General features: G+C 63.2%; 109 protein-coding genes (1 of these 109 only partly in view). 58 read left to right on the top strand and 51 right to left on the bottom strand.

The annotated features are described in order from the left end of the window. Positions 1 to 264: 264 nt before the first annotated feature. Entirely contained in the window at positions 265 to 426 is a 162-nt protein-coding gene (locus tag LCM4577_RS13080) for a hypothetical protein (protein WP_157900464.1), read from the top strand. A gap of 93 nt (positions 427 to 519) precedes the next feature. Here the strand turns inward: LCM4577_RS13080 and LCM4577_RS13085 are convergent, their stop codons facing one another. Both LCM4577_RS13085 and LCM4577_RS13090 read right to left on the bottom strand, forming a co-directional pair. Beyond that, a complete protein-coding gene (locus tag LCM4577_RS13085; RefSeq protein ID WP_244508309.1) occupies positions 520 to 1,140 on the bottom strand; it encodes a sugar transferase in 621 nt (206 codons plus the stop codon). 444 nt (positions 1,141 to 1,584) lie between these two features. Beyond that, the gene (locus tag LCM4577_RS13090) at positions 1,585 to 1,830 is read right to left on the bottom strand and encodes a transcriptional regulator (protein ID WP_083354714.1); all 246 of its coding nucleotides are present in this window, start codon (positions 1,828 to 1,830) and stop codon (positions 1,585 to 1,587) included. Between the two features lie 178 nt (positions 1,831 to 2,008). Between LCM4577_RS13090 and LCM4577_RS13095 the strand changes: the two genes are divergently transcribed. From LCM4577_RS13095 to LCM4577_RS13105, 3 genes are all read left to right on the top strand, one after another. Further along, entirely contained in the window at positions 2,009 to 2,722 is a 714-nt protein-coding gene (locus tag LCM4577_RS13095) for a hypothetical protein (RefSeq protein ID WP_071071565.1), read from the top strand. Between the two features lie 272 nt (positions 2,723 to 2,994). Then, entirely contained in the window at positions 2,995 to 3,270 is a 276-nt protein-coding gene (locus tag LCM4577_RS13100) for a hypothetical protein (protein WP_071071567.1), read from the top strand. Further along, positions 3,267 to 4,973 (top strand): recombinase family protein, encoded by a 1,707-nt coding sequence (locus tag LCM4577_RS13105; protein ID WP_071071569.1) that lies wholly within the window; start codon positions 3,267 to 3,269, stop codon positions 4,971 to 4,973. The genes LCM4577_RS13100 and LCM4577_RS13105 overlap by 4 nt, the downstream gene beginning before the upstream one ends. 64 nt (positions 4,974 to 5,037) lie before the next feature. On the opposite strand, the gene LCM4577_RS13110 is transcribed toward LCM4577_RS13105, so the two are convergent. Then, positions 5,038 to 5,244, bottom strand: coding sequence for a hypothetical protein (locus LCM4577_RS13110; protein WP_071071571.1), 207 nt, complete (start codon positions 5,242 to 5,244; stop codon positions 5,038 to 5,040). Positions 5,245 to 5,459: 215 nt separating this feature from the next. Here LCM4577_RS13110 and LCM4577_RS13115 point away from each other — a divergent pair, with 215 nt between their 5' ends. Both LCM4577_RS13115 and LCM4577_RS13120 read left to right on the top strand, forming a co-directional pair. Next, on the top strand, positions 5,460 to 7,841 hold the full coding sequence (locus LCM4577_RS13115; RefSeq protein WP_071071573.1) for a phosphoketolase: 2,382 nt from the start codon (positions 5,460 to 5,462) through the stop codon (positions 7,839 to 7,841). Positions 7,842 to 7,903: 62 nt separating this feature from the next. Then, on the top strand, positions 7,904 to 9,079 hold the full coding sequence (locus LCM4577_RS13120) for an acetate/propionate family kinase (RefSeq protein ID WP_071071575.1): 1,176 nt from the start codon (positions 7,904 to 7,906) through the stop codon (positions 9,077 to 9,079). Between the two features lie 43 nt (positions 9,080 to 9,122). On the opposite strand, the gene LCM4577_RS13125 is transcribed toward LCM4577_RS13120, so the two are convergent. The 3 genes from LCM4577_RS13125 to LCM4577_RS13135 form a co-directional block, all read right to left on the bottom strand. Next, the gene (locus LCM4577_RS13125) at positions 9,123 to 10,478 is read right to left on the bottom strand and encodes a glutamine synthetase family protein (protein ID WP_041010372.1); all 1,356 of its coding nucleotides are present in this window, start codon (positions 10,476 to 10,478) and stop codon (positions 9,123 to 9,125) included. A gap of 320 nt (positions 10,479 to 10,798) precedes the next feature. Then, positions 10,799 to 11,497, bottom strand: a complete 699-nt coding sequence (locus tag LCM4577_RS13130; RefSeq protein WP_071071577.1) for a GntR family transcriptional regulator — start codon at positions 11,495 to 11,497, stop codon at positions 10,799 to 10,801. A 128-nt stretch (positions 11,498 to 11,625) separates the two neighbouring features. Then, positions 11,626 to 12,438 (bottom strand): helix-turn-helix transcriptional regulator, encoded by an 813-nt coding sequence (locus LCM4577_RS13135; RefSeq protein ID WP_052468900.1) that lies wholly within the window; start codon positions 12,436 to 12,438, stop codon positions 11,626 to 11,628. An 82-nt stretch (positions 12,439 to 12,520) separates the two neighbouring features. Here LCM4577_RS13135 and LCM4577_RS13140 point away from each other — a divergent pair, with 82 nt between their 5' ends. The 8 genes from LCM4577_RS13140 to LCM4577_RS13175 all read left to right on the top strand — a co-directional run bounded on the left by LCM4577_RS13140 (position 12,521) and on the right by LCM4577_RS13175 (position 21,276). Beyond that, positions 12,521 to 13,693 carry an ABC transporter ATP-binding protein gene (locus tag LCM4577_RS13140; RefSeq protein ID WP_244508310.1) on the top strand — a complete coding sequence of 391 codons (1,173 nt, stop codon included), beginning with the start codon at positions 12,521 to 12,523 and terminating at the stop codon, positions 13,691 to 13,693. Then, positions 13,674 to 14,837 carry a PotD/PotF family extracellular solute-binding protein gene (locus tag LCM4577_RS13145; protein WP_040987448.1) on the top strand — a complete coding sequence of 388 codons (1,164 nt, stop codon included), beginning with the start codon at positions 13,674 to 13,676 and terminating at the stop codon, positions 14,835 to 14,837. The genes LCM4577_RS13140 and LCM4577_RS13145 overlap by 20 nt, the downstream gene beginning before the upstream one ends. Positions 14,838 to 14,914: 77 nt before the next feature. Further along, complete coding sequence (locus tag LCM4577_RS13150) at positions 14,915 to 15,778, top strand: ABC transporter permease (protein WP_071071581.1); 864 nt, start codon at positions 14,915 to 14,917, stop codon at positions 15,776 to 15,778. After that, positions 15,778 to 16,590, top strand: a complete 813-nt coding sequence (locus LCM4577_RS13155) for an ABC transporter permease (RefSeq protein WP_071071583.1) — start codon at positions 15,778 to 15,780, stop codon at positions 16,588 to 16,590. The genes LCM4577_RS13150 and LCM4577_RS13155 overlap by 1 nt, the downstream gene beginning before the upstream one ends. 11 nt (positions 16,591 to 16,601) lie before the next feature. Beyond that, positions 16,602 to 17,363, top strand: coding sequence for an SDR family NAD(P)-dependent oxidoreductase (locus LCM4577_RS13160; protein WP_071029519.1), 762 nt, complete (start codon positions 16,602 to 16,604; stop codon positions 17,361 to 17,363). Between the two features lie 386 nt (positions 17,364 to 17,749). Continuing rightward, positions 17,750 to 19,120, top strand: a complete 1,371-nt coding sequence (locus LCM4577_RS13165) for a glutamine synthetase family protein (protein ID WP_071071585.1) — start codon at positions 17,750 to 17,752, stop codon at positions 19,118 to 19,120. A gap of 2 nt (positions 19,121 to 19,122) precedes the next feature. Then, positions 19,123 to 20,421 carry an FAD-binding oxidoreductase gene (locus tag LCM4577_RS13170; protein ID WP_071071586.1) on the top strand — a complete coding sequence of 433 codons (1,299 nt, stop codon included), beginning with the start codon at positions 19,123 to 19,125 and terminating at the stop codon, positions 20,419 to 20,421. Positions 20,422 to 20,490: 69 nt separating this feature from the next. Further along, positions 20,491 to 21,276 carry a DeoR/GlpR family DNA-binding transcription regulator gene (locus tag LCM4577_RS13175; RefSeq protein ID WP_244508311.1) on the top strand — a complete coding sequence of 262 codons (786 nt, stop codon included), beginning with the start codon at positions 20,491 to 20,493 and terminating at the stop codon, positions 21,274 to 21,276. Between the two features lie 175 nt (positions 21,277 to 21,451). Here the strand turns inward: LCM4577_RS13175 and LCM4577_RS13180 are convergent, their stop codons facing one another. The 6 genes from LCM4577_RS13180 to LCM4577_RS13205 form a co-directional block, all read right to left on the bottom strand. Next, on the bottom strand, positions 21,452 to 21,958 hold the full coding sequence (locus tag LCM4577_RS13180; RefSeq protein ID WP_041006487.1) for an L-2-amino-thiazoline-4-carboxylic acid hydrolase: 507 nt from the start codon (positions 21,956 to 21,958) through the stop codon (positions 21,452 to 21,454). Positions 21,959 to 22,022: 64 nt separating this feature from the next. Beyond that, positions 22,023 to 22,799, bottom strand: a complete 777-nt coding sequence (locus LCM4577_RS13185; RefSeq protein ID WP_071071588.1) for an ABC transporter ATP-binding protein — start codon at positions 22,797 to 22,799, stop codon at positions 22,023 to 22,025. Continuing rightward, positions 22,796 to 23,812 carry an ABC transporter ATP-binding protein gene (locus LCM4577_RS13190; RefSeq protein ID WP_071071590.1) on the bottom strand — a complete coding sequence of 339 codons (1,017 nt, stop codon included), beginning with the start codon at positions 23,810 to 23,812 and terminating at the stop codon, positions 22,796 to 22,798. The genes LCM4577_RS13185 and LCM4577_RS13190 overlap by 4 nt, the downstream gene beginning before the upstream one ends. Continuing rightward, positions 23,809 to 24,639, bottom strand: coding sequence for an ABC transporter permease (locus LCM4577_RS13195; protein WP_071071592.1), 831 nt, complete (start codon positions 24,637 to 24,639; stop codon positions 23,809 to 23,811). Before LCM4577_RS13195 ends, LCM4577_RS13190 begins: the two co-directional genes overlap by 4 nt. Continuing rightward, positions 24,636 to 25,622: an ABC transporter permease gene (locus LCM4577_RS13200; RefSeq protein WP_071071593.1), complete on the bottom strand. Its 987-nt coding sequence runs from the start codon at positions 25,620 to 25,622 to the stop codon at positions 24,636 to 24,638. The genes LCM4577_RS13195 and LCM4577_RS13200 overlap by 4 nt, the downstream gene beginning before the upstream one ends. Before the next feature lie 273 nt (positions 25,623 to 25,895). Continuing rightward, positions 25,896 to 27,506 carry an ABC transporter substrate-binding protein gene (locus tag LCM4577_RS13205; protein WP_071071595.1) on the bottom strand — a complete coding sequence of 537 codons (1,611 nt, stop codon included), beginning with the start codon at positions 27,504 to 27,506 and terminating at the stop codon, positions 25,896 to 25,898. Between the two features lie 333 nt (positions 27,507 to 27,839). Here LCM4577_RS13205 and LCM4577_RS13210 point away from each other — a divergent pair, with 333 nt between their 5' ends. Further along, the gene (locus LCM4577_RS13210; RefSeq protein WP_071071597.1) at positions 27,840 to 29,033 is read left to right on the top strand and encodes a Xaa-Pro peptidase family protein; all 1,194 of its coding nucleotides are present in this window, start codon (positions 27,840 to 27,842) and stop codon (positions 29,031 to 29,033) included. Between the two features lie 172 nt (positions 29,034 to 29,205). Here the strand turns inward: LCM4577_RS13210 and LCM4577_RS13215 are convergent, their stop codons facing one another. The 3 genes from LCM4577_RS13215 to LCM4577_RS13225 are packed head-to-tail and all read right to left on the bottom strand — an operon-like array spanning position 29,206 to position 31,680. Further along, complete coding sequence (locus LCM4577_RS13215) at positions 29,206 to 29,622, bottom strand: cupin domain-containing protein (RefSeq protein WP_071071599.1); 417 nt, start codon at positions 29,620 to 29,622, stop codon at positions 29,206 to 29,208. Positions 29,623 to 29,626: 4 nt separating this feature from the next. Continuing rightward, positions 29,627 to 30,472, bottom strand: coding sequence for a phosphoenolpyruvate hydrolase family protein (locus tag LCM4577_RS13220; protein WP_071071600.1), 846 nt, complete (start codon positions 30,470 to 30,472; stop codon positions 29,627 to 29,629). A gap of 11 nt (positions 30,473 to 30,483) precedes the next feature. Continuing rightward, positions 30,484 to 31,680 (bottom strand): Tm-1-like ATP-binding domain-containing protein, encoded by a 1,197-nt coding sequence (locus LCM4577_RS13225; protein WP_071071602.1) that lies wholly within the window; start codon positions 31,678 to 31,680, stop codon positions 30,484 to 30,486. Between the two features lie 154 nt (positions 31,681 to 31,834). Here LCM4577_RS13225 and LCM4577_RS13230 point away from each other — a divergent pair, with 154 nt between their 5' ends. The 7 genes from LCM4577_RS13230 (at position 31,835) to LCM4577_RS13260 (ending at position 38,562) form a co-directional block, all read left to right on the top strand. After that, positions 31,835 to 32,530, top strand: coding sequence for a TetR/AcrR family transcriptional regulator (locus tag LCM4577_RS13230; RefSeq protein WP_071071603.1), 696 nt, complete (start codon positions 31,835 to 31,837; stop codon positions 32,528 to 32,530). Between the two features lie 343 nt (positions 32,531 to 32,873). After that, positions 32,874 to 34,190, top strand: a complete 1,317-nt coding sequence (locus tag LCM4577_RS13235; protein ID WP_071071605.1) for an ABC transporter substrate-binding protein — start codon at positions 32,874 to 32,876, stop codon at positions 34,188 to 34,190. Positions 34,191 to 34,259: 69 nt separating this feature from the next. Then, on the top strand, positions 34,260 to 35,165 hold the full coding sequence (locus LCM4577_RS13240; RefSeq protein WP_040987414.1) for a carbohydrate ABC transporter permease: 906 nt from the start codon (positions 34,260 to 34,262) through the stop codon (positions 35,163 to 35,165). 1 nt (position 35,166) lies between these two features. Next, positions 35,167 to 36,126, top strand: a complete 960-nt coding sequence (locus tag LCM4577_RS13245) for a carbohydrate ABC transporter permease (protein WP_040987413.1) — start codon at positions 35,167 to 35,169, stop codon at positions 36,124 to 36,126. After that, positions 36,123 to 36,359, top strand: coding sequence for a hypothetical protein (locus LCM4577_RS13250; protein ID WP_071071607.1), 237 nt, complete (start codon positions 36,123 to 36,125; stop codon positions 36,357 to 36,359). The genes LCM4577_RS13245 and LCM4577_RS13250 overlap by 4 nt, the downstream gene beginning before the upstream one ends. Further along, positions 36,356 to 37,459, top strand: a complete 1,104-nt coding sequence (locus LCM4577_RS13255) for an ABC transporter ATP-binding protein (RefSeq protein ID WP_071029551.1) — start codon at positions 36,356 to 36,358, stop codon at positions 37,457 to 37,459. Before LCM4577_RS13250 ends, LCM4577_RS13255 begins: the two co-directional genes overlap by 4 nt. Beyond that, positions 37,459 to 38,562 (top strand): ABC transporter ATP-binding protein, encoded by a 1,104-nt coding sequence (locus LCM4577_RS13260; RefSeq protein WP_071071609.1) that lies wholly within the window; start codon positions 37,459 to 37,461, stop codon positions 38,560 to 38,562. The genes LCM4577_RS13255 and LCM4577_RS13260 overlap by 1 nt, the downstream gene beginning before the upstream one ends. A 21-nt stretch (positions 38,563 to 38,583) precedes the next feature. On the opposite strand, the gene LCM4577_RS13265 is transcribed toward LCM4577_RS13260, so the two are convergent. Next, a complete protein-coding gene (locus tag LCM4577_RS13265) occupies positions 38,584 to 39,015 on the bottom strand; it encodes a DUF4437 domain-containing protein (RefSeq protein ID WP_071071724.1) in 432 nt (143 codons plus the stop codon). 102 nt (positions 39,016 to 39,117) lie between these two features. Further along, a complete protein-coding gene (locus tag LCM4577_RS13270) occupies positions 39,118 to 40,086 on the bottom strand; it encodes an AraC family transcriptional regulator (RefSeq protein WP_071071611.1) in 969 nt (322 codons plus the stop codon). A gap of 91 nt (positions 40,087 to 40,177) precedes the next feature. Between LCM4577_RS13270 and LCM4577_RS13275 the strand changes: the two genes are divergently transcribed. Continuing rightward, positions 40,178 to 41,395: an MFS transporter gene (locus LCM4577_RS13275; RefSeq protein WP_071071613.1), complete on the top strand. Its 1,218-nt coding sequence runs from the start codon at positions 40,178 to 40,180 to the stop codon at positions 41,393 to 41,395. Between the two features lie 40 nt (positions 41,396 to 41,435). Here LCM4577_RS13275 and LCM4577_RS13280 read toward each other — a convergent pair whose 3' ends face one another. Next, positions 41,436 to 42,017 (bottom strand): TetR/AcrR family transcriptional regulator, encoded by a 582-nt coding sequence (locus LCM4577_RS13280; RefSeq protein ID WP_071029570.1) that lies wholly within the window; start codon positions 42,015 to 42,017, stop codon positions 41,436 to 41,438. 94 nt (positions 42,018 to 42,111) lie between these two features. Here LCM4577_RS13280 and LCM4577_RS13285 point away from each other — a divergent pair, with 94 nt between their 5' ends. Continuing rightward, entirely contained in the window at positions 42,112 to 43,020 is a 909-nt protein-coding gene (locus LCM4577_RS13285) for an SDR family oxidoreductase (protein ID WP_071029557.1), read from the top strand. Here LCM4577_RS13285 and LCM4577_RS13290 read toward each other — a convergent pair whose 3' ends face one another. Then, on the bottom strand, positions 43,021 to 43,368 hold the full coding sequence (locus LCM4577_RS13290) for a GFA family protein (protein WP_071071614.1): 348 nt from the start codon (positions 43,366 to 43,368) through the stop codon (positions 43,021 to 43,023). 119 nt (positions 43,369 to 43,487) lie between these two features. Between LCM4577_RS13290 and LCM4577_RS13295 the strand changes: the two genes are divergently transcribed. After that, the gene (locus LCM4577_RS13295; protein ID WP_071071616.1) at positions 43,488 to 44,783 is read left to right on the top strand and encodes an amidase; all 1,296 of its coding nucleotides are present in this window, start codon (positions 43,488 to 43,490) and stop codon (positions 44,781 to 44,783) included. Between the two features lie 29 nt (positions 44,784 to 44,812). Here the strand turns inward: LCM4577_RS13295 and LCM4577_RS13300 are convergent, their stop codons facing one another. From LCM4577_RS13300 to LCM4577_RS13320, 5 genes are read right to left on the bottom strand one after another with little or no spacing between them, the layout of a single operon-like run. Next, positions 44,813 to 45,199, bottom strand: a complete 387-nt coding sequence (locus tag LCM4577_RS13300; RefSeq protein ID WP_071071727.1) for a hypothetical protein — start codon at positions 45,197 to 45,199, stop codon at positions 44,813 to 44,815. Positions 45,200 to 45,245: 46 nt separating this feature from the next. Next, entirely contained in the window at positions 45,246 to 46,223 is a 978-nt protein-coding gene (locus tag LCM4577_RS13305; protein ID WP_083354716.1) for a hydroxyacid dehydrogenase, read from the bottom strand. Positions 46,224 to 46,228: 5 nt separating this feature from the next. Beyond that, on the bottom strand, positions 46,229 to 46,945 hold the full coding sequence (locus tag LCM4577_RS13310; RefSeq protein ID WP_040987397.1) for a FadR/GntR family transcriptional regulator: 717 nt from the start codon (positions 46,943 to 46,945) through the stop codon (positions 46,229 to 46,231). 2 nt (positions 46,946 to 46,947) lie between these two features. After that, positions 46,948 to 48,117 carry a mandelate racemase/muconate lactonizing enzyme family protein gene (locus LCM4577_RS13315; RefSeq protein ID WP_040987394.1) on the bottom strand — a complete coding sequence of 390 codons (1,170 nt, stop codon included), beginning with the start codon at positions 48,115 to 48,117 and terminating at the stop codon, positions 46,948 to 46,950. A gap of 58 nt (positions 48,118 to 48,175) precedes the next feature. Beyond that, a complete protein-coding gene (locus LCM4577_RS13320) occupies positions 48,176 to 49,063 on the bottom strand; it encodes a sugar phosphate isomerase/epimerase (RefSeq protein ID WP_040987393.1) in 888 nt (295 codons plus the stop codon). Positions 49,064 to 49,466: 403 nt separating this feature from the next. Here LCM4577_RS13320 and LCM4577_RS13325 point away from each other — a divergent pair, with 403 nt between their 5' ends. The 3 genes from LCM4577_RS13325 to LCM4577_RS13335 all read left to right on the top strand — a co-directional run bounded on the left by LCM4577_RS13325 (position 49,467) and on the right by LCM4577_RS13335 (position 52,931). Further along, on the top strand, positions 49,467 to 50,522 hold the full coding sequence (locus LCM4577_RS13325) for a sugar phosphate isomerase/epimerase (protein ID WP_040987472.1): 1,056 nt from the start codon (positions 49,467 to 49,469) through the stop codon (positions 50,520 to 50,522). A 147-nt stretch (positions 50,523 to 50,669) separates the two neighbouring features. Continuing rightward, a complete protein-coding gene (locus LCM4577_RS13330) occupies positions 50,670 to 51,857 on the top strand; it encodes a Gfo/Idh/MocA family protein (RefSeq protein ID WP_071071618.1) in 1,188 nt (395 codons plus the stop codon). A 222-nt stretch (positions 51,858 to 52,079) separates the two neighbouring features. Continuing rightward, the gene (locus LCM4577_RS13335; protein WP_041006521.1) at positions 52,080 to 52,931 is read left to right on the top strand and encodes a sugar phosphate isomerase/epimerase; all 852 of its coding nucleotides are present in this window, start codon (positions 52,080 to 52,082) and stop codon (positions 52,929 to 52,931) included. Between the two features lie 203 nt (positions 52,932 to 53,134). Here the strand turns inward: LCM4577_RS13335 and phnE (LCM4577_RS13340) are convergent, their stop codons facing one another. From phnE (LCM4577_RS13340) to LCM4577_RS13385, 10 genes are all read right to left on the bottom strand, one after another. Further along, positions 53,135 to 54,502, bottom strand: a complete 1,368-nt coding sequence (gene phnE / locus LCM4577_RS13340; protein ID WP_071071620.1) for a phosphonate ABC transporter, permease protein PhnE — start codon at positions 54,500 to 54,502, stop codon at positions 53,135 to 53,137. Between the two features lie 65 nt (positions 54,503 to 54,567). After that, positions 54,568 to 55,521, bottom strand: a complete 954-nt coding sequence (gene phnE / locus LCM4577_RS13345; protein ID WP_071071731.1) for a phosphonate ABC transporter, permease protein PhnE — start codon at positions 55,519 to 55,521, stop codon at positions 54,568 to 54,570. 56 nt (positions 55,522 to 55,577) lie between these two features. Continuing rightward, complete coding sequence (phnD, locus tag LCM4577_RS13350) at positions 55,578 to 56,486, bottom strand: phosphonate ABC transporter substrate-binding protein (RefSeq protein WP_071071622.1); 909 nt, start codon at positions 56,484 to 56,486, stop codon at positions 55,578 to 55,580. Positions 56,487 to 56,627: 141 nt separating this feature from the next. Then, on the bottom strand, positions 56,628 to 57,485 hold the full coding sequence (gene phnC, locus LCM4577_RS13355; RefSeq protein WP_040987387.1) for a phosphonate ABC transporter ATP-binding protein: 858 nt from the start codon (positions 57,483 to 57,485) through the stop codon (positions 56,628 to 56,630). 144 nt (positions 57,486 to 57,629) lie between these two features. Continuing rightward, positions 57,630 to 58,340: a DUF1868 domain-containing protein gene (locus tag LCM4577_RS13360; RefSeq protein WP_071071624.1), complete on the bottom strand. Its 711-nt coding sequence runs from the start codon at positions 58,338 to 58,340 to the stop codon at positions 57,630 to 57,632. A 67-nt stretch (positions 58,341 to 58,407) separates the two neighbouring features. Beyond that, positions 58,408 to 58,893 carry a GNAT family N-acetyltransferase gene (locus LCM4577_RS13365; protein ID WP_083354717.1) on the bottom strand — a complete coding sequence of 162 codons (486 nt, stop codon included), beginning with the start codon at positions 58,891 to 58,893 and terminating at the stop codon, positions 58,408 to 58,410. A gap of 227 nt (positions 58,894 to 59,120) precedes the next feature. Next, positions 59,121 to 59,738: a DapH/DapD/GlmU-related protein gene (locus LCM4577_RS13370; protein WP_071071627.1), complete on the bottom strand. Its 618-nt coding sequence runs from the start codon at positions 59,736 to 59,738 to the stop codon at positions 59,121 to 59,123. Beyond that, positions 59,735 to 60,442, bottom strand: coding sequence for a phosphonate C-P lyase system protein PhnL (gene phnL, locus LCM4577_RS13375; protein WP_071071629.1), 708 nt, complete (start codon positions 60,440 to 60,442; stop codon positions 59,735 to 59,737). The genes LCM4577_RS13370 and phnL overlap by 4 nt, the downstream gene beginning before the upstream one ends. A 90-nt stretch (positions 60,443 to 60,532) precedes the next feature. Next, a complete protein-coding gene (gene phnK / locus LCM4577_RS13380) occupies positions 60,533 to 61,309 on the bottom strand; it encodes a phosphonate C-P lyase system protein PhnK (RefSeq protein ID WP_071071631.1) in 777 nt (258 codons plus the stop codon). Beyond that, the gene (locus tag LCM4577_RS13385) at positions 61,306 to 62,274 is read right to left on the bottom strand and encodes an alpha-D-ribose 1-methylphosphonate 5-phosphate C-P-lyase PhnJ (RefSeq protein ID WP_244508320.1); all 969 of its coding nucleotides are present in this window, start codon (positions 62,272 to 62,274) and stop codon (positions 61,306 to 61,308) included. Before LCM4577_RS13385 ends, phnK begins: the two co-directional genes overlap by 4 nt. 59 nt (positions 62,275 to 62,333) lie before the next feature. Between LCM4577_RS13385 and LCM4577_RS13390 the strand changes: the two genes are divergently transcribed. Beyond that, entirely contained in the window at positions 62,334 to 62,531 is a 198-nt protein-coding gene (locus LCM4577_RS13390) for a hypothetical protein (protein WP_071071634.1), read from the top strand. A gap of 2 nt (positions 62,532 to 62,533) precedes the next feature. Here the strand turns inward: LCM4577_RS13390 and LCM4577_RS13395 are convergent, their stop codons facing one another. Genes LCM4577_RS13395 through phnG form a run of 3 tightly spaced genes read right to left on the bottom strand, consistent with a single transcriptional unit; the run spans position 62,534 to position 64,726 of the window. Further along, entirely contained in the window at positions 62,534 to 63,652 is a 1,119-nt protein-coding gene (locus LCM4577_RS13395; RefSeq protein WP_071031156.1) for a carbon-phosphorus lyase complex subunit PhnI, read from the bottom strand. Position 63,653: 1 nt separating this feature from the next. Then, on the bottom strand, positions 63,654 to 64,265 hold the full coding sequence (gene phnH, locus LCM4577_RS13400) for a phosphonate C-P lyase system protein PhnH (protein WP_041006533.1): 612 nt from the start codon (positions 64,263 to 64,265) through the stop codon (positions 63,654 to 63,656). Next, on the bottom strand, positions 64,265 to 64,726 hold the full coding sequence (gene phnG, locus LCM4577_RS13405) for a phosphonate C-P lyase system protein PhnG (protein WP_071071636.1): 462 nt from the start codon (positions 64,724 to 64,726) through the stop codon (positions 64,265 to 64,267). The genes phnH and phnG overlap by 1 nt, the downstream gene beginning before the upstream one ends. A gap of 123 nt (positions 64,727 to 64,849) precedes the next feature. On the opposite strand from phnG, the gene phnF reads away from it, so the two are divergent. Continuing rightward, on the top strand, positions 64,850 to 65,596 hold the full coding sequence (gene phnF, locus LCM4577_RS13410; RefSeq protein WP_371410047.1) for a phosphonate metabolism transcriptional regulator PhnF: 747 nt from the start codon (positions 64,850 to 64,852) through the stop codon (positions 65,594 to 65,596). A 275-nt stretch (positions 65,597 to 65,871) separates the two neighbouring features. Here phnF and LCM4577_RS13415 read toward each other — a convergent pair whose 3' ends face one another. The 5 genes from LCM4577_RS13415 to LCM4577_RS13435 form a co-directional block, all read right to left on the bottom strand. After that, a complete protein-coding gene (locus LCM4577_RS13415; protein ID WP_071071640.1) occupies positions 65,872 to 66,888 on the bottom strand; it encodes a zinc-binding alcohol dehydrogenase family protein in 1,017 nt (338 codons plus the stop codon). A 70-nt stretch (positions 66,889 to 66,958) separates the two neighbouring features. Next, entirely contained in the window at positions 66,959 to 67,924 is a 966-nt protein-coding gene (locus tag LCM4577_RS13420; protein WP_071071641.1) for an ABC transporter permease, read from the bottom strand. Continuing rightward, entirely contained in the window at positions 67,921 to 69,474 is a 1,554-nt protein-coding gene (locus tag LCM4577_RS13425; protein ID WP_071071643.1) for a sugar ABC transporter ATP-binding protein, read from the bottom strand. Before LCM4577_RS13425 ends, LCM4577_RS13420 begins: the two co-directional genes overlap by 4 nt. Positions 69,475 to 69,630: 156 nt before the next feature. Beyond that, complete coding sequence (locus LCM4577_RS13430; RefSeq protein ID WP_071071645.1) at positions 69,631 to 70,626, bottom strand: ABC transporter substrate-binding protein; 996 nt, start codon at positions 70,624 to 70,626, stop codon at positions 69,631 to 69,633. Positions 70,627 to 70,977: 351 nt separating this feature from the next. Further along, on the bottom strand, positions 70,978 to 72,483 hold the full coding sequence (locus tag LCM4577_RS13435; protein WP_071071647.1) for a UxaA family hydrolase: 1,506 nt from the start codon (positions 72,481 to 72,483) through the stop codon (positions 70,978 to 70,980). Between the two features lie 253 nt (positions 72,484 to 72,736). Between LCM4577_RS13435 and LCM4577_RS13440 the strand changes: the two genes are divergently transcribed. From LCM4577_RS13440 to gndA, 6 genes are all read left to right on the top strand, one after another. After that, entirely contained in the window at positions 72,737 to 73,639 is a 903-nt protein-coding gene (locus LCM4577_RS13440) for a GntR family transcriptional regulator (RefSeq protein ID WP_071071649.1), read from the top strand. A 183-nt stretch (positions 73,640 to 73,822) separates the two neighbouring features. Then, positions 73,823 to 74,170 carry a DUF2946 family protein gene (locus tag LCM4577_RS13445; RefSeq protein WP_071071651.1) on the top strand — a complete coding sequence of 116 codons (348 nt, stop codon included), beginning with the start codon at positions 73,823 to 73,825 and terminating at the stop codon, positions 74,168 to 74,170. An 88-nt stretch (positions 74,171 to 74,258) separates the two neighbouring features. Beyond that, a complete protein-coding gene (locus LCM4577_RS13450; protein ID WP_071071653.1) occupies positions 74,259 to 74,813 on the top strand; it encodes a copper chaperone PCu(A)C in 555 nt (184 codons plus the stop codon). A 30-nt stretch (positions 74,814 to 74,843) separates the two neighbouring features. After that, positions 74,844 to 75,362: a YcnI family protein gene (locus LCM4577_RS13455; RefSeq protein WP_041006553.1), complete on the top strand. Its 519-nt coding sequence runs from the start codon at positions 74,844 to 74,846 to the stop codon at positions 75,360 to 75,362. A 53-nt stretch (positions 75,363 to 75,415) separates the two neighbouring features. Then, positions 75,416 to 77,041, top strand: coding sequence for a copper resistance CopC/CopD family protein (locus LCM4577_RS13460; protein WP_071071655.1), 1,626 nt, complete (start codon positions 75,416 to 75,418; stop codon positions 77,039 to 77,041). Positions 77,042 to 77,293: 252 nt separating this feature from the next. Beyond that, positions 77,294 to 78,718, top strand: coding sequence for an NADP-dependent phosphogluconate dehydrogenase (gene gndA / locus LCM4577_RS13465; RefSeq protein WP_040987355.1), 1,425 nt, complete (start codon positions 77,294 to 77,296; stop codon positions 78,716 to 78,718). Between the two features lie 295 nt (positions 78,719 to 79,013). On the opposite strand, the gene LCM4577_RS13470 is transcribed toward gndA, so the two are convergent. Continuing rightward, positions 79,014 to 80,060 (bottom strand): LacI family transcriptional regulator, encoded by a 1,047-nt coding sequence (locus tag LCM4577_RS13470; RefSeq protein WP_041010326.1) that lies wholly within the window; start codon positions 80,058 to 80,060, stop codon positions 79,014 to 79,016. Between the two features lie 386 nt (positions 80,061 to 80,446). Between LCM4577_RS13470 and LCM4577_RS13475 the strand changes: the two genes are divergently transcribed. From LCM4577_RS13475 to LCM4577_RS13510, 8 genes are all read left to right on the top strand, one after another. Further along, entirely contained in the window at positions 80,447 to 81,685 is a 1,239-nt protein-coding gene (locus tag LCM4577_RS13475) for an ABC transporter substrate-binding protein (protein ID WP_040987351.1), read from the top strand. 85 nt (positions 81,686 to 81,770) lie between these two features. After that, positions 81,771 to 82,664 (top strand): carbohydrate ABC transporter permease, encoded by an 894-nt coding sequence (locus LCM4577_RS13480; protein ID WP_071071656.1) that lies wholly within the window; start codon positions 81,771 to 81,773, stop codon positions 82,662 to 82,664. Next, positions 82,657 to 83,589, top strand: coding sequence for a carbohydrate ABC transporter permease (locus LCM4577_RS13485; protein WP_071071657.1), 933 nt, complete (start codon positions 82,657 to 82,659; stop codon positions 83,587 to 83,589). The genes LCM4577_RS13480 and LCM4577_RS13485 overlap by 8 nt, the downstream gene beginning before the upstream one ends. Before the next feature lie 2 nt (positions 83,590 to 83,591). After that, a complete protein-coding gene (locus LCM4577_RS13490; RefSeq protein ID WP_116390052.1) occupies positions 83,592 to 84,692 on the top strand; it encodes an ABC transporter ATP-binding protein in 1,101 nt (366 codons plus the stop codon). Between the two features lie 31 nt (positions 84,693 to 84,723). Next, positions 84,724 to 85,476 (top strand): sugar phosphate isomerase/epimerase, encoded by a 753-nt coding sequence (locus LCM4577_RS13495; RefSeq protein ID WP_071071661.1) that lies wholly within the window; start codon positions 84,724 to 84,726, stop codon positions 85,474 to 85,476. A 6-nt stretch (positions 85,477 to 85,482) separates the two neighbouring features. Next, positions 85,483 to 86,625 (top strand): Gfo/Idh/MocA family protein, encoded by a 1,143-nt coding sequence (locus tag LCM4577_RS13500; protein WP_071071662.1) that lies wholly within the window; start codon positions 85,483 to 85,485, stop codon positions 86,623 to 86,625. A gap of 112 nt (positions 86,626 to 86,737) precedes the next feature. After that, positions 86,738 to 87,784, top strand: a complete 1,047-nt coding sequence (gene mgrA / locus LCM4577_RS13505; RefSeq protein WP_071071664.1) for an L-glyceraldehyde 3-phosphate reductase — start codon at positions 86,738 to 86,740, stop codon at positions 87,782 to 87,784. A 141-nt stretch (positions 87,785 to 87,925) separates the two neighbouring features. Then, the gene (locus LCM4577_RS13510; protein WP_040987339.1) at positions 87,926 to 88,330 is read left to right on the top strand and encodes a Fur family transcriptional regulator; all 405 of its coding nucleotides are present in this window, start codon (positions 87,926 to 87,928) and stop codon (positions 88,328 to 88,330) included. Positions 88,331 to 88,444: 114 nt separating this feature from the next. Here the strand turns inward: LCM4577_RS13510 and LCM4577_RS13515 are convergent, their stop codons facing one another. Further along, the gene (locus LCM4577_RS13515; RefSeq protein WP_071071735.1) at positions 88,445 to 89,065 is read right to left on the bottom strand and encodes a LysE family translocator; all 621 of its coding nucleotides are present in this window, start codon (positions 89,063 to 89,065) and stop codon (positions 88,445 to 88,447) included. A gap of 10 nt (positions 89,066 to 89,075) precedes the next feature. Then, positions 89,076 to 92,228: a DNA polymerase I gene (polA, locus tag LCM4577_RS13520; protein ID WP_371410048.1), complete on the bottom strand. Its 3,153-nt coding sequence runs from the start codon at positions 92,226 to 92,228 to the stop codon at positions 89,076 to 89,078. A gap of 331 nt (positions 92,229 to 92,559) precedes the next feature. Here polA and LCM4577_RS13525 point away from each other — a divergent pair, with 331 nt between their 5' ends. The 9 genes from LCM4577_RS13525 (at position 92,560) to LCM4577_RS13565 (ending at position 102,148) form a co-directional block, all read left to right on the top strand. Beyond that, on the top strand, positions 92,560 to 93,945 hold the full coding sequence (locus tag LCM4577_RS13525; protein WP_071071669.1) for a M20/M25/M40 family metallo-hydrolase: 1,386 nt from the start codon (positions 92,560 to 92,562) through the stop codon (positions 93,943 to 93,945). A 92-nt stretch (positions 93,946 to 94,037) separates the two neighbouring features. Next, positions 94,038 to 94,661, top strand: a complete 624-nt coding sequence (locus LCM4577_RS13530; RefSeq protein WP_040987334.1) for a ribonuclease D — start codon at positions 94,038 to 94,040, stop codon at positions 94,659 to 94,661. Between the two features lie 67 nt (positions 94,662 to 94,728). Further along, on the top strand, positions 94,729 to 94,932 hold the full coding sequence (locus LCM4577_RS13535) for a hypothetical protein (protein WP_040987332.1): 204 nt from the start codon (positions 94,729 to 94,731) through the stop codon (positions 94,930 to 94,932). A gap of 77 nt (positions 94,933 to 95,009) precedes the next feature. Further along, a complete protein-coding gene (locus tag LCM4577_RS13540) occupies positions 95,010 to 95,156 on the top strand; it encodes a hypothetical protein (RefSeq protein ID WP_040987330.1) in 147 nt (48 codons plus the stop codon). Positions 95,157 to 95,202: 46 nt separating this feature from the next. Continuing rightward, positions 95,203 to 97,170, top strand: a complete 1,968-nt coding sequence (locus tag LCM4577_RS13545) for an acyltransferase family protein (protein ID WP_157900465.1) — start codon at positions 95,203 to 95,205, stop codon at positions 97,168 to 97,170. 688 nt (positions 97,171 to 97,858) lie between these two features. Continuing rightward, the gene (locus tag LCM4577_RS13550; protein ID WP_244508312.1) at positions 97,859 to 98,254 is read left to right on the top strand and encodes a hypothetical protein; all 396 of its coding nucleotides are present in this window, start codon (positions 97,859 to 97,861) and stop codon (positions 98,252 to 98,254) included. A gap of 560 nt (positions 98,255 to 98,814) precedes the next feature. Further along, positions 98,815 to 99,024 (top strand): hypothetical protein, encoded by a 210-nt coding sequence (locus tag LCM4577_RS13555; RefSeq protein ID WP_244508313.1) that lies wholly within the window; start codon positions 98,815 to 98,817, stop codon positions 99,022 to 99,024. Positions 99,025 to 99,481: 457 nt separating this feature from the next. Continuing rightward, a complete protein-coding gene (locus LCM4577_RS13560) occupies positions 99,482 to 101,179 on the top strand; it encodes a hypothetical protein (protein ID WP_071071671.1) in 1,698 nt (565 codons plus the stop codon). Positions 101,180 to 101,182: 3 nt separating this feature from the next. Next, positions 101,183 to 102,148, top strand: a complete 966-nt coding sequence (locus LCM4577_RS13565) for an HNH endonuclease (protein ID WP_083354720.1) — start codon at positions 101,183 to 101,185, stop codon at positions 102,146 to 102,148. A 92-nt stretch (positions 102,149 to 102,240) separates the two neighbouring features. Here LCM4577_RS13565 and LCM4577_RS13570 read toward each other — a convergent pair whose 3' ends face one another. Continuing rightward, positions 102,241 to 103,377: an aminotransferase class V-fold PLP-dependent enzyme gene (locus tag LCM4577_RS13570; protein ID WP_083354723.1), complete on the bottom strand. Its 1,137-nt coding sequence runs from the start codon at positions 103,375 to 103,377 to the stop codon at positions 102,241 to 102,243. Between the two features lie 89 nt (positions 103,378 to 103,466). Between LCM4577_RS13570 and dndB the strand changes: the two genes are divergently transcribed. From dndB to dndE, 4 genes are read left to right on the top strand one after another with little or no spacing between them, the layout of a single operon-like run. Further along, positions 103,467 to 104,549: a DNA sulfur modification protein DndB gene (gene dndB / locus LCM4577_RS13575; protein ID WP_071071738.1), complete on the top strand. Its 1,083-nt coding sequence runs from the start codon at positions 103,467 to 103,469 to the stop codon at positions 104,547 to 104,549. Continuing rightward, positions 104,539 to 106,107 (top strand): DNA phosphorothioation system sulfurtransferase DndC, encoded by a 1,569-nt coding sequence (gene dndC, locus LCM4577_RS13580; protein WP_071071678.1) that lies wholly within the window; start codon positions 104,539 to 104,541, stop codon positions 106,105 to 106,107. The genes dndB and dndC overlap by 11 nt, the downstream gene beginning before the upstream one ends. After that, complete coding sequence (dndD, locus tag LCM4577_RS13585) at positions 106,104 to 108,083, top strand: DNA sulfur modification protein DndD (RefSeq protein ID WP_071071680.1); 1,980 nt, start codon at positions 106,104 to 106,106, stop codon at positions 108,081 to 108,083. The genes dndC and dndD overlap by 4 nt, the downstream gene beginning before the upstream one ends. Further along, positions 108,083 to 108,460 carry a DNA sulfur modification protein DndE gene (dndE, locus tag LCM4577_RS13590; protein ID WP_071071682.1) on the top strand — a complete coding sequence of 126 codons (378 nt, stop codon included), beginning with the start codon at positions 108,083 to 108,085 and terminating at the stop codon, positions 108,458 to 108,460. Before dndD ends, dndE begins: the two co-directional genes overlap by 1 nt. A gap of 64 nt (positions 108,461 to 108,524) precedes the next feature. Here dndE and LCM4577_RS13595 read toward each other — a convergent pair whose 3' ends face one another. The 5 genes from LCM4577_RS13595 to LCM4577_RS13615 form a co-directional block, all read right to left on the bottom strand. Continuing rightward, the gene (locus LCM4577_RS13595; protein ID WP_157900466.1) at positions 108,525 to 109,313 is read right to left on the bottom strand and encodes a restriction endonuclease; all 789 of its coding nucleotides are present in this window, start codon (positions 109,311 to 109,313) and stop codon (positions 108,525 to 108,527) included. Between the two features lie 122 nt (positions 109,314 to 109,435). Then, positions 109,436 to 109,906, bottom strand: coding sequence for a hypothetical protein (locus LCM4577_RS13600; protein WP_071071684.1), 471 nt, complete (start codon positions 109,904 to 109,906; stop codon positions 109,436 to 109,438). Next, positions 109,906 to 111,876: an AAA family ATPase gene (locus LCM4577_RS13605; protein ID WP_071071686.1), complete on the bottom strand. Its 1,971-nt coding sequence runs from the start codon at positions 111,874 to 111,876 to the stop codon at positions 109,906 to 109,908. Before LCM4577_RS13605 ends, LCM4577_RS13600 begins: the two co-directional genes overlap by 1 nt. Continuing rightward, the gene (locus tag LCM4577_RS13610) at positions 111,876 to 112,112 is read right to left on the bottom strand and encodes a CxC ATPase DNA modification system associated small protein (protein ID WP_071071688.1); all 237 of its coding nucleotides are present in this window, start codon (positions 112,110 to 112,112) and stop codon (positions 111,876 to 111,878) included. The genes LCM4577_RS13605 and LCM4577_RS13610 overlap by 1 nt, the downstream gene beginning before the upstream one ends. Continuing rightward, a complete protein-coding gene (locus tag LCM4577_RS13615) occupies positions 112,109 to 113,869 on the bottom strand; it encodes a DEAD/DEAH box helicase family protein (RefSeq protein ID WP_244508315.1) in 1,761 nt (586 codons plus the stop codon). The genes LCM4577_RS13610 and LCM4577_RS13615 overlap by 4 nt, the downstream gene beginning before the upstream one ends. A gap of 824 nt (positions 113,870 to 114,693) precedes the next feature. Between LCM4577_RS13615 and LCM4577_RS13620 the strand changes: the two genes are divergently transcribed. Next, positions 114,694 to 114,906: the 5' end (the start) of a hypothetical protein gene (locus tag LCM4577_RS13620; protein ID WP_071071692.1), read on the top strand. The gene runs 327 nt beyond the window's last position; 213 of the gene's 540 nt are visible here — the first part of the coding sequence; the start codon lies at positions 114,694 to 114,696; the stop codon falls past the right edge of the window.

A 114,906-nucleotide genomic window follows, 5' to 3' on the forward strand; every position in this document is an offset into this window, starting at 1 on the left:
GAATATCCGTGCGGCCGGCGATCGAAGGAAGCGCAGGACAGCTTCCTGGCCGCCTTGAGGCCAGTGAAGTGCACGTTCGTCAGCTGGGATCGCTATACCCGATTATCGGCTGCCGGCGCGCCGACTTTGCCAGCTTGGCCGCCTCGATAGTCGACGATGGCCAAGCGCCCGATTGGCCGGCTACACCAATGGCGCCTATGCGTCCCAGTAGGCGAGAGCGAAAGCGGCCAAGCTCGGCCTATGGGTTGGCAAATCCGATGCGCCGTGGCACTGGCGCCTGGTGATGGCGCGGCGCCGAAGAGCCGACCGCTCGGCGTCATGAGCCGCATGCTGGTCGCGCAGAGCGGCTATTCGTGCGAGCCGCGGCGGACGTGTAAGCAGATCAGTGCCTGGGACGAAGCCCAATGGTATCTGCAGAACTGCTAGTGGGGCGGGAAGCTGGATCGGGACGGCGATGGATGGCGTGTGAGACACTGTGTCAGTCGTCCACGCCGCCGCCTGCGTCCGGCGCTGGCAGGTTCACGTCTTGCGCAGCGGCCTCGCCAAATTCCCCTGCCACAGGCCCCATGGTTTATGCAGGTGGAATGTACGCAGCAATATTTTGAGGTCCAAACCGATGGAGACCGCCTCTTTGACGTAGGCTGCATCAGTCTCGGCGCAGAGTTCTGGATCCGACATGTCGATCCCCTTGATCTGCGCGAGCCCGGTGATTCCCGGAAGGAAAGCGAGCACTCCCAGTTCTCTGCGGCGTTCGATCAGTTCGATCTGCGTCGGCAGGCATGGACGCGGTCCGACAAGGCTCATCTCGCCCTTGAGCACATTCCAGAGCTGCGGCAATTCGTCGATCTTGGTCGCCCGCAGCGCCTTGCCGATCGCGGTGACCGAACTGGCAGACGCCTCGTGGGTGGGCAATGACGGCGTTTCCCGATACATCGTGCGCAGTTTGTGGCAGGCAAAAAGAGTGCTATCCCGGCCGACGCGCATTTGCGAGAAGATAGAGGGGCCGGCAGACGTCGCCCGGATCGCCAGCATCGCGACAACTAGCACCGGCGCCGTTATCACTAGCATCGAAGAAGCGACTGCCAGATCGAGAACTCGCTTTGACATCATCGTATTGCCGCCGGCAATGCCTTGCACCATCGTCCTTGATCGTAGACGCAATTCTGCCTCCAGAGCTTTTATGCTGACGTCATTCGGCGGGAAGGGTAGCCACCCGTCCGCCATCCTTCCCTGTCCAACACGCTACCGCAAGAATGCAAGAGTTTTCTTTAGATATCGGGTGCCAGCTTCGATGCTGTCGGCGGCATAACGGTGCCAGCTGCGCATAAACCGGGTAGGCGAATTTGGGCGCATTGCTCCCGGCCGTGGACGACGTCTTTGCCCTTGGATATGCGACCAAAAAGAATGGTCCGATTCTGGCCGGTGTTCGCGCATTCAGCGGGGACGGCGAGCGTGTCGGCCGGGTCGGCCATGAAGAATGCAGTCGACGGGAGTTCGGACGGTCTTTGCGCCGACAAACTCGTCGAGCCTATCGGCAGTCTGCCCGGCTATAAGAGAGCCTGTGGGACGTTAGCAACCCCACAATCAAAAACGACGAGCGAGCCTCACGCCAGGGCCGCCGCCATTTTCAGAAATAAATTCAATGCCCGCCGCCTCCAGGGCACCGCGGATCGCGTTTCGATTAGCTAAGGTCGTTGGCGGAATGCCGTCCTCGGACTCGGCACGCCTCACAGTCGCCACGCCCACGCTTGCGGCTTTGGCGAGGTCCTTTGCGCTCCAACGGACTAACGCGCGAGCGGCTCGCATTTGGGCGCCGGTGATATCTTTCATATCATTTGATTGCAAAACGATCTCTGATTTGTTAAATGGTAGCGGTAGTCTAGCCGCTTCAGCCGCTTGCAACGACGTAAGTCCTCGCAGCTAACGGCTGTTGCGCGAATGTGGCCAGGCGACAAACGCTTGCACGGAACCCGGCCTAACCACAGCCAAGCTTCAGGGAGCTCGGATCATGGCTGATTCCGACAATAGCATGACTTTGCCTTCCGTCACCCGGCGGCGGCTGATGAGGCAGATTGTTGCGGTGGCTGGACTGTGGCCATTTGGCGCTCGGGCGCGAGAGGATATTTCGATCAAGGGACGTCAGGCCGATCCAGCTCTTCGGTTGTGTGATAGCTGGCACGAGGTTCATCGCTCGACCTTGGCGCTATGCCGGCAGCAGCAGCAGTTGGAGACATACCTCGTCAAAGCGATCGGCTTTCCTTGTGCTAAGGTGCAGCTTCCCGGTGGCGGGGAAAAGACGGTCCATTCTGTCGAAAGTCTCGATCAACTCTATTCTCCCGAAAACGAAATCGCATGGGGCAGAGCGTTTTCGGAGCTAGCCGCACATCAGGCGCGCTGGGACGCTGCAGATGCCGAGATCGGGTTTTCGAAAACTGACGGACTGATACAGCGATCGGAAGCGGCGGAACAGGCGCTTTTGGATGACCTGCCGCTGACTCCGGCATGCTCCGTTGAGGGTGTGGTGGCTAAGCTCTTAGTTATCCTGCGCTACGGTGAACATTGGGAGGATTCAGACGAATTCCCATGGCGTCATATCCGGTCGGTGCTCGATGACCTTGCCCGCTACCATCACATTGATCCCACAACCATCGTCGCTTCATGCGCGCAAGGAAGGCATCAGGAGTGCGAACGAAGCGCTGATGTATCGGGGATTTCGCCGTGACGGCGATCGCGTGGGTGTGCTCTGGCGGCCCAGTGCGGAGATGAGATTGGGAATCCCTCCGGTTGCAGATGTCTGCAAGTGGACCCCATTGGACGGCACGATGCTCCCGGCCCACCGTGCGTGCCATTGCCTCTCTTGGTACTTAGCTGGCGAGCTGAAACCGCACAGCGCAAGTCATTGCACGCCATGGCCCTACGACATGAACTTCGTGCTTCCCTTCGCCGTCGAGAGACATCTGATGGCGGGTCGATCCACCATTGGGAGCGACCACGATGGCAGAGGAAACCAGGGCCGGGCCACAGGCGTTCGTTCCGGCGAACGACAACGGCGACCTCGTGGGGCCCGAGGGTTGCCCTGAACACGTCGTGGCGGCCAAGCTGGATCGGGTGGTGCTGGATATCGCCCGACTGGTCGGCCGGCAGCTTGCGCGGGAGGCCTTCGAGGCGGGGCAGGCGGCCAACGACAATCGGCCGGCCCGCCGAAAGGGAGAGGGCAGGGGGTCGGATGGCGAATCCCTTCGAAACAAGAGAGAGGACCAGCCGCCATGACTCGTGTCGCACTCTATGCCCGCTATTCTTCCGATAGCCAGCGGGATGCCTCGATCGAGGACCAGTTGAGGCTGTGCCGCGAGCAGGCGGTGCGTGAGGGCTGGAGCGTGGCTGGAACCTATGAGGATGCGGCGATCTCCGGCGCCAGCACCGTGCTGCGCCCCGGCATCCAGCATCTGGTACGCGATGCCCAACGCGGCCGCTTCGAGGTGGTGCTGGCCGAGGCGCTCGATCGCATCAGTCGCGACCAGGCAGATGTCGCCACCCTCTTCAAGCATCTCAAATTCGCCGGCGTGACAATCGTCACCTTGGCCGAGGGCGAGATCAGCGAACTGCATGTCGGCCTCAAGGGCACGATGAATGCTCTCTTCCTCAAGGACCTTGCCCTCAAAACCCATCGCGGCCTGCGAGGCAGGGTGGAGAAAGGCAAGGCCGGTGGCGGGCTGTGCTACGGCTACCGGGTGGTGAAGAAACTCGATGCCGAGGGTGAGCCGTCTCGCGGCGACCGTGCGATCGTGCCGGAGGAAGCGACCATCGTGCGCCGCATCTTCCGCGAGTTCGCCGCTGGCAAGAGCCCGAAGGCAATCGCCGTCGACCTCAACAAGGAGGGCGTTCCTGGTCCGCTCGGCCGACACTGGGGCGATACCAGCGTGCGCGGGCATGTCATCCGGGGCACCGGCGTCATCAACAACGAGCTCTATACCGGCGTGCTGGTCTGGAACCGCCTGCACTTCGTCAAGGATCCCGCCACCGGCAAGCGCGTTTCCCGGGCCAATCCGTCAATCAAATGGATCCGCACCGAAGTGCCGCATCTCAGGATCGTCGAGGACGAACTGTGGCAAGCCGTGAAGGAGAGGCAGAAATCCATCGCCAGCCAGTTTGAGGCGGCGGCAATCGCCACGCGCAAGGCCCGGGCCAGGGTACTGCACACCATGAAGCGGCCGGTCTCGCTGCTCTCCGGCTTGCTCACCTGCGGCTGCTGCGGCGGGCGCTACGGCCTGTTCACGCGCGATCGCTATGCCTGCCTCAATCACCAGCGCCGCGGCATCTGCGACAACGGCCGTACCATCACCCGCGAGAAGATCGAACAGCGCGTCCTCGCAGGCCTGAAGGAAAGGCTGGTCTCGGCCGATGCCGTGGCTGAGGCAATCAGAGCCTATGCCCAGGAGACCAATCGCCTGAATCAGGAGCGTCGCGCGCAAGGCGAACAGGACCGCAAGGCGCTCGACAAGATCGAGCGCGCCATCGCCGGCATCATGGCCGCGATCGAGGATGGTCTGTATCAACCTTCGATGAAAGCAAGAATGGAAGACCTGGAGAGGCAGAAGGCGGAGATCACAGCGCGTCTGGCAGTGGTGCTCACTGACGTACCTGATCTGCATCCCAACATCGCCACTCTCTACCGCAAGCGGGTCGAGCAACTGACGCAAGCGCTCGCCGAACACGAGGACGGACGTCAGGCCGCCGAGGCACTGCGCTCGTTGATCGGAGAGATCGTCCTCACGCCAGGCGACAAGCGCGGCGAGGTCCATGCGGACCTGCGCGGCGAGTTGTTCGGCATCCTCGAACTCGCCAATCTCGACCAAACTCAAAACACTGACGATGTTATGACAAAAGGGGTATCGGGTCCCCGCAACCAACACAAAAAGAGCCCCCACCGCGCGGGCTCTTTTGTATCTTGCTGCAAGCGCCGGCGATTTTAACCTGCATCAGGCCCCCGCAAGGAGGCGAAGCCGACGCCGCAGGACAAAAACCAAATCTCTGTCCTCAAAACCAATCAAAATACTCCCGAGAGCCCAACTCCGGGAGCGTTTTTGTTTGTAGCCATTTGCCTTCAAGCACATAGCGGATGAACACGTCCGCCCATTTCAACGGCAACCGCCTGCGAATTTGATCCAGCACCACGCTTCGCGTCATGCCGGCATCCTGCCCAGGCTTTGCAGCGCCTTCGTTGCCCTGAAACGAAGACGACATCGACTTGCCTTGCGCGACGGTCTGCAGGCTCGACCGGGTTTGGGTTCAAGGCGGGTACCGCCTTGGCCGGCATTGCGATGGATCAAAGCCCGATCGTTCTTCGCCGGATAGATCGATGACGAACGGTCTTGACACCGAGCCGTCGTGAACCAGTGGCAGCATCCATGCGTTGTGCTTCAGCCGGCGTCGGCTTGGAACCAGCGAAGGAATGAGAAATGACCGAGCGTCCCAGCGCCAATCGCTTGTCCGCCCAGGACTTGCACGACATAGATGCCTACTGGCGTGCCGCCAACTATCTGACCATCGGGCAGATTTACCTGCTCGATAATCCGCTGCTTCGCGAGCCGCTTCGGCTGGAGCACGTCAAGCCGCGGCTGCTCGGCCATTGGGGAACCTCGCCGGGTCTCAGCTTCATCTATGCCCATCTCAACCGCGCTATCAAACAGCGCGACGCCAATGTCATCTATATCTGCGGTCCCGGTCATGGCGGACCCGCCATGGTGGCGAATACCTACCTCGAGGGCACCTACAGCGAGATCAATCCGGATGTCGCGTTGAACGAGGCCGGAATGAAGAAGCTCTTCCGGCAGTTCTCGTTTCCAGGCGGCATCCCAAGTCATGCGGCGCCCGATGTGCCCGGCTCGATCCATGAAGGCGGCGAGCTCGGCTACGCGCTTTCGCACGCCTATGGCGCGGCCTTCGACAACCCGGACCTTGTCGTCGCCTGCGTCGTCGGCGACGGCGAGGCGGAAACCGGGCCGCTCGCCACCTCCTGGCACTCCAACAAGTTCCTCAATCCTGCGCTTGACGGCGCGGTGCTGCCGATCCTCCACCTCAACGGCTACAAGATCGCCAATCCCACCATTCTTGCCCGCATCCCCGAGGAAGAGCTGCGCGCGCTGTTCGTCGGCTGTGGCTACGAGCCGCTGTTCGTCGAGGGCGACGATCCCGCCCTGATGCATGAGCGGATGGCGATCGTGCTCGACGATGCGCTCGACCGCATCAAGGCGATCCAGGATGCGGCCCGCAGGGGTCTGAAGACGGCGCGGTCTCGGCCGAAATGGCCGATGATCGTRCTGCGGAGCCCGAAGGGTTGGACCGGCCCTAAGGAGGTCGACGGGCTGAAGACCGAGGGCTTCTGGCGCGCCCATCAGGTACCCCTCTCCGGCCTCGCCGAGAATCCCGCGCATCTAAGGATGCTCGAGGAATGGATGAGAAGCTACCGGCCCGAGGAGCTTTTCGATACCAGTGGCGCGCCCATGGCCACGATCCGCGCCACCGCGCCAGAAGGTGACAGGCGCATGAGCGCCAACCCGCATGCCAATGGCGGCCTGCTGCGCCGGTCCCTGGAACTGCCCGCCCTTCATGAGCACGCCGTCTCGATCGAGCGGCCCGGTGGCGTCAAGGCGGAGTCCACCCGCGTGATGGGCGGTTTCCTGCGCGACGTTTTGACGTTGAACCAGGCCAGCAGGAACTTCCGCATCGTCGGGCCAGACGAGACGGCTTCGAACCGCTTGCAGGATGTCTTCGAGGTGACGGAACGCGCCTGGATGGAAGAGATCCTACCGGAGGACGTTCACCTAGCGCGGGAGGGCAGGGTTCTGGAAATCCTGTCCGAGCATACCTGTCAGGGTTGGCTGGAGGGTTACCTGCTCACCGGGCGCCATGGCTTCTTCTCCTGCTACGAGGCCTTCACGCACATCGTCGATTCCATGTTCAACCAGCATGCGAAATGGCTGGATGCCTGCCGCAAGCTTGCATGGCGGCGGCCGATCGCCTCCCTGAACTATCTGTTGTCCAGCCACGTCTGGCAGCAGGAGCACAATGGCTTCAGCCATCAGGATCCCGGTTTCATCGACGTGGCGTTGAACAAGAAGGCCGACGTGGTGCGCGTCTACCTGCCGGCGGACGCCAACAGCCTGCTTTGCGTGACGGATCATGTGCTCAAGACATGGAACCGCATCAACATCATCGTCGCCGGCAAAGCCAATTCCTGGCAGTGGCTGTCGATCGACGAGGCGAAAGTCCACTGCGATGCCGGCATCGGCATATGGGATTGGGCGTCGACCGACCGGGGCGACGAGCCGGACGTCGTGATGGCCTGCGCCGGCGACGTGCCGACGCTCGAGACGCTGGCCGCCGTCCAGATCCTGAAACGCCACATTCCCGAGCTCAAGATTCGCCTGGTGAACGTCGTCGACCTGATGACCCTGCAGCCGAAAGAACATCATCCGCACGGGCTTTCGGATCGCGAGTTCGACGCTTTGTTCACTAGGGACAGGCCCGTCATCTTCGCCTATCACGGCTACCCTTGGACCATCCATCGCCTGACCTATCGGCGGACCAACCACGACAACATCCATGTGCGCGGCTACAATGAGGAAGGGACGACGACGACGCCCTTCGATATGACCGTGCTCAACGGGCTCGACCGTTATCATCTGGTGCTTGGCGTGCTCGACCGCATCCCTGAGCCGGCCGGTGCTCACATCCAGCTGAAACAAGCCATGGAAGGCAAGCTGATCGATCACCACGCCTATATCCGCGAGCATGGGCAGGACATGCCCGAGATCCTCGGCTGGAAATGGGAGCAATAGCCGATGCCGAAGCGCCAGGCTGAGAGCTGCCGATCTCCAGAAGCGGCCGGGGCCGGTCGACCATGACGGATATAATTCTTGTCCTCAATGGCGGCTCGTCGAGTCTGAAGTTCGCCGCCTTTCAAGGGCGCGACGAGCTTCATCTTTTGGTGCGCGGCAGCGTCTCGTCGATCGGCGAGCGGCCCCGGCTTCACGTCGCGCCCACGGCAACGACGCCGCCGTTCGACAGGAGCCTCGGCGAGCAACCGATTTCCATCGACAAGGCGTTCGAAGCCGTTGCATCCCATCTGGCGGACCGTGGCCTGTTGCGGCGGGTGCGCAGGGTCGGGCACCGGATCGTGCACGGCGGCCGGGAATTTGCCCGCGCAACGCTGCTTGATCAGCGCACGCTCGACGCCTTGCGCGGGCTCGCGCCTCTCGCTCCGATTCATCAGGCGATCAACCTGAAACTGGTCGACCTTGCCAGCCGCCTTCTGCCCGATGCCATCCAGGTCGGCTGTTTCGATACAGCCTTTCACGCGGCGCAGCCCGAGCTCGCAAGACTCTACGGCCTGCCGCATGAGATGTCGGAGCAAGRCATCGTCTCCTACGGTTTCCACGGGCTCTCGTACAGCCATATCGCCAACGAGCTCCGCAACCGTTACGGCGCCGCCGCCGGTGGCAAAACGATCGTTGCGCACCTTGGCAGCGGGGCGAGCCTTTGCGCGATGAAAGCGGGCGCAAGCCAGGCCACCACCATGGGTTTCTCGACGCTTGACGGCCTGGTCATGAGCACGCGTTGCGGGGCGATTGATCCCGGCGTCCTCCTGCACCTCCTGCAAGAGCGGAAGCTGTCGCCGAACGAACTTGCCGATTTGCTCTACGAACGATCCGGTCTGCTCGGGGTATCCGGCATCTCCGGGAATATGCAGACGCTGCTTGCGTCGAAAGATGCGGCGGCCACGCGCGCTGTCGATCTCTTCGTCTATCGTGTCGGGCGTGAGATCGGATCGCTTGCCGCGGCGATAGGCGGGCTCGACACGCTCGTGTTCACCGCGGGCATTGGCGAGCATGCGCCTGTGATCCGACAGCGGATCTGCGAAGCCGTGGGATGGCTGGGCGTTGCGCTCGACAAGGAGCTGAACGCGAACAACCAAGAATTGGCCAGCACCGGGGATTCCCCTGTCGACGTGCTCGTCATTGCAGCGGACGAAGAGCGCGCAGTGGCTGCGGAGATGCTCAATTTCGAGGCCGGTTGATTACGACAGCCGCCTGGCCGAGCTGCATGCGCCGATCTGGCATCTAAACGCTCTCCAGATAGGTCTCGATCTCGAAGTCGCTGACGTTGAGGGCGAACGTGTTCAGCTCCTGGCGCTTGCAGGCGACGAAGGCGTCGCGCAGCACGTCCGGGAAGATCTCGGCGACGCGCGGGCCGGTTTCGAAGGCGGCGATCGCGGAGGCCCAGTCGGGCGGCAGCTTGGCGAGTGCCAGCCCCTGACCCTCGCCGCCGGTCGGCTCGCCAGGCGAGAGCTGGCGCTCGATGCCGATCAACGCCGCGCCGAGGATCGCCGCCAGCACCAGATAGGGATTGGCGTCGGCGCCGGAGACGCGATGCTCGATGCGCCGCGCGGCCGACGGACCGCCCGGAATGCGGATCGCCACCATGCGGTTTTCGTAACCCCAGGCGACGGCGGTCGGCGCATAGGATCTGGGCCGCAGCCGGCGGTAGGAATTGAAATGCGGCGCGAACACCAGCGTGCTTTGCGCCATCGCGGCAAGCAGGCCGCCGACCGCATGGCGCATGGTGTCGGAGCCCTGATCCGAGCCGTCGTCGAAGATATTGCGGCCTTGCCTGTCGAGGACGCTGAAATGGACGTGAAAACCATTGCCGGCGCGCTCGCCATAGGGCTTGGCCATGAAGCAGGCGGCGAAGCCATGCTTGCGCGCGATGCCCTTGACGGTGCGCTTGAAGAGCACGGCATCGTCCGCGGCGCGCAAGGCGTCGGGCACATGGTTGAGATTGATCTCGAACTGGCCGACGCCGTTCTCGGCAATGGCGGTGTCGACAGGAATATCCTGCATGCGGCAGGCTTCGTAGATATCGTGGATGAAGGCTTCGAAATCGTCGACCTCGTCGATCGAGAGCGCCGCGTCGGAATCGAGACGCCTGCCGGTCACCGGTGAAACCGGCCCGACAGGCCGCTGCGAGGTCGGGTCGACAAGGTAGAATTCGAGTTCGGTCGCGGTGACRGGCGTCAGGCCGAGCGCGGCGTAGCGGTCGAGGATGCGGGCAAGCGCGCGACGCGGATCGCCAAGGTAGGGAGCGCCGCTGTCATCCGCCAACCAGACCGGCAACAGCGCCGTCGGATGCGCCGTCCAGTTGACGGGCAGGATGCCGCGGCCCGTCCAGTGGCAAAGCCCGTCGGCGTCGCCGGTCGAGAACACCTGGGCGTTGCCTTCGATGTCCTCGCCCCAGATGTCGAGCCCGATGGCGGAGTAGGGCATACGCAGCTTGCCTTCGAGCGCCTTGCGCGCCTGCTCGACCGGAATGCGCTTGCCGCGCATGATGCCGTTCAGGTCGCACACCGCAGCCCTGAGGCTCTGGATGTCCTTCCTGCTGTCCAGCCACTTCAAAACGTCCGCAATCGCATCGCTCAATTTCCAGCCCCTTTTCTGGGTGCTGTAGCCCTGCCGGCTACGATATCCAATTTTCAGCTTGTGAGTTCGTGAAGGTCAGCGCGGCTGATGCCGAGCKGGTTTCCTTCATTTTTTCAATTCACTAGCCGGGATATCGGGAGGCATTTTGGGTCCGTTTTGTGCGATCTGCGATCGCAACATAGCTGGCGAGTGGAGGAAAGCCAAGCCGGGAGTTGGGAATTGGCCGCAACGCCCGTTCCGTCGTCATCCTATGGTCTGCGCCGCGTCGCTTCGCTCCGCCCGTGGATGACTCACGGAGGCTGCGGCCAATCTCGAAGGCTTTAATGCCGCTGTTTCGGGAACTTGATCTGCTCCAGGATGTGCGTCGCGCCTTCGGCGATATCGCGCACGATCGCGGCCCGCGCCCTTTCGCCGTCGCCGGCCGCGATCGCCGCCACGACTTCCTCGTGATAGTCGATGCCGAGAATGCCGGCGAGGTCGTCCTCGAAGCCGATGCGCAGATTGCGCAGGAAAGGTCCGACCTGCATCCACACCGTCTCGATCAGGAAGATCATCTGCTCGTTGCCGCAATGGCGGTAGACCCCGAACTTGAAGTCGTGGTTCTTGCGCAGATAGGCGTCGATGTCGCCGCTGCGGGCGGCCTGGGTGAGCTCGGCGCAGAGACGGCGGATCGCGCGCAGGTTGTTGCCGTTGATGCGCTTTGTCGCGAGCTCGGCGGCCGTGCCTTCCAGGACCGTGCGCACGGCGGTCAGCTGCTGGAAGCGGTCGGCCGAAAGCAGCGGCACCTCGACGCTGCCGTTCGGCATCGGGCTCAGCGCCCGCAGCGCCTGCAGCCGCATGAAGGCGCTGCGCACCGGCATGTCGCTGGTGCCGAGCTCCTTGGCGAGCTTGCGCGAGGTCAGCTTCTGGCCAGGCTGGAGCTGGCCCGACATCAGCGCCCGCACGAGCTCCAGATAGACTTTTTCATGCAGGGGCACTGTATCGAGGGCGGTCAGTCCGAATCGTGTTTTGTCGGCCATTGGCTCTGCGCTGCCTGATCCGTCCTGAAATCTGTTTCGTCACTCGATCCGAGGCCGGGATACCTGGCCGGCCGTTTCGGCCGCACGATAGACGTTCATCGCGAGCTGCCGCAAGGCGGCCGAGGTTGCTATCCGATCCGCGCGTCGATGATTTCGACGAAGCGCGCGAAGAGGCCCGCCTGCGACTTTATCTTCAGCTTGCGGTAGATGTTGCGGCGGTGGACCTTCACCGTCCCCGGCACGATGCGCAGCGCCCTGGCGATCGATTCCGTGGAGTGGCCCTGGAGCACCAGGTCGACGACCTGCTTTTCGCGTAAGGTCAGAGACAGGCTTTTCCAGATATGGGCGCGGTCRAGCTCGTTGGTCATCGCCGCCGTTTCGCCGGAGGGCTGGACCGCAACCTCTTCGGCGGGCAAAGCGGGCCAGCGGCGCCTGCAGAAGCCGATCACCGCCGGCGCCATGTCGCGCAGCAGCCTGGCATCCGCCGTTCCGAATGGTCCGGTGGCGCGCAGCCGCATCAGCGACAGCACCAGCGCATCCTTGCCGGCCAGCGGCACGAAGAAGCCGACCTCCTCGGCAAGCCGGGTCTGGCTGTAATAGGAGCGGTAGTACTCGCTGGCATAGAAGCGGTCCGGGGCCAACTCGCGCATGCGCCAGAAACCTTCCTTGCGCTCGACCGCGGCGTGATGGAACGGGTCTAGCAGATAGGGCCCGTCCTGATAGAGCGCGACGAAGATGTGGCTCTCCGCCGGCGAGAAGGTCTCGAACAGGAGCGGCGGCCGCGCGGCACCGCGATAGCCGAAGATCACGCAATGGTCGAAGCGGACATGGCCGCGCAGCCAGCCAACGATCGCCTTGCCGAAATTGTCGCCGCCCGTCTCGCGCGCGGCGGCTATCACCGCAGCCAAGGCATTGTAGTCGTCACTGCGGGAGGCGACCAATCCATACCCCTCTAAACGATAAAATCGGCTGAATATACCACCTGCGAGGTATATACTAGGTGCCATTGGCTCTGCTAGCGTCATGACATTGCCTCACGCTGTCGCTGGAGCCCGTGGCTTGACTGCAGTGCCCGATATCGAATTTCGCGCGGTCACCAAGCGCTATGGCGCGGTCACCGCGGTGAGCGGCATCGACCTTGCCATCCCGCCTTCCGCCTTCGTCGCGCTGCTCGGCCCTTCCGGTTGCGGCAAGACGACGTGCCTGCGCATGATCGGTGGCTTCGAGCAGCCGAGCGAGGGTCAGGTGCTGATCCGCGGCCGCGACATGGCCGGAACGCCGCCCTACCGGCGCCCGGTCAATATGGTGTTCCAGCAATATGCGCTGTTCCCGCATCTCGATGTCGAAGAGAACATCTCCTACGGGCTGCGCCAGGCGCGGCCCAGGCTGTCGTCGCGCGAGATCAGCCAGAGGGCAGGCGAGGCGCTTTCCATGGTGCAGCTCGCCGGCTACGGGCGGCGCAAGATCCACGAGCTCTCCGGCGGCCAGCAGCAGCGCGTCGCGCTCGCCCGCGCGCTGGTCAACAAGCCGGCGGTGCTTTTGCTCGACGAGCCGCTGGCCGCGCTCGACAAGAAACTGCGCACGGACATGCAGATCGAGCTGCAGAACCTGCAGCGCGAGATCGGCATCACCTTCGTGCTGGTCACTCACGACCAGGAGGAGGCGCTGTCGATGAGCGACTTCGTCTGCGTCATGAATGGCGGCCGCGTCGTCCAGCTCGGGCAGCCGAGCGAGATCTATGACGAGCCGGCCGATCTGTTCGTCGCCGATTTTGTCGGCAAAACCAATCTCTTGAGCGGCAAGGTGGCGGGTCTTTCGGGCGACCTCGTCGATGTCGCGCTTGCCGACGGCACGGTGATTGCGGCGCGCAAGCGGGTGCCGCTCTCCCGGGGCGAGGCGGTATCGGTCAGCCTGCGGCCGGAATCGCTCAGCCTGTCGGCGCCTGGAGGCGGCAGCCTGAAAGGCATCGTCCGCAACCGCATCTTCCTGGGCTCGACGGCGGAATACGCGATCGAGGTCCAGGGCATCGGATCATTGCTTGCCAAGGCCGACCACGTGATCGGCCAGGGCAATCTCTTCAAGCCGGGCGAACCCGTCGCCATCGGCTTTGCCGCCGGAGCGCCGCTGGCGTTTCCGCATGCCAACAATAACGGGACCAACCAGAGGGAAGACCAAAATGCCGAAATCCTATCGTGACGGACTGCCGATAACCCCGGATAAATTCGTCGACCAGTTGATGCGCCTGAAGCGCGGCTCGATCAGCCGGCGCGACTTCCTTGGCCTCACCGGCCTCGGCGTCGCGACCGCGGTGATGGCGCGCGAGCTCGGCATCATGCCGACGCCGGCCTTCGCCGCCGAAAATCTCGGCGACCGCATGTCGATCGCCACCTGGCCGAACTACCACGACCCGCAGACCTTCGAGAACTTCAAGGCCGACACAGGCGTCGCCGTCGAGGTCAATGTCTTCGGATCGAACGAGGAGATGCTGGCCAAGCTGCAGGCCGGCGGATCGGGCTGGAGCCTGTTCGTGCCAACCAACTACACGATTTCGACCTACAAGAAGCTCGGCATCATCGAGGCGCTGGACATGGCCAAGCTCGGCAATTTCGACGGCAAGTCGGAAGATGCGCGCTTCACCGCTGAAGGCACGATCGACGGCACGATCTATGCCGTGCCGAAGAACTGGGGCACGACTGGCTTCGCCGTCAACACCAAGAAGCTCAGCAAGCCGATGTCAAGCTGGAAGGAATTCTGGGATACCGCGATGGCCGAGGGCGACGGCCGAACCATGGTGCATGACTATCAGCTGACCACGATCGGCAATGCGCTGAAATATTACGGCTACTCGTTCAACTCGCTGAAGCAGGACGAGCTCGCCAAGGCCGAGGAGCTGCTGCTCAAGGTCAAGCCGCATCTGTTCGCGGTGTCGAGCGACTACCAGCCGGGAATGCGCGCCGGCGATGCCTGGATGACGATGTGCTGGACCAATGACGGCGCGCAGCTTCATCGCGACATCCCCGAGATCGCCTATGTGCTCGGCAAGGAAGGCGGCGAGATCTGGACCGACTTCTACGCCATCCCGAAGGACGCGCCGAACAAGCCGGCCGGCTATGCGCTGCTCAACTACCTGATGAACCCGAAGGTCGCGGTGAAGGAGCATCTGGCCAATGGCGCGCCCTCGACCGATGCGCGGGTCAACGCGCTGCTGCCCAAGGAAGTGCTGGACAACCCGATCCTCTATCCGGCGGCCGACCTGCTGAAGCCGCTGGAGTTCGGCGCCGCCGCGACGCTGACCGATCCGGGCCGCGCCGAGCTGATGGCGCGCTTCAAGTCGGCTTGAGCGAGACCGGTCACAAACCCGATCCAGACAATGCGACCGGCGGGCAAATGCCCGCCGGCTCCCAACCGGCTTTCCCGATGCGCCGCAGTCTCTTTCGCAAAAACCTCGTGACGGCGCTGCTGCTCGCCCCGGCGGCGCTGTGGCTGGTCGTCTTCCTGGTGCTGCCCTTCGTCGCCATCGCCATCTTCAGCGTCGGCGAGCGGGCGCCGGAGGGCGGCTATCAGACGGCGCTCACCTTTGCGCAATACGCCAATTTGCCGGCGCGGGCGACCGCCTTCTGGAACACGATGGTGCTGGCGCCTGTCGGCGCTTTGGCCTGCCTGCTCGTCGCCTATCCGGTCGCCTACTATCTGGCGCTGCGGGCGCCTGATCGCTGGCGGCTGATCCTGCTCGCGCTGATCGTCATCCCGTTCTGGACCAGCCTTCTGATGCGCACCTATGCCTGGATGTACATCCTCGGCGGGCGCGGCATCCCCGCCCTGCTCGCCTATGTCGGCATCGAGGATCTGAGGCTGATCAACACGCCGGGCGCGGTGCTGCTCGGCATCGTCTACGGCTATCTGCCGCTGATGATCCTGCCGATCTATGTCAGCCTCGAGCGGCTCGACCGCCGGCTGCTGGAGGCCTCCGCCGACCTGGGTGCCACGCCGCTGTCGACCTTCCTCGGCGTGACGCTGAGGCTGTCGCTGCCCGGCGTGATGACCGGCTTCTCGCTGGTGATGATCCTGCTGCTCGGCGAATATCTGATCCCGACGCTGCTCGGCGGCGGCAAGGTGTTCTTCATCGGCAACGCACTGGTCGATCTCTTCCTGCAATCACGCAATTGGCCATTCGGATCGGCCATCGCCATCACGCTGGTGCTGGTCTCGGTCGTGGTGCTGATCGTCGCCAACCGCATCTCGACCCGGCTTTCGGGCGCACGCCGGGTGGACCTGATCTGATGCGCGCCTTCGTCGTTGCCGTTTTTGCGTTCCTCTATCTGCCGATCGCGCTGGTCGTGCTGTTCTCCTTCAATGCCGGCCACCATGCCAGCGAGTTCACCGGCTTCTCCGTACAATGGTACGGCAAGGCGCTGTCCAATCCCTTCCTGGTCGAGGCGCTGAAGAACAGCCTGTTCATCGCCACGACCAGCGCGCTGCTCGCGGCCTTCTGCGGCACGGCCGCAGCGCTCGGACTGCAGCGCGTCAGCGCGCGGACGCGGGCGCTCTTCGACGCGCTGCTGGGCGCCGCGATCGTCGTTCCCGGCGTCGTCATCGGCATCTCGACACTGGTGGCGCTGGTGCAACTCTTCGCCGTCGTCAATCCGTTCCTCGCCTCGCTGTGGCCGACCGACCAGCCGCCGCGGCTTTCGCTGGGCTACGGCTCGATCATCGCCGCGCACGGCCTGTTCTCCATGGCGCTGGTGACGATGATCGTCGGCACGCGGCTTGCGAGCCTCGACCGCAACCTGGTCGAGGCCTCGAGCGACCTTTACGCCACGCCGCTGACGACGTTCCGCTCGATCGTGCTGCCGCAGATCATGCCGGCGGTGATCGCCGGCTTCCTGCTCGCCTTCACCTTCTCCTTCGACGATTTCATCATCGCCTTCTTCGTCGCCGGCGCGCAGACGACCTTGCCGATCTACGTCTTCGCCTCGATCCGGCGCGGCGTGACGCCGGAGATCAATGCCATCGCGACGATCGTGCTCTGCGCGTCGGTCCTGCTCGTGCTCCTCGCCCAATGGCAGCTCGGCCGACGGAAGCCATCGCCTTGAAAGACCAATCCATGATCTTGAAAGACCGCATCGCCATCGTCACGGGCGCTGGATCGGGCATCGGGCGCGCCGGCGCGATGATCATGGCGCGGGAAGGAGCGCTCGTGGTCATCGCCGACCGCGATCCGGCGGCCGGCGAAGCCACCGCTTCCGACATCCGCGAAGCCGGCGGCCGCGCCGAGGCCGTCGCCACCGATGTCGGCGACGATACGGCCGTCGAGGGCCTCATAGAGGGAACGCTCAGTAAGCATGGCCGTATCGACATCCTGCACAGCCATGCCGGCATCCAGGTCGGCGGTACGCTGACGGAAGTCGGCACGGACGGGATGGACGCCTCGTGGCGGATCAATGTGCGGGCGCAGTTCCTGGCGGCCAAGACGGTCATGCCGGCAATGATCGCTCAGGGCGGCGGCGTCATCCTCAACACGGCGTCCAATTCCGGGGTGTTCTACGACCGCGAGATGATCGCCTACGCCACCTCCAAACATGCGGTGGTGGCGATGACCCGGCAGATGTCGCTCGACTACGCCAAGCACAATGTGCGCATCAACGCGCTCTGCCCGGGCTGGGTCGACACGCCTTTCAACGCGCCGTTCATCGCCCAGATGGGCGGGCGCAACGCAATCGAGAATTATGTCCGCACCAAGATCCCGATGGGGCGCTGGGCGAGCGCGCAGGAGATCGCGGAGGCGATCCTGTTCCTCGTCTCCGACCGTTCGTCTTTCATGACCGGACAGGCCCTGGTGATCGACGGCGGCGAGAGCATCGGTTGATCTGCTCCAGCAAAGCGGACTTGCGCCGGCGGCGATGATGGTTCAAATCATGGGTTCCACTTCGATGAGACCCGTCATGAAAGCTGCAAAACAGCAATACCGCGAAAGGCATCCGGTTTTTGCCGGCGGTATTTCTTTTGCGCGCGCCGGGTACCACTGATCATGCGCTGCTGCCGCCACGAGAACCTGCAGCGCGCGGAGGAGACCAAGGTCGGTTCGCATGTGGTTCGTGACGGCTGGACCGAAGGGGTGCGAGGCGTTCTGCACCCGGCCTTTCGGCCGGTCATCAGGCGGGCGTCCGTCCTCGGATAACGCAGCTTAGATAACGCCCTACCCGGAACGGACATGCCCGCCGAAGCGATCTCTCCTTCGTACGGACATGACCAATGCCTGACAATCTGAACATTTCAATCCCCGGCGCGGACACGCAAAGCTGGCTGAAGACGCACGCGATCAACGAAGTCGAATGCTTCGTGCCGGACGTCAACGGTGTGCTGCGCGGCAAGACCTTGCCGGTGGCCAAGTTCCTCAAGGCGCTCGACGACCGCGCGCTCTATCTGCCGAGCAGTGCCTTCTTGGTCGCCATAGATGGCCGCTATTCCGGCTCCATCGACGAAGGCTTCGCCTACCAGGATCCGGACATGCGCATGGTGCCGGACGTTTCGAGCCTATGCCTTGCGCCCGGCAGCGCGGGCCGAGCCTATGTTTTCGCCGACACGTTCCACATGGACGACCGACCCTGGATGGCTTCGCCGCGCCATGTGCTGAAAGCCGTGCTCGACCTTTATGAGCAGCGCGGCTGGYGCGCGGTGATGGCGCCGGAGCTCGAATTCTACTTGACGGCGCCAAATCCCGATCCGGATCGTCCGATCACGGCGCCGGTGGGACGCAACGGCCGGCCGGAAAGCGTGCAGCATCCTTACGACATGCAGGCGATGGAAGAGTTCGAAGCCGTGACGCGGCGGCTCTATGAGCATGCCGCCATCACCGGCCTGCCGGTGGAGACGCTGATCCATGAATCCGGCACGGCGCAGCTCGAGATCAATCTGCTTCATGGCGATCCGCTGACGCTCGCCGACCAGGTGCTTCTGTTCAAGCGCCTGGCGCGGCAGATCGCGCAGGCGAACGGCATGCACGCCACCTTCATGGCTAAGCCGATCGCCGCGCAGGCCGGCAGCGCCATGCATCTGCACATGTCGATCGTGGACCGGAAGGGCGAGCCTCTGTTTGCCGGCGAGGACGGCGAAGACAGCGAGATGTTCTCGCATTTCATCGGCGGCCTGCAGAAATATATCCCCGAAATCATGCCGCTGTTTGCGCCGCATGCGAATTCGTACCGGCGCATCCGGCCCGGCCATAGCGCGCCGGCCAACATCGAATGGTCGCACGACAACCGCTCCTGCGGACTGCGCGTGCCGCTGGGCGGACGCGCCGCGCGCCGCATCGAGAACCGGCTGCCTGGGGCGGACGCCAATCCCTATCTCGCTATGGCCGGCTCGCTGATTGCCGGCTATCTCGGCATCGAGGAGAAGCTTCCGCGCTCGGAAGAGGCCTTCGGCAATGCCTATAAAAGCAAGAGCACGCTGCCAAAGACGATGGAGGAAGCGCTCGACCGTTTCGCCGCCTGCGAGCCCGTGCGAGCGCTGCTCGGCGAGGACCTCTTCCAGACTTACCTGCGTGTGAAGAGCGTCGAGCTCGACCTGTTCCAGAGCGTCGTGACGTCCTGGGAACGCGACCACCTGCTGCTCAAGGTGTGACCATGGCTTCGCGTTCGACGGGTTTCAATTCCGGTCTCGATATCGGCAAATCCTATTATGTCGCCACCGCCAATCCGGCGCCCGATCATCTGGCGTTAGCCGGCGATGTAGAGGCCGACCTGGTGGTGGTTGGGGGCGGCTGCACCGGCCTTTCGGCGGCGCTGCATGCGGCCGAGCGTGGCCTTAAGGTGGTGCTGCTCGAAGGCGGCAAGATCGGCTGGGGCGCCTCGGGCCGCAATGGTGGCCAGATGATCCCCGGCCTGCGCAAGGGCGCCAGGGGTCTGGTCAAGTCTTTCGGGCCGGAACGGGCGAAGGCGCTGTTCGACCTCGCCTTCGAGGCGCGCGGACTGGTGCTCGACATCATCGGGCGCCACGGCATCGAATGCGACTTGCGCCAGACCGGCCATCTGGTCGGCGCCGTCAGCGCTTCGGATGTGCGCGACTTCGAGGAAGAGGCCGAATGCCTCGCCAAGGTGATGAAGTTCACCGATGTCGAGATCCTGTCGGCTTCGCAGGCGCGGCAGATGGTGGATACGCCTTATCAGGGCGCGGTCTACGAGAGGCTCGGCGGCCATATGCATCCGCTGAACTACACGCTGGGGCTCGCCCGCGCCGCTTCTGCAACGGGCGTCGTCATCCACGAGAACTCGGTCGCCGTCCGGCTGGAGCGTGAGCCGTCGATCCGGGTGTTCACCGACAAGGGCTCTGTCCGCGCCCGGCATGTGGTGCTGGCGGGCGATGCGTTGCTCAAGGGGCTGGAACCGCGTGTCAACAGCCGCATCATGCCGGTCGGCAACTATATCGTCGCCACCGAGCCTTTGGGCGAGCGCAATGTCGTTCCGGCCAATGTCGCCGTCTCGGACACGCTGTTCGTCGTCAATTACTACCGCATGTCGGCGGACGGCCGCCTGCTGTTCGGCGGCGGCGAGCGCTACACGCCGTCGCCGCCGGCCGATATTGCCGGCTTCGTGCGGCCGCACATGGAAAAGACCTTCCCGCAGCTCAAGGGCTGCCGCATCGACCACGCCTGGGGCGGGCTTGTGTCGGTGACGACGTCGCGCCTGCCGCATGTCGGGCATTATGGCGAGGTCTATTTTGCGCATGGCTATTCCGGCAAGGGCGTCATCCTGTCGACGCTGTCGGGCAAGCTCCTGGCGGAAGCGATCACGGGCGACGCCTCGCGGCTCGACCTGTTCTCGACGCTGACGCCGCTGCCGTTCCCGGGCGGCACGGCGCTGCGCGGTCCGCTCTATGTGCTCGGCATGCTGTGGTATGCGATGCGCGATAGGCTCAGACACTGACGCTGGCTTCCTATTCCCGGCGTGGCTAGTGTCCCCACGCCGGGAACGAAATCCCGGGAAGGAATACCGATGAACATCGAGCCGGGCCGACTGACCAAGAAAGAACGCCACGAGCTGATCCTGTCAGAGGTGCGGCGCTCGGCCTCGATCCGCATCTCGAAGCTGGCGCGCCGCATCGGCGTCGCCGGCGAGACCATCCGCCGCGACCTGATCGAACTCGGCGAAGCAGGGCTCATCAACCGCACCTATGGCGGCGCCACCATTTCGCTGGTGACGTCGGAACCGGTTATCGCCGAGCGCGGCCTCACCATGGTGGAGGAGCGGGCCCGCATCGGTCGCGGCGCCGCCGGACTGATCGAGAAAGGCTCCATCGTGATGATCGATGGGGGGTCGACCACCTACGAGGTGGCGCGCAGCCTCTCGCAGCTTGGGCGGGATCTGACCATCATCACCAACTCCGTCGGCGTCGCCTCGGTGGCCGGCGCCAATCCGGGCTTCCGCGTCATCCTTTGCCCCGGCACCTATGACAGCCGCGAGGCCGCGGTGCTCGGCGAGGACACGGTCGAATTTGTGCGCCGCTACAATGCCGATATCGCCATCATCGGCGCCTCGGCGCTCAATGCCGAAGGGCCGAGCGACATGATCTCGGGCGCGGCGGCGGTGAAGCGGGCGATGATGGCACGATCGCTGTCGACCATGCTGGTCGTCACCAACGACAAGTTCGGCCGCAGCGGCCTCGAGCGGATCTGCGCGCTGAGCGAGATTTCCGATGTCGTCACCGACAGCGAGCCGGCAGCGGAGCTGCGCGCCGCGATCGACGAGGCGGGCGGCGAGCTGCATGTCTTTGCCGAATAATTCTCGGCTCTATCTCCTTGTTTCGCGCAATTCCGCACAGAAAACCGCGACGCACTTTTCCTGGAATTGCTCTAATGCATGTCGCCCAAAAGTGCGCAGCGGTTTTGGGGGAACGACATGCATCAAAACAAAGACTTAAAGCGCGTCGACTGAATCCACTTCAGCGCGACGCGCATTAAGCGTCGCGGTTGGTCAGCGCGATGTGGCAGCAGCCGGGGCCGTGGCCCGGCGTCCAGGTGATATTGGCGAAGCGCACGCCGGTCGCCTCGAACAGGCCGCGGTCGAAGGCGCCGGCGATGCGGCAGAGCGTGGTAAGTTTCTCCTCGCCGACGCCGGCCTCGACCCACGCGTCCTTCAGCGGGCAGCGCTTGACCTTGAAGGCTATGTGGTCAGGCCCGCGCTCGACTTGGGTCGGATACATGCGACCGCCATCGGGGCTGACGGCGAGGAACGCCTCGCCGATTGCCGGCGCGTCGTTGGGGCCGAAATCGGCGAAAGCGGCTGCTGCGACTTCCCGGCCGCGCTTTTCGATCGTGCGTATCATGACCGCCTCGGCCTTCTCGGCGCCGAGCTCGGCGGTGAGCTCGTCGAGGAAGAGGCGGTAGAGGTCGGCGCGGTTGCGGAAGGCGGAATCGAGCTCGCGCGACAGTTTCTCGGCCCTGGCTGCTTCGGGATCGGTCATGGTGCGTCCTGATCTTGTTTTTTGACCATGATCCTGTCCGCAAATCGGTTGCCACTTTCCGGGATCATGGTCGGCTCCTGGTCAATCTTGGCGTCGCCGTCACAAGCGCCTTGCCGATCGCCGATTGCGGGTCGGCGATGACGGCGCGGGCATCGCCGCTCTCGGCGATCCGGCCGGCGTCGAGGATGATGACGCGGTGCGCGACGGCGCGGATGACGCCAAGGTCATGCGAAATGAACAGATAGGCGATCCGTTCCTGCCTTTGCAGGTCGAGCAGCAATTCGAGGATCTGGCTGCGCACCGAGACATCGAGCGCCGACACGGCCTCGTCGAGCACGATCAGCGAAGGCCGCGTGGCGATGGCGCGGGCGATCGCCACGCGCTGGCGCTGGCCGCCGGAAATCTCGTGGATGGCGCGCGCGGCAAGGCCGGCGTCGAGGCCGACGCGCTCCAGCAACGCCGCGATGCGGCGCGGGCGCTCGGCGCGCGTGGCGATGTTGTGAATGCGCATGGGATCGTCCAGCACGCGCGCCACGGTGGCGCGTGGGTTGAAGGCGGCGAGCGGATCCTGGAACACCATCTGCAGGCGGGCGCGGCGCGCACGCAGCGCGGCGCCCGACAGCGCGAGGAAATCCGCGCCTTCGAATGCGATGCGGCCGGCATCGGGCTCGATCAGCCGCAGCACCAGCCTGGCGATGGTGGATTTGCCGCTGCCGGACGGCCCGGCGAGCGCCAGCGTCTCCGCGGGCCCGATCTCGAAGGACACATCGTCGACTGCCGCGAACGGTTTATCGCCGCGACGATAGCGCTTGGTGAGACTGGAGACGGCAAGCACGCTCATGCCGAAGCGCCTTGCCGGTCAAGCAACGGCTTGGCATCGAGGCCGAGATGGGCCTCGAGCAAGGCGCGCGTATAGACATGGCGCGGCGCTTCGATGAGCCGTCGGGTCTCGCCAAGTTCGACCAGTTCGCCGTGGCGCAGAACGGCGATGCGATCGGCAAGCGAGGCTGCAAGCGCGATGTCGTGGCTGATGAAGATGAGCGTCATGCCGTCCTCGGCAACCAGCCTGCGGATGAGGGCGACAATCTCGGCCTGGACGATGGTGTCGAGCGCGCTGGTGGCTTCGTCGGCGATCAACAGCTTCGGCCCGGCGGCAATGGCGGCAGCGATCGCCACCCGCTGCTTCTGGCCGCCGGAGAGCCGGTGCGGGTAGGCGCGGAGGGCCGAGCCCGGGTCGGGGAGGCGGACGCGTTGGAGCAGGGTTTTGGCCTTGGCGTAGGCTTCGGGCCAGGTCAGTTCGAGATGGGTGCGGGCGACCTCGGCGATCTGCTTGCCGACCGGCATCACGGGGTCGAGGCTGGAAGAGGGGTCCTGGAAGACGAAGCCGATGTCACGGCCGAGGCGAGGTGCCTGGTTTTCGCCAATCGCGGGTGGTCGGCGTTCCGGCACACCCCCCTCTGGCCTGCCGGGCATCTCCCCCGCAAGGGGGGAGATTAGGCCGTCATCTCCGCCTTCGCCAATCTCCAGAGTTGCAGGAGGAGATGAGCCGTCGGCGGAGCTGCCAATCTCCCCCCTTGCGGGGGAGATGGCCGGCAGGCCAGAGGGGGGTGCGAAGGAACGAGGCATCTGTGATTGGCTTGCTGACCACTCAAGCGTCCCGCCAATCTCGGCACCCCTCGCCAACAACCCCGCAACCGCCAGCGCCAGCGTGCTCTTGCCCGAGCCGCTTTCACCGATGATCGCCAGGCGCTCTCCCGCGACAACTTCCAGGCCGACGCCCTTCAGTGCCGGCACCTCAATACCGTCGCGCCGATAGGCCACCGACAGATCGCGGATCGAAAGCAGCGCGGTCACGACAGGCTCCTGCGCATTGCGGTGCTTTCCACCACGCCTTCGCCGGCGAGGTGGACGCCGAGCACGGTCAGCACGAGCGCGACGCCTGGCACGATCGACAGGAACGGCGCCGTGCGCAGCACCGTGCGGCCTTCGGCGATCATGCCGCCCCAGGTGACGCGGTTCGGATCGCCCAGCCCAAGGAAGGACAGCGCTGCTTCGGTCAGAATCGCGGCCGCCACGATCACCGATGACAGCGCCAGCACTGGTGGGAGTGCATTTGGGAGCACTTCGCGAAAAGCGATCTCCAGAGGGTGCATGCCGATGACGCGGGCGCCGGCGACATAGTCGCGCTCGCGGATCGACAGCACTTCCGCACGCGCCACCCGCGCCGGTCCGGTCCAGGCGCCGAGCGCGATGGCCGCGACGACCACACCGAGCGAAGGCCCGACAATGCTGACAAAGGCCAGCGCCAGCAGGAAGCTCGGCACGGTCTGGAAGGCGTCGGTGATGCGCATCAGCACTTCGTCAATCAGGCCTCCGGCGAAGCCGGCCAAAGTGCCGACCACCGCGCCGATCAGGAGCGCGGCGGCGGCCGCCGCCAGGCCGACGGCCAGCGAGGTGCGGGCGCCATGGAACAGCTCCGCCAGCACGTCGCGGCCGAGCCGGTCGGTGCCGAGCGGCACCGACCAGTCCCGGAAAGGCGGCTGCAGCGCCGGGCCGGCGATCGCCTGCGGGTCGCCGGGAAAGAGCAGCGGCGCCACCAGCGCCATGACGGCCAGCAAAGCGAGGATGAGCGCGCCGGCGACTGCTTCCGGCGTGCTCAAAAAACGGCGCAGGCGGCTCATGCGCTTGCCTCGCCGGCACCGACGCGCGGATCGAGGAAAGCATAGGCGAGGTCGACCAGCAGGTTGATGACGATGACGAGAACGGCGCTGACCAGGATGATGCCGAGCAGCAGCGGCGTGTCGCGGCCGGCGACGGCTTCCTGCGCCAGGCGGCCAAGGCCGGGCACGGCGAAGGCGCTTTCGATGACGACACTGCCGCCCAGCATCTGCGCCGATTGCAGGCCAAGCATTGTGACGAGAGGCAGGAGCGCGTTGCGGGCGACATGGGCAAGCACGATGCGGCCGCGCGTCAGGCCCCGGGCGCGGGCGGCAAGCACGAAATCCTGCCGCCAGGCCTCGGCCATGCCGGCGCGCATCATGCGCAGATAGAGCGCGAGATAGATGAGGCCCAGTGCCGAGACCGGCAGCACGAGGTGGGTGGCGATGTCGGCGGCGCGGCTAAACCCGGTCTTGGCCGACGCAATGGTCTCGATGCCGCCGATCGGCAGCCAGCGCAGATCGACGGCGAAGACGACGATGAGCACGAGGCCGAGCCAGAAACCGGGCACGGCATAGAGTGCCAGCGAGCCGACGGACAGGAAGCGGTCGCGGAAGCTCCCGGGTCGCGCGCCGGCATAGATGCCGAGCGCTGAGCCGAGGCCGAAGGAGAGCGCGGTGGCGCTGCCCATCAGGATCAGCGTGGTGGGCAGGCGCTCGAAGATGACGTCGCGGATCGGTCGCGAGAAGGTGACCGACTGACCAAGGTCAAGATGCAGCAGCGCCCAGAGATAGTTGGCGAGGCGCGTCAGCTCCGACTGGTCGAGGCCCCAGCGGTGGCGCAGCAATTCGATCATGCCGGCATCGCCGCCAGTCGAGACGATGTAGGCGTCGACGGCGTCGCCGGGGGCGGCTTCGAGCAGCAGGAAGCTGCCGATGACGACGATGAGGAGCACGAAGACGCTGCCGACGAGGCGGCGGCGCAGGAGGCGGAGGGCGCGGGTCATGCGCGCCTCGGTGGGTGGGGGGAAGGCTGGTTACAGGAAAAGCCGAGCCCAGTCCCCCCTCTCTGTCCTGCCGGACATCTCCCCCTCAAGGGGGGAGATTGGATTTCATCGAGGGCTTCGCTAATCTCCAACGTTGCAGAACTGGCGGGACAGAGAAACTGCTGATCTCCCCCCTTGAGGGGGAGATGTCCGGCAGGACAGAGAGGGGGGTGACGGAACGCGGCCTCCGGCCAAATTCCGATTTCTTCGCGAACTCTCATCCGCGCGAGTGTGTCACGATTCCAAATAGGTGTCCGCCCAGTTCGACACAGCCCAGCGCGGGTTGTTGGCGATGTTGCCGACCGTATCGCGGGCGACGGAGATGAAGCTCCATTCGGCGACGTTGATCAGCGGCAGGTCGGCGGCGACCTTTTTCTGGAACTCCTTGTAGAGCTCGGTGCGGGCCGCCGTATCCAGCGTCTCGGATGCCTTCGTGATCAGCGCGTCGAGCTCGGCGTTCCTGTAGCCGCCCTGGTTGGAAAAGGGCACGCCGTCGGGAATGCCGCTTTGTACCAGGATGGTGGTCGAGATCGCCGGGTCGCCACGGAACACCGGCGGGCCGACGGCAAGGTCGAAGGCGTGGTCGGTGTAGACCGCCTTGATGTGCGCGGCGGAATCGTTGTTGACGATCGTGGCGTCGATGCCGATGGCCGCGAGCGCCTGGCGCAGATAGTCGCCGAACTGCTTCGTCTCGTTGAAATAGGGCGCCGGCAAAAGCTTCAACGCAAAGCGCTTGCCGTCATCGGCGCGCTTGTAGCCGGCTTCGTCCAGCAGCGCGTTGGCCTTGGCGACGTCGAAAGGATAGGTCGGCACGTCGGCCGTGTAGAATTGCGGGTCGTTCTTCGGCACTGGGCCGGTAGCGGTCGCGGCGTAGCCGAGGAAGATCGTCTTGACGACGAAATCCTTGTCGATGGCATGCGCGATCGCCTGCCGCACTTTCAGATCGGCTAGCTCCTTGCGGCGGTGGTTGATCTCGACGACGAGCTGATAGGTCAGGCCCTCATAGCCCTTGGTGATGACCTTCAGGCCGGGCACCTTGGATATGCGGTCGAGGTCGGCGAGCGGCACGGCGGAGAAGGCGGCCAGCTGGATCTCCTCGGCCTCGAGTGCTGCCGCAGCGGACGTGCGGTCAGGCAGCACCTGGTAGACGATCTCGTCGAGATAGGGCTCGTCCTTGCCCCAATAGGCGTCGTTCCTCGTCAGCCGGTAATATTGGCCTGCCTTGTATTCGGCGAATTTGAACGGGCCGGTGCCGACCGGCGCGTTGTTGGCCGGATTGTCCTCGATCTTGCCCACTTCATAAAGGTGCTTCGGCACGACGCTGGACAGCGCCGGCAGCGCGTTGCGGATCAGCTGGAACGGCGTTGGCTTGGCGAATTTGAAGACCGCCGTCAGCTCGTCCGGCGTGTCGACGGCCTCCAGGTCCTTGAACACGGTGCGGCCGAGATTCTGCAGCGGCTTCCAGATCTGCAGCGCCGAGAAGGCGACATCGGCGGAGGTGAAGGGCTTGCCGTCATGCCATTTGACGCCGTCGCGCAATTTGAAGGTCGCCGACAGGCCGTCGGCCGCACCCTCCCAGGAAAGCGCCAGGCGGGGTTCGAGCCCGTCCTTGCCGTCGAAAGAGGCTTCGGCCAGCGTCTCGACGATCTTGCTGGAGATGAAGAAGACGCCGTTGGAAGCGACGATCGCGGGGTTGAGGTTGCGCGGCTCGGAATCGGCGGCCAGCACGAGACGGCCGCCCTTCTTCGGCGTCTGCGCGACGGCGATGGCCGGCAGCGCGGTCGAGGCCCAAAGCAGCGCCGAGCCGGCCAGCAGGCCGCGGCGTGAAATCGTCAATTCGGACATCGCTCAAACTCCCCTCTTCGCGCCATGGCAGGCGCGGCAATCGCGTGATTATGGCCCTTGGCAAAGGTTTCGCCAGAGACGGTTTTGGCGCATCATGGCTTGGCTTTGAAATTTCCGTCCGCTGGACCAGCCGGCCGAAGGAGCCTTCGACGCCTCGTCTGGTAGGACCAGATTATGGCGAAGCAGGATCAAGATTCGAACGGAAACTGCCTTCGGCGCGAAAGTGATCAATTCTGGCTGGACCAGAGTGGCCAAAATAATGCAGATTTGGCCGACAGCCATAAATCATGACGTTCGGCGCTCCTGCGGCCGATGAAAAACAGGGAGAGGCAGATGAACATCGCTCCGGGCAAAACCGAAGTCAGCAGCATTCCGTTCGACCAGGCGCGGGTGGACCGGCTGATGGAAGAGGCCGGCATCGACGTGCTCTTCGCCACCTCCAAGCACAACACGCAATATCTGCTCGGCGGCTACAAGTTCATCTTCTTCGCGGCCATGGATGCGATCGGCCACAGCCGTTATCTGCCGATTGTCCTTTACGAGAAAGGTGGGCCGGAGCATGCCGCCTATATCGGCAACAAGATGGAAGGCGGCGAGCACCAGAACCATCCCTTCTGGACGCCGACACTGCACGCCGCTTGCTGGGGCACGCTCGATGCCGCCAACCTGGCGGTCGAGCATCTCAAGCAGATCGGCAAATCGGCGGCGCGCATCGGCATCGAGCCGGGCTTCCTGCCGTCCGACGCCTATGCGCTGGTCCGCAAGGCTTTGCCGGACGCCAAGCTGATCGACGCGACCGGCATGCTGGAGAGCATGCGCGCCATCAAGACCGAGGCGGAGCTGGAACAGCTGCGTATCGCTTCCGAGCTGATCACGGATTCCATGCTGGCGACCATTGCCTGGGCGCGCGAAGGCACGAGCAAGACCGACATCATCGAGCGGCTGAGGCGCGAGGAGACCAATCGCGGCGCGCATTTCGAATATTGCCTGCTGACGCTGGGCTCCAGCCACAACCGCGCGGCTTCCAGCCAGGCCTGGAAGAAGGGCGAGGTGATGTCGATCGATTCCGGCGGCAACTATCACGGCTATATCGGCGACCTCTGCCGCATGGGCGTGCTCGGCGAGCCGGATGCCGAGCTGGAGGATCTTCTGGCCGAGGTCGAAGCGGTGCAGCAGGCGGCCTTTTCCAAGGTCAAGGCAGGCACGCTGGGCGGCGACATGATTTCGCATGCGGAAAGCGTGCTGAAGGCCTCCAAGGTTGCCGCCTATACGGATTTCTTCGCGCACGGCATGGGGTTGATCACGCATGAGGCGCCGTTCCTGATGACCAATCATCCGGTCGCCTATGAGGGCACCTATGCGGCCAAGCCGCTGGAGAAGAACATGGTCCTGTCGGTCGAGACGACCATGCTCCACCCAACGCGCGGCTTCATCAAGCTGGAGGACACCGTCGCGGTGACCGACGCCGGCTATGTGATGTTCGGCGACCGCGGGCGAGGGTGGAACGGGGGCGGGGCGGCAGCTTAGCCTCGGCGGTGCTCCCCCTCACCCGGATTGCCCCGAATTGCGAGCGCAATTCGGGGCAACCCGACCTCTCCCCGAGGGGAGAGGAGGATGCCAACGCTGGAGCCAGTCTCTTCTCCCCTCGGGGAGAAGGTGGCCGCGAAGCGGCCGGATGAGGGGGCTGCGACGCTGAAGATTATTTGCCCACCGGCAGCAGCCTGAAATCCGGGAGGTCGCGCAGCGCGAGTTCCGGTCCGGCGGGGGAATAGACCACGAAAAGCTGCATCGGCTGGTCGCCGATGTTGAGCGTCGAATGGAAGCGGCTCTCCGGCACGTAAATGGTGCAGCCGGGGCCGACCTTCGCCACCACCGGATTGCCCTTCTCGTCCTCGACCATCTGCTCGCCATTGCCGGAAATGACGAAGATGATCTCTTCGGCGCCGGGGTGGTTGTGGCGGGTATGGCCTTTGCCGGGCGGCAGGTCGACGACGCCGCCGGAGAAGCGGGCGGCGCCATTCACTTCCGGCGCGACGGTCAGCGACAGCTTGCCCCAGTCGAAGCCGAAGGCGCTGACATCCTTCGGGTAGACGAACACCTTGCTTCTGTCGGCCATTGCCTCATCCCTTCCTTTTCGCGATCGAAACCGCCTTGAAATCCGCCGTCTGCCTGGCGATTGCCGCTTCGGCCGGCAGACGCTCCATCGAGCTCGCGCCATAGAAGCCGTGCAGCCCTTCGCAGCGCTCGAGGATGTAGCGCGCGTCGTCGGGCATCGAGATCGGCCCGCCGTGGCAAAGCAGGATGACGTCCTTGCGCACCGAGCGCGCGGCGTCCGCAATGGCGTCGATCTCCTTGACGCAGGCGTCGAGCGTTTTCGCCGAGGTGGCGCCGATCGAGCCGCCGGTGGTGACACCCATATGGGCGACGACGATGTCGGCGCCGGCCCTGGTCATGGCGCGCGCCTCGTCCGGGTTGAAGACGTAGGGCGTTGTGAGCAGGTCGAGCTTATGCGCCCCGGCGATCATGTCGACCTCGAGGCCGAAACCCATGCCGGTCTCCTCGAAACTCTGGCGCATGGTGCCGTCGAACAGGCCGACGGTCGGAAAATTCTGCACGCCGGAAAAGCCCATTGTCTTCAACTCGGCCAAAAGCAGCGGCATGATGACGAAKGGGTCGGTGCCGTTGACGCCGGCCAGCACCGGCGTCTTCTTCACCACCGGCAACACCTCATAGGCCATCTCCTTGACGATCTCATTGGCGTTGCCATAGGCGAGCAGGCCGGCGGCCGAGCCGCGCCCGGCCATGCGGTAGCGGCCGGAATTGTAGATGATGATCAGGTCGATGCCGCCGGCTTCCTCGGCCTTGGCCGACAGGCCGGTGCCGGCGCCGCCGCCGACGATCGGCACGCCGTCGGCGATCATCTTGCGGAATTTTTCCAGGATCGTTTTGCGCGGAACGGCGGCCATGCTTGTCTGTCTCACTTCTTGGCAATGTCGAGGAACGCCTCGGCGGCAGCCTTGGCGAATTGGGGGTCGTTGATGTGCAGCGGCAGGCGCGTGACGGTGCGATCCTTCGTCGGCTCGATCGTGCGCGCGATAGCATCGAACAGCGCCGCATCGGCTTCCGGATCGAAGAAGGCGCCGCCTTCGATGTCGAGCGCCGAGACGCCCCTTTCGGGAATCAGGAAACGGACCGGGCCGTCGCATCGGGCGAGGCGACCGCCGATCCATTCGCCGATCTTGCGGCATTCCTCGGCCGTGGTGCGCATCAGCGTGACATTGGGATTGTGCTCGTAGAACAGTCGCCCACGATATTTTTCGGGGATGGTCGGCGGCGCCCAGAAGTTCACCATGTCGAGCGCGCCGACCGAACCGACATAGGGCAACTTCGTTCGGGCGATCGCGCCGAAGCGATCCTCGGTCGCCGGCAGCACGCCGCCGAACAAAAGATCGCAGACCTCGGTCGTGGTGATGTCGAGGATGCCGGCCAGCAAACCGCTGTCGGCGAGCTTCTCCATCGAGCGGCCGCCRGTGCCGGTGGCGTGGAAGACCATGCAGTCATAATCGGCACGCAAGCGCTCGACGATCGCCGTCACGCAGGGCGTGGTGACGCCGAACATGGTGAGCCCCAGCGCCGGCTTGCCGGCGGCGGCCGGGGCGGGCTTCGCGGCCATGCCGGCGATCGCCTGGGCGGCATTGTGCAGCACGGTGCGGGAGAGCCTGTTCAGTCCCGCCATGTCAGTCACCGACGGCATCATGATGATGTCGGAGACGTCGACGTAAGGCGCGGTATCGCCGGAGGCCAGCGTCGAGACCATAAGCTTCGGCAGGCCGAGCGGCAGCGCGCGCATGCCGGCGGTGACGATCGAGGTGCCACCGCCGCCGCCGATGCCGATCACGCCTGCGATGTCGTCGCGGGACTGGATGAAATTGGCGAAGGCGGCGCCCATGCCGGCAACGGCGGCGCCGCGATCGTCGATGCCGAGAACCGCGCCGGCTCCCTTGGCGTGATGCGCGGCGACCTCGCTTGCAGGGATGTCGACCGGGACGGTCGCGCCGCGCGTACCGATATCGACACGGACGACCGCGCCGCCGGCAGCAGTGACGGCATCGGCCAGGAAGGCGAGTTCCTCACCTTTGGTGTCGGCGGTGCCGACCACATAGATGCGCTTCATGCGCGGTTCCCCGTCGTCCGGCTTGGTCGGCTTTGCCGCCCGCCTTTTTGCCCACCCTTAAGCTCCTCGGCAAAAGCCTCGTCGCTGGTGGGGACCCCGATATTGCCCGGCATCGCGCCATTGCAAATTTTTGAGACGCGCGTATCGTATTGATATGGATGTCTCACGTCAACAAGCCGCCTCCAGCGATGATGCCGCGCAGGCTCCGGCCGCCGAGAAGGGGCCGCGCGCCCGCACAAAGCGGCTGATGCTGGAAACGGCGACGAGGCTGATGCAGTCCGGCATGACCCCTTCGGTCAGCGAGGTCGCGGAGGCGGCGGAGGTGTCACGCGCCACCGCCTACCGGTATTTCCCGAGCCAGGCGGCGCTGGTGCAGGCCGTGGTCGATGAAGGGCTCGGCCCGATCCTCACCTGGAAGTCGGCTTCCGACGATGCCGAGCGGCGCGTGGCGGATCTGTTCGCCACCGCGATGCCGCGCATCGAAGCCTTCGAGGCGACGTTCAAGGCGGCGCTGAAACTATCCCTCGACCAATGGGCGCGGCGCCAGGCCGGCACGCTCGGATCGGAGCCCGCCTTCACGCGAGGCCACCGCGTCGACCTGCTGAAGGATGCGATCGGGCCGCTCAAGGGACGCCTGAAGCCGCGCCAGTTCAAACGCCTGGCGCAGGCGTTGTCGCTGATGTTCGGCGTCGAGGTGGTCACGGTGCTGAAGGACATCTGGGGGCTGGACAGCGCCGAGATGGTGTCGGTGGCGCAATGGGCGGCGGGCGCGCTGGTGCGCGCCGCAATCGTGGAATCAGAGGCAAAATCAGCAGCAATGTCGGCGGTGTCGAAGGCGGCGGCCGTCTAAATCTGGTTCGACCAGATTATGAAGTCAGTTGCAAATGTTAATTGTGATGGGTAGCTCGCGACAAGGGCTCTGTATATCACAGAGTAGGAAAAACAAGGGAAAACAGTCGGATATCATAAGGATTGGCTAAATCAATCGCTCAAGAAAGCGCTTGACGCCAAGCGGGAATTGGTAATACCAGATTACAACCAAACAAAGCGGATCGAAAGTGACGGCTGCGATCCATTTCCGGCAGGGCGAGGAGGCCTGGAACCGGAAAGGCGCCATCACAGGAGGAACTACCAAGGCCGGCTTCGCTGCCGGTTCGCATGACACGGTAGAATGCGCACAAGGGAGGAAAACTATGCGCAAGATAGTGACCAGCGTGCTTGCTGGTGTCGGCATGGCGCTTGCCTGCGGGACGTCCGTCCACGCGCAGGAAAAGTCGCTCACCATCTTCTGGGCGGAATGGGATCCGGCCAACTACCTGCAGGAACTCGGCAACGAGTATGAGAAGGAAACCGGCGTCAAGATCACGGTCGAGACCACACCGTGGGCCGACTTCCAGACCAAGGCTTTCACCGAATTCAACGCCCATGGCGACGCTTACGATCTGGTGGTGGGTGACTCGCAGTGGCTCGGCGCGGGCTCGACCGGCGGTCACTATGTCGACCTGACCGACTTCTTCAACAAGCACAAGCTCAACGACGTGATGGCGCCGGCGACGGTCAAGTACTACGCCGAATATCCCGGCAACAGCGGCAAGTACTGGGCAATCCCGCTCGAGGGCGACGCCGTCGGCTGGTCCTACCGCAAGGACTGGTTCGAGGACCCGAAGGAGAAGGAAGCCTTCAAGGCCAAGTATGGCTACGACCTCGACGTGCCGAAGGATTTCAAGGCGCTGCGCGACATAGCCGAATTCTTCTACCGTCCCGACCAGAAGAAATACGGCATCGCCATCTACACCGATAATTCCTACGACGCGATGGCGATGGGTTTCGAGAACGCCCTGTTCTCCTATGGCGGTGAGCTTGGCGACTATTCGACCTACCAGGTCGACGGTCACATCAACTCGGACAAGGCGGTCGCCGCACTCGATGCCTACAAGGAACTCTACAAGTTCACGCCTCCGGGCTGGGCAAAGTCGTTCTTCGTCGAGGACAACCAGGCGATCACCGAGAACCTGGCGGCGATGAGCATGAACTACTTCGCCTTCTTCCCCTCGCTGATCAACGAGTCGTCGAACCCGAACGCCAAGAACACCGGTTTCTTCGCCAATCCTCCGGGCCCCAATGGCGACCAGTTCGCGGCGCTTGGCGGCCAAGGCATCTCGATCGTCTCCTACTCGCAGAAGCAGGACGAGGCGATGAAGTTCCTGGAGTGGTTCATCAAGGACGAGACCCAGAAGAAGTGGGCGGCGCTCGGCGGCTACACCTGCAGCGCCGCGGTGCTGAAGTCGCCTGAGTTCCAGAGCGCCACGCCGTACAACAAGGCCTTCTATGAGACCATGTTCAAGGTGAAGGATTTCTGGGCGGTGCCGGAATATGCCGAACTGCTGCAGCAGCTCAACCAGCGCATCTATCCCTACATGATCGGCGGTCAGGGCACCGCCAAGGAAACGCTGGACGCACTTGCCGCCGACTGGAACGCGACCTTCAAGAAATACGGCCGCGTGAAGTAAACGACATGCCTCGCGGAGGAGGCTTAGGAAGCCTCCTCCGTTTGTTTTTCAAGCATCCGGAGCAGGGTTTTGGCGACCACGATGATCACCACGCTCGACAGGTCCTCGCGGGCCGCGGCGCGCGGCCTCAGCGATATCTCGATCCGCAATCTCTTCATCATCCCGACGATCCTGTTCCTGATCGTCTTCAATATCTTCCCGCTGATCTATTCGCTGGGCTATTCGTTCACCGACTTCCGCGCTTCGACCAATGCGCCGGCCAATTTCGTCGGGTTGCAGAATTACCGCGACCTGCTCAACGATCCCTATGTCTGGTCGAACTTCGCCATCACCGCGAAATACGTCATCATCTCGGTCGCCGGCCAGTTGCTCGTCGGCTTCGGCGTGGCGATGCTGCTCAACCGCGACATACCGATGAAGGGGCTGCTGACGACGCTGCTGCTTCTGCCGATGATGCTTTCGATGGCGGTGGTGGGCCTGTTCTGGAAGCTGCTCTACGATCCGTCCTTCGGCATCATCAACTATGCGCTCGGGCTCGGCACTTTCGAGTGGCTGGCCGACCCGAAGATGGCGCTCTACGCGGTGGCGCTCACCGACATCTGGATGTGGTCGCCCTTCGTCATGCTGTTGTCGCTTGCCGGTCTCTCCGCGGTGCCGAAGCACCTTTACGAAGCCGCCGCGATCGACCGGGCCGGGCCGTTCTACACCTTCTTCCGCATCACGCTGCCGCTGGTCGCGCCGATCCTGATGATCGCCGTCATCTTCCGCACCATGGAGGCGTTCAAGACCTTCGACCTGGCCTATATCCTGACCAGCCAGCCGACGGCCGAGCTGATCTCGATCCGGCTCTACAAGATGGCTTTCCAGGAATGGCAGACGGGGCGTTCCTGCGCCATGGCCTACATCGTGCTCATCATGGTGCTGGCGATCACCAACATCTATGTCAAATACCTCAACAAGGTGAAGGAGCGCTGAGATGGCCGCCGTCCGCACTTCTTCCGAGGTCGCCTTCAATCGCGCGGCAATCGTCGCCGTGCTGGTGGTGACGATCATCTTCCTGGCGCCGATCTACTGGATCGCCTCGACGGCCTTCAAGCCGCGCAACCTGGCCACGACGATCCCGCCGACGATCGTGTTCCAGCCGGAGATATCGCCCTTCGTCAAGCTGTTCACCAAGCGCTCGCAGTTGCGCAGCCCGCCGACGCCCGAAGAATACGCGGCCGCCCCATGGTGGGAACGCGTCGTCTTCGACGGCGGCGAGAAGATCGTGCGCGACGGCAAGGGCGCGGTGCAGTGGTCGGGCTATCCGAACCGGTTCATGAATTCGCTGATCGTGGCGATCACCTCGACCGTGCTCGCCGTCGGCATGGGCACGTTCACCGCCTACGGTTTCTCGCGCTTCAGGGTGAAGGGAGAGGCGGACCTGCTCTTCTTCATCCTGTCGACGCGCATGCTGCCGCCGGTGGTGGTCGCGATCCCGATGTTCCTGATGTACCGCGCGGTCGGGCTCAACGATTCCCATCTCGGCCTGATCATCCTCTATACCGCCTTCAACCTGTCCTTCTCGGTCTGGCTGATGAAGGGCTTCATCGACGAGATCCCGAAGGAATATGAGGAGGCGGCGCTCGTCGACGGCTATACGCGCATGGAGGCCTTCTTCAAGATCGTGCTGCCCGAGGCCGCGACCGGCATCGCCGCCACGGCCGTGTTCTGCTTCATCACCGCGTGGAACGAATACGCCTTCGCGCTGATCATGACCAACCGCCGCGCCCAGACCGCGCCGCCCTTCATTCCGAGCCAGGTGGGTTCCGGCCTGCCCGACTGGACGGTGATCGCCGCCGGAACCTTCCTGTTCCTGCTGCCGGTCGCGATCTTCACCTTCCTGCTCCGCAACCATCTGCTGCGCGGCATGTCCTTCGGAGCGATCCGCAAATGAGCTTTCGCGCGATCAATGAAAGATATCTGGAGCCTGGATCGCAGATCCTGATGGTGCTCGGCATCGTCGCGCTCTGCCAGCCCTGGAACATGCTGCTCCACACCTACGGCGTGACCATCATCCTGATCGGCCTGATCGGCTTCAACGTCACCTCCAAGATTCCACGTGAGGAGCAGGCCGGAACGGGACACGGAGCCGACCAGCAGGCGCATAACGCGGKGGCGCAGCATTGACCCAGATCGAGCTTCGCGGCGTCCAGAAATTCTTCGGCGCCGTCCAGGTCATCAAGGACCTGAACCTTGCGATCAACGACAACGAGTTCATCGTGCTGCTCGGACAATCGGGCTGCGGCAAGACGACGACGCTGCGCGCCATCGCCGGGCTGGAGACCATCGACCAGGGCGACATACTGATCGACGGCAAGCCGGTGCAGCACCTCAAGGCCGCCGACCGCGACATCGCCATGGTGTTCCAGTCGTTCTCGCTCTACCCGCACATGAACGTCTACGAGAACATCGCCTTTCCGTTGCGCGCGACGCGCAAGAGCAGAAGCGAGATCGACACCGAGGTGCGCTCGGTGGGCAAGACGCTGCAGATCACCGATCTGCTCGGCAAGAAGCCCTCGGCGCTGTCGGGCGGCGACATGCAGCGCGTGGCCATCGGCCGGGCGCTGGTGCGGCGTCCGAAGGCGATGCTGATGGACGAGCCGATCGGCGCGCTCGATGCCAAGCTGCGCGAGGAAATGCGCGCCGAGATCAAGCGGCTGCACATCAAGCAAGGCTCGACCAGCATCTATGTCACGCACGACCAGATCGAGGCGATGAGCCTCGCCGACCGCATCGTCATCATGCATGAAGGCGTGCTGCAACAGGTCGGCACGCCGGACGAGGTCTATTCCCACCCGGCCAACCTCTTCGTCGCGCAATTCGTCGGCAGCCCGGTGATGAATGTCGCCGAAGCCAAGGTCGCCGAAAAAGCTTCTGTCGCGTCGGTCACGGTCGGGGATGCGGCCGCCGGCTTCGAGTTCCCGCAGGCGCTGCTTTCCAAGCTCAACGGCCACGCCGGCGGCCAGCTCACCTTGGGCATCCGGCCGGAAGGCGTGCTGGTGCGGCGCGAGGCGGCGGACGGGTTCCTGCCGGTCGAAGCGCAAATCATCGAGCCGCTCGGTTCCTTCGACATCGTCGACCTGAAAGTAGGCTCCAAGATGCTGCGCGCCCGCACCAAGAGCGGTTTCATCAGCGGCCCGGGCGAAAAGGTCTATGCGCGGATCGATCCTTCGCAGGCGCATTTCTTCGACGCGGCGAGCGGCAAGTCGCTCGGAGTGAGACTGTAATGGCCCATATCCAGCTGAAAAACATCTCGAAGACATTCGGCAACCATACCGCGCTGTCCAACCTCGACCTCGACATCGCCGACGGCGAATTCTTCGTGCTGCTCGGCGAGACAGGCGCCGGCAAGACGACGACGCTGCGGATGGTCGCCGGTCTCGAAAAACCGACCGAGGGGCAGGTCTTCATCGACGGCGTCGACGTCGCCGATTGGGGCGCGGCCGAGCGCGACGTGGCGCTGGTGCTGCAGCAATATTCGCTCTATCCGCGCTACACGGTGCGACAGAACCTCGAATTCCCGCTGAAGCCGAAGATCCGCCGGCTGCCGGATGCCGAGATCAAGGATCGCGTCGCGCGCGCGGCCCGCACGCTCAGGATTGAGCATCTTCTGGATCGCAAGACCGACCGGCTTTCCGGCGGCGAGATGCAGCGCGTATCGATCGGCCGCGCCATCGTGCGCAAGCCGCGCGTGTTCCTGATGGACGAGCCGCTGTCGGCGCTCGACGCCAAGCTGCGYGAGGCGCTGCGCACGGAGCTGAAGAACCTGCAGATGCAGCTCGGCGCCACGTTCCTGTTCGTCACGCATGACCAGATCGAGGCCATGTCGATGGGCGACAAGGTCGGCGTGCTCAACCATGGCCGCATCGTCCAGACCGGCACGCCGCATGAGATCTATAACAATCCGCGCGACACCTATGTCGCGAGCTTCGTCGGTTCGCCGCCGATGAACCTCATCGACGGCAAGCTGGTCAACGACCGCGCGGTGATGGCGCCGATGAATTTCGAACTACCGCTGTCAACTGAAGCCAAAACCTTTGGCGGGGGCAGGACGAGCGGCGCGACCGACGGTCGCCCGCTCGTCTTCGGCATCCGTCCGGAAGACGTCTATCTGGAAAGCGGCGCGCCGGTCGAGGCGCGGGTTCACGATGTCGAAAACCATGGCGTCGAGAAGATCGTGACGCTCAGGGTTGGCGACACGATGCTGCGGGCTACAGTGCCGGCCAGGACCGATGTCGCGATCGAACAGCCGGTGCGCTTTGCCTGGAATCCGGACAAGGTGGTGATGTTCGACAAGGGCAGTGGGGTGAGCCTGCGTCACGCCGGATAGCGATCCGGCTGGCCTGCTGCCTTACTTCGGGAGATAAGTCTCGTAAGGCTTGTCGTTGATCAGCAGGATCACGCATTCGGTGTCCGACAGGCAGGCGTCGTCATGCATCTCGTTGGCCTTCTGGGTCCAGTAGGAGCCTGGCGGCAACTCGACCTTGGTGGCTTCGCCGCCCTGCATCTGCCAGTGCGCCCAGAGGCCCTTGATGACCACGGCGCGGTAGTCCGCGGTGTGGGCATGGACGGGCGCCCGCCAGTTGCCGGGAACTTTCAGCAGCGTGCCGGCCGGTCCTTTGGCGCGCTCGCCCCATAGCGGACCAAGCCGCTGCGGCTGGTTCGGCGCTTCGACGGCATAAGGGATCTTGTCGGCGGGCAGGTAGCTATCTTCGAGCGCGAAAGCGCGGTTCGGCAACATGGCAGCAGCGGCAAGCGCAAGCGGTGCGAGATGATTGGGCATGGCGGTTTCCTCCGCCATCGAGCTTATGCTGTCTCGACTGGCGGGGAATGACGCGGCGTCCAAAAGACTTGGCAATTCCTCCAGCGGGCTGCCTGCCGGATGTCAGGATTGCTCCTCGGCGCCGGCGTGACGGAAATGGCTTGGCGCCACGCCCATCACCCGCTTGAAGGCTCGGCTGAAGGAGGCTTCCGAATCGTAGCCCAATCTCGCGGCCGTGACCGAAACCCGCATGCCGTCGCGGCTGAGCCATTGCCGCGCCTGGTGCATGCGCACGCGCAGCACATATTTAGCCGGCGTCTCGCCGACCACGCTGGCGAAGCGCTGCGCGAAGGCGGAGCGCGAGGCGCCCATCATCCTGGCCAGCGCCTCGACCGTCCAGTCGCGCTCCGGCTGGAGGTGGATAGCGGCAAGCACCTTGCCGACATCCGGATTGCGCATGGCGGCGATCCAGCCGGTGGCGTCGCCGCAGCCATTCTCGACCCAGGAGCGGATGATGGTGGCGGCGAGCACGTCGGCCAGGCGGGCAAGAATGCCGCCGGAGCCGACGCGGTCCATCGTCACCTCGCCAGCCATCGCGTCGAGCAGATGCTGGATGCCCGGCGCGTTCGCCATCAATTTATGCGCCTGCATCAGGTCGGGCATCATCTCCAGCAGCGGATGCGAGCCGTCGAGGTTGAAATGCATCGAGCCGCAAAACAGCAAGGTCTTGCAGCCGTCGCATCCGTTCGAGACGTCGTAGATGTTCTCGCACACCGGCTCGATCGTGTAGCGGCCGATCGGCACCGGCGGCACGCCGGGCGCGCTCGCCAGCACATGCTCGTCGCCGCGCGGGATCAGCAGCGCGTCGCCCACCGAGAGCTCGATCCACTCCTTGGCAGGCGAGAACAGCCAGCAACCCTGCTGTCCGATGAAATGGAAGCGCGCCGCCTTCTGCGCCGGAAAAGAAACGGCCCAGGGCTCGCCCAGCACGCAGCGGCCATAGTCGACGCCGTCGAGGCGCAGGCCACGCAACATGTCGGTGAGCGGGTCGCCCGAAGTCTGCAAAACCGATTTTGTCGAATTGTAATTCATTTCGGCGTTTCTAGCATGGAAACTCCAGATAGTCACTCCCTATGTTGCACTGCAGCCCAAATGTTGCGCTGCAACCCATCGGAGATTTGACATGACCGAGCCCGTCACAGGCGCCATCGACGCCGCCGTCCTCGACAGAACCGAACCTGAAGAACGAACAGAGCCTGCGTGGGGTGCGGTGGTCTCGCTGGCGCTCGGCGTTTTCGGCCTGGTGACGGCCGAATTCCTGCCCGCCAGCCTGTTGACGCGCCTGGCGCAGGACCTTGGCGTCAGCGAAGGCGCCGCCGGCCAGGCGGTGACGGCGACAGCCGTGGTCGGCGCAATTGCCGCGCCGACCATGGCGATCGTCACCAAGCGGCTCGACCGCCGGCTGGTGATGTGGATCCTCTCCGTCCTTTTGATCGTCTCCAACCTGCTCGCCGCCTTCGCCTCCTCGCTTACAATGCTGCTTCTTGCCCGCGTCGTGCTCGGCGTCGCGCTGGGCGGCTTCTGGTCGATGTCGGCGGCCATGGCGCTCAGGCTGGTGCCGATGCGACTGATGCCGCGCGCCATGTCGATCATCCTCACCGGCGTCTCGGTCGCCACCGTGACGGCGGCTCCGGTCGGCGCCTATGTCGGCGATATCTGGGGCTGGCGCACCGCCTTCATGATCGCGGCGGTCGTCGGCGCGCTGGCGCTTCTGGTGCAGCTCGCCACGCTTCCCAGCCTGCCGCCGACGGCCGTGGCGAGCTTCCGCACGCTGGTCGATGTGCTGAAGCGGCCGATGATCCGCGTCGCGTTGCTGGTGGTGCTGCTGGTCGCGTCGGGTCAGTTCGCCGGCTTCACCTATGTGCGGCCGTTCCTGGAGACGGTGCCGGTCATGCCGATCGCGACCATATCGCTGGTGCTGCTCGCCTATGGCATTGGCGGTTTCTTCGGCAATTTCGCCGGCGCGTTCCTGGCCGAGCGCAATCTGAAGATGGCCGTCGGTGTGGCGCCGCTGCTGATCGCCTTGTCGGCGGCTGCACTGCTCGTGTTCGGGGCCTCGCCCATCACGGCGGCGCTCGCCGTCACCGCCTGGGGCTTTGGCTTCGGCGCGGTGCCGGTCGGCCTGCAGACCTGGTTGGTGCGCGCAGCACCCGATCAGGCCGAGAGCGCCGGCGGCCTGATGGTCGCCACTTTCCAGGTGGCGATCGCGCTCGGCGCCATTGTCGGCGGCTTGCTTGTCGATCATGCCGGTGTCGCGAGCGCCTTCGCTTATGGCGGCGTTGCGACCTTGCTCGCGGCGCTGGTGGCCTTCGCAAGAGGGCCGAAGCAGGCCGCCGAGTAGGCAAGCCCGGCGGTCCTATCAAGCTTCGGCCCGGCGGCTCTCACGAGCGCCGGGCCGATATTGTCGTGATGGCCGATACGAAGCGCGTCAGGCTATGCTCGACATAGGCGGGGAGCTCCATGTCGTCGGGATCGAAGCTCCACCACAGCAGCGAGCCCTGCCAGTGGGCTGCCATAAGCAGGCCGATGTCGTCCGGCACGCCGCGGACGCCGGCGAAACAATCGGCGAGCATCCCGCTCAGCGCCGCCTTCCAGGCGGCGCCGCGCGCCCTGAGCATGGGATCGCGCAAATCCTCGCGCAAGACGAGCAAACCTTCGGCATAGGATTCGATGTCGCCATAGCCGCTGGAGAGAGCAACCAGCAGCTCGACGGCGCCGGCCGGGGTTCTGGGGACCGATGCCGCCGCCTGCTCGGTCTTTCGGTCGAGACCATCCCAGGCATAGAGCAGCGTGCGCTGCTTCAGCAGCGTCTTGTTCTTGAAGCGCTGCACCAGCGTCGAGCCTGAAAGGCCGCTGGCCCGCGCCAGCCTTTCGAAGGTCAATGCTTCCGGTCCGTCGGCATGCATCAACCGGTACGCGGCTTCCAGAACCTGTTCGTCGGACTGGGTTTTTGGCCTGGTCATCTTGACTCTCATTTATAAACGAATGATCATTTATAAATGATGGGCATGGCAAACGCCAGCTCTGATTGTGCGCAGTTCCGGTTCGGAGGTTTCAATGACGCTTCAAGGAAAAGTCGCGCTCGTCGCCGGCGCAACGCGCGGCGCGGGCCGTGGAATTGCGGTCGAACTGGGCGCTGCCGGCGCCACCGTCTATGTGACCGGACGCACGACGCGAACTTCGCAATCGGATTATCAGCGTCCCGAAACCATCGAGGAAACAGCGGAACTGGTGACCGCACAAGGCGGCAAGGGTATTGCCGTCCGGGTCGACCATCTGGTCTCCGAAGAGGTGCAGAAACTTGTCGCGCGTATCCGCGCGGAGCAGGGCCGCCTCGATATCCTGGTCAATGACGTCTGGGGCGGTGAAAAGCTCTTTGAGTGGAACAAGTCCGTCTGGGAACACGATCTGGACAACGGCCTGCGGCTGCTGCGGCTGGGGATCGATACGCACCTGATCACCGCGCATCACGCGCTGCCGTTGATGATCGAGCGTCCAGGCGGATTGCTCATCGAGGTCACCGACGGCACGGCCGAATACAATGCCGGGCACTATCGGCTATCGCCCTTCTACGATCTCGCCAAGGTGGCGGTGAACCGTATGGCATGGGCGCATGCCAAAGACCTCGAAAAGCATGGCGCGACGTCCGTCTCGCTGACGCCGGGCTGGCTGCGCTCGGAGATGATGCTGGAGGCACTCGGCGTGCAGGAAGAGAACTGGCGCGACGCGACAGCCAATGTGCCGCATTTCGTCATATCCGAGACGCCGCGCTTCGTCGGCCGCGCCGTAGCGGCGCTGGCCTCCGACCCGCGGCGCTCGCGCTGGAATGGCCAGTCGCTTTCGAGTGGCGGGCTGGCGCAGGTCTACGGCTTTACCGATCTCGACGGCTCGCGGCCTGACGCCTGGCGCTACGTGCCGGAGGTCCAGGATGCCGGCAAGCCGGCGGATGCGACCGGCTACCGCTAATCAGGCCGAGCGGCCGTCGAACTCGAAAACTTCGATCGTCGCAAGATCGATGTCCTCGAGGCAGTTGATGTTGATATAGGCGGTTCGTCCGCTGCCCTGGCTGACGTCTTCGGCAAAGGGATGCATGCCGCAGGTGCGGCAGAAGCGATGCGCGATTTGAGCTTTGCCGAAGGTGTAGCGGCCGAGGTCGTCGCCCCAGGCGACCAGATTGAGCGTCTCATGCGGCACAGCCCACAACAGCGCGCCCTTGCGCCGGCAGATCGAGCAGTTGCAGCGCACGGTCATGCCGAGCTCGCCCTCGACGTCGAACGCCACCTTGCCGCAGTGGCAGCTGCCTTTGTACAGCATCAGCATCTTCCCATCGCTGGCAGGGTGCAAAGGCACGCTTGCCGGTTTATCTCTTGCGCCGGCCCAACATCAGGCCGTGCGTTAAAGACGTGGCAACTTTGCAGGGCCCGACATCGAAAATGCAATCCGTACGCGACCGTCTGGAAATCATCCTGTCACGTCTTGCCAATCGCGCGGGCGATGAGAAGGTCTTCACGAAGCTCTATGCCGAGGCCGCGCGGGCCGCCGCCGATGCGTCCGATGCCCGCCGCAAGGCCGGTGTGAGCCTCGGCCCGCTCGACGGGCGCATCGTCTCGATCAAGGACCTGTTCGATGTCGCCGGCGAGCCGACGACGGCAGGGTCGATGATCCGAGCCGGCGCCGCACCCGCCGCGCGAGATGCGGCGATCGTCCAGAGGCTGCGCCAGGCCGGGGCGGTCATCCTCGGCAAGACCAACATGACCGAGTTCGCCTTCACCGCGATCGGCGACAATCCGCATTACGGCACGCCTGGCAACGCCACCGATGCCAGCCTGATCCCGGGCGGCTCGTCATCGGGAGGGGGCGTTGCGGTCGGCGAAGGCACAAGCGACATATCCATCGGATCGGACACCGGGGGGTCCGTGCGCATCCCGGCCTCGCTCAACGGCGTCGTCGGCTTCAAGCCGACGGCGAGGCGCGTGCCCTTGGCCGGCGCCTTTCCGCTGTCGATGACACTGGATTCGATCGGCCCGCTTGCCCGCAGCGTCGCCGATTGCGGGATCGCCGACGCGATCATGGCCGGAGAAGAGCCGGCTGCGCTTCAGTTGGTCCCGCTCGCGACCCTGCGCATCGGCATCCCACGCGGCGTGCTGTTCGGCGAGACGCAAGCGGAGGTCGCGGCAGCTTTCGAGGCCTGCATCCACAGGATCGGACGGGCTGGCGCCCGCGCCGCCGATTTGCCGATCGACGATCTCATCGCCGAGATGCGCGCGGCCACCAGGCGCGGCACGATCGCTTCCATGGAAGGGGCCGAAGTGCATGCCGATTGGCTGACGAGCGGCGCCTCGGTGCCGGTCGATCCGCACGTCACCGGGCCATTGTCGCGCGCGCTTGCCGTCCCCGCTTCCGCCTATATCCGAACGATCCGCCGTCGCGGCGAGCTTGCGGCCGCCATGGCGGAGCGGCTGGAGACGGTCGATGCGCTGGTATTGCCGACCGTGCCGATGGTCGCGCCTTCCACCGCCGCCATGGCCGGCGATGAGGCGCTGCGCGACAAGACGGAAGGGCTGCTCTTGCGCAACACGCAGGTCGCCAACCAGTTCGACCTCTGCGCGATCTCGTTGCCGATGCCCGGCACCAAGCTGCCCGCCGGATTGATGCTGGTGGGCAGACATGGGGATGATCACCGGCTGCTGCGCATTGCCGCCGCGGTGGAGACATTGATCGCAAGTTGAAAGCGCGGCTCTCCGCAGGGTACTGGTCCTCAGCGGCTTGAGCAGTGAGCGCGCTCGCTGTCCTTGGCCGCCCGCTCGATGCCGGTCGCGACCAAGGTCGGGAGGCTGTACTGCTTGCCGTTGAAGGTATGCGGCCGGTTCTCGACCGTGCCGGCAACGACAACCTTGCCGGCATAAAGCTTGTCCGACAGATCGAGCGCCTTGTCCTGTTGCGGCAGGCCGTCGATGTCGATCCACACACCCTTGACGATCTTGCCGGTGGCGAGGTCGAGCGCGCTGTTCGAAGGGCAGGGCGCCATCACGCAGCGTAGACCGTTATCGCAGGGCACATAGCTGCCTTGATCAGTTCGAGCGCCCGTTGCGGCGACGCAGGTGCCAGCGGTCAGAACCAGGATTTCCGCGAGGTGCTTGGCCATGGCGGTGAAGGTCGCTGCCAAATCGGCGAAAATTGAGGCGCGGACTTCAGCCGGCGGGAAAGCGCCGGCGATAATGCTCGACGACTTCCGGATTGCGCAGATTGACCGGCAGTTTGCCGGCGAGCACCAGCAGCGCCTCGTTTGCCGCGCCGACGCCCATGCGCATCATCGATTCCTCGGTGATGCCGGCCATATGGGGAGTGACGATGACGTTGTCGAAGCCGAAATAGGGGTGGTTCGGCGGCAGCGGCTGCGTGGAAAAGACGTCGAGCGCGGCGCCGCCGATGCGGCCTTTCTGCAGTGCCTCGATCAGCGCTTCGTCGTCCACCACCGGGCCGCGCGCGACATTGATCAGCAGCGCGTTGGGCTTCATGCGGGCGATGCGCTCGCGGCTGATCAGGCCGCGCGTTTCCTCCGTCAGCGGGCAGCAGAGCACGATGATGTCGCTCTGCTCGACCAGCGCGTCGATCGACAGGAAGCCGACACGCTCGGGCGCCGGACGCAGGCTGCGCGTGGTCGCCACGACATTGAGGTCGAAGCCGTGCGCGGCAATATGGCCGACGGCCTGGCCGACCGCGCCGAGGCCGACGATGCCGATCGTCTTGCCGGCAAGCTCGCTGGTCGAATTGGCATGCTCGCGCCCGGCAAGCCAGCCCTTGGCGCGCAGGTCGCGGTCCATCATGCGGAAGCGCCGCAGCAAAGCGAGTGCAACGAACATCACATGTTCGGCGACCGAGCGGGCATTGACGGCAGGCACGTTCGCCACCAGCACGCCGGCGGCGGTCGCGGCCTCGACCGGGATCATGTCCAGCCCGGCGCCGTGGCGGATCGCGGCGCGCAGGCCCGAGGCGTCCGCGAACAGCTCCGGCGGCAGCGGCGCCCGCACGATGACGATGTCGGCGTCGCGGGCCTCATTGGTCAGTGTCTTGGGATCGAGGGCGGAAGCGATCGCGAGCCGCCCGGCGCCGGCCAGCATGGCCGTCGCGCGCGGGTGCAGCGGATGCGTCGAGAGGATCTTGCGCACCGCACTCAGGCCTTTTCGAGCGCAGCGTTCTTCGGCTCCGCCGCGCGACCTTCGATGATCCCCTTCCAATAGCTCTCGGCGCCCTGCAAATGGGCATTCATCAAGGCCTGGGCGAGATTGCCGTCGCGGCGCAGCAGCGCCTCGTAGATCTGGATGTGCTCGGCATGCGAGCGCACGCTGCGTTCGGGATCGTTGAAGTAGATCGGCAGGCGCTGCTCGCCCATCAGGTAATAGACGCTGCAGATATTGTGGAAGACGCTGTTCTTGGTCGCGCGCACGATCTCGAGGTGGAACTCGCGGTCCTCCTTGGCGAGGCCTTCGCCGGCGGCGATGCGCTCCTCGGAAGCCTTCAGGATCTCGCGCAGGCGTTCGAAATTCTCTTCCGTGGCGCGCGAGCAGGCAAGCTCGGCCGCCTTGATCTCGTGGATCTTGCGCAGCTCGACGGTTTCGTAGATCTGCACCGGATCGAGCGGCAGGCCCGCGCGCGCGAACAGCGCCAGCGCTTCCACGCTCGCCTGCTTGGTGTCGATATAGATGCCGGACTTCGCACGCCGCTCGACGATGCGCATGGCTTCGAGGATGGCCAGCGCCTCGCGGATCTGGCCGCGGCTGACGCCGAAATGCTCCGCCAGCTCGCGCTCCGAAGGTGTGCGGCCGGACTCCTTGTCCGAGTTGGAAAAGAGATAGGCGGCAAGTTCCGCGAGAAGATTCTTTTCTTTCATCGTCAAATACGTTGCGCGTGCGCCTCCAGGAATCGCTCGGAGATGGTGAAACCCAATCCAGGCTTTTCAGGGATCGCTATCATACCGTCCTTCGCTTCGACAGTCTCCTCGACAAGGTCGTGGATCATCGGATTGGCGCCGAGCGAATATTCGATGATGAAGGAGGCGGGCGAGGCCGCACACACATGCAGCCCGGCAAAGAAGCAGGGCGCGCCCGCCCAAAGATGCGGTGCGAAGCGCAGGTTGAAGGCGCTGGCGATGGTGCCGATCTTCATCGCCTCGCTGATGCCGCCGCAAAACGCCGGATCCGGTTGGAAGATGTCGGCCGATTTCAGCACCGCCAGGTCGCGGAAAGCGTAGCGCGTCGCCTCGCTTTCGCCCGTGGCGATCGGCGTCGAGCCCGAGGCGCGCACCTCGGCCATGCCCGGCTTGTCGTCGGCGATCACCGGTTCCTCGAACCAGGCGAGGTCGAGATCGCCGGTGAGCCTGATGAAGCGCTTGGCCTCGGCCACGGTGTAGGTGCCGTGCGCGTCTACCATCAGGTCGACGTCGGGACCGATCGCCTGCCTTGCGGCGCGCACGCGCGCGGCCGACACATGCGGGGCGCCGTCCATGGCGCCGACGCGCATCTTCAGCGCCTTGAAGCCGCCCTTGGCGATGTAGGATTGCAACTGCTCTCCGATGGCGTCAGGGGAGGCCCAGCCCCCCGAGGCATAGGCCTGCATGCGCTCGACCTTGCGGCCGCCGAGCAGTCGCCATACCGGCTGCCCGAGCGACTTGCCGAGAATGTCCCAGAGCGCGATGTCGACGGCGCTGATCGCCGCCACGCTCATGCCGCGCCGCGCCAGTTGCGGCATGGCATGGCCGGCATGCGCCGCCGTCTCGTGCCGCACGCCGTTGTAGAGCATCTCCCAGATGATGCCGATGTCGGCGGGGTCGCGGCCGACGAGCTGCGGGCCGATCTCGTGGTTGAGCATATGGACGAGCGCGCCATAGCTGCCGGCGCTGCCGGCGGCGTTCTTGCCCTCGCCCCAGCCGACCAGGCCATCGTCCGTCTCGATGCGCAGAATGGCGGCGTCGAACGTCGTCACCTGACCGAAGTCGCTGCGATGCTGCTTCGCGACTTCGATCGGGATGCGAACCCACCAGGCCTGGACGCTTTTGATGCGCATGTTTTCCCTTCGGCCCCTCCGCCCCATGAGAGCGGAAGGGATGCATTTCAATCGGAGATCACTTGATCAGCGGCAGAAGCGTTTCGGCGGTTATGCGCATCTGGTCGGTGTAGAATTTTTCCGTGAGCAGGCTGGAGCCGTGGTCCTGGATGAATTTCAGCTGCTCGGGCGAGATGTCGACCGGATTGCGCTCGACCATCTCCGGATAGGGCGCGGCCGGCGTGCGGTCGACCGGCGCGACGAATTCGTTGGTCAGCGCGCCGTCATAGCCGACTTCCTTCAGCGTGCGGACGATCTTCGGCCAGTCGATCTGGCCAAGGCCGGCGGCGAAGCGGTTGTTGTCGGCGACATGGAAGTCGAACAGGCGCTTGCCGACCTGACGGATCGCGTCGTAGACGTTAAATTCCTCCATGTGGATGTGGTATGCGTCGAGGCAGACGCCGCATTCGGGGCTCACCGCGTCGGCGAGCGCCAGCGCCTGGGCGCCGCGATTGAAGAGATAGGTCTCGAAGCGGTTGAGCGGCTCGACGGCGATCCTGACGCCGACCTTCTTGGCATGGGTGAAGCATTCGCGCGTGGCGTCGACCACCCAGCCCCATTCCTCCGCCTCGGTGCCGTCCGGCACGACCTTGCCCACGGTCGCGGGCACCAGCGTGATGATCTCGCCGTCGAGCTCGCTCACCATGGTGAGCACGTCCTTCACATATTGGACGGAGCGCTCGCGCTGTCCCTGGTCCCTGGCGGCGAGGTTGCGCTCACCCAGCATCAGCGTCACCGAACCCCAGCAGCGGATGCCGTGCTCCTTGAGCAGCGCACGCGTCTCCTTGGTCTTGTACTGCTCGGGCTCGCCGGAAATCTCGATCGATTCGTAGCCGAACTTCTTGATGCGCTTCAGCGTCACCTCCAGCGGCTCCGCCCGCATCCAATTGTGCGTCGAAAGATGCATGGTCTATCCTTCCCAGAATTCGCCTGTCACGTTTTCACCCCGCGACGCCTCCCGCAGAGGCGGCCGGACGACTCCTCCCCAAGGCGTTGCCARCATTTTCCTCGAAACTGGTTCGACCAATTGGGCCTGCCATGTCCTCTACAGCAAATTTTCATGCGCGGCAAGAAGTGGACAGGGGAAGCTTCATATCTCGGTCAATTACATGATTTAACGTGGTAATTTCACCTTTTTAATTGCCGGCCAGACCCTTCTGCCGGCTTTTCAGGTGCTTGACCGAATTATGGGATTTGGTAATACCAGAATGGCATGGCGCTGAGATGCCGGTGAGTTTGCCCAAACAGGCTGGCCCTCGCTCCAATCGACGCTATGCTTGGTGGCGAAACAAGAGAGAGGGAGGATGCCGATGCCGACGACGATGAAGGGGCCTGGCCTGTTTCTGGCGCAGTTCGCGGGCGACGCCGCGCCGTTCAATTCACTGGCTTCGATCACCAAATGGGCGGCAGGGCTCGGCTACAAGGGCGTGCAGATCCCGACCTGGGACGGGCGCCTGTTCGACCTCGAGAAGGCGGCGTCGTCGAAGGCCTATTGCAACGAGGTGAAAGGCATCTGCGCCGACGCGGGCGTCGAGATCACGGAGCTGTCGACGCATCTGCAGGGCCAGCTGGTGGCGGTGCATCCCGCCTATGACGCGCAGATGGATGGCTTCGCGCCGCCATCAGTGCACAACAATCCCAAGGCGCGGCAGAAATGGGCCGTCGAGCAGATGAAGTTCGGCGCCAAGGCATCGCGCAATCTCGGGCTGGATGCCTCGGTATCTTTCACCGGCTCGCTGGCTTTCCCCTACCTCTATCCCTTCCCGCAGCGACCGGCCGGACTGATCGAGGAAGCCTTCGACGAGCTCGGCAAGCGCTGGAAGCCGATCCTCGATGTCTACGAGGACAATGGCGTCGATGTCGGCTACGAGATCCATCCTTCGGAGGATGTGTTCGACGGCGCGACCTTCGAGATGTTCCTCGACGCGGTCGGCGGCCACAAGCGCTGCAACATCAATTACGACCCGTCGCATTTCCTGCTGCAGCAGCTCGACTATCTCGAGTTCATCGACATCTATCACGAGCGGATCAAGGCGTTCCACGTCAAGGATGCCGAGTTCAACCCGACCGGGCGGCAGGGCGTCTACTCGGGCTACCAGGGCTGGGTGAACCGGGCAGGCCGCTTCCGCTCGCTGGGCGACGGGCAGGTCGATTTCGGCGGCATCTTCTCCAAGCTCGCCCAGTACAATTACGATTCCTGGGCGGTGCTGGAATGGGAATGCTGCCTGAAACATCCCGAGGACGGGGCGGCTGAGGGCGCGCCCTTCATCCAGCATCACATCATCCGAGTGACCGAGAAGGCCTTCGACGATTTCGCCGCCGGCACGACCGACAAGAAGCTGCTGCGCGCGATGATGGGGATTTGACCCGGGAACTTCCGTGGGAAGATTCGACCGCGGGTCCGGGTGGGGTTGAATTCCAAGTCGCAGCGGACCTTTATACCCCGCCCGACGCCGTGCGTCGTCCCTCTCCGCACGGGGGAGGGTGAGAAGCCAAAGAGGAGAGGACGAAGAATGGTCGGCGCATCGAAGTCGGAAGCGGGAGGCGGCCCGATCCGCTATGGCATGGTCGGCGGCGGGCAGGGCGCCTTCATCGGTGCGGTGCATCGCATCGCAGCGCGTATGGACAACGACTTCGTGCTGGTGGCCGGCGCATTGTCGTCGAACCCGGAACGGGCAAAGGCGTCGGCCGAAGAACTCGGGCTCGATCCGTCACGCAGCTATGGCTCCTATGCCGAAATGGCCAAGGCCGAGGCCAAGCGTCCCGACGGCATCGAGGCGGTGGCGATCGTGACGCCAAACAATGTGCATGTGCCGGCGGCCAAGGCCTTCCTCGAGGCCGGCATCCATGTCATCTGCRACAAGCCGCTGGCGACCTCGCTGGCCGAGGCGAAGAAGCTGGCGGCGCTGGTCGAGAAGACCGGCAAGGTGTTCGTGCTGACCCACAACTACACCGCCTATCCGATGATCCGGCAGGCGCGCGAGATGGTGGCCAAGGGCATGCTCGGTGACATCCGCATCGTGCAGTCGGAATATCCGCAGGACTGGCTGACCGAAGACCTCGCCGCCACCGGCCAGAAGCAGGCCTCCTGGCGTTCCGATCCCAAGCAGGCCGGCGCCGGCGGCGCGCTGGGCGACATAGGCACGCATGCCTACAACCTCGCCCGCTTCGTGTCCGGGCTGGAACTGGATTCCTTGTCGGCGGATCTCGACGCCTTCGTGCCGGGCCGCCAGCTCGACGACAATGTCAACGTCATGCTGCGCTTCAAGCCGGTTGGCAACAAGCATCCGGCCAAGGGCATGATCTGGGCAAGCCAGGTGGCGCCCGGTCATGAGAACGGGCTGAAGCTGCGCATCTACGGCTCCAAGGGCGGGCTGGAATGGGTGCAGGCCGACCCGAACTACCTCTGGTACACGCCGTTCGGCCAGCCGAAGCAACTGCTCACGCGAGCCGGCGCCGGCGCGATGCCGGTGGCCGCGCGCGTCAGCCGCGTGCCGTCCGGCCATCCTGAGGGCTATCTCGAAGGCTTTGCCAACATCTACCAGGAGGCCGCCCGCGCCATCCGTGCCGCGCGCCGGAAGGGCGGCAAGCCGGCCAAGGATGTGATCTTCCCGACGATCGCGGACGGCGTTGAAGGGATGGCCTTCATCGAGGCTTGCGTGAAATCGTCGAAGAAGAACGGGGCCTGGACGAAGCTTTAGGGGTGACGGCTGCGTCGTCTAAGGAAGCCTCCCTCACCCGGATTGCCAGCCGAATTGCAAACGCAATTCGGGGCAATCCGACCTCTCCCCGAGGGGAGAGGAGGGGGCCGGCGCCGACCTCTTCTCCCCTCGGGGAGAAGGTGGCCGCGAAGCGGTCGGATGAGGGGGAGTGTGGCGTAGCTGGCGCAGGAGTTGGCCAGCCGTCAGAGGGGAGGGGTGTCGATGAAAATCGGCATGTGCATGTTCTTGTGGACGACCAGTGTCTCGAAGAAGCACGAGGCGCTGCTGAGGGACATCAAGGCGACCGGCTTCGACGGCGTCGAGATACCGGTCTTCGTCGGGGCGCCCGACGATTATAAAAAACTCGGTGAGATGCTCGACCGCATCGGCCTGGAGCGCACCGCGGTCTCGGCCATGGGCGATCCGGCGATGAACCTGATCTCGCCGGATGCCGCGACCCGTAAGGCCGGCATCGACTACATGAAATGGGCGATCGACTGCAGCGCGGCGCTCGGCGCGAAGACGCTCAGCGGTCCGCTGCATTCGACGCTCGGCGCCTTCTCCGGCAGCGGGCCGACTTCCGCCGAAAAAAAGCGCTCGGTCGCCTCGCAGCGCGCCATCGGCGACCATGCCGGCAAGAAAGGCGTGACCATCGGGCTGGAAGCGCTCAACCGCTTCGAATGCTACCTGGTCAACACCATGGCCGACCTGTGCGAGCATATCGACGCGATCGACCGGCCGCACATCAAGGCGATGTACGACACGTTCCACGCCAATATCGAGGAGGCCGACCCGATCGGCGCCTATACGAAGCATCGTCGCAATGTCGTCCATATCCATATTTCGGAAAACGATCGCGGCGTGCCGGGGCGCGGCAACATCCCGTGGAAGGAGACTTTCGCGGCGATCCGCAAAAGCGGCTATGACGATTGGCTGACCATCGAGGCGTTCGGCCGCTCGCTGAAGGATCTGGCGGCGGCGACCAAGGTGTGGAGGGATTTCGCCGAGAGCCCGGAGGCGGTTTATCGCGAGGGGTATCGGCATATTAGGAACGGGTGGAAAAGAGCTGCGTAAGCGACTCTCTCTTCGTCATCCACGGGCGGAGCGGGAGCGAAGCGGACGCGGAGACCCGAGGATCCATTCCGTGACGTCGACGCTCCGCAACGATGCAGAGTTCTGCACCGCTGCACTCTACGGCTTAGGTAACGGCATGGATCCTCGGGTCTGCGCGCGTCGCTCCGCTCCTTGCTCCGCCCGTGGATGACGAAGGCGCGAAACTACCCCCGCTCGGCCTGCAACCTATTATAGTCATGCAGCGTGCGGCTGAGCCTGCGGCGCAGGAAGTTCGAGATGTTGTCGAAGATGAAGACGACGAGCAGCGTCAAAAGCACCATGTAGAAGACGTTTGCCCAGTTCGAGTTGGTGCGCATCGCTTCCCATAGTTTCAACCCGATACCGCCGGCGCCGACGGCGCCGATGATGGTCGCGCCGCGGGTGTTCGATTCCCATTGGTAGAGCGTCTGGCTGATGAAGACCGGCACCACTTCCGGCAGCACGCCGTAGCGCTGCACCAAAATGCCGTTGGCGCCGGTCGACAGCACGCCCTCGCGCGGCTTGTCGTCGATGTTCTCCAGCGCCTCGGAATAGGTTTTGCCCAATGTGCCGATCTCGGTGAAGAAGATCGCGGCGCTGCCGGCCAGCGGTCCGGGGCCGAAGGCGCGGGTGAAGAACAGCGCCCAGATCAGCATGTCGACCGAGCGCATGAAGTCGAAGAAGCGCTTCAGCACCTGGCTCAGCATGCCGCTCGGCGTGATGTTGCGGGCGGCGAAGAAGGCAAGCGGGAAGGCGACGATGCCGCCGAGCAGCGTGCCGAGGAACGCCATGACGATGGTCTGCAGCAGTTTCGTCCAGACGTCGCCGTGCTGCCATTGGGCGTTGTTCCAGATATTGTCGGCGGCCAGAGCGAGGTTCGACGTGCCGGGCTTGAGCTCAGGCCCGGAGACGATCAACGAGATGACTTCGCTATAGGGTTTGCCGAAGAAGGGCGAGCGCGTATCGAAGACGAAATTCGCCCAACCGAGAAAGCGTTTTCGCACCTTGACGCGGTCGACGGTGACGCGCACCTCGCCGGCAAAACCCATTTTGGCGACGATCTCGTCGTCATGGACGGTCACCCAGCCGGGCACCGGGCCGGTCACGACCGGCTTGCCCCCGGTCAGCGATATCGGCACGGTCACGCCGTTGGCCGTGATCGTCGCCCGGGTCTTGTCGAAGGTTACAGATTTGGCGCTGCCGTCAATCTGGACGGTGTAGGTGCCGTCGGGGTTCTTGATCACCCAATCGGGATTGGGGTTTTCGCCGAGCGCCGAGAAGCGCGGATATTTCGGCGTGATCTCGGGCTGGTCGAGCCGGAACTCCGGCTGCAGGTCGTAGCTGATCCATTGCGACAGGAAAAGCGGCAGGCGCTCCCAGTGCGACTCGCGCAGCACCTGCGGCAGACTGAAGAACCACAGGGCATAGGCAAGATAGAGCACCGTGCCCGCTATCATCAGCAGCGGCCAGAAGCGCTTGTAGGCCGGCCGCTGGAAGATCTGCGGGTGGCGGTCTTCGATAGCCTTGACTTGATCGGCGGTCATCGCAGGCATGTCTTACCCTTTGGTCCTGACCATGATCTTGTCCGAAAACCGGCGTCCACTTTTCGGGATCATGGTCACGCGCTCATCAGAAAGGCCTGCTCGCCGACGAGCTTGCGGCGCAACCAGGCGGAGAACTGGTCGACGAGGAAGATGGTGGTGAAGAGCAGGAGCACCAGCGCCAGCGTCTTGGCGCCGAAGCCGCGTGAGATGGCAAGCTTCAGCTCTTCGCCGATGCCGCCGCCGCCGACCGCGCCCATGACGGTCGAGATGCGTACGTTGATCTCGATCCGAAGCAAAGTGTAGGACATGAAGTTGGGCAGCACCTGCGGCAGGCCGGCGAAGCGCACGCGCTCGAACCAGTTGGCGCCGACCGCGCGCAGGCCCTCTTCCGGGCGCATATCGATGTTCTCGTTGATCTCGTAGAACAGCTTGCCCAAAGCCCCGATCGAATGCAGGCCGATAGCGATGATGGCCGCGACAGGGCCGATCGAGACGATGGCCGCGAACAGGCCGGCAATGACGATCTCGGGGAAGGCGCGCAGCAGTTCCATGAAGCGCTTGACGACGAGCCGCAGGATCGGACTCGGCGTCAGGTTGCGCGCGGCGATGAAGGAGAAGGGAACAGCGAAGACGAAGCCGATGAAAGTCGAGACCAGCGCCACGTTCACCGTGGTCAGCATCAGCTCGAAATATTCGGGGATGTAGAAGCCGCCCCAGACATAGACGCGGCCGAGCGGGAAGTTGAATTCCTGCGTGCCCTTGTCGTTGGGCGAGGCGATGTCGAACAGCGCCCGCCAGACGTCGTTCCAGTCCTTCGGGACCAGCCAGCTGAGGAAATCGAGGATATGCGGCAGCCGGTCGAAGAAGTGACCGGCATTGGCTTCGTCGGCGAACCACATGGTCGCGAACATGGCGACAAGCAGCAGGCCGACACCAAGCGCGGTGTAGAAGCGGCGCAGCGAGGTCTGGCGCCGCCAGGCTTCGGCCTGCTGGCGGGTGGCGTCGGAGTGAAGGGTCGCTGATGTCATGATCTGGACATGCAAAAAGGGCGGCGTTTCGAACGCCGCCCTTTTTCCTGATGCCTTTAGCCGCCGATAGCGGCTTTGCGGGCTTCGACGATGACGTTGTAGAAGTCAGGCTTCACTGGGACATAGCCGGTGAAATCGCCGCCCTCGACGCCTTCGAAGCAGGCTTTGTCCTTCGCCGGCAGGGCGGTGAAGAAAGCGGTCAGCTTGGCGGTCATGTCGTCGCCCAGCGCGGTGCGCACCACCAGCGGGCCGTTGGGGATCAGGCCCGAGCGCCACACTTCGACGAAGTCGTTCGGGTCGACGGCGCCCTTGGCGACTTCCTTGTGGAAGGTGCCGGAGGTGTAGCCGTTCTTGAAGTCGCCGATGCCCGAGGAGTCGTCCACCGCCACGTCGACCTTGCCGTCGCGCACGGCCAGCACGTTGTTCTCGTGGCCGCCGTTGAACTGGGTCGAAGCAAAATAGGTGTCGTTCGCGACGCCGGTGTCCTTCGGAATCYGCGTCAGCGGGATCAGATAGCCCGAGGTCGAGTCCGGATCGGCATAGCCGAGCTTCTTGCCTTTGGCCGACTTGATGTCGGTGATGCCGGAGGACTTCAGCGCCAGGCCGATCGAATAGTAGCCGGTCGAGCCGTCGGTCTGCTTGGTGGTGAGGATCGGGGTGACGGCGTTCGGGTCCTTGAGGTAGACGCTGGCATAGCCGGACGCGCCGAGCTCTGCGAAGTCGAGCGTGCCGCCGAGCAGGCCCTGGATGACGCCGTCATAGTCGGCGGCCGGGAACAGCGACACCTTCTCGAAGCCGAATTCCGACTTCAGGTGGTCGGCGAGGCACTGGTAGTTGCGCAGGCGGTCGGTCTCGTTCTCGCCGCCGAGGATGCCGACGCGGAATTCCTTGATGTCGGCTGCGTGCGCGGCGCTTGTCGCCATGGCGAGCAGCGAAACCGCCCCAAAAACCATCTTCCTGAACATTTCGATCTCTCTCCTGTTGTTCCGGCTGCGCGCCGGCGGCGTTCTGATTTTTCAAGTCTTGCCGTTGACGCTGGCGGGCGATCCGGGTTGCTCGGCTGAAATCCACGGTTTGCCCAGACCGCTGCGGCCGGGGCGGCGGCGTCAGTAGCCAGGGAAGGCTGGTTCGAGCGGTCCGGCGGATGCGGTGATCTTCGGCTTGATGGTCACGCTGGTCGACGTGATGGCCTCGGAGATCTCGGCGCCGCTGGCATCGGCGCCATAGACGGTGCGCACGGCGTCGCGGTCGAGATCCTGGGGGGCGCCGTCGAAGACGACCTTGCCGGCGGCCATGCCGATGATGCGGTTGCAATAGGCGCGCGCGGTGTCCAGCGTGTGCAGGTTGGTGACGACGGTGATGCCTTCGCGCAGGTTGATGTCACGCAGCGAATCCATCACCACCTTGGCGTTGAGCGGGTCGAGCGAGGCGATCGGCTCGTCGGCCAGAAGCACCTTGGGCTGCTGCATCATGGCACGGGCGATCGCGACACGCTGCTGCTGGCCGCCGGACAGCGTGCCGGCCGGCTGCAGCGCGGTGCGGGCGATGTCGAGGCGCTCGAGCGCGGCCACCGCCTCGGCGCATTCGGTGCGCGTGAACATGCCGAGCAGATTGGAAACCGTGGAGCGATGATTGAGGCGGCCGAGCAGGACGTTGGTCAAGACGTCGAGACGCGGCACAAGGTTGAACTGCTGGAAGATCATGGCGCAGTCGCGCTGCCAGCGGCGCAGCGGCGAGCCCTGCAGGCTGGAGACCTCGGCGCCGTCAAAAAAAATCGACCCTTGGCTGGGATCGATGAGACGGTTGATCATGCGCAGCAATGTCGACTTGCCGGCGCCGGAACGGCCGATGATGCCGACCATCTGACCGCGCGGGATCGAGATGTTGATGTCGCTGACAGCGGTGTTCTTGCCAAATCGTCGGGTTACGCCGCGGATTTCCAGCGTGGCCGATGATGCCGACATAGCAAAGCTCCGGTACGTCGCGGTTTCGAAGGTCCGTTAACCTTCGCTAGCGCAGGCGGATGAAGCTGGGGTGTCGGATTGATGTCAGTTTTGTTACGAGTCACAGGCTTGGCGCGGAATGCTGGTCTGTGTCGCTGATCGGCGTCAACCAAGCACCAGCAATTCCTCGAAATGCTTCATGTCCTTGAAACTGCAGAAGGCCGGGGGCCTGAGCTCGATCACCGGAGCCTCGCGCTCGAGGAAGGACAGGTAGTCATCGAACAGGTCCTGCCATGCCGCGGCCCGCTCGTCGGCGAGACGGCGGATCTGGTAGGCGAAGGTGATGTGGAAGACATAGGTGTCGTGGTCCGGATGGCGGTAGCCGAACGGCACTGACAGTGCGTCGCGCCAGGCCTTCAGGATCTGCCGATCGTCCTCGGTGGCGCCGGCGACGGTGAGGCCGGTCGGCACGACTTCRACAGTCTTGACCTTGAAGGGGYCGTGGCCTTCGAAGCCTTGCAGACGTTCGAGATAGAGGCGGGTCATGTCGTCGATACCGGTGTCGAGCGGCACGTCCGAAGGCCAGTAGGGAAGGCGGCGCCGGTATTCGATGATGCCCTGGAACAGCGTCATATGCAGGCTGGAGATCGGGGTGAAGGCGAGGCGATCGGCATCCGGCATGGCCAGCATGCGCTCGCGCACCTCGACAATGGCAGCTTGCGAAGGCGAGCTTTCGACCAGATGGCAGACGACGGTGTTGCCGGGTTCGAGGAGGAAGTTGCCGGCTGTGTCGTAACGGGTGCCGAGATGGGTGGGCGGCGTCGGATTGGTGCCTTCGAAAAATCCGGCGAGCGAGGGTTTGACTGTGTCGAGCATGGCGATCTCCTTGGGGGAAACGCCTCCTGTCCGAGTCATGTGTCAAGGGTATGAACCCCGCGCATCCCTACAGCATGCGGTGCATCACGAACGCGTCGACATAGCCTAGCCGCGGATGGTCGAATGCTTGCGGAATCGTGCCGACAATGTCGAAGCCGAGCCGCTGCCACAGCTTCACCGCGCGCTCGTTGCTGCTGATGACGAAGTTGAACTGCATGGCGCGGAAGCCGAGTTCGGCGGCCCTTTGCAAGGAATGCTCGCACATCGCGGTAGCAATGCCGCGCCCGCTCGAAGTCGTTGACGTGACATAGCCGCAATTGGCGACATGCGCGCCGCCGCCGCGCTGGTTGGCCTGGAGATAGTAGCAGCCAATCACATCGCCGGCTTCCTCGGCCACGAACACGTCGTGGCCATTGGAAAACCAGTAATCCAGTGCCTGGTCGCGGTTCCAGTCTCGGGGCAGCGCATAAGTTTCACCGGCTCGCAGGACAGGTTCGAGAATGGACCAGATCGCATCTGTATCGGCCGGTGTGGCGGGACGAATGGTCGGCACGATCAGGGTTCTCGCGCGAGATCGAAACGGATCAGAACCAGATAGCGGCAAGGATACTGCCAAGAAAGACCAGAACCACAAAAGCGGTCACAAGCGCCGGCTCCGCGGCGGTGGTCAGCCGGGCGGGGATGTCCTTTCGCAAGGGCTGCATGAACCCCTCAAACATCCCTTACTTTAGCATGCGCGCATGTTCGTGGACACACGCAAAAATGCGGACGCCCGGCTGATCAGCCGCCGTATTTTTCCAGGAACGCCTCGGCTTCCAGCTCGCGGAAATCGTCGAGCGCGGCGCGAAGCCTTGCGTGGTCCCAATCCCACCATGCAAGCGCCTGGTAGCGTTCGGCGGTGCGGCGGTCGAAACGCTCGCGGATCGGTTTTGCCGGCACGCCGCCGACGATGGTGTAGGGCGCGACGTCCTTTGACACCACGGCGCCCGCGCCGACGGCCGCGCCATCGCCGACGGTCACACCGGGCAGGATGGTCGAGCCATGGCCGAGCCAGGTGTCGTGGCCGATGGTGACGCGCTTGGCGCGACGCTCAGCGAAAAACGCGCTTTCATGCTCGGCGTCGTCCCAATAGTCGGACGCGCGGTAGGTGAAGTGATGCAGCGTCGGCCGCCAGGTCGGGTGGTTGGTGGCGTTGAGGCGAACGCTGGCCGCGATGTTGGAGAACTTGCCGACGGTCGCGCACCAGACGGCGCAGTCCTGCATCATGTAGGAATAGTCGCCGAGCTCGCATTCGGCGACGCGGCTGCGCTCGGCGATCTCGGTCCAGCGGCCGAGCGTCGAGTTTTCGACCTGCGCCGTCGGGTGGACCAGCGGCGCCTCCGAAAGTTTCTTGCTCATGCGGCAATCTTCCCTGCGGCGAAGGCGGTGACGTCGATGACAYGATCAGCCACCGCGTCGCGCACGTCGAGATCATGGAAGATGCCGAGGAGCGCAACACCCGCCGCCTTCTTGGCCGCGATGAGCTCGACAACGACATCGCGGTTCTTCGCATCGAGCGACGCGGTCGGCTCGTCGAGTAAAAGGATCGGGTGCTCGGTGATGAAGCCGCGCGCGATGTTGACGCGCTGCTGCTCGCCGCCAGAGAAGGTCGCCGGCGGCAGCGCCCAGAGCTTTTCGGGCAGGTTGAGCTGCGCGAGCAAGGAGCGAGCCTTAGCCCGCGCGGTCTCGCGATCTTCGCCACGCTCGACCAACGGTTCGGCGACGACGTCGAGCGCGGGGACGCGCGGCACGGTGCGCAGGAACTGGCTGACATAGCCGATGGTGTGCCGGCGCACGGACAGCACGGTGCGCGGGCTGGCGGAGGCGAGGTCGATCAAGCCGCCGCCATGCTGGACGATGATCTGGCCTTCATCGACGGCGTAGTTGCCGTAGAGCATTTTCAGGATCGAGCTCTTTCCGGCACCGGACGGACCGCCGAGCACAGCGCATTCGCCGGCGCGGATCGAGAAGGAGACACCCGTCACCACCGGCAGCGTGACACCGTCGCGCAGATGCATGGTGAAGCTTTTGGCGACATCGGAAACGACAAGCGGAGTGGCCATGATTAGAGTCCTTTGTTTTGCCGCATGGTCTGGTCCGAAAACCGGCTTCCACTTTTCGCTGGCGCGGACCTTTGGTTCGGGACCATGCCGCTAGACCTGCAAAATCGAAGAAACGAGAAGCTGCGTGTAAGGTGCGCGCGGATCGTCGAGCACGCGGTCGGTGAGACCGTTTTCGACGACGCGGCCGTCCTTCATCACCATCATGCGCTGTGACAGAAGCCGCRCCACGGCGAGGTCGTGGGTGACGACGATCGCCGCCAGCCCGAGATCGGTGACCAGACCGCGCAACAGGTCGAGCAGGCGGGCCTGCACCGAGACGTCGAGGCCGCCGGTCGGCTCGTCCATGAACACCAGACGCGGTCCGGTCACAAGGTTGCGAGCAATCTGCAGGCGCTGTCGCATGCCGCCGGAAAAGGCGCGCGGCTCGTCGTCGATACGGTCCTCGTCGATCTCGACGCGCGACAGCCAGTCGACGGCGGTGGCGCGGATCCTGCCATAGTGGCGGTCGCCGACCGCCATCAGCCTTTCGCCGACATTGGCGCCGGCCGACACCGTCATGCGCAGCCCGTCGGCCGGGTTCTGGTGGACGAAGCCCCAGTCGGTGCGCATCAGGAAGCGGCGCTCGGCCTCGCTCATGCGGTAGAGCTCGCGCCACTGGCCGTCGCGCATGCGGTAGCTCGCGGTGCCGGAAGAAGGCAGCAGCCGGGTCGACAGGCAGTTGAGCAGCGTCGTCTTGCCGGAGCCGGACTCGCCGACCACCGCCAGCACCTCGCCCGGCCAGAGATCGAAGCTGACGTTCTCGCAGCCGACGCGCGAGCCGTAGAATTTGGAGAGCGCCGAGACGCGCAGCAGCGGTTCGTCAGTCATTCGGCCTCCTTACCCTCCCCCTTGTGGGGAGGGTCGGCGCGCAGCGCCGGGGTGGGGGTTGAAGAAAGAGAAGCTTGGCCGTTCCCCCCACCCGCGCCTTCGGCGCGACCTCCCCACGAGGGGGAGGTAGGGGCCTCGCGCCGTTTCTCGCAATGGTCGGTGTCCGAGCAGACGAACATGTGGCCGCCATGGTCGTCGAGGATGACCTCGTCGAGATAGACATTCTCGGCGCCGCACAGCGCGCAAGGCTGATCGAAGGTCTGCACCTCGAAAGGATGGTCCTCGAAGTCGAGGCTGACGACGTCGGTGAAGGGCGGCACCGCGTAGATGCGCTTCTCGCGGCCGGCGCCGAACAATTGCAAAGCCGGCGAGCGGTGCATCTTCGGATTGTCGAATTTCGGCGTCGGCGAGKGGTCCATCACATAGCGGCCCTCGATCTTGACCGGATAGGCGTAGGTGGTGGCGATGCGGCCGTGCTTGGCGATGTCCTCGTAGAGCTTCACATGCATGAGGCCGTATTCCTCGAGAGCATGCATCTTTCGCGTCTCGGTCTCGCGCGGCTCGAGGAAGCGCAGCGGCTCGGGGATCGGCACCTGGAAGACCAGCACCTGGCCCGCCGTCAACGGATGCTCGGGGATACGGTGACGGGTCTGGATGATGGTCGCCGTCGCGGTTTCGGTGGTGACGGCGACATGAGCGACCTTCTTGAAGAAGGCGCGGATCGAGACGGCGTTGGTGGTGTCGTCGGCGCCCTGGTCAATGACTTTCAGCACGTCGTCCGGGCCGATGATCGAGGCGGTGACCTGGACGCCGCCGGTGCCCCAGCCATAAGGCATCGGCATCTCGCGCGAGGCGAAAGGCACCTGGTAGCCGGGAATGGCGATGCCCTTCAGGATGGCGCGGCGGATCATCCTTTTGGTCTGCTCGTCGAGATAGGCGAAGTTGTAGGTGGCGATGTCGGTCATGGCGATCACGCTGGCTCTGTGGTATGATTTTGGCGCTCGAGACGCGGGAGAAGAGCCCGATGGACTCCACCGGTTGGATGCATCTTGGCGTGCTTTTGCTGGTGTTCGCTGGCATCGCAGCTTTCGCGCTTCGGAAGATGTTCCTCCCGGCGCCAAAGGAGCCTCCACACGGCGAAACCGTTGCCGGCACCAGTGGCTCCGGCGCGGGCGGCGGCTCGTTCGATGGCGGCGGCGGACATTCCGGTAGCGGGCACTGAATTCATTCCGCCGCCTCCCGCTTTTCCTCGGCGGTGGCCTTGTCCTCGTTTTCCCGTGCTTCGTATTCGGCGCGCATGCGGCGGACCAGGCCGAGCTCGGCCTGGAAGTCGACATAATGCGGCAGCTTCAGGTGCTCGACGAAGCCGGTCGCCTGGACATTGTCGGAATGCGAAATGACAAACTCCTCGTCCTGCGCGGCGGCAACGACGTCTTCGCCGAGCTCGCCGGCGCGCAGCGCCCGGTCACACAGCGCCATCGCCATCGCCTTGCGCTCGCTCTGGCCGAAGACCAAGCCGTAGCCGCGCGTGAACTGCGGCGGCGCCTTGGCCGAGCCCTTGAACTGGTTGACCATCTGACATTCGGTGACGCGGATCGAGCCCAGCGGCACGGCGAAGGGCAGCTCCGGCACGTCCAGCTCCAGCTCGACCTCGCCGATGCGCACCTCGCCGACAAAGGGATGGTTGCGGGCATAGCCGCGCTGCGTCGAATAGCCGAGCGCCAGCAGAAAACCCTCGTCGCCGCGCGACAGCGCCTGCAGGCGGATGTCGCGCGCCATCGGGAATTGCAGCGGCTCGCGCGTGATGTCGCCCGGCACATGGTCGAGCGGCATCTCGCCATCGGCCTCGATCAGCCCTTCATGGGCGAGGATCGCGGAGACGCGCGGCATGGCTTCGGCCTCGACCGGACGCTGCGCAGGGGCCTCGACCTCGGCGCCGGCGGCAAGCTCGGGATCGAGCAGGCGGTGGGTGTAGTCGAATGTCGGGCCGAGCACCTGGCCGCCGGGCAGGTCCTTGTAGGTGGCGGAGATACGACGCTCGACCTGCATGGCGCCGGTGTCGACCGGATTGGTGTAGCCGAAGCGCGGCAGCGTGGTGCGGTAGGCGCGCACCAGGAAGATCGCCTCGATCATGTCGCCGCGCGCCTGGACGACGGCGAGAGCCGCGAGCTCGCGATCATAGAGCGAGCCTTCGCTCATCACCCGGTCGACGCCGAGCGCCAGCTGCTCGACGATCTGGTCGAGGCGCAGCGCTGGCACCGAACGGTCGCCGCGGCGGCGGTCGGCAAGCAGGCGGTGCGCGTTGGCAATGGCGGCTTCGCCGCCTTTCACCGCGACATACATGTCATGCCTCCATCGTCTTGATGCGGGTGGTGCGCGGCAGGCAGGCGAGGCTGCCCGGCGCCGCCAGGATGATGTCGACGCCGCGCGGGAAACGCTGGTTGTTCTGCTTCCACTGCTCGACGAAATGGCGCGGCATGCCCGGAGGCGCGATCATCGACGTCTTTTCGATGCCGGGTCCTTCGAGCAGCAGCGACGGGCCCGAGGCAAGGTCGTCGACCAGGAGGATCAGTGTCGTCGAGCGGTCGGGATATTCCTGCGTGCCTTGCGCAAAACCGTCGAGCGCCGCCATCTCCTTCGGATTGGCGATCAACGCGAAATGCGCGTCGGCCGGCGTGTTGGCCAATGGCGCGCCGGTGTGGAAGCCGAGCCAGGCCTTGACCGGGGCTTCCGCCTGCAGCGGCGGATCGAGCCACACCGGCGTGTCGTTGTCGCAGAGCGAGAGCGCCACGGCGCCGGCCGTCGCCGACAACGGCGCCGGCGGATGGGCGAGTTGCGGCAGGTCCTGGACGGTGCCCGGTCGCGCCATCGCGTCCATGATGGCGCGGAACACGGCCTGGGCGTTGAAGACCGGGTCGGCGAAGCCGCCGTCGATCGATTGCGTGGCGATATTCATCAGTCCTCTCCGCGCACCATGGTGAAGAAATCCACTTTCGTTGCCGCCGTCTCGACGCGCCGGGTCTCGCGCGCCGCGTCGAGCGCCGCGCGCAAGGGTGCGGCGAGCTTCGTCTCGACCGTTTCGCGATGGGCCGGGTCCTGCCAGAGCGCGTCGGCGATCGCCGCGAGCCTGGCCTTGCCCTTGTCGCGACCGAGCGCATAGGAATGGCCGATCTGGCCGGAGGGCAGCCGCACCGTGGCGCGGGTGACCGTCGCCTCGCCGACATTGAACGGCGCGCCGCCGCCGCCGATCCGTCCGCGCACGGTCACCAGCCCGGTTTCGGGGCCGCGCAAAAGCTCGGCCTCGGAAGGCAGGCCCGCTTCGTTCCAGAGACGGGCGATCTCATCGGCTTCGGCGTGCGCCAGCGTCGCCATCAAGGCTTTTCGCCCCGCCTGCTCGCGCGCTTCCTGTCCTCGCATGGCATCGCTCCTTGCATGCATAAATTTGTCTATTGATATAGACAACTATACAAATTATACCTACCTCGTAACGGGAGTCCATGACGGGTGGATGACAGCCCGGGAAAAATGCTTGGGGCGATGATGGCTGGACTGGCGAACAGCATCGAAAGGCGTAACGGCGTGTCGCTGTGGCGGCAGATCGCCGACAAGATATTGCAGGGGATCGCAAGTGGCGACTTCGCCGAGAATGCGGCGCTGCCGCCTGAAGTCGCGCTGGCCGAGCGCTACGGCGTCAATCGCCATACGGTGCGCAGCGCCATTGCGGCCCTTGTGCAGGAAGGCGTGCTGAGGGCCGAGCAGGGGCGCGGCACCTTCGTCCTGTCGCGCAAGCGGCTGTCCTATCCGATCGGCGCGCGCACGCGCTTCTCGACGGGGCTGCAGGGGCAGACGAGCGAGCGGCATATCGCGCTCTTGTCGTCATCCACCGAGCCTGCCAGCCGGCGCATTGCCGAGGCGCTGGGCATCGCCAAGGGTGCGGCCGTCATTTGCCTGGAGACGCGCGGCGAGGCCGACGGTCATCCGGTGTCGCGGGCGACGACCTGGTTCGATGCCAAGCGCTTCGCAGGCATCGAGGACGCGATGGCCAAGACGGGGTCGATCACCGCMTCGCTCAAGCGTTTCGGCATCAACGATTATCTGCGGCATTCAACCGTGCTGTCGGCGCGCCACGCCGACGCCGACGACCTTGCAGCGCTCGATCTGCAGCCCGGCGCCATCGTGCTGGTGACGGTCGCCGTCAACGTGACGCTCGACGGTGAGCCGATCCAGTTCGCGGAGTCGCGCTTTCCGGCAGAGCGGGTGGAGTTGAGGTTGGCCGCTGGCGATTAGGTTTTCAGGGGCGCAGCTCCGTCGGGACGATCCTGGACGGCGGCTCGGAGACGAGCAACAGGCGCCGCGTTCCCGCCCACCCCCCTCTGGCCTGCCGGCCATCTCCCCCGCAAGGGGGGAGATCGGCAGTTGCGCCGCCGGCGCTTTTCATCCTGCGACGTTGGCGATTGGCGAAAGCGGACGCGACGTCCAATCTCCCCCCTTGCGGGGGAGATGTCCGGCAGGACAGAGGGGGTGCTGTCCCGCCGGCATTTCCGCGCTAAGGAACCGGCGCCTCACCCCACCTCGATCACCGCCTTTATCAGCCCCGACTTCTCATGCGTCCATCGCGCCAGGTCGCGCGGCGTTCCGGCGAGCGTGGTGCGGTGGGTGACGAGCTTGTTCAACGGCACGGCGCCGTTGCGGATCGAGGCCGCGACATGCTCGAAATCGGCCTTCAGGGCATTGCGGCTGCCAATCAGCGTCATCTCGCGCTTGTGGAACTCGGGGTCGGAGAAGGCGATGTCGTCCTTGACGACGCTGACCAGCACCAGCGTGCCGCCATGCGCGACATGGGCGAAGGCCGACTGCACCGATTGCGTGTTGCCGGTCGCGTCGAAGACGAGGTCGAACCCTTCGCCGCCGGTCGCCTGCCGCACCAGTTCGTCGGCTGTCGCCTTCGAGGTGTCGAGCGCGGCAAAGCCAAGCTCCTTTTCGGCGAAGCCGAGGCGCTCGCCGCTCATGTCGAGCAGGCTGACGTCGAGCCCCGCGATGCGGGCGAAGATCGCCGTGCCGAGACCGATCGGGCCGGCGCCGATGACCAGCGTGCGCTGGCCGGGCGCGCCCAATGAGCGGCGCACGGCGTGCGCGCCGATCGCCAGGAATTCCACCGCAGCGGCATCGGACAGCGAGAGGCCGTTCGCGGGATAAAGGTTCTGGGCCGGCACCAGGATTTCGTCGCACATGGCGCCGTCGCGGTGGACGCCGAGCACCTCGATCTTCACGCAACAATTCGGCTTGCGGTGCCGGCAGGCGATGCATTTGCCGCATGAAATATAGGGGTTGATGATGACCGGCTCGCCGACCGCAAGATCGACGCCATCCCCCTTATCGACGATGGTGCCCGAAACCTCATGGCCCATGATGCGCGGATAGGCCAGGAAAGGGTGCTTGCCTTCGAAGATGTGATAGTCGGTGCCGCAGATGCCGACATGGCTGACAGCGACACGCGCCCAGCCGGGCGGAGGCGCCCCCGGGTCGGCGCGGTCTTCGAGGACAAGCTCGCCGGGCGAGCGGCAGACGACGGCTTTCATGGCAGATCCAGTGTTCAAAAAGGAGCGCCGGCCTCGGCATGCGGGGCCGGCGCGGAGTTTCAGGGAGGAGTCATTTGCCCCGGCGGCGCAGGCCGTCGAAGTAGACGATGACAATGATCAGCAGGCCGGTGATGACGCGCTGCCAGAAGGTGTTGACGTTGAGCAGGTTGGCGCCGTTGTTGATCGTCGACAGGATGAAGGAGCCGATCAGCGGTCCATGCACGGAGCCGATGGCGCCGAACAGCGAGGTGCCGCCGATGACCGACGAGGCGATGGCCTGCAGCTCATAGGTGTCGCCCTGTGTCGGGTTGCCGATGCCGATGCGCGAGGCCAAGAGCACGCCGACGAAGGCGGCCAGCAGGCCGGACAGGATATAGGCCATGAAGATGGTGCGCGGCACGTTGACGCCCGACAAGCGGGCGGCCTCGGCGTTGGAGCCGACCGAGAACAGGTAGCGGCCCCAGCGCGTGTGGTGCAGGAAGATGTAGGACGGGATGGCGACCAGGATCACCATCCAGAACAGATAGGGGATGCCGAACAACGAACCACGAGAGAATGCCTGGAACGGGTCGCTGTTGATCGAGATCGAATTGCCGTTGGTCATCAGAAGGCCGATGCCGCGCAGCGAGGTCATGGTGGCCAGGGTGATGATGAAGGGCGGCAGGCCCATCTTGACGATGCCGAAACCATGGAACAGGCCGATGGCGACGCCGACCAGCAAGGTCGCCAGCACCGCCGCCCAGATCGGCCAGCCGGCATTGATCAAAAGCGCGACGACCACCGTGGTGAAGCCGACCACCGCGCCGACCGACAGGTCGATGCCGCCGGTGATGATGACGAAGGTCTGRCCGACGGCCAAGATGGCGATCAACGAGCCCTGGCGCAGAAGATTGGTGATGTTGAGCGCCGTGGCGAAGGACGGCGTGGCGACAGCCAGCACGATCCACATCAGCAGAAGAAGGCCAAGCAGGGTCAGGCCGAAGAGCGCGTTGAAATTGCGCTTGGATTTTTCGGCGGGGATCGCCTCGATGCTCATTTTTGTCCTCCCGACTTTTCTTGTTTCTCGGCCAGTGCCTGTCCCAGAATGTCCTCGTGGCTCGCGGTGCGGAAACCATGCGTGGCGACCAGCTTGCCGCGCCGGAACACATGCAGCGTGTCGGCAAGCTCGTAGACTTCCGGCAGATAGGATGAGATCAGGATGATGCCGGCGCCCTTGGCCAGCAGCGTCGAGAACAGCCGGTAGATCTCGGCCTTGGTGCCGACATCGACGCCCACCGTCGGCTCGTCGAAGATGAACAGCTTGGCACCATGCGCCAGCCATTTGCCGATGACGATCTTCTGCTGGTTGCCGCCGGACAGGCTGGAGGCGAGCGCGCTGCGCGTCGGCGTCTTGATGCGCAGGTCGGCGATCTGGCGGTCGGCCTCAGCTTTTTCCTTGGCGCCCGAGATCAGCGCGTTGCTGGAAATGCGCTTGTAGATCGGCAGGTTGAGGTTCATGCCGACCGACAAATTGAGGCACAGGCCCTGGTCGCGGCGGCTTTCTGGGGCCAGCGCCATGCCGAGCCTTATCGCGTCGTGCTCGGAATTGACCTGGACCTCCTTGCCCTCCCACAGGATCTGGCCGGCCGATTTCCTGTGGCGGCCGTAGAGCGTGGTGACGAACTCGCTGCGGCCGGCGCCGATCAGGCCGTAGAGGCCGACGATCTCGCCGGCGCGGACGGTCACGGAGACATTCTCGAAGCCTTTGCCGGAGAGGTTCTTCGTCTCGACGATCGTCGCGCCGGGGGTGAAATGCTCCTTGTGGTAGATCTGCTCGATCGAGCGGTTGATCATCAGCTTGACCAGTTCGGCCTCGTCGGTCTCGGCGATGTCGCGGGTGCCGACCAAAGTGCCGTCGCGCAGCACGGAGACGCGGTCGGCAAGCTCGAACACCTCCTCCATGCGATGGCTGATGTAGATGATGGTGACGCCTTCGCCCTTCAGCCTGCGGATCAGCTTGAAGAGCTGGTCGGCCTCCTTGCGGGTGAGGTAGGCGGTCGGTTCGTCGAAGATCAGGAACTTCGTGCCGCGCACGGTAGCCCGAGCTGCGGCGATCAGCTGCTGCTGGCCGATGGTAAGGTCGCCGAGCACGACATGGGCCGGCAGATCGAAGCCCAGCCCGTCGATGATCTTCTGCGCGTCCTTGACCATGGCGCGCTGCTGCAGAAGGCCGAAGCGGGACTCCTCCTCGCCGAGGAACATGTTGGCGGCGACGGTGAGGTGGCGGCACAGCACCACCTCCTGGTGGACGGCGTTGATGCCGAGCGCCATCGCTTCGTGCGGGGTCGCCAGAGCCGTTGGCTTGCCTTCCCAGATGACCTCGCCCGAGGTGCGCGGCATGACGCCGGTGAGCAGTTTGATGAGGGTCGACTTGCCGGCGCCGTTCTCGCCGACGATGGCGTGGATCTCGCCCGCCTTGAAGGCGAGATGCACGGGCTTCAGCGCGTGCGTGCCGGGATAGCGCTTTTCCAGGCCGTTGAGCTCGAGGATCGTCCTGCCCGGGGCCAATGTGGGGGCCGGGTGCAGTTCCTGCGCCGTCGACGTCATGGCAATCCTCCCAGATTGGTCTCAACCGTTGGGTATGCAGCGATGCATCTGACGCGCATCTTGGAGTCAAAAGCTAGATCAGGCCGGCGGATTTCCAAATTGCCTGATGGATGTTTCCGGGGCGCGAGGCCCCGGAAACGAGTGTGACGACGCTGCTCAGTTGAGCTTCGGGTTGAGCAGCGCGTCGATCTTGGGTTCTTTCATGTTGGCCTTCGTGACGAGGTTGGCGCCGGTGTCGACATTGGCTTCGACCTTCTCGCCCTTCGAGGCGGCCCAGGCGGTCTTGATGCCGTCATAGCCCATCCGGTACGGGTCCTGGACGACGAGGCCGGAGATGACGCCGTCGTTGAGGAACTTGATCAGCTTTTCGTCGCTGTCGAAGCCGATCAGCGCCACCTTGCCGCCGAGATTGTTCTCGGCGATCGCCTGGCCGACGCCTTGCGCCATGATCAGGTTGGAGGCGAAGATGCCCTTGAGGTCCGGGTTGGCGGTGATCAGGTCGGTCGCGATGTTGAGGCCGGTGGTGGCCTGGCCGTCGGCATATTTGTCGGCGACCAACTCGAGGCCCGGATACTTGGCCTTGATCTGTTCGATGAAGCCCTGCTTGCGCTGCTCCAGCGAACCGGCGCCGGGAAGCGCGGTGATCAGAGCGACCTTGCCTTCGACCTTGCCGCCATTGGCAGCGCCGATCGCGGCGGCGAGACCGTCAGCCGCCACGCGGCCGCCCTGGACGTTGTCTGTGGTGAGGAAGGAGGTGAAGGCCTTGGAGTCGGCGCCGGAGTCGATGCCGATGACCTTGACCTTCGAGGCCGCCTCGTCGATCGGCTTGCCGAGCGCCTTGAACTCTGTCGGCGAGATGACGATGGCCGCCGGGTTGCTGGCGACGGCGTTTTCGAGGATCGAGATCTGGCCGTTGACGTCGGTTTCGGCCTGGGCGCCGAGCTCCGGCACGTTGATGCCGAGGTCCTTGCCCGCCTTGCGGGCGCCGGCCAGAACGATCTGCCAGTAGAAGGAGGTGGTGTCCTTGACGATGATCGGAATGGTCACGTCGGCCGCCGAGGCGGGCGCGGAATGCAGCGCGCCGGCGAGCATCGACGCGGCGGCCAAGGCCACGAAAGCACGGCGGTTGAGAAGGCTGGTCACGAATTTCATTAGGTTCCTCCCTAAAGTCGCCTGGTGAAGGTTTCGGAAGCTCCATCTGGATAGGCGCGGCCCAAACAGAACTTTATCAATAAAAAACAGATACCGTTTTTTGATAATGCATCGCCATGGCCGATGCAAGCGGTGTCTGGTGCCGTTTGTGTGATGCCGGATCAGCTTTGTCCGGCTCCGCCAGCTCCTCCCTGGCGGCACATGGGCGCTTCCGTTCCTCCTTTGTCGATATGGAACGATAATTTCACATTACTGTCAATATGGAATATTCATTCCATCTTAAGGTCGCGCAATCGTGAAGGCAGGCTTCCTTGCTGCCCGTAGCGTTGCTGCCGGGATAATGGCCCGAGGTTAAAGCGTCGCGCCGAGATGCCAGGGCACGAATTCGTTGTCGCCGTAGCCGAACGCCTCGCTCTTGGTCTTGCGGCCGGACGCCGTCTCGATGATCAGCTCGAAAATCTCGCGGCCCATGCCGGGAATCGTCTTCTCGCCCGAGGCGATGACGCCGCAATTTACGTCCATGTCCTCTTCCATCTGGTGATACATGGTCGAGTTGGTGGCGACCTTGATCGACGGCGTCGGCCGGCAGCCGAAGCAGGAACCGCGGCCGGTGGTGAAGACGATGACGTTGGCGCCGCCGGCCACCTGGCCGGTGGCCGAGACCGGGTCGTAGCCGGGCGTGTCCATGAACACCAGGCCGCTGCCCGAAACCTTCTCGGCATAGCCGAAGACGCCGTTGAGTGGCGTCTGGCCGCCCTTGGCGACCGCGCCCAGCGATTTCTCGAGGATCGTGGTCAGGCCGCCGCGCTTATTGCCGGGCGAGGGATTGTTGTCGATCGAGGCGCCGTGCTTGGCGGTGTGGTCCTCCCACCATTTCACGAAGCCGTCGAGCTTGGCGGCGATCTCGGGCGAGGCGGCGCGGTAGGCGAGCAGGTGCTCGGCGCCGTAGATCTCGGTCGTCTCCGACAGGATGCCGATGCCGCCGACGCCGGCCAGGATGTCGACAGCGGCGCCCAATGCCGGGTTGGCGGTGATGCCGGACATGCCGTCCGAGCCGCCGCATTGCAGGCCGACGACGATCTCGCTGACCGGGATGGGCTCGCGCTTGAGGTGGCCGACTTCCTCGGCGATCTCGGTGAGCACGCCCATCGCCTTCTCGACCGATTTGCGCGAGCCGCCGGCCTCCTGGATGTTGAAATGGCGTTTTCCGGCAGCGACGCCCTTCTGGCCGTAGAGGGTGAGCTGGTTGACCTCGCAACCCAGCCCGACCATCATCACGCCGCCGAAATTCGGATGGCGCGCATAGCCCGCAAGCGTGCGGTGCAGAACCATCATGCCGTCACCCGTGCCGCTCATGCCGCAGCCCTGGCCATGGACGATCGGCACGAAGCCGTCGATGCCGGGATATTTCGGCAGAATCCTGCGATTGGCCTCGTCGGCGATGGCGTGGCAGACGGTGGCCGAACAATTGACGCTGGCGATGATGCCGATGAAGTTGCGCGTGCCGGCGCGCCCGTCGGCGCGGCGGTAGCCCATGAAGGTGCGCTTGCGGTCGGCCTCGGTGGCGTGCTCGGCCTCGCTTGGCGGCACCACCGGCAGGCGGCCGCTCTCGAACACCAGATTGTGCGAGTGAACATGCTCGCCAGGCGCGATGTCTTGCGTGGCGCGGCCGATCGCCTGCGCGTATTTCACCACCGCTTCGCCCGCGGCGATAGGCCTGATCGCCACCTTGTGGCCGGGCTCGATCACGGCAGTCGCGGCGGCGCCGCCCGGCAATGGCGTGCCGATTTCGATGCGCCCGTTGGCGACGGCGACATTATCGGAGGGGGAGAGAAGGATGGTGTTTGCGACGGTCACGGGCGGCTGTCCTGGGTGATCCTGGGAATGCGGGCGGATTGACTTGCGCCCGTTTAAAGGTAATGTCTTTTATCGGGAAAAAACATTTTTGCGTCAATTGTTTTTTCGCTGCAGGTGGCGCGCGTCCTATAGATGCCCGAGCCTGCCCGTTGGCAAGCCGGCGAAAAACGTTCCGCTTTTCGGAGGCTTGCGCTAGGAGACCGATCATATCGCGCTTCCGGCCAGCCGCCGCAAGCGTTGGGGGATACGGGGCATGTCGAAGAGCAACAACGTCTACAAGGACGCTTTCAACCGCTGTCTGCGGCTGCTCGACGAAACCAAGAGCCTGCCTTCGGAACCGGAGCTCGGCACGCTGCTCGGCGTCAGCCGCACCACGGTGCGCAGCATTCTTTCGCGCATGGAAGAAACCGGGCTGATCGCCTGGAACAAGCGCAGCAAGACGGTGCTCAGGGCGCCACGGCCGGAGGATTTCTTCCCCGAGGAGGAGACCGATTCGCTGRCCGAGATCATCGAGCGCTCCTTCATGYGGCGCCTGCTGGCTGAGGGCGCCGAGGCCGGCATGCAGATCAACGAACTGGAGCTGGYGCGCGAGATCGGCGTCGGCACCACCAGCGTGCGCGAGTTCCTGATCCRCTTCTCGCGCTTCGGGCTGATCGAGAAGCGGCGCAACAGCCACTGGGTGCTGAAGGGGTTCACGCGCGCCTTCGCGCTGGAACTGACCGAAATCCGCGAGATGTTCGAGCTGCGCTCGGCAGCGGCTTTCGCCGCGCTGCCGGAGGATAGCGCGGTGTGGGCCGATCTCGACCGGCTGGAGGTCGAGCATCGCCAGCTCGCCAGCGAGATCGCCACGCGCTTCAACGAATTCTCCGAGCTCGACGAGCGCTTCCACCGGCTGATCCACCGCGCCTCGCACAACCGCTTCATCGTCGACTTCTACGATGTGATCGCGATGATCTTCCACTACCACTACCAATGGAACAAGGCCGAGGAGCGCCAGCGCAACGAAGTCGCCGTGCAGGAGCATCTTGCCTATATCGCGGCGCTGAAATCGCGCGATCCCGGCAAGGTTGACGCCGCCTGCCGCAAGCATTTGAAGTCGGCGCGCCAGACGCTGCTGAGCTCGATTCCCGAAGGACGGCAGGCGCAGCCCGCCTAGGGTCTGTTGAGATTCAGGTCAGGCCGGCATCACCTGAATCTCAACAGACCCACAAGAACAGACGCGTCGTGCCGTGTTGCCGCAGCGCGGTTTTGCCGATTTTCCGGCCGCATCGTCCATGTTAGGGTCCATCAAGTTTCCGGGAGAGGCTTGGCGTTGGATATAGGGCTGAAACGATGGAGCATGCCGGCCGCGTTCGTCGCGGCGCTGCTTCTGTTGCTTCAGTCCTCTCTCGGCGCTTTCGCCTTCGGCGCGCCGTCGCAGYTCGACGCCTTCGGCAACGTCATCTGCACGCATGAAGGGGCCGTAAAACCACCCGGTGGGGATTCCCACCAGCAGCACATGCCGGCCTGCTGCTCGCTCGGCTGCAGCATGGTTTCGCCGGCGCATCTGCCGCCGCCGGAAGCGAGTGCGCTTCATGGGGCGACGGCGTTCGAGACCGTCGCTTTTGTGGTCCCGGCCTTCCAGCATCTCGACTTCGCCCGTGATCGCTCTCCGGCCAATCCGCGCGCGCCGCCGGCAATGGTCTGATCCGCGGAACCTTCCGCGAGCCTATTCATCCAAAGATCAGACTGTCGCGGCCGCAAAGCGGCGCGATCCTCATATTCATGGAGCAACCATGTCCAATCTTCTTTCCATGGCGCAAGCCTTCGCCTTTCGCGGCGCGCCGCCCTTCCACCTCCAGCATCGCGTCGGCCTCGCCGTGCTCACCCTGCTTTTGCTCGTCGCCTGCATTCCCGCCGCCCTCGCGCATGAGTTCAAGGTCGGCGATCTCGAGATCGAGCACCCCTGGTCGCGGGCGACGCCGCCCGGCGCCAAGGTGGCAGGCGGCTATTTCACTGTGACCAACAAGGGCAGCGCGCCCGACCGGCTGCTGTCGATTTCCTCCGACATCTCCGACAAGGCCGAACTGCATGAGATGGGCATCAAGGACGGCGTCATGACCATGCGGCCGGTCGAGGGTGGGCTGGAGATCCCGGCCGGCGGCAAGGTCGCGCTGAAGCCCGGTGCCTATCACCTGATGTTCGTCGGCCTGAAGCGACAGCCGAAGCAGGGCGAGAAGTTCCCGGCGACGCTGACCTTCGAGAAGGCCGGTAGCGTCAAGGTCGAGTTTGTCGTCGAAGGCATGGGCGAGACGGGCAGTAGCGATATGGACATGGACCACGCCGAGTAATCCGCCTGTTCGAAATCAGAGGGACAATTCATGAAGAAATATCTTTTGGCGGCGGGCGTGCTTTGCGCGTTCGGGACCAATGCCGCGCTCGCCCACATCACGCTCGAAACGCAGGAAGCGGCTGTCGGCTCGACCTACAAGGCGGTCTTTCGCGTGCCGCATGGCTGCGAGGGCAAGGCGACGACCGCGGTGCGCGTGCAGATTCCTGAAGGCGTGATTTCAGTGAAGCCGATGCCCAAGCCCGGCTGGACGCTGCAGACCAAGAAGGGCAAGTACGAGAAATCCTACCAGCTCTATGGCGAAACGCTGACCACCGGCGTCAAGGAAGTGGATTGGAGCGGCGGCAATTTGCCTGACGAGTTCTATGACGAGTTCGTGTTCCGCGCCTCGCTGGCGGCCGATCTGCCGGCCGGCCAGATGCTCTATTTCCCGGTGGTGCAGGAATGCGGCGACGCGACCGATCGCTGGATTGAGATCCCGGCGGCCGGCCAGGGCGAGGACGCCTTGGAAACTCCGGCGCCCGGCATCAAATTGCTGCCGAAGAAATGATCTTTCGTTGGCGCGCTCCATCAGGGCGCGCCACCATTTCCTGTTGTGACGGCATGAACGCAGCACAGCCTTCCTCGATCCGCCTGCATGCCGGCCTGCTTTCCTGGCTGGTGGCGGTGCTGGTGGCGATGGCGGTATTGGCCATGCCCGGCCGCGCCTTCGCGCATGCGGCGCTGGTCGCGACCGATCCGGCCGACGGCGCGGTGCTGACGCAAAGTCCCGCCAAATTCTCGCTGACCTTCAGCGAGCCCGTCTCGCCGCTGGTGCTGACACTCGTGCGGCCGGACGGCTCGCAGCTTGCGCTGACATCCTTCCGCCTCAACGACCAGACGGTCGAGATCGACAATCCCGAGACGCTCAAATCCGGCACGCATGTGCTCAGCTGGCGGGTGGTGTCGGTCGACGGCCATCCGATCGGCGGCTCGGCGCTGTTTTCCATCGGGGCGCCAAGTGCCGCGCCGGTGGCGGGCGAAGCCGTCGACTGGACGCTGCGCGGGGCGATCTGGGTGGCCAGGCTCTTTCTCTATGCCGGCCTCTTCCTCGGCGCCGGCGGCGCGTTCGCGCTCGCCTGGCTGGCCGAGGACTGGCGCCGCGGCCAACGCCTTGTCGCTTCCGCACTGCTTTTCGGCCTCGTTGCAGCGCCGGTGTCGCTCGGCCTGCAGGGCTTGGATGGGCTCGGCGCGCCGCTCGCGCGCCTTGCGGCACCGACAGTCTGGAAGACCGCGCTGGAGACGAGCTACGTCTGGACGGTGCTGATCGGCCTGATCGCGCTTGGCCTCGCGCTGCTTTCGCTCGCCGGGCCGGCAGGCTTTCGCAAGCTGTCGGCGAGCGCAGCATTGCTCGGTGTCGGCGCCGCCCTTGCCGCGAGCGGCCATGCCAGTGCCGCCGAGCCGCAATGGCTGACGCGGCCGCTGGTGTTCCTGCACGGCACCGCAATAGCCTTCTGGGCCGGTTCGCTGGCGCCGCTCGGCCTTGCGCTACGGCAGCAGCCGGCGGAGGCAAAAGCCTTTCTCCGGCGCTTCTCCCGCGCGATTCTGCCTGTCGTCGCCGTGCTCGCCGCCAGCGGCATCGTGCTGGCAATCATCCAGGTTGAGCAGCCGGCAGCGTTGATCAACACGTCCTATGGCCGGCTGTTGCTCCTGAAGCTGGCGCTGCTGCTTTTCCTGTTCACGCTTGCCGCGGTCAATCGCTGGACGCTGACGGCGCCCGCCGAGGCCGGCGACACCGAGGTGCAGCGGCGGCTGGTGCGCTCGATCGGCATCGAGGTGGTCATCGTGCTTGCCATCTTCGGCGTCGCCGCCGGCTGGCGCTTCACTCCGCCGCCGCGCGCGCTGGCGATCGCCGCGGCGCAGCCGGCGTCGATCCACATCCACACGCTGAAGGCGATGGCCGATCTCAGCATCACGCCTGGACATGCCGGCGAGGTCGCTGCTTCGATGATGATCATGACCGGCGATTTCGGACCGGTGGACGCCAAGGCGGTGACGCTGGTGCTGTCGAAGCCGGATTCCGGCATCGAGCCGATCAAGCGGCCGGCGACGAAGCCCGGAGACGGAACCTGGCGAGTCGACAATCTCGTCATTCCGCTGCCCGGCCGCTGGAACGCAAGGCTCGATATCCTCGTTTCGGACTTCGAGGTGGTGAAAATCGAGGCGCCGATCGACATCCGCGCTAAGTGATATTCAGGTGAGGCCGGCCTACGAACGGCGGTTTTCTGCGCTTCCGGTGCTCACGTACTTAAGTACGCTCCGCTCCGGTTCTCGAAACCCACCATTCTCGGCTCGGCCTGACCTGAATCTCACTCAGCGCTAACGCGACACAAATCGGCGAGGCGGTTGACGCCGCCGCCAAGGCCCGTCATTCATCTTGCGAAACAGTGGGCATCGCCCGAAACGCGGCCACAACAAGCATTCGAAAGCAGGGAAGAAACGATGGAAAAAGCCGAAATCGGCCTGATCGGCCTTGGCACGATGGGTTCCAACCTGGCGCTCAACATCGCCGAGCACGGGCACCGCATCGCCGTCTTCAACCGCACGCCGTCGCGCACCGACGCTTTCGTCGAGAGCGCCGGCGCGCTGAAGGACATGGTCGTTCCCTGCTACAGCCTGGAGGAGCTTGCCGCTGCGATCCGCCCGCCGCGGCCGATCATCATCATGGTGCTGGCCGGCAAGCCGGTCGACGAGCAGATCGCGGCACTGCGCGGCGTGCTTTCCGACAACGACATCGTCATCGATGCCGGCAACGCCAATTTCCGCGATACGATGCGGCGCTTCTCGGAGCTGTCCGGCTCGGGCCTGACCTTCATCGGCATGGGCGTGTCGGGGGGCGAGGAAGGCGCGCGCCATGGCCCGTCGATCATGGTCGGCGGCACCGAAGAATCCTGGAAGCGCGTCGAGAAAGTGCTGACGGCGATTTCCGCCAAGTTCAAGGACGAGCCTTGCGCGGCCTGGCTCGGCCATGATGGCGCCGGCCATTTCGTCAAGACCATCCACAACGGCATCGAATATGCCGACATGCAGATGATCGCCGAGATCTACGGCATCCTGCGCGACGGGCTCGGCATGGCGCCCAAGGAGATCGGCAAGGTTTTCGGCGGCTGGAACCAGGGTCGGCTCAACTCCTACCTGATCGAGATCACCGCCAAGGTGCTGGCCGCCGACGATCCCAAGACCGGCAAGCCGGTGGTCGACATCATCCTCGACCGCGCGGGGCAGAAGGGCACCGGCAAATGGTCGGTCATCGAGGCGCAGCAACTCGGCATTCCGGCGACGGCGATCGAGGCCGCGGTGGCGGCGCGCGTATTGTCCTCGATCAAGGACGAGCGGCAGGCGGCGGAAAAGGCCTATGGCAATATAGGCGTCGAGAAGATTTCAGGTGACAAGGCCGCACTGCTCAAGGATCTGGAGTTGGCGCTGTTCGCCGGCAAGATCGCGGCTTACGCGCAGGGTTTCGCGGTGATGAGCGGCGCCTCGAAGGAGTTCAACTGGAACCTGCCGATGCCGACCATCGCCAAGATCTGGCGCGCCGGCTGCATCATCCGTTCGCAGATGCTCGACACGATGGCCGAGGCCCTCGGTTCCGGCAGCGCTTCCACCAACCTTCTGATGGCGCCGGCCTTCATCGCCATGATGAAGGAGGCGCATCCGTCGCTCAGGCGCATCGTGGCGCGCGCCTCCGAGGCCGGCTCGCCGGTGCCGGCGCTGTCCTCGGCGCTCGCCTATTTCGACAGCTACCGGCAGGGACGCGGCACGTCGAACCTGATCCAGGCGCAGCGCGACTTCTTCGGCGCGCATGGCTTTGAGCGGATCGGCGAGCAGGGCGCGTTTCACGGGCCGTGGGGGAGCGGGGCAGCTTAGGTTTGGCTCAGACGGCTCTCCCGTCGTCATCCACGGGCGAAGCAAGGAGCGAAGCGACGCGGCGCAGACCCGAGGATCCATGCCGTGACGCCTGCCATAGAATGCAGCGGTCCAGTAAAGCGCTCCGACAGCACCTTTGTCTGCATCGCTGCAGCTCTCGGAATTCACGGAATGGATCCTCGGGTCTGCGCGTCCGCTTCGCTTCCGCTCCGCCCGTGGATGACGAAGCTGAGGGGTTCCGGCAAATCTCCGCCGTGGTCGCAACCCGGCAAAATCATTTGGTCAGGAACCAGGACTATCCGCGATAAGGCAAAACCTCGCTCGGCGTGCTGAGCGATTGCAGCGAGCCGGGGTCCTTGCCGCCAATCCAGCCGAGCACGGCGCGGGCGAGCTCGGAGCCGGCGAGCCTAAAATTCTCGTTGACGACGAGCAGTTCCCGTCGGAACAGATGCAGCAGTTCGGACGATTGTTTCGACACCACGTCGACGTCGCGGCCGAGCTGCAGCCCGGCGTCCTCGATGCCGGCCACGATGGCAAGCGTCGCGGCGGCGGCGCTGCTGACGAAGCCGTCGGGCCGGTCCTTGCGCCGCATCAATTGCGCGGTCCGCGTCCTGATCTGCTCGATCGACTGGTCGATGGAGACGGTGTTGAACGGCACCTCTGAGGCCCCCACCTCGCTCAGCGCATCGGCAAAGCCGTTCACCGTATGGCCGTAATAGGTGAGGCCGACCGGCGGGGTGACAAGCGCCAGCCGGTTGCGGCCCCTGCCGGCGAGATAGCGGACGGCCTCCCCGGCAAAGGCGTAATTGTCGAAGTCGTGATAGGGATGCACCAACCCCATGTCGGTGCGGCCATGCGTGGCGAAGGGAATGCCGTGCTCCAGCATGTAGCGCGCCCGCGGGTCGTTGGGCTGGGTGCGTGAGATGATGACGCCGTCGGCCGAGCCCGTCTCGACCAGGTAGCGCACCGGGTCGAGCGGATCCTGCGAGCGTGAATAGGGTGTGACGATCAGATGGTAGGGCGTGTCGGCGATCACCTCGGTAACGCCGTAGATGATGTCCGAGACGAAGCTCATCAGCTCGTGCTCGGTGTTCAGCACAAGCGAGATGACGTTGGTCTTGCCTGTCCTCAAGCGCACGCCCGCGCGGTTCGGACGATAGCCGATCTGCTTGGCGACGAGCTGGACGCGACGTCTGGTCTCGGCGCCGATCTCGGGCGCATCCTTCAGCGCGCGCGAGACCGTCGTGACGCCAAGCCCGGTCATGAAGGCAAGCGTCTTCAGCGTCGGCCGCTCCTTGCCCGACGCGTCGTCGTCGCCCTTCTTCGTTACCCGTCTATCCATTCGTCCCGCCCGTCAGGCGCATAGCAGCCGCGGGGCCGACCGGCAATCGTGCGGTGTTGACAATTGCGCGACCCTTGGCCCGTGGCTGGGTTCAATATACTGAAACGTTACAGATTGCCAATCTTCGCGATTGACCGGCAAGATCGCGACCATTCACATCTGGATGCGGAGGTGAGCTGAAAGCCATTGGAATCACAAAGAAATATCGTTTCGGGATCGATTCCGGCGCCGGCCGGCCACTTTGATGCCGGCATTGGCGCTTTGATAGAAAGATTTTGTTCGCGGCTCGAAAAAATCTCAATCTGCCTTGAGGCGAGGGGTTGCCTATGCGAGTCATTTGCCGTATCGAAAATCTGTAACGTTTCAGATTCTGGGAGGAAGCCGAAATGCGATACAAATTCCTGACTGCCGCCTTTGCCGCGACGGTTGCGCTCAACGTCGCCGGTCCGGCGGCCGCGACCGACCTGGAAGTCACCCATTGGTGGACTTCGGGCGGCGAGGCGGCGGCGGTGGCCGAGCTTGCCAAGGCATTCGACGCGACGGGCAATCACTGGGTCGACGGCGCCATTGCCGGCTCCGGCGGCACGGCGCGGCCGATCATGATCAGCCGCATCACCGGCGGCGATCCAATGGGCGCCACCCAGTTCAACCACGGCCGTCAGGCCGAGGAACTGGTGCAGGCCGGGCTGATGCGCGACCTCACCGACATCGCCACCAAGGACAAGTGGACGGAGATCGTGCGGCCGAAGAGCCTGCTCGACAGCTGCACCATCGACGGCAAGATCTATTGCGTGCCGGTCAACATCCACTCCTGGCAGTGGCTGTGGCTGTCCAACGAGGCTTTCCAGAAGGCCGGGCTGCCGCTGCCGAAGGACTGGAATGAATTCGTGGCCGACGCTCCGGCGCTGGAAAAGGCCGGCATCATCCCGCTCGCGGTCGGCGGACAGGCCTGGCAGGCCTCCGGCGCCTTCGACGTGCTGATGGCCGCGGTCGGCGGCACCGACACGTTCCTCAAGGTCTACAAGGACAAGGACGCCGCCTTCGCGGCCGGTCCGGAGATCGCCAAGGTGTTCAAGGCGGCGGACGACGCCCGCAAGATGGCCAAGAACACCAATGTCCAGGACTGGAACCAGGCGACCAATCTGGTCATCACCGGCAAGGCCGCCGGCCAGATCATGGGCGACTGGGCGCAGGGCGAGTTCCAGGTCGCCGGCAAGACCGCCGGCAAGGACTACACCTGCTTGCCCGGTCTCGGCCTGAATGAAGTCATAGCCACCGGCGGCGACGCCTTCTACTTCCCGCTGCTCAAGGACGAGGCGAAGGCCAAGGCGCAGGTGGTGCTTGCCGAGACCCTGCTCGATCCGAAGACCCAGGTCGCCTTCAATCTCAAGAAGGGCTCGCTGCCGGTGCGCGGCGACGTCGACCTCAACACGGCCAATGACTGCATGAAGAAGGGCCTCGCCATTCTCGCCAAGGGCGCCGTCATGCCGTGGACGGACCAGCTGCTCTCGCAAGACAGCCAGAAGCAGAAGGAAGACCTGTTCTCCGAGTTCTTCGCCAAGCCCGATATGACGCTCGAAGAGGCGCAGAAGCGCTTCGCCGAGATCATCGGCTCAGCGGACTGAACAACCGGCGCCCCCGCCGGCTCCCGGCCCCATTCCAGCGGGGTCGGGAGCATGACGCCCTCATTGTCCCAGCCCGGCTGCCGAGATGAGCAACAGCGAACGCCCGAGTAAGCTTTTCCGTAACCTGAACGCCAAGGTCGCATCGATCCCGATGGTGCTCACCGCGCTGGTGGTGTTCGTCGGCGGCACGGCGTGGACGGTGCTCTATTCCTTCACCAATTCGAAGCTCCTGCCGCGGCTCAACTTCGTCGGGCTCGACCAATATCACCGGCTCTGGTCGACATCGCRCTGGCTGATCTCGATCGAGAACCTTTTGATCTACGGCGCGATCTCGCTGGTGTTCTCGCTGGTCATCGGCTTCCTGCTTGCAGCCCTGCTCGACCAGAAGATCCGCTTCGAGGACACGTTCCGCACCATCTTCCTCTATCCCTTCGCGCTGTCCTTCATCGTCACCGGGCTGGTCTGGCAATGGCTGCTCAATCCGGATTTCGGCGTGCAGCGAGTCGTGCGCGACCTCGGCTGGACGAGCTTCAGCTTCGATCCGCTCTACAATTCCAGCATCGTCATCTACGGCATTTCGATCGCCGCGCTCTGGCAGGGCACGGGGCTGATCATGTGCCTGATGCTCGCCGGCCTGCGCGGCATCGACGAGGATATCTGGAAGGCGGCGAGGGTGGACGGCATTCCCGCCTGGAAGACCTATCTCTTCATCGTCATCCCGATGATGCGGCCGGTCTTCATCACCACGCTGGTGATCATCGCCGCCGGCATCGTCAAGGTCTACGACCTGGTCGTGGCGCAGACCAGCGGCGGCCCCGGCATCGCCTCCGAAGTGCCGGCCAAATATGTCTACGACTACATGTTCTTCGCCCAGAATCTCGGCCAGGGTTTTGCCGCCTCGACCATGATGCTGTTGTCGGTGGTGATCGTCATCGTGCCATGGGCCTATCTCGAATTCGGAGGCAAGAAGCGTGGCTGACGTCGCCTCCCTGTCCACCAGCGCACAGGCGCTGCGGCGCCATGCCACCGGCCCGAGCGGGCCGAAACCGCGGCACGTGCTGTCGCGCCGCAACATCTTCCTCTACGGCACGCTGATCGTCGTGGCGCTCTACTATCTTCTGCCGCTCTACGTGATGATCGTCACCTCGCTGAAAGGCATGCCGGAAATCCGCCTCGGCAACATCTTCTCGCCGCCGATGGAGATCACTTTCGAGCCCTGGGTCAAAGCCTGGGCGAGCGCCTGCACCGGGCTCAACTGCGACGGGCTCTCGCGCGGTTTTTGGAATTCCGTGCGCATCACCGTGCCGTCGGTGCTGCTCTCGATCGCGATCGCCTCGGTGAACGGCTATGCCCTGGCCAACTGGCGCTTCAAGGGCGCCGACACCTTCTTCATCATCCTGATCGTCGGCGCCTTCATCCCCTACCAGGTGATGATCTATCCGATCGTCATCATCCTGCGCGAGATCGGCATCTACGGCACGCTGACCGGACTGGTGATCGTGCATTCGATCTTCGGCATGCCGATCCTGACGCTCTTGTTCCGCAACTATTTCACCTCGATGCCGGAGGAGCTGTTCCGCGCGGCGCGCGTCGACGGCGCCGGCTTCTGGGGCATCTATCTGCGCATCATGCTGYCGATGTCGCTGCCGATCTTCGTGGTCGCCATCATCCTGCAGGTGACCGGCATCTGGAACGACTTCCTGTTCGGCGTCGTCTACACCCGCCCCGACACTTATCCGATGACGGTGCAGCTCAACAACATCGTCAACTCGGTCCAGGGCGTGAAGGAATACAATGTCAACATGGCCGCGACCATCCTGACGGGGCTGGTTCCGCTTATCGTCTACTTCATTTCCGGCAAGCTCTTCGTGCGCGGCATCGCCGCCGGCGCGGTGAAAGGATGATGATGGCAGCTGAAATCGCCAATCCCAGCGTTTCGATCCAGGACCTATCGCTCAATTTCGGCGCCGTCTCGGTGCTGCAGACGCTCAACCTGGATGTCGCCGACGGCGAGTTCATCGTGCTGCTTGGACCGTCCGGCTGCGGCAAGTCGACCTTGCTCAACTGCATCGCCGGCCTGCTCGACATTTCGGACGGCCGCATCTTCATCAAGGGCAAGAACGTCACCTGGGAAGAGCCGAAGGACCGCGGCATCGGCATGGTGTTCCAGTCCTACGCGCTCTACCCGCAGATGACGGTGGAAAGGAACCTTTCCTTCGGCCTGCGCGTCGCCGGCGTGCCGAAGGACGAGATCGCCAAGCGCATCGCCCGCGCCGCCGAGATCCTGCAGATCGAGCCGCTGTTGCAGAGGAAGCCCTCGGCGCTGTCCGGCGGCCAGCGCCAGCGCGTGGCGATCGGGCGCGCGCTGGTGCGCGACGTCGACGTCTTCTTGTTCGACGAGCCGCTCTCCAATCTCGACGCCAAGCTGCGCTCGGAGCTGCGTGTCGAGATCAAGCTGTTGCACCGCCGCCTGAAGAACACAATGATCTACGTCACCCACGACCAGATCGAGGCGATGACGCTGGCCGACCGCATCGCGGTGATGAAGGGCGGCGTGATCCAGCAGCTCGACGCGCCGCAGACGATCTACAACCGCCCCGTCAACCGCTTCGTCGCCGGCTTCCTCGGTTCGCCGGCGATGAACTTCATCGACGGCAGGCTGGAGAAAGATGGCGGCGATTGGCACTTTGCCGTCGAGGATGTGCGCATTCCGCTTGCGACCTATGCCTTCGAGAAGGAGCCGGCGCCTGGCCCCGCCGTGTTCGGCATCCGGCCCGAGCATGTCGCCTTCAACAGCGGCACGGGCTGGCCCTTCACCGCGACGGCCAATGTCGAGGTCGTCGAGCCGATGGGTTCCGACACGCTGGTGTGGCTGAAGCTCGGGCAGCAGAACTTCACCGTGCGCGTCACCTCCGAACGCACGCCGAAGAACGGCGATGCGGTCAGCATCGGCTTCGATCCGCTGCGCGCCTCGCTCTTCGACGCCCAAACCGGCGCCCGAATTTAACCTCCCAGGACCAACAGCACGGACAGGACAGATGAACTGGTCATTCCAACTCTACAGCGCGCGCAATTTCCAGCCATGGAACGGCGTGGTGAAAATGCTCGGCGAGCTCGGTTATAAGCAAGTGGAAGGCTTCGGCGGCGTCTATGACGACCCCAAAGCGTTCCGCGCCGAGCTCGACAAGAACGGGCTGGCGATGCCGACCGGGCATTTCTCGATCGACGCGCTGGAGAATGATTTCGACGGCGTGCGCAAAATCGCCGACGCGCTCGGCATCACGCTTATGATCTGCCCCTATCTGATGCCCGACCAGCGTCCGTCCGACGCCGCCGGCTGGCGCGGCTTCGGCGAGCGTCTCGCCAAGGTGGGCGAAACGGCGAAGAAGGCCGGCTACGGCTTTGCCTGGCACAACCACGATTTCGAGTTCAAGGCGCTCGCCGACGGCTCGGTGCCGCAGGACCATATCCTGTCCGCCGCGCCCGATATCGGCTGGGAAATGGACGTCGCCTGGGTGATCCGCGGCGGCGCCGATCCGTCGCCCTGGATCGAAAAACACGGCAAGCGCATCGTCGCCGTCCACGTCAAGGATATCGCCAAGCCGGGCGAGGGGCTGGACGAGGACGGCTGGTCGGATGTCGGCCACGGCACGGTCGACTGGGCGGGCCTGTTCAAGGCATTGCGCGCCAAGAGCGCGGCGCAGTATTTCATCATGGAGCAGGACAACCCCAACGACATCGAGCGCTATGCCCGCCGCTCGATCGCGGCAGCCAAGAGCTGGCAGGAGTAATCGAAAATGGCAGATAAACTTGGCGTAGGCGTCATCGGCTGCGGCAACATCTCGAAGGCGTATTTCTCGCTGGCGCCGCTGTTCCGCGGCATCAAGATGCGCGCCTGCGCGGATATCAACATGGAGGCCGCGACGGCGCGCGCGAAGGAGTTCAAGCTGCGCGCCGCGACGGTCAGCGACCTGCTCAGGGACGACGAGATCGACATCATCGTCAACCTGACGATCCCGGCCGTGCACTATGAAGTCTCAAAAGCGGTGCTCGACGCCGGCAAGCACGTCTATTCGGAAAAACCCTTCGTGCTGTCTATCAAGGAAGGGCTCGATCTCAAGAAACGGGCCGAGAAGAAGGGCCTGCGCATCGGTTCGGCGCCGGACACCTTCCTCGGCGGCGCGCACCAACTGGCGCGCGAGCTGATCGACAGCGGCAAGCTCGGCAAGATAACCAGCGGCACCTGCCATGTGATGGGCCACGGCATGGAGCATTGGCACCCCAACCCTGACTTCTTCTTCCAGCCGGGCGCGGGACCGGTGCTGGACATCGGGCCGTATTATGTCACCAACCTGATCCAGTTGATCGGGCCGGTCAGCCGAGTGGCGGCCTTCGCCACGACGCCGGCCAAGGAGCGGACGATCTCGTCGAAGCCGCGCGCGGGCGAAAAGATCCCGGTCAACACGCCGACCACCATCCACGCGCTGCTCGAATTCGCCAATGGCGCGGTGATCACCCTCAACACCTCCTGGGACGTCTGGAGCCATGGCCATGCGCCGATGGAGCTCTACGGCGAACTGGGCACCGTCTTCGTGCCGGACCCGAATTTCTTCGGCGGCGAGGTGCGCTTCACAGACAGCGCCAAGCCGGTGAAGAAGCTGCCCAAATGGAACCATCCGTTCGGCGTGCCGAACGAGATGCATGGCCAGGGCATGATGGCCAACTACCGCACCGCCGGCCTTGCCGACATGGCGATTGCGATCGCCGAAGGGCGGCCGYATCGCTGCTCGATGGAGTTGGCGCTGCACGCCGTCGATGTGATGACCGRCATCCTGCGTTCGGGCGAAAGCGGCAAATATGTCGCCATGCAGACGAGCTGCGAGCGGCCGGCCGCGCTCGGCGTCAAGGACGCGAAGGCGCTGCTGGCAAAGAAAAACTAGGTGGCGACCCCTCTCCCCGTTTCGACGGGGAGAGGGTAATGATTAGGGGCAAGCATCGATTCAATTTATCCGGTGGCGATCTCTGCGCCGCTTGTATCCCGAGGATTCCCCCATGCCCTATGTCGCCGCCGAGAACCGCTACGAGGCAATGGTCTATAACCGCTGCGGGCGGTCCGGTCTGAAGCTGCCGGCGATCTCGCTCGGGCTGTGGCACAATTTCGGCAACGACACGCCGCATCGGACCAAGCAGGCGATTGTGCGCAAGGCTTTCGACCTCGGGATCACGCATTTCGACCTCGCCAACAATTATGGGCCGCCGCCCGGTTCGGCGGAAACCGCGTTCGGCGAGATCCTGCGCACCGATTTCGCCCCTTACCGCGACGAGCTGATCATCTCGACCAAGGCCGGCTACGAGATGTGGGCCGGCCCCTACGGCGAATGGGGCAGCCGCAAATATGTGCTGGCGAGCCTCGACCAGAGCCTAAAGCGGATGGGGCTCGACTATGTCGACATCTTCTATTCGCACCGTTTCGATCCCGAGACGCCGCTGGAAGAGACGATGGGCGCGCTCGACCAGGCGGTGCGCTCGGGCAAGGCGCTCTATGCCGGCATCTCGTCCTACAATTCGCAGCGCACGCGGGAAGCGGCCGACATATTGAGGCAGCTCGGCACGCCCTGCCTGATCCACCAGCCGAGCTATTCGATGCTCAACCGCTGGGTCGAGGAGGATGGGCTGCTCGACACGCTGGAGGGGCTCGGCATCGGCTCGATCGTGTTCTCGCCGCTGGCGCAAGGCATGCTGACCGACAAATATCTGGGCGGCATCCCCGAGGGCAGCCGCGCCAGCCAAGGCAAGTCGCTCAAGCCGGCGTTCATCAACGACAAGTCGATCGCCAACATCAAGGCGCTCAACGCCATCGCCGCCCGCCGCGGCCAGACGCTGGCGCAGATGGCGCTGGCCTGGGTGCTGCGCAAGGGCCGGGTGACGACGGCGCTGATCGGCGCCAGCCGGCCGGAACAGGTCGAGGATTGCGTCGGCGCGCTCAAGGCGCTCGAGTTCTCCGATGCCGAGCTCGCCGAAATCGACACCTATGCGCGCGAGTCCGACATCAACCTGTGGGCGGCTTCGGCCGAACGCAAGGGGCCGCCGCGCAAGTAAGCCGGCGAACCATCCCCGTCCGCGCGCCTCGGAAGGGACGCGCTGCGGAAACAGTGGCAAAATCAATCGTTCGTCGCTATCTCAAGGGAATTGAGGTCGTTCGCATCGAGATTTGATGCGGGCGTCGATTGGGCGAACACAATGACGGCAAGAGATGCGTTGACCAAGAACCAGCTCTGCGTGCTCGAGAAGCTCGAGGCGTCCAGCGGGCCGCTCAGCGCCTATACGCTTCTGGACCAGTTGCGCGAGCGCGGTTTCCGTGCGCCGCTGCAGGTCTATCGCGCACTCGATACGCTGGTGAAATCCGGCTTCGTGCATAGGCTTGAGAGCCTCAACTCCTTCGTCGCCTGCGCCGAGCCGCACGACCACAGCCATGCGATGACCGCCTTCGCCATCTGCGACAATTGCGGCCAGGTGACCGAGATGTCCGACCACGACGTCGACCACCGACTGGACGAATGGGTGCGTTCGACGGGATTCGCGGCCAAGAAGGCGGTGATCGAGTTTCGCGGCGTGTGCGCCAAGTGCAGAGCTGAAGCAGCCTGAGATACTTTTGGGCGGCCAGAGCCGGTCAGCGAAAATAGAATCGCAGCCCCGCTCTATCTCTTTATTTTACGCAATTCCGGACGGAAAACCGCTCACACTTTTCCTGGAATCGCTTTAACGCGCCGTCGACCAGGCGAACCAAATCGCGACTAGGGCCAACATGGCGGAAAGCACCTTGCGGGCGATGCTTTCGCGGCGAGGATCGTTGAGGAATGGCTCCAGCGTCCCCGCCAAAATCACGATGATGGCATGGATGGCGGTGGCGATTGCGACATAGACCGTCGTCAGCAACGCGGTCTGGGCGAGTGCCGGCCTGTCGGGCTCGATGAATGTCGGAAGCACGGCTATGTAGAAGATCGCCGCTTTCGGGTTGAGCAGGTTGGTGACAAGTCCGCGCGTGAAATACTTGCCGTTCGGCGTGCTGCTGGCGGAAACCACATCCGTGCCGGCCGTCCAGCCTTCCCAGGCCAGATAGAGAAGAAACAGCGTGCCTGCCCAGCGGAGCCCTTCGTAGAGCAGTCTGGAAGCCTGGATCAATTCGGCGACGCCGAAGGCGGCGATGGCGCCGATAATGGCGAGGCCCAGTGCGATGCCGGCCACCGTGGCGAAGCCGGCGCGGCGGCCATCATTGGCCGACACCAGAGCCAGATAGGTCATGTTCGGCCCCGGCGTCAGCTCGATCAGCAGGGCAGCAAGCGCGAAAGAGAGCGGCGTGGCCGTCGAGAGCGGCAGCATCTCGCTCACATCAGTGCGCCTCGTCCCAATTGTCCGCCGCCCGCGCGTCGACATGCAGCGGCACGGACATCGAGACGGCCGGCATCGGCGCGTTCTCCATCACCTTGCGCACAACGGGGATTGTCGCCTCAACCTCGGCTTCCACGGTCTCGAAGATCAGCTCGTCATGCACCTGCAAAAGCATGCGGGCCGAGAGCTTCGCCTTCTCCAGTGCCTCCTCCATATGCACCATGGCGCGGCGGATGATGTCGGCGGCGGTGCCCTGGAGCCTGGCGTTGATCGAGGCGCGCTCGTTGAAGGCGCGGATCGACGGGTTGGAGGATCGTATCTCCGGATAGTGGATGCGGCGGCCGAAGATGGTCTCGACGAAGCCGTTCTCCCGCGCATAGGCCTTGGTTTCCTCGATATAATCGCGGATGCCCGGGAAGCGCTCGAAATAGCGCTTGATATAGGCGCTCGCCTCCTCGCGCGGGATCGACAGCTGGTTGGCGAGGCCGAAGGCCGAGATGCCGTAGATGATGCCGAAATTGATCGCCTTGGCGCGCCGGCGCACTTCCGAGGGCATGCCCTCGACCGGCACGTTGAACATTTCCGATGCGGTGATGGCGTGGATGTCGGCGCCGTCGGCGAAGGCCTGCTTGAGCTGCGGGATCTCGGCGACATGGGCAAGCACGCGCAGCTCGATCTGGCTGTAGTCGGCCGAGACCAGCTTGTGGCCCTTTTCGGCGATGAAGGCGGTCCTGATCTTGCGGCCCTCGGCCGTGCGCACGGGGATGTTCTGCAGATTGGGATCGGAGGACGATAGCCGCCCAGTCGTCGTCGCGGCCAGCGCGTAGGAGGTGTGGACGCGATTGGTGCCAGGATTGATGAAACCGGGCAGCGCGTCAGTATAGGTCGATTTCAGCTTGGTGAGCTGGCGCCAGTCGACGATCTTGCGCGGCAGTTCGTGGCCTTCGGCGGCAAGATCCTCAAGCAGCTGCGCCGAGGTCGACCACTGGCCGGTCTTCGTCTTCGAGCCGCCCGGCAGACCCATCTTGCCGAACAATATGTCGCCGAGCTGCTTCGGCGAGCCGATGTTGATGCGCTCGCCGACGATCCCGTAGATCTCTTCCTCGACGCGGGCAGCGCCCTGCGCCAACTCGCCCGAAAGCCTGGACAGGATCTGGCGGTCGACCGAGATGCCGCGCTGCTCCATGCGAGCCAGCACCGGCACCAGCGGCCGTTCCAGCCGCTCGTAGACGGAAACGAGGCCCTTGGCCGGCAGCCTCGGCTTGAGCACCTGCCAAAGCCGCAGCGCCAGGTCGGCCTGCTCGCCGGCATAGGCGGTCGCACGCTCGATATCGACCTGGTCGAAGCCGATCGCGCTCTTGCCCGAGCCGGCAAGTTCCTTTTTCGTCGCCGGCGCGTGGCCCAGCCACTTCTCCGACAGCGAGGCGAGATCGTGACCGCCGGAGGTGCCGGCGTCGAGCACGTAGGAGATCAGCATCGTGTCGTCGAACGGGGCGACCTCGATGCCGTGACGGCTCATCACGACGATGTCGTATTTCATGTCCTGCACGATCTTCAGGACCGACCGGTCCTCGAGCAGCGGCTTGAGCAGCGCCAGCGCCTCGCGGACCGGGATCTGGTTCTCCAGCAGGCCGCCGCCAAGCAAGTCGCCGTTGCCGGTTCTGTGGGCGAGCGGCAGGTAGACGGCGCGGCCCGGCGCGATCGCCATGGACAGGCCGATGAGATCGGTCTGCATCGGGTCGGAAGACGTGGTCTCGGCATCGAAAGCGAGGATGCCGGCGTCGCGGGCTTCGGCAATCCAGGCCTCGAGCGCGGCCGCATCGCGGATGGATGCATAGGCCGAAGGGTCGATCTTGCGCGCCGACGCCTGTTCCAGCCGCAGAGCCGACAGCAGCGATGGGGTGTCGCCTTGCGGCGGCGCGTCCTCGCCCCTGACCGGCGCAGCCGGCTTGGCGGCGCCGTTTGATTGAGGCGCCGGCTGTCTTGGCGGCCCGCCGGCGCCGACATCGGGACCATGCGCGGTGTCGGCCCGCTCGACGGTGACGGCGGAGGCCTGGACGTCGCCGATCTCGGTCGCGGTCGCTTCGGCGACGCGTCGCGTCAGCGTCGTGAACTCCATGGTCTTCAGGAAGCCGATCAGCTTCGGCCCGTCCGGCTCATGCAGGACCAGGTCGTCCAGTCCCTCTTTCAGCGGCACGTCGTTCTTCAGCGTTACCAGCTCGCGCGAAATGCGCGCCTTGTCGGCATTGGCGATGATGGTCTCGCGACGCTTCTCCTGCTTGATCTCGGAAGCGCGCGCGAGCAGCCCGTCAAGGTCGCCGAACTGTTCGAGCAATTGCGCCGCGGTCTTCGGGCCGATGCCGGGCACGCCCGGCACATTGTCGATCGAGTCGCCGGTCAGCGCCTGCAGGTCGATCATCTTTTCCGGCGGCACGCCCCATTTCTCGATTACTTCGGGGATGCTGATCCGGCGATCCTTCATGGGATCGTACATACGGACCGTCGGACCGACCAGTTGCATCAGGTCCTTGTCGGAGGAGACGATGGTGGTGTCGGCGCCGACCTCGCAGGCGAGCCGGCAATAGGTGGCGATGATGTCGTCGGCCTCGAAACCCTCCATCTCGATGCAGGGCAGGTTGAAGGCCACGGTCGCCTGGCGGATCAGGCCGAATTGCGGGATCAGGTCTTCCGGCGGCGCCGAACGGTTCGCCTTGTACTCCGGGTAGAGATCGCTGCGGAAGGTTTTCGAGGAATAGTCGAAGATGACGGCGAAATGCGTAGGCGCAATGCCCACGCTGGTGTTGCGGGCGTCCTGCATCAGCTTCCACACCATGTTGCAGAAGCCGAGCACGGCGCTGGTCGGCAAGCCGTCGGATTTGCGATTGAGCGGCGGCAGCGCGTGATAGGCGCGAAAAATGTAGCCGGAGCCGTCGACAAGGAAGAGGTGATCGCCTTTTTTCATGCCGGCAGGGATAGCGCGGCCGGGCTTCGCGGTCCATGCCAAAGGCGGTGGAACCCACCGGTTCGGGCAACACCCCTGACAGTTCCTGTCCGGCAAAGCGCGTCGCGCTGAAACCGATTCAGGCGACGCGCTTTGGGTCTTTTTGTTGGTGCAGTCGTTTTCCCAAAACCGCCGCACACTTTTGGGCGACATGCACGGAAAATTCGCCGCTCACGGGCATGTTACAAAAGTGTAATTTTCGTGCCCTTGAATCGCCACGTTCACAGACCCAAATAAACGTCATCGGCATTTTTCGCCGAAGTCCGGAGTAAGGCCCGTCCCCCGCCTATCCCGGGCAAACTGCGGCAGCCTATCCCCCCTCTCCGGGCTGCCGCAACGTTTCGAGTAGAGACCGCCGTGGTTCCCCCTCCACCACGGCGGTCTTCTTTTATCCTCGCCACGATTGCATCTTGGTCTAACGATCGCGGCTTTTCGTTTTCGGCGTGGCCCTTTAGGGTCTGCCCAAAATCGAAAGGCAAAAAGCATGTCCAGAATCTCCCCCGTCCTCGAGCGTCTCGACCAGAATCTCGACCAGAGCCTGGAGCGGCTGTTCGGCCTGCTCGGCATCAAGTCGATCTCCACCGATCCGGCCTTCGCCGCCGACTGCCGCAAGGGCGCCGAATGGCTGGTCGCCGAGCTCAAGCTGATCGGCTTTGACGCGAGCGTGCGCGACACGCCCGGACATCCGATGGTGGTGGCGCATCACGAGGGACCGGCGGGCGCGCCGCATGTGCTGTTCTACGGCCATTACGACGTTCAGCCGGTCGATCCGGTCGAGTTGTGGGAAACCGATCCGTTCGCGCCGTCGATCAAGGAGATCGAGCCCGGACGCAAGGTGATCACAGGGCGCGGCTCGGCCGACGACAAGGGGCAGCTGATGACCTTCGTCGAGGCGTGCCGTGCCTGGAAGCAGGTGCATGGCAATCTGCCCTGCCGCGTCACCATCCTGTTCGAGGGCGAGGAGGAATCCGGCTCGCCGTCGCTGAAGCCGTTCCTGGAAGCCAACGCCGCCGAGCTGAAGGCGGATTTCGCGCTGGTCTGCGACACCAGCATGTGGAATCGCGAGACGCCGTCGATCTGCGTGTCGCTGCGCGGCATGGTTGGCGAGGAGGTCACCGTCAAGGCGGCCAGCCGCGACCTGCATTCGGGCCTCTATGGCGGCCCGGCCGCCAATCCGATCCGCATCCTCGCCAAGATCCTCGCCGACGTGCATGACGAGAATGGCCGCGTCACCATTTCGGGCTTCTATGACGGCGTCGAGGAGACGCCTAGCCAAGTGCTGAAGTCCTGGGAAGGGCTGGGCGAGACGGCCGAGACCTTCCTCGGGCCGGTCGGCCTCTCCATTCCAGCCGGCGAGAAAGGCCGCTCGGTGCTTGAAATGACCTGGGCAAGGCCGACGGCGGAATTCAACGGCATTATCGGCGGCTACACCGGCAAAGGCTTCAAGACGGTGATCGCGGCGGAAGCGTCGGCGAAAGTGTCGTTCCGGCTCGTCCACAAGCAGGACCCGAAGAAGATCCGCGCCGCCTTCCAGGCCTTCGTGCGCGAGCGCATTCCCGGCGACTGCTCGGTCGAATTCCACCCGCATGGCGGCTCGCCGGCGATCCAGCTTTCCTACGACTCGCCTTTCCTCGCCAAGGCCAAGGACGCGCTGTCCGACGAATGGGACAAGCCGGCGCTGACCATCGGCAGTGGCGGCTCCATTCCCGTGGTCGGCGATTTTCAGACTTATCTCGGCATGGAATCGCTGCTGGTCGGCTTCGGCCTCGACGACGATCGCATTCATTCACCGAACGAGAAATACGAGCTGACCTCCTTCCACAAGGGGCAGCGGTCCTGGGCGCGCATCCTCGACGCGCTGACGCGTTGAGGTTCGGTTTCACGAAAGACGTGAGATTCAACTTTTTGTTGATTTTTCTCCGGATCGCAGCGAGGACGGATTAAGCCGATCCGGAGAAGAGAATGACCGCAGACATCCGTTTTCACAAAAACGACTTGCCCGACCTCGCCCGCTACAATGTCGGCGCGGTGGCCATCGACACGGAGACGCTGGGGCTCAACCCGCATCGCGACCGGCTCTGCGTGGTGCAGATCTCGCCCGGCGACGGCAGCGCCGATGTCATCCAGATCGCGCCCGGCCAGAAGAAGGCGCCGAACCTCGTCAGCCTGCTCCGCAACCGCGCGATCACCAAGCTGTTCCATTACGGCCGCTTCGACATCGCCGTGCTCTATCATACCTTCGGCGTGATGGCGGAACCGGTGTTCTGCACCAAGATAGCCTCGCGGCTCGTCCGCACCTACACCGACCGCCATGGGCTGAAGGACCTGTGCAACGAATTGCTCGGTATAGGCCTGTCCAAGGCGCAGCAATCCTCGGACTGGGCGGCGGAAACGTTGTCGCCCGAGCAGCTCGAATACGCCGCCTCCGACGTGCTTTACCTGCATCGTCTGCGCGAGGTGCTTGCGGCGCGCCTGGCGCGCGAAAATCGCACCAAGGAGGCGGATGCCTGCTTTCGTTTCCTGCCGACGCGCGCCAAGCTCGACCTGATGGGCTGGGCGGAGGAAGACATCTTCGCGCATAGCTGACGGAACCCGGCGCGTCGAAAGGACGTTGGGGCCGGTCTATGGGGGGCCGGTTCATGGAGGGAGTGAGATGGCAGAGCGCAAACCGATAGAAAGCGCGCCGAAGGACGGCTCGAAGGTCACCATCCTGTGGAAGGACGGCGACGGCGTCGTCAACGAGTCCATCGGCCAATATCGTGATGGCGGCTGGTGGGTCTACACCGACAGCGACACGCAAAAGAAGGTCGATCCGACGAGCTGGCGCCCAGCATCGGGCGATGAGGACGACCAGTAGGCGCCCGCTGCCGGCCTTTTCAAAGCAGGCGTGAGATCAAAGCAGGTGTGAGACTTGGTCGCAACGAGGGGACGCGAATGAGGCAGAACACGCTCTATCTCATCATCGGTGTGCTGATCGCGGTGATCATCGCGCTCGGCATCTATGTCTATCGCGAGCACACCAAGCCGAAAGGCGTCGAGCTCAAGATCGACGACAAGGGCATTTCGATCCAGCAGAATTGACCATGGCGGCCGGGACAGGCCGGCGCCGTGAGGGACCAGACTGGCTTTGCGAGACGACATTGCGCCGGGGGGATTTCGGCCGGAGATACAGGGACTGCGCGGGCTTGCCGTAGCCTTCGTGGTGATTTTCCATATCTGGCCGGCAGCGCTTCCCGGCGGCTATGTCGGGGTCGACATCTTCTTCGTTATCTCCGGCTTCCTTATCACCGGCCTGCTCACGCGCATGGCGCTCAGCGAAAACGGCATCTCGCTCGTCGGCTTTTACACGCGCCGGGTCAGGCGGCTGCTGCCGGCGGCGATCGTCGCGCTCCTGGTCACGCTCGTGGGAACGCTGCTGTTCGTGTCGGACGCGTGGTGGGAAGAAACCGCCAGGCAGGTGATCGCAAGCGCGCTCTATGTGCAGAACTGGCGGCTTGCCGAACAGGCCGTGGATTATCTCGGCGCCGAGGACGCGCCGAGCCCCGTCCAGCATTTCTGGTCGCTGTCGATCGAGGAGCAGTTCTACATCGTCTGGCCGGTGCTGATGATCGCGGCGCTGTGGTGGGCCAGACGTCGCGGGCATTCGCCGGTGCAAATGCTCACCTTCGTGCTCGGCGTGGTTCTGGCGGGTTCGCTCGCGGCTTCCGTCGCRCTCACCCGATCCGATCCTGCATGGGCCTATTTCGTGACCTTCACCCGGGTCTGGGAGCTGGCCCTTGGGGGATTGCTGGCACTGACCCTCGATCGATTCCAGCCGAACGGGCGCGCGCGGACAGCGATGGCTGTTGCCGGCATGCTGGCGGCGCTGACATCGGCGGTGTTGTTTTCAAGATCGACCGATTTTCCAGGCTCCAAGGCGCTGCTGCCGACGCTCGGCGCGGCTCTGGTCATTGCGGCCGGCAGGGTGCGTGTGGGCCGCTTCCGCGGCCTGGATATCTCGGCGCTGCGCTATGCCGGCGATCGCTCCTATTCGATCTATCTATGGCATTGGCCGCTGATCATCTTCTATGTGGCGCAGCGCGGCTCGATCGGCCTGGTCGATGGCGTTCTGCTGATCATCGCCACCCTGGCCGTTTCCGATCTCTCTTATCGCTTCGTCGAGCAGCCCTATCGCCATTCGCGCTCGTCGCTGGCATGGCGGCCGTTGATCGACGGCACGGCGGCGATCGGGGTGTGCGTGGCGATGGCCGGCGGACTCGTCTATGAGGTCGACCGGCAGCCCATCGACACCAGCCAGATCGGAACGCCGAATTATCCGGGACCTGCGGCCTTGCTGGCGAACGCTGTCGTCCCCCAAGGCGTCAAGCTGCTGCCCCCTTTGWGCAAGATCGGCAGCGACGTGCCGATCATCTACAAGATGAAATGTCATCGGGAGCAGAAGAGTGTCGACGCGACCGGTTGCCAGCTCGGGGATCCGGCGGGAACAAGGACCATCGTCGTGATGGGCGATTCCCACGCGGCGCAATGGGTGCCGGCCGTCGACAAGATCGCCAAAGACAGAAAATGGAAGCTCGTCACCTTCACCAAGGCGGCCTGCCCGGTAACCCGGGTCACCATCCTTGACGACGGCAAGCCGTATGAGCAATGCGCGCTGTGGCGGGAGAAGGTTCTCGCCGAAATCGCGAAGCTGAAGCCCGATCTCGTGATCACCAGCCAGAGCAACTACACCGGCGTCGCGCGGGACGCGATGATCGAGGGATTGCGCAGCGTCTGGAGCGAGATCACAAACCAGGGCGCGCGTGTCGTCGCCATCCGCAACACACCTTTCAGTCTGTTCGATCCACGCAATTGCCTCAGAACCGATCCCGGCAAATGCGTCAATCCGCGCAGCGAGGTCGAACGGGAAAACATCTACGCGCTCGCCGCCCGGTCCGTGGCGGGGGTGAGCGTGGTCGACATGAACGACGCGCTATGCGGCAAGGACAGTTGCCCGGCGGTGGTCGGCAACATCGTGGTGCTGCGCGACAACCATCACCTCACGGCAACCTACGCGCTGGCGCTGGCGCCCTACCTGGCCAAGGCAGCGGGACTTTGAACGACCATCCAGTCGCAATGATAGGTGCCCTGCGGGTGGTCGACCTATTCCGAACGATACCGCGAGACCGTTGGATTCAGAAAATCCTAAGGGTTTTCAAAAGGCTGCATAAACCCTGCTTTAACCCGCCTTTAAGGGTAAGTGCTTGTTTTTGTTGCAGGCCGTTACCGGTCGCTTGCATTTATGAGTTTTGGCCAAGGCAGGCGTGCAGTCCCTCGCATTGCCATTCAATGACCGTGGTGAACTCTGCGAGGTTGCAGCTTCAAAGCCGGTCCCCGCAACCAATTTTATCATAAATCAATAACCGTCCCGGTCTGACCGGGGCGGTTTTTGCGTTGGATGGCACGCAATCGTGGTCGTTGATGATCGGCTGGACCCTAAACAGCTAAGTCCATCAACACCAATTGCTCTAACGCCATCTTGCTTCGCGAGATTTGACCAGGAAGCTTTTTTGAAAGCGATCCCAATGAGTGACATATGGGAGGACCGGAAAGAGGCACATGCATGACACGACGAGAATTCTCCCGCGAGGAACTCTTCGCACTGGTCTGGAAAGGCCGACCAGCGAGATCGCAAAGGAACTCGGTATCTCCGATGTGGCACTCGCCAAGCTTTACAGGCGCCTGCAGGTCCCCAAGCCACCTCGAGGGCCAAGGTTCAGGCAGGAGGTGGTCCCCGGCGCCCACCGTTGGGTGCCTTCCGCGAAGAGATCGATCGGCGCCGGCGTGACACCGCGCGCATCCAAGCAGCCGGAACTCTCTCCGATCTTCAACAGCAATTCTACAACGCCGCTGTTGCTGACCTGAAGGCGCAAGGCGTCGACGCTGCTGCGGCCACCGGAAACAGACTCCATAAACTCGATCCGGACCTCGCGGCGCAACTTCTGCTGCTGATCCAGAACCGCGCCCACGAATGGGTCAAGCAGGGAAGGATCGATGCCCGCTGGAGCCACTCGCTGCAGGGAAGCGCCGCAAGTCTCGTCGGGAAGCTGCTTCCATTAGCCCGGCCCCAGCTTCTCATGTTTGAGAGTGAGCAAAGGACCGTTGGTCGGTCGGGAACGGCCCCGCCGTTCTTGTCCGGCTGACCGCTCCCTTACAGGAGCTGATTGCTTCTCTGGTGCGCATGGGGTCCGCGAACACCAGCTCCACCATGTGGTGATGCCGCTGACGTCGACTAACCATTCCTGGTCTGCCCGCTACATCCACGCGCCGGATTCTCGAATGTCTCTGGACAGCACCCTCTGCGTCTCCGCCTCAGAGATTTGGGTGCAAAGCACGCGACGTGCCTGGCGAGAGGAACAGCCGCCTGAGTGCATCGGTACCGCAAGATTGGCGCTGCGCGAAATCATGCCAATCGACTACATGCCCACTCGCGAAGTAGCCCTGCCTCCTTCCATCACCAGAGCGACCGTTGCGCCCAACCGTAGTCGGCTCCAAGCGCTGATAGACGCGGAGCAGGTGTGCGAAATGCTGTCTGGAGCCGCGCGCGCCATGGAGCGAACCGCGCCCAACGATACCCTCGCGCTGGCAGACAGAACCTGGTTCGGCGCCGACTCGCCCGTTTCGGTCGGCTCGGGATGCCTGGGCGCGGATCGAAGAACAGCTGGATCAATGGGAGACGGAGCTCGAGTCAGAACGCTCGGCAGTGGCAAAATCAATTCTCGGGATCGATATCGGTGATATCGTGACTGGGCAGGTTCAAGGCCGCATTGTCCGCATTTCTGTAACGAGCACGGCCGTCTACTCCAGTGAGAAAGGCATCATCTTTGTGGTCGACGGAACTCGCTTCCGGAAGGACGGTACGCTCGGCAAGCAGCAGGACGAGATCAGGCTGTATTTTGCAGATGACGGTTAGTCGTCCTTGATTCCCAAGAAGGCAACCGATCTGCGGTCGTGCACTGGTCGCGCCGCGGCAGCTGCTGTTATGACTAAGCCCTGATACTTCTTGCTAGTTGTACCAACGTCTCAAATGCCGGTTGACTGGCCGGATGAAAAGAATGACGCGATCGTCGCGGACCAATTTGCGATGCTTGCTCACGACATCACTGGGAAGCCCTCCGGCAAAGGCCAACGCATAATCGTCTCCTCCAAGCCGCGATCGGACGCTCGCGCGCTCGATAGAGTACAAGGAGCGGGCGCGTTAAGGACAACAGCGAACATCTTGGGCACGGGTCTCGCCACTGGCCCGGGCGCGACTGGCGCTGGATAGTAAATCGCCCCATTCCCTATTTTGGACTTGGCCCACGCTGCCATTTCCGTATCTTAGCGTAGCGTCTCTCGGCGGCCATCGATACATTGTTAAGGGGGCATCATTGGGTAAGTTGTTTGAATACCCGTGCGTAACGGTACGGCAGTCGACCGAGGCAAAGACGATCCTGCTTTTCTCAGCTTCGGCGACTGAGATAGAGAGGTGGATCGGCATTCCGCAACGTCTAAGCCTGTCTGGTACTGAAACCGCCGGTTTCCAGCGTACGGTGTCGCCTGTGCGCGAAGCCGCTCTGCGCAAGTTCTTTGCCGAGCCAAATAATGTTATCCAGAACCCTCTCCTTTGTGCTGTCCGGCAGGCTGCGGGAATTAGGGTTACCTATAAGCCGGACCCCGCAGATCAGCGCACCGGTCACGTCATGATCGAGCTTGAAGATTTCGAGGCGATGACCCTTCAGCAGCTTCTTTCTGCAGCCCGAGCATATTTGGAAAGTCGAGTTTCAGGCCTGGCCACCAGGCCAATCCCCACTGAGTTGATCGTCGAGCTGGAAACGCAGATCAACGCTGGTGCATCTTTGGCGGCCACGCCTGATGAAGAGGGTGCGACCCAAGAGCCGGACGACGGCGACGAGGTGTCGCTGTCCGAGCCCGCTGAGGATGCGCTATTTGATGAATCCCAAATCTCGACCTTCTGGGATCATCTGCGGGCACGTGAGGAGATTACAAAGAAGCTGGGGGCAGAAGCTCCTGACGAGCTGGCCGGCTTTTCGCGCGAAATTCTGATCTCCTATCTTCGCCCGATTATTCTCGTCGATGGGCAACACCGTTTGCGCGGCGCTATCCTAGCCGCGCAAGATCAAGCAAATACTAGTGCCCAGGGCGAAGATTTGGTCGCGAGTGGTGCTCTTCCCGCCGAGGCAGCCTCAACAGTAGCCAGTCAGATTGCACGGCATTTGCCTGTATCGCTGCTAATGGACGACTCGCCTGCGGAGCATGTCTTTCAATACGTTCTAGTCAATCAAAAGGCGACGCCTGTTCCCAAAGCGCTTCTCGGCACAATCATTTCGACGAGCCTTGCCGAGGGGGAGCTCGCAACGATCGCAGCCCGGCTCGAAGACGCCAAGATCCCTCTGGAAGGAGCGCGCGTCATCTCCATTCTCTCGCGCGCTGAAGACAGTCCGTTCCGGGGTTTGGTCGCAAAGGGATTCGGGTCCGACGACAGCAGCAAGCTTCAATGGAACGTGGTCGGCTCATTGAGCGACATCTTTCGCTACCTAAAGGGTGCCCGTTTCTACCATGAGACAACAGATCACGCTTTGACCTGGCAAAAGCATCATCTCGCTGGATCAGCAATCATATCAGACTGGCAGGCGCTGGAATTCGAAGGGCCGCAAGATTTTTGGCAGGATCTAAGCGGCCCGTGGATGGCTGTCTTCAAGAGATTCTGGAGTGAGGTTCGCAAGAAATTGGCGTCGGAAGACATCAATGCGCCGAATTTCTGGGGCGATCCGCGCAGCTCAAACATATTCAACAAACCAATGCTGCATATCTTAGCTGCAGATTTCTTTTCATATCTGCGCGAGCAAAAAACGAAGATCGGATCTACCGAAGATATTCCCGCTCTTGTGAACGGGTGGCTAGAATATGTTTCAGGCCAATATTTCGCGCGCGATTGGAAACTTTCCGGTGTGAAAAAAGACTCTGTGGGCACGAGACGCCAGTGGTCGAAGTTGTGGGCAACACATCGCCAACAAGGGGGAAACCCGCCAGCGGCCGCGGAGTTCTCTAAAATATTGAAAGCCTAGCGCGTGGCCATCGATGATGAAATCCACTTCGTTGCTGGGACCCCGATTGGACCTGCTGGCAGCTGGGATTACAGCGCGGTCACGGCTATGTCGCTGCGGAGCGTTCCGGAAATTTTCTTGGGTGATCAGCAGTCAATTCTGCGCGGCGACCAATATCGTTTGTGGTTGCGCTGGTTTTTTGAAGGCCTTGTGAGCCCCCTCGCCATTGCGCGAAATGCCGCTTTGGAACGGCTTGATGTGTACGCGGTCGTACTGAAGCGGATCGAACTGTTGTACCCTATGGTCGATTCTCCACGTCGTCGGGACCTCACTGAAAAAATTACGGATCACATTTTTGCTGAGGTCGAACGGATACGCCTTTCGGTTGCCCGAGATTTTGCCGACAAAGCGACTAAGCTTGCACTCCTTGCGGAGCGAACACCGCCACGTTGCTACATTTGCGGATTTGCATTCTCTAAGGGAGCGCAAGATGCCTTCCTGCGCGTAAAGGGGCGGGAAGCAGTTCGGCTTCCGAAGCTGGTCGACGTCTTTCGTCCTCGCCTTCTCGACCGAGACATCAGCATCGAAATCGAGCATGTGGTGCCCGTTGCCGCCGGCGGCCATGGTCTGGACAACCTCCGACTCGCATGCGGGTGGTGTAATAAACACAAAAGTTCCAAGGTCTCGCTATATGAAGCAAGTCATGTGCCGCCCAAAATACCCGGCTTCCACGTCGGGGCGCATCAAATACACGAGTTGCCTCACCCGTTCTGGACCATCCGGATCCTCGCCCTGCGTGGCCAATGCCGTCATTCGGCGGGATGCGACCGGACAGCAAAGACTGCCGAACTATTCATCTCACTTCTTGATTGGCAGGGCTCGCCGAATCCGATGAACCTGACTGTTTTTTGCCAGGAACACGACCCAATAGCAGCCGATAGGTTTCATGCGGCGTCGAAAGTTGCAGAGTTATGGGGTGAACGAAGGTAGCCTCGACTTTGACACATCTCGCCCGTTGCGCAGGCCAGAAATCGGTGGGAGGCGTACAAGATATCAGCCGGCTATGCCGCACACGTAAGCACTTAAAACCTGAGGTCGTTCAATCGACTGGCAAAAAGCCCCCATGGTAGCGTCTGAGTTTCATGAGACCATGATATCCTGACAGTACCGGCCGTCACATCAGCGGGCACCCTCATAGCCTCAAGAACATGGCTGGGCTGGTAGCTGGCTGATGTGCAGGCTGATCCGTTCGAAATCGCAACGATATCCTTCGTGGCCACCATTGCCGCTTCTGAGTCTACTCCTGGGATAGACACGCTCAGGATGTGCGGCAGGACGCCAAAATCCTCTTCCCCGTGAACGTGGGGTGAGAGGGGCGCCAAGGCTTCCAATGCTGCCATCCTTATGGCGACGCACTTGCGTAGACGCTGCTCCCGCTCTTTTTCAGCGAGTTCGGCGGCCAATCCGAGGCCGACGATTAAGGGGACCGGAAGGGTACCAGGCCGTAGACCTCGCTCCTGCCCCCCCCCAAACATTAAGGGAGCTATCGGGGCACGACGACCTGAACGACGTTTCATGATGAGTGCGCCAATGCCCTTGGGAGCATAGATTTTATGACCGGAAAGGCTGATCAGGTCGATGCGCGGATGTGAAAGAGCTCGGTTAAGGCGTCCAAAGGTCTGTGCGGCATCCACATGAAGGTAAGGGCATTCGCCATGGAGGGCATCGGCGACCGCTTCTATAGGCTGAACTACGCCCGTCTCGTTATTTGCATGCATGATTGAGACGAGCAGCGTATCAGGTCGAACTGCTGCCAGGACGTCAGAGGGGCTAACGCGTCCATGCTTGTCGGGTGACACAAGTGTCACCTCGAACCCTGTTGCAGCCAGATGCTGAAGTGGCTCGAGCACCGCCTTGTGCTCAATCGATGTCGAAACGAGGTGGCGCCGATTCGCTTGGCGTCCGGCCTCTGCCAGACCCAGAATAGCCAAGTTGTCGGCTTCTGTTGCGCCGCTGGTGAACAGAACATCTGAGGCGTCGGCCTTTATGGTGCGGGCTATCTGAGCCCTTGCCGCGTTCACAGCCGCCAGCGCGTCAGCTCCGTAGGCGTGCGTTCTGCTACCAGCGTTGCCGAACTCCCGTGTCATATACTCGAGCACAAGCTCGGCGACCCTGCGATCCGTCGGCGTCGTCGCGGCCATGTCAAGATATACGACCATGTACGTCTCTGTTTGTTTTGTTTGGTTGACTATCTTGCGAGCATCTTTATACAATAGTCTCACGTTTGGAAGTGATTTTCGAGGGTAGGATGAGGGCTGTCCTGGAGTTTCCCACAGTGCGCGGCATTCAGGCGGGGCGCGAGTACTACATCTCGATGTGTCCGCTGGGTCTCGTGCCGAAGATCTTCGTTTTCAATGAAGCCGGTCTTACGCCCGAACAGCGTTCCCAGCGCCAACTGAACCGCGGACGCATTCCGGAGATGACCCGCTATCTCATTGAGAACAAAACAGATTACGTCTTCTCAGCGATCACCGCGTCAATCGACGGCGAAGCCGAGTTTTTACCCAACGCGAATGATGAGCTAACCGGCACCCTGCGGGTGCAAATGAAGCGCGCCAAGATCATTATCAATGACGGGCAGCACCGGCGGGCTGCGATCGAAGCGGCACTCGAGCAGGTGCCTGAGCTTGCGGACGAGACAATCGCGGTTGTCCTGTTCTTTGACCGAGGTCTCGAACGTTGCCAGCAGATGTTCGCTGATCTCAACCGATACGCTATCCGGCCATCCCGCTCACTGAGTGTCCTCTACGATCATCGCGACGGGCTCGCCATCGTGTCGAAGCTCCTGCTCACACGACTGCCTGCCCTGGCCGAGTTAGTGGAATTCGAGAAAACCAGCTTGGCGCCGAGGTCAAAACCCCTCTTCACGCTCAGCGCGTTCTACACGGCTACCGAGGCGCTGTTGAGCGACTTGGGTATGGACGAAGCCACTCGCAGCGATGTTGCAACCGACTTCTGGAGTGTGGTTGCGACCGAGATGCCGCATTGGGACGACGTGCGTTGCGGGGCGATGAGTTCAGGCGCGCTGCGCGACGCCTACATCAACTCACACGGTGTCGCTCTACATGCGCTCGGGCGAGTGGGCAATTCGATGTTGCGTTCACTCGACCGCCAGACATTCGAAAAGTCCTTGGCTGGCCTACGGTCGATCGACTGGAGCCGTTCAGCCGAGATTTGGGACGGACGGGCTGTTGTCGCCGGGAAGATGTCGAAGACCCATCAGAGCGTCGTTCTGACGTCGAACATGATCAAACAACGTCTTGGCCTTTCGCTATCGGCGGATGAGCAGTCCCTCGAAGACGCCCTTCGGAGACACGCTCATGCAGCTTGATATTGGCGGCGTCCCATCGACCAAGGCTTCAGCGTTTTCCGAGGCGGGCTTTAAAGTTACAGTCGGAAATCTGCTAGACGAGATCGGCAGCCTCTATCAAGCGGACAGTACCCCATGGGTCGTCGGATATAGCGGCGGCAAGGATTCCACTGCCACCCTCCAGCTTGTGTGGATGGCGCTTTCACGCCTTGAGCCCACCCTCCGCCTGAAGCCAGTCTACGTCATCAGCACCGACACACTGGTCGAGAATCCCATCGTAGCAGCATGGGTGGCGCGCTCACTCGACAAGATGGGCGAAGCAGCCGCAAAAAGTGGGCTGCCGCTTACAAGTAACCGATTGACGCCCGATCCGGCGGAGTCGTTCTGGACTACCTTGATTGGGCGCGGCTACCCGGCGCCGCGGCCCAAATTCCGATGGTGCACTGATCGGTTGAAAATTAATCCTTCGAACCGCTTCATATCCCGAGTTGTGAAGGCGAGCGGCGAAGCCATAGTCGTCCTAGGCACGCGAAAAGCCGAAAGCCAGGCGCGAGCAAAGGCAATGGAGCGGTTCGAGGGCCAACGAGTCCGCGAAAAGCTCAGCCCCAACGGCAAACTGCCGAATTCGTACGTCTACTCGCCCATCGAGAACTGGACCAACGACGACGTTTGGACGTTCCTGATGCAGGTCCGAAACCCCTGGGGGTTCGATAACAAGGACCTGCTCACGATGTATCAGGGCGCATCAGCAGACGGCGAATGTCCTTTGGTTATTGACGCCTCCACCCCCAGTTGTGGCGACAGCCGCTTCGGATGCTGGGTCTGCACCATGGTCGAGCGCGACAAGTCAATGACCGCTATGATCCAAAACGACAGCGAAAAGGAGTGGATGCTGCCGCTGCTCGAACTGAGGAATGAGCTCGACATTCGCAATGCGGATACGGGAAAACGGGATGACCGGCACCTCCGAGACTTCCGCAAGATGAGCGGAGCACTGCAAATTCACAACGACCGTCTCGTACACGGTCCCTACCTTCAATCTTCCCGCGAGCGGTGGCTACGCAAGGTGCTCGAAGCGCAACGGCATATTCAGAAGAATGGGCCGGCGGAGGTATCCGACATCCAGCTTATCAGCCTTGATGAGCTTCGCGAGATCCGCCGACTCTGGGTGGTTGAGAAGCACGAGATCGAAGACAATCTTCCTCGCATCTACGAGGAGGTGCTTGGCACGGCTTTTCCGGATCGCAGGATCGATGACAGCCTGGCGTTCGGCAGGGACGAGATGGACATCCTTCGCCAGATTTGCGGGGAGGACGAGTTGCACTACCAGCTAGCCCGCGAACTGCTGGACATTGAACGGCAACACCGGACGATGGCGCGCCGTGCCGGGTTGTTCAAGGCGTTGCAGCAGTCGCTGCAACGCGGATCCTATGACAGTTCCGAACAGGCTATGGAAACTGCGCTTCGGCGCCGCGGAATCCTGGACGACCTTTCCGAAGAGGACGATCAGGTCGAAGAAGAAGACGCCCTTCCGCTTCTCAGCATTGCTGCGTCTGGCGCCGGATCGGCCAAACGATGATACTTGACGAATTAACTCTGCATGATTTCGGCACCTATGGTGGACGGCAAACGATCGTGCTGACACCGGAAGATGCCGAACGCCCGGTAATCCTATTCGGGGGTCTCAATGGTGGCGGCAAAACCACGCTTCTGGACGCACTACAGTTATGCTTATTCGGCAACATGGCACAGTGCGCCGGTCGGGGTGACTTGGGCTACGATGCGTACTTGCGGCGTTCAGTGCACCGCAAGGCGGTGCAACCCGAGGCCGCCGTTGAGGTCTGTTTCCGGCACACTGTAGACGGTGAGGAGCAACGTTGGCGGCTAACACGATCCTGGACAGTCGGGGACACGGTCAAGGAGCGATTCCAGGTCTTCAGAAACGACACCTTTGACAAAGTCGCCAGTGAGCACTGGAGCACCCAGGTGGAGGAGTTTATCCCTGCTCGGATTGCTCCACTGTTCTTTTTCGACGGCGAGAAGGTTGAAAAATATGCCGATCTTGATGCAGCGCCCGCCTTGATCAAAACCGCAGTTCAGAATCTGTTGGGTCTGGACATCGTTGAGCGTTTGGGCAGTGATCTGCTCACCATTGAGCGTCGACACAAGGGGGATTTGGCTCCGCCCGCTCATTCAATGCAGCTCGAGGCTCTACGGCAGGAAATACAAGCGGTCATAGCCGACAGAACCAGACTGGTACGGGAGCGTGCGTCCGCGGTAAACGACGTTGATCAGCTTAGGCGGCGGGCCGAGGAACTCGACCATCGGTACGAGGTGGAGGGCGGCTCGCTGTTCGAAGACCGCGGCCGTCTCGAGGCCGAGCTTTCGGTTGCACTGAGAGGCAAGGAAGCCGTCGAGCGCTCGCTTCGCGAAGTCGCGGCCGGCGCTTTGCCGCTAGCCATGGTCTCGGATCTGATGCTGGAGATCACGCAACAGGCCGCGATCGAAGACGAACGCGCGAGAGGCGAACAGACCGCTGCCATTCTCGCGGCGGAGTACGAGGATCTGCTTGGTCTGAAGGCCATCGCTTCGTTGCCTGCGCGTGTTCACAAGGAAATTGGCAAACACCTCGACACGAGGATCCGGGTGTTCCGACAGAAGGCCGAAGGCCCCCGATACCTGAATCTCGATCAACAAACACGCGGAACGATCGAGTCAATAGCTATTGGTGTCGCAGAAGGCCAAGCGCAGGCGCGCGATCTGCTTTCGCATGATACGCAGCTTGCCACCACCATTGCACAGCTGCGTGGACTGCTCGCCGCTGTCCCCACTCACGACGCAGTGGCCGAGCTCATCGCCGAGCGCGACGCGGCTCAAGAGGCCGTACGCATCGCCTCATTCGAGCAGTCCAAACGCGAAGCGGAGATTGCAGCTCTCGATGGACGGCTCGAAGTAGCGCGGACGAAGGAAAGCCGTCTGTTGGAATCTGTCGCGCGTCAGCAATTTGAACAGGAAGACATCGTCCGCTTGCTGAACCATTCTCAGCGCGTCCGCTCAACCCTCGACACGTTCCGGAAAGCCGTTATCGCCCGCCATGTTGCCCGGATTGAACAGTTTGTCTTCGAGAGTTTCCAGCAGCTAGCAAGGAAGACATCGCTGGTCACCGCGCTGACAATCAATCCCGATAGCTTCGAACTGGCGCTGCGGGGGAGCGACGATAAGCCACTCACCGCTGAGCGAATGTCGGCCGGTGAAAGGCAACTTCTGGCCATCGCCATGCTATGGGGTCTGGCTCGCGCGTCTGGGCGACCGCTTCCAATGGTGATCGATACGCCCCTGGGCCGCCTAGACTCTGAACACAGGGCCCGGCTCGTCAGTCGCTATTTCCCTTGGGCCAGCCACCAGGTCATGCTCCTGTCGACCGATAAGGAACTGAGCGGATCCGACTATGAACATCTGCTCCCTGCGGTGGGGCGGAGCTACCACCTGCGATACGACGAGCGCGAAGGGCGGACGATCGTGGAGCAAGGCTACTTCCATCGCGAGGCCGCGTAGTGACAATCGAACACATTCGCTTGTCAAAACAAGCCCGAGAACAGCTGATACGGCTCAAGCGCCATACCGCAATTGAGCATTGGAACGTACTCTGCCGCTGGGCTTTCTGTCGGTCTCTTGCCGAACCTTCGGTTCCACCGCCAGCGAAAATCCCGGCCGACAGCAACGTAGAAATGTCGTGGCGTGTGTTTGGCGGACGTCATGCTGAGATTTACACGGCACTGCTGAAGCAGCGCTGCGCAAAAGACGGGTTGCTCCTGGACGAGGAAACGCTGGCGCAGCAGTTCCGGCTGCATCTTCACCGGGGGATAGCCTATCTCGCCAACGACAGGTCGATCCGGGAGATCGGCTCACTCGTTGCGCTCGCAACTCGCTAGATATCTTACGACAAACAAAGGTTCGCAATGGCAATCTCTCCGAGGCGGAGCAATCGGCGCTGACCTACTCTTCGAGAACAACGTCAATATTGAGCTCTGGGATCCTCAAATTGCGAAAACCGACGCCGAACGATTTGTCAAACATGATATCCACGATCCGGCCTCCATCAAAAAGCACTATGGGAACTGCCCCTGGACGGCGTTGCGCCTCGACAGCTTCTCGCGTGAAGCGCGAGGTTGTGAAATAATATCCCTGTTCATGACGGCCTGACGTCCGTCCTCGGAATGACTCTACCGCATCCGGCCCAACCGCCTTGTCACGATATCGCTTGCACTGGAACGCAACACTGATTGTGGTAAGTCCAATTTGCACTTGGCCATGGCCGTCTATGCCGCCATCCCGTGACTTACGCGTCACGACCACCTGCTCGAAGCCATATGCGTTGAGCAACCGACCTGAGAAGCGCTCGAAAGCACTTGGTTCGAGGTCTTTCAAGGCCGCGAGAACCCGTGTTCGTACTTCGCACTCATGCTTTCGTTGAAGCTGGAGGATTTGCGTCAGCGTTGATTGTTCTTCGCGTCGATTGAGAACAGGTACCGGTGTCGTGCTTGCAGTCTCATCAATCAAAGCGTAGCGGCCGTCGTTTGTCGCACTGAAGTACTTGACTGATGATGCTGAAGGGAAATCCAGTCCTAGACACTTTCGGCGAATTTGCCCCCGCACGACCGACACTGGCTCGTCGGTATTGAAAACGTACAAACCCGTCGCAACGATGGCCCCGTAGACTTCCGTCGGCGACATCGGGCGTGACTTATCGCGCATGACGGCACGGATCGCCTCAACGATGGTCATCGAACGTGCTGACATCTTCTTGCGAGCGTCCTCTCCGGTGCTGGTCGATCGGGACTGGATCCCTGCGCGCTTACCTCCCTCGGATACGACTGCTCTCTCCAATCTTCTCCATTCCCCCGACCTCAGCCAACGGTTGCCAATTGTGCATCCAACTTTCGTTTGAACTGACGCTCAAACGTCTCGAGTGATCGCGGGCGATCATCGAACCATTCTAATAGTACATCGAACCCGCCGTGAGCGTATTGGTTGAACTCGCCAACACCTTCCGCCGTTAGATGATTGCCGGCGTCGTGGCGAACAAGTTTGGCGATGGCTTTGTGCACCGCCTCACGCTCGGTGACCTCCAGTCCGAGCTTTTTTAACTCGCTAGACAGGAAGAGTCCGACCAAAATCTTGCTGCCTCCCCCATACGGCGACGGAAAATAGTCTACCATCTCTGAAGTTTCTTCTCCCGCTATGGACCGTTTTCTACCCGCCGACACCCCCGCGATAAAGCAGAAATAAAATGCATCGAAATCAATCCGGAAGCTCTTATCGCGGTAAAGATCTTTGAACCAAACCTTTGCCTCCTTGCGCACACGGAACGGCAGCATTATGCGGCCTCCTCGTCTTCGAGCTGAAAGCTGTTGAAAAAGTCCTCACCCACCACCTTCACACCATCGATCGTTTCAACAACCTCCGAAGATGTCCGCGCCTGTGCCTCAAGTTGCACTCTTCCTCGGCGGAACACGGTGACATATTGGATCGGTTCCGGACTGGCGCGCTTCAACCATGGGACAAACTGAGCACGCTCCGATGAGATCGTGAAAGCTATGAACTGGGAAGTGAGCCGCGGGATTAACTCACCTATCTTCGGCCGCACCGCGAGGTCGATCGGACCGGCAGGGCTGTCCACTACAAACGGCAACCTGTGATCAGACCTATCGAACAGAGTGGCTAGGAAAGCGTAGGCGATCGACAATGTTTCGCCAACACTTCCACCCTCCTGTCCTTCAAGCACCAGGCAGCGCTCGATGCGCTCGATGCGGATATCATTATCGGGCATAAGCTGGGAGATTTTGACGTTCGCCTCCTCACAGACCTCTGTCATTACTCCTTCGCGTGCTAAATCGTGCGCGTGGGCAAGAATCCGGTTCAGGACGTCTCGGCGTTTTCGGAGCGTGAGTGTCTCGCTGGTACGGGCCAACTTTTCCTCGGCGACCCCGAGCCGCTTCTCCATAACGTCGATGCCCCATGTATTGTCGATTGTTTGCTGGGTGTCCTTGTCCTCAAACTTCTCAAGCTCGTCCTCCAACTTGCTGACCCGCTGTTCTAACGACTCAATCTCGTCCCTCGCGGCTTTCACCGCAGGATCTGCTCGCTCCGCTGCCAACTGCAGCGCATCCAGGACATTGTGCGCGTCCCTTTCGGCGGAAACCTTGGCACTAAGCTCGGTCATTTCAGACCTGAGCGCGGCCACCGGAGCTTCACGAGAGGCGCCAACTGCCTCCTCGATGTCAGTCTTCATCGCATTTAGGAAGCCGACTTCGTCAGATGCGAGGTAGTTGACAGCGCGTTGCTGGATTCTCCCGCGAAGTTCATCGTCAATCACAGTGCCGCAGACGCAACGTTCCTCGAGCAACAAATCCTGAAAAAATTCACGCGCTGCGGTTCCCGGCAATTTGGCGCGATCAAGATTCCGCTTTAGGTCATAAATCGAGTCGCCAAAGCTCACAGAGAGCTTTTGTGGAATTCGCATCGATTCGAGTACCGCCACTGCCTGTTCGCGAACATCATCTTGGGCTCGCCTCAAGGTGTCCTCCGCCTCTCGAATCTCGCGCTCCGAACTCTGTGACTTTGCGATCTCTTCATTGTACGCAATACGCTGCGCTTCGAGTTTGGTCGCAGCCTCGTCCCGCTCCTTAGTGACACGTCGACGCTCGCGCTTTAACTCGCTGAGGCGCTCGCGAATGCGGCTCAACTTGTTTTCTCGTGCGCGCTTTGAGCGCTCGTCTCCCTTCTCTTCTGCGCGGCGCTCCCAATAGCCGGAGACCTTTTCCCCCGCGTTTTGAAGTGTGCGTAGTTGGAACAATGTTTCCACCACGGAATCTGCATCAGTGAACTTGTCGTCGAGCAAGTGCGCAGCGAGTTCACCGTCGAAGACAAAAAAGTTGATGAAGTTGCCATTGAGGAAACGACGAAATTCAGCTGGCGGATCGAACCTATCCATCTGGCCTGAGCCATATGTGGTCCGGTACCTAACCCGACCCATTTCAAAATCGAACTCAATCCGGATTGTCACGCGCTGCTGATTCATCATGAGCCGCAGCTCAAAAAAACCTTTCTGGATGCCCCCTTTCTTCTGGAGCTTTCGCAACTGAGCAGGCGTCGGTGTCTCTCTCGCCCACCCACCCGAGAGGGCGAGCCGCAGCAGCATCAGTGTGGTCGTCTTCCCCGTGCCATTGGGCATCTGGATTAACGTCACGGCATTCGGCTGGCCGTCAGTTGCAACGCACGCGATATCGTGATCCGGACAGCGCAATCCTTCTGACGTCCATCCAAGTATCTGCAGTGTAGCGGCCATCAGGATTCGCTCTCGCCATTGTCGTCAGTTTCATTAGCGTCATCTTCTTCGTCGACTAATACGGCCTCGTAAATGATCTCGAGACGACGGTCAGTTGCCGCAATGTCATTGATGTCTTCGCTTTCATCCGCGATCGCCTCTAACCACGCGACGAGTCGGCGTGCCAAATTTGATGGTTGGCCTTCTCCATCTACAGCAGCCCGTATTGCGTCTATTATTTTCAGATCAAGGCTCACTGTGCATCCTCTTCAAATCGCACGGTGGCCAACTGGGACAGCCAGATGAAGCGGTCTTCGTCTGCGCTAGGACCAATTGCGTCGGGATCGTGCTCCCGAACGAAGTCAACCACATTTGCGATTTTATCCGGAACGTTGGGATCAACTCGAAGGCAACGCCCCATTCTCTGGATCGTCTCCAACCTTGCGCGTGCCGACGAAAACAATACTACAGACGAAAGGGACTGAATATCGATGCCTTCCGACAATCGATGGCAAGTGATCAGACATTCAAGCTCGCCACGCGCGAAGCGCCGAAGAGTGTCCGAGTCTTCACCGCCGAAGTAGGTGTGAAAGTCTGGACGATGACTATGTACGATCTCGAGCACCGCAGTTGCGTACTCGATTGTCTCGACGAAGATTATACACCGCCGCAATAGCTCTGGCCGGTCGTTTATGGAATCGCGAAACGCGGGCAGCTTGGCTTCTGACGTCTTGTATACGCGCGCCAGTTCGGTCCATACTTCCTGCTCGCTCATTGGTTCGCCAGCTGCGGCACGCGCAGCCTTGCGGCGATAGACGTCACGCAGCCGCTCACGATCATCTGCGGTCAAGTGGTATCGAAGCGGATGGTAATCGAACGGCGCGAGTATTCCCCGTCTGATTGCGTCCTCCAATTCAAAGCGGAAAATTTCCGGGCCAACGTGCTCAACAATAAAGTCGTTGCCTTCCTGATCATACTCGCGCTCGGGGGTTGCGCTAAGGCCAAGTCGAAAGCGAATGCCATCGGACAACCCGGTCAGTCGCGCGCGGTTACTTGGACTTCCAAGCTTATGAACTTCATCGTGTATGAGCAGGGTTCTCTTCTTCTCCTCAAGCGTCAGCGAGCGCATAGCTGCGGCGAGCGGGTCGCGTACGCCCATTGCAAGGCGCGATACCAACAGAATAGCTCTGATCGGTGCGAGCGCGAATTCTTGGACCTCTCGATGCTGCTCAAAGTCGCTAAAAACGTGAAAACCAGGAAGCTCGGCGCGAAGCCCCAACAACTCCGACCTCCACTGCTTCAAGAGGTCCGTTCCATCTGTGGTGACAAGAATTGTATCCACTTTGCCAAGGTCTACGAGGATGCGAGCAATTCGTAGAGCGGTCTTTGTCTTCCCTGTGCCGGTAGCCATGTTCAACACGCCTCGCTCGGAGCGGATGAATTCCTCGGCCGCTTGGCGCTGATGTCGCCACTTCCATTCGGGATCGGGTGCGATTGGTACCGGGCGATTGGCCTTGGCTCGGTGTTCCTCGACTTTACGCAACAGCTGCCTGCGGACGGCGTCAGGGAAGTCGAGAGTCTCGACGCTGTCGTCTACGCTGTGCCAGATTGCATCGAAGTGGGCATACTTTCGAGCCGCGCGTCGCGGCTCTGCCCACGAAGGGTAGACCTCGATACATTCACAGTTTTCCTCGAATGCGTAGCGACTCTCGTTGGCCGAGCCGGTAAAGGCGACGTAATCGTTGCCATCGAGAAAAACGCCCACCTTTTCGTGATAGATGCCAGCGCCGTATCGGGGCATAGCGATCTTGATATGAAGCCGTCCGAGATCAAGGAGCCTAGCCAGGCGCTCTACGCCGGGGCCAACGCCGTCGCGAAACTCCTCGTCGATGATTCGCTCAAGTCGTTCCGCACATAGATCTTTCCTGGATTTTTCGTGGCGTTGGATGATTACCAAGTCGTCAGGCTTGAGCTCAACTGAAGTCACCAAGCGGATATGACCATCTTTGCGCAAGAAGTCGCCTAGCGGGGCTCCGAAAAGCTCAAGTGCGGAGCTTGAGAAATAACCAACAGCCCGCCAATAGCCCCTTGCCTGACCCAGTGCAGGTCTGAAAAACTGATCCACTAGTGTCCGAGCACCGGAACGATAGTCGTCGTCGAATGCAATATCCCGGAGTGTCAAAGGTCAAAGCCTCGCCGCGAGGCAGGAAATGCCCGAGCGGCCGAATCTCGTATGCCCCCGAATCAAGATTGGTACCTCCCCTAGAATCAATTCTGCGACTTAAAATAGTCGTACGCAAGCGAGACCGAATAAGCACCAAAGTTGGGCGTAAACTCTCAGTAACATCTCACGGTTCGACTTGAATGCCCCGTCCGCGAGGCCGCTCCTGAAATCATCCTTGTGGTGGTCACAACATCCGCCACGGAACAGGCGTTCGTCGCCATGGCTGCTCGGCTCAAAGTATCCGGCCGACCTGAGTGAAAACAGTGTACGTTCTTGCGGCAATGCGTCCCGAGTCCCTATTTCCGTAGTCGTCAAAATGGCGCGGCTGCCAACTTCGGTCTCGCGGCTCCAGCTCGCAGCCGAGGGCTACGACGCGGTCCGAACAGAGCTATGTCTGGGGGCGGAGGTGGATCGCGCGTTAGGGTGCTGGCCTCTCGGCGAACTGGCAACGCCCAAACCTGATGCATGGGCCGTTCACCTTTCGAGGCGGCACCTAGCTTGCGTAGACTGTCTGGCGGTCGAACGTCCAAATCGATGCCTCGCCCAACGTCTATACTCGTGACCTCTACATCGGTACGATCGAGCCTAAGGAGCCACGTTTCGAGGGGACTCCCATGACTTCCAGGAAAATTCCAGAGATATTCACTATCGAGTCGCTTCGCTTGCGAGACGAGGACGACGCTTCGCAGGAAGGTCAGCTTCTATCGAAGATATTGCACCTATCAGGAAAGAAGAGGACAAAATATTTTTATATTCGCACTAAACGTGAACTGGAAGAGATTATCGATATTTTTGAAGACAGCAACTACCGCTATCTCCATTTGTCG

It is taken from the genome of Mesorhizobium sp. LCM 4577 (assembly GCF_001854795.2).
In the GTDB taxonomy this organism is placed as follows: Bacteria; Pseudomonadota; Alphaproteobacteria; order Rhizobiales; family Rhizobiaceae; genus Mesorhizobium; species Mesorhizobium plurifarium.

Coding starts and splice junctions, on each gene's coding strand:
- LCM4577_RS13450 (WP_071071653.1), top strand. CDS start 74,259: ATGTCCAATCTTCTTTCCATGGCGCAAGCCTTCGCCTTTCGCGGCGCG.
- LCM4577_RS13470 (WP_041010326.1), bottom strand. CDS start 80,060: ATGGATAGACGGGTAACGAAGAAGGGCGACGACGACGCGTCGGGCAAG.
- phnE (WP_071071731.1), bottom strand. CDS start 55,521: ATGACATCAGCGACCCTTCACTCCGACGCCACCCGCCAGCAGGCCGAA.
- LCM4577_RS13160 (WP_071029519.1), top strand. CDS start 16,602: ATGATCTTGAAAGACCGCATCGCCATCGTCACGGGCGCTGGATCGGGC.
- LCM4577_RS13210 (WP_071071597.1), top strand. CDS start 27,840: ATGAACATCGCTCCGGGCAAAACCGAAGTCAGCAGCATTCCGTTCGAC.
- LCM4577_RS13335 (WP_041006521.1), top strand. CDS start 52,080: ATGAAAATCGGCATGTGCATGTTCTTGTGGACGACCAGTGTCTCGAAG.
- LCM4577_RS13540 (WP_040987330.1), top strand. CDS start 95,010: ATGAGGCAGAACACGCTCTATCTCATCATCGGTGTGCTGATCGCGGTG.
- LCM4577_RS13205 (WP_071071595.1), bottom strand. CDS start 27,506: ATGTCCGAATTGACGATTTCACGCCGCGGCCTGCTGGCCGGCTCGGCG.
- LCM4577_RS13495 (WP_071071661.1), top strand. CDS start 84,724: ATGAACTGGTCATTCCAACTCTACAGCGCGCGCAATTTCCAGCCATGG.
- LCM4577_RS13395 (WP_071031156.1), bottom strand. CDS start 63,652: ATGTATGTCGCGGTGAAAGGCGGCGAAGCCGCCATTGCCAACGCGCAC.
- LCM4577_RS13270 (WP_071071611.1), bottom strand. CDS start 40,086: ATGAATTACAATTCGACAAAATCGGTTTTGCAGACTTCGGGCGACCCG.
- LCM4577_RS13150 (WP_071071581.1), top strand. CDS start 14,915: ATGCGCCGCAGTCTCTTTCGCAAAAACCTCGTGACGGCGCTGCTGCTC.
- phnE (WP_071071620.1), bottom strand. CDS start 54,502: ATGCCTGCGATGACCGCCGATCAAGTCAAGGCTATCGAAGACCGCCAC.
- LCM4577_RS13170 (WP_071071586.1), top strand. CDS start 19,123: ATGGCTTCGCGTTCGACGGGTTTCAATTCCGGTCTCGATATCGGCAAA.
- LCM4577_RS13295 (WP_071071616.1), top strand. CDS start 43,488: ATGCAATCCGTACGCGACCGTCTGGAAATCATCCTGTCACGTCTTGCC.
- LCM4577_RS13230 (WP_071071603.1), top strand. CDS start 31,835: ATGGATGTCTCACGTCAACAAGCCGCCTCCAGCGATGATGCCGCGCAG.
- LCM4577_RS13195 (WP_071071592.1), bottom strand. CDS start 24,639: ATGAGCCGCCTGCGCCGTTTTTTGAGCACGCCGGAAGCAGTCGCCGGC.
- LCM4577_RS13145 (WP_040987448.1), top strand. CDS start 13,674: ATGCCGAAATCCTATCGTGACGGACTGCCGATAACCCCGGATAAATTC.
- LCM4577_RS13245 (WP_040987413.1), top strand. CDS start 35,167: ATGGCCGCCGTCCGCACTTCTTCCGAGGTCGCCTTCAATCGCGCGGCA.
- LCM4577_RS13085 (WP_244508309.1), bottom strand. CDS start 1,140: ATGGTGCAAGGCATTGCCGGCGGCAATACGATGATGTCAAAGCGAGTT.
- LCM4577_RS13530 (WP_040987334.1), top strand. CDS start 94,038: ATGACCGCAGACATCCGTTTTCACAAAAACGACTTGCCCGACCTCGCC.
- LCM4577_RS13370 (WP_071071627.1), bottom strand. CDS start 59,738: ATGAGCAAGAAACTTTCGGAGGCGCCGCTGGTCCACCCGACGGCGCAG.
- LCM4577_RS13430 (WP_071071645.1), bottom strand. CDS start 70,626: ATGAAATTCGTGACCAGCCTTCTCAACCGCCGTGCTTTCGTGGCCTTG.
- LCM4577_RS13425 (WP_071071643.1), bottom strand. CDS start 69,474: ATGACGTCGACGGCGCAGGAACTGCACCCGGCCCCCACATTGGCCCCG.
- gndA (WP_040987355.1), top strand. CDS start 77,294: ATGGAAAAAGCCGAAATCGGCCTGATCGGCCTTGGCACGATGGGTTCC.
- LCM4577_RS13525 (WP_071071669.1), top strand. CDS start 92,560: ATGTCCAGAATCTCCCCCGTCCTCGAGCGTCTCGACCAGAATCTCGAC.
- LCM4577_RS13110 (WP_071071571.1), bottom strand. CDS start 5,244: ATGTCGTCTTCGTTTCAGGGCAACGAAGGCGCTGCAAAGCCTGGGCAG.
- LCM4577_RS13095 (WP_071071565.1), top strand. CDS start 2,009: ATGGCTGATTCCGACAATAGCATGACTTTGCCTTCCGTCACCCGGCGG.
- LCM4577_RS13510 (WP_040987339.1), top strand. CDS start 87,926: ATGACGGCAAGAGATGCGTTGACCAAGAACCAGCTCTGCGTGCTCGAG.
- mgrA (WP_071071664.1), top strand. CDS start 86,738: ATGCCCTATGTCGCCGCCGAGAACCGCTACGAGGCAATGGTCTATAAC.
- LCM4577_RS13090 (WP_083354714.1), bottom strand. CDS start 1,830: ATGAAAGATATCACCGGCGCCCAAATGCGAGCCGCTCGCGCGTTAGTC.
- LCM4577_RS13275 (WP_071071613.1), top strand. CDS start 40,178: ATGACCGAGCCCGTCACAGGCGCCATCGACGCCGCCGTCCTCGACAGA.
- LCM4577_RS13285 (WP_071029557.1), top strand. CDS start 42,112: ATGACGCTTCAAGGAAAAGTCGCGCTCGTCGCCGGCGCAACGCGCGGC.
- phnH (WP_041006533.1), bottom strand. CDS start 64,265: ATGAATATCGCCACGCAATCGATCGACGGCGGCTTCGCCGACCCGGTC.
- phnC (WP_040987387.1), bottom strand. CDS start 57,485: ATGTCGGCATCATCGGCCACGCTGGAAATCCGCGGCGTAACCCGACGA.
- LCM4577_RS13185 (WP_071071588.1), bottom strand. CDS start 22,799: ATGAGCGTGCTTGCCGTCTCCAGTCTCACCAAGCGCTATCGTCGCGGC.
- LCM4577_RS13290 (WP_071071614.1), bottom strand. CDS start 43,368: ATGCTGTACAAAGGCAGCTGCCACTGCGGCAAGGTGGCGTTCGACGTC.
- LCM4577_RS13310 (WP_040987397.1), bottom strand. CDS start 46,945: ATGAAAGAAAAGAATCTTCTCGCGGAACTTGCCGCCTATCTCTTTTCC.
- dndD (WP_071071680.1), top strand. CDS start 106,104: ATGATACTTGACGAATTAACTCTGCATGATTTCGGCACCTATGGTGGA.
- LCM4577_RS13280 (WP_071029570.1), bottom strand. CDS start 42,017: ATGACCAGGCCAAAAACCCAGTCCGACGAACAGGTTCTGGAAGCCGCG.
- LCM4577_RS13605 (WP_071071686.1), bottom strand. CDS start 111,876: ATGGCCGCTACACTGCAGATACTTGGATGGACGTCAGAAGGATTGCGC.
- LCM4577_RS13300 (WP_071071727.1), bottom strand. CDS start 45,199: ATGGCCAAGCACCTCGCGGAAATCCTGGTTCTGACCGCTGGCACCTGC.
- LCM4577_RS13200 (WP_071071593.1), bottom strand. CDS start 25,622: ATGACCCGCGCCCTCCGCCTCCTGCGCCGCCGCCTCGTCGGCAGCGTC.
- LCM4577_RS13460 (WP_071071655.1), top strand. CDS start 75,416: ATGAACGCAGCACAGCCTTCCTCGATCCGCCTGCATGCCGGCCTGCTT.
- LCM4577_RS13570 (WP_083354723.1), bottom strand. CDS start 103,377: ATGGTCGTATATCTTGACATGGCCGCGACGACGCCGACGGATCGCAGG.
- LCM4577_RS13325 (WP_040987472.1), top strand. CDS start 49,467: ATGCCGACGACGATGAAGGGGCCTGGCCTGTTTCTGGCGCAGTTCGCG.
- LCM4577_RS13155 (WP_071071583.1), top strand. CDS start 15,778: ATGCGCGCCTTCGTCGTTGCCGTTTTTGCGTTCCTCTATCTGCCGATC.
- LCM4577_RS13475 (WP_040987351.1), top strand. CDS start 80,447: ATGCGATACAAATTCCTGACTGCCGCCTTTGCCGCGACGGTTGCGCTC.
- dndC (WP_071071678.1), top strand. CDS start 104,539: ATGCAGCTTGATATTGGCGGCGTCCCATCGACCAAGGCTTCAGCGTTT.
- dndB (WP_071071738.1), top strand. CDS start 103,467: ATGAGGGCTGTCCTGGAGTTTCCCACAGTGCGCGGCATTCAGGCGGGG.
- LCM4577_RS13180 (WP_041006487.1), bottom strand. CDS start 21,958: ATGACCGATCCCGAAGCAGCCAGGGCCGAGAAACTGTCGCGCGAGCTC.
- LCM4577_RS13600 (WP_071071684.1), bottom strand. CDS start 109,906: ATGCTGCCGTTCCGTGTGCGCAAGGAGGCAAAGGTTTGGTTCAAAGAT.
- LCM4577_RS13320 (WP_040987393.1), bottom strand. CDS start 49,063: ATGCATCTTTCGACGCACAATTGGATGCGGGCGGAGCCGCTGGAGGTG.
- phnG (WP_071071636.1), bottom strand. CDS start 64,726: ATGCGAGGACAGGAAGCGCGCGAGCAGGCGGGGCGAAAAGCCTTGATG.
- LCM4577_RS13105 (WP_071071569.1), top strand. CDS start 3,267: ATGACTCGTGTCGCACTCTATGCCCGCTATTCTTCCGATAGCCAGCGG.
- LCM4577_RS13140 (WP_244508310.1), top strand. CDS start 12,521: ATGACATTGCCTCACGCTGTCGCTGGAGCCCGTGGCTTGACTGCAGTG.
- LCM4577_RS13595 (WP_157900466.1), bottom strand. CDS start 109,313: ATGACCATCGTTGAGGCGATCCGTGCCGTCATGCGCGATAAGTCACGC.
- LCM4577_RS13415 (WP_071071640.1), bottom strand. CDS start 66,888: ATGAAAGCCGTCGTCTGCCGCTCGCCCGGCGAGCTTGTCCTCGAAGAC.
- polA (WP_371410048.1), bottom strand. CDS start 92,228: ATGTCGCCCAAAAGTGTGCGGCGGTTTTGGGAAAACGACTGCACCAAC.
- LCM4577_RS13100 (WP_071071567.1), top strand. CDS start 2,995: ATGGCAGAGGAAACCAGGGCCGGGCCACAGGCGTTCGTTCCGGCGAAC.
- LCM4577_RS13490 (WP_116390052.1), top strand. CDS start 83,592: ATGGCAGCTGAAATCGCCAATCCCAGCGTTTCGATCCAGGACCTATCG.
- LCM4577_RS13175 (WP_244508311.1), top strand. CDS start 20,491: ATGAACATCGAGCCGGGCCGACTGACCAAGAAAGAACGCCACGAGCTG.
- LCM4577_RS13265 (WP_071071724.1), bottom strand. CDS start 39,015: ATGCCCAATCATCTCGCACCGCTTGCGCTTGCCGCTGCTGCCATGTTG.
- LCM4577_RS13515 (WP_071071735.1), bottom strand. CDS start 89,065: ATGCTGCCGCTCTCGACGGCCACGCCGCTCTCTTTCGCGCTTGCTGCC.
- LCM4577_RS13390 (WP_071071634.1), top strand. CDS start 62,334: ATGGACTCCACCGGTTGGATGCATCTTGGCGTGCTTTTGCTGGTGTTC.
- LCM4577_RS13315 (WP_040987394.1), bottom strand. CDS start 48,117: ATGCGCATCAAAAGCGTCCAGGCCTGGTGGGTTCGCATCCCGATCGAA.
- LCM4577_RS13215 (WP_071071599.1), bottom strand. CDS start 29,622: ATGGCCGACAGAAGCAAGGTGTTCGTCTACCCGAAGGATGTCAGCGCC.
- LCM4577_RS13235 (WP_071071605.1), top strand. CDS start 32,874: ATGCGCAAGATAGTGACCAGCGTGCTTGCTGGTGTCGGCATGGCGCTT.
- LCM4577_RS13455 (WP_041006553.1), top strand. CDS start 74,844: ATGAAGAAATATCTTTTGGCGGCGGGCGTGCTTTGCGCGTTCGGGACC.
- LCM4577_RS13535 (WP_040987332.1), top strand. CDS start 94,729: ATGGCAGAGCGCAAACCGATAGAAAGCGCGCCGAAGGACGGCTCGAAG.
- LCM4577_RS13130 (WP_071071577.1), bottom strand. CDS start 11,497: ATGGCCGACAAAACACGATTCGGACTGACCGCCCTCGATACAGTGCCC.